The organism is Vibrio agarivorans, assembly GCF_030409635.1.
In the GTDB taxonomy this organism is placed as follows: Bacteria; Pseudomonadota; Gammaproteobacteria; order Enterobacterales; family Vibrionaceae; genus Vibrio; species Vibrio agarivorans.
In genome coordinates this window covers 230,687-344,140 of record NZ_JAUFQF010000004.1, presented here as the reverse complement: position 1 = coordinate 344,140, position 113,454 = coordinate 230,687, and the positions used below count along the sequence as shown (strand labels likewise).

The following is a 113,454-nucleotide window of genomic DNA, read 5'->3' as shown; positions in this document are numbered from 1 at the left end:
TGAACATTATCTGTTTAAAGCACGTTTTAGATAAGACTTTAAATAGACCACTGCGGAGTGGTAGTTCAGTTGGTTAGAATACCGGCCTGTCACGCCGGGGGTCGCGGGTTCGAGTCCCGTCCACTCCGCCACTTATTTGAAGGTTTCGACCTTCGGTCGAATGAGTCCCGCTTGAGCGCAAGCCCGGCCATTCCGCCACTTATCAGAGAGTCGTCTCAATAAAAACGAAGATAGGGGTGTAGCTCCAATTGGCAGAGCAGCGGATTCCAAATCCGCGTGTTGGGAGTTCGAATCTCTCCACCCCTGCCATATATCAAAGCCTCGTCGAAAGACGGGGCTTTTTTGTATCTATCGCTTCTTCAAAGTAGAACTAGCCGTCTACGTGGTACGCCAGCCCGGTCGAATCTATATCTTTCTAAGACTGTAATCTTCAAACTCGTTTAATCTGTTGTCCGTAAACATTATCTACGCATTTGCTTGAACAATTTCGCATGCCTTCAAAATCAAGCCCAACATAGTGCCGTAGCAACATCGATGGATGTGCGACCGAGCGCGTTAGCTATTGAGACCAGCTAGATTAGCTATTGGATAGCGAATAATAATTTTTAACACGCATAAAAAAACCTCGCCGAAGCGAGGTTTAATATTTTTAACGAGAAACGAATTACTTAAGAAGACCTTCGTTGCTGTTTTCACGGATGTGTTTGATGATGCCTTTCACGCCACGTGCACTTGCAGCGACAACGTTGCCAGACTTCATGTATTCAGTGCCGCCTGCAAAATCAGTAACGATAGCACCAGCTTCACGTGCAATCAGCTCACCTGCAGCGATATCCCATGGTTTTAGACCAATTTCAAAGTAGCCATCCACACGGTTTGCAGCAACGTAACATAGGTCAAGAGCCGCAGAGCCTGTACGACGGAAGTCTGAACAATCTACAAATAGAGAAGATAGGATCTTTAGGTAAGACTCGCTGTGCTGCTTTTGCTTGAATGGGAAACCAGTCGCAAGAACAGTACCTTGAAGGTCTTTTAGCTGCTTAACACGGATGCGAGTATTATTTAGCTGTGCACCAGCACCACGTTGTGCAGTGAACAGTTCATTACGGATTGGATCGTAAACACAAGCTACTTCAGTTTTACCGTTTAGGCGAACTGCGATAGATACAGAGAAATGTGGTAGACCTTTTACAAAGTTAGTCGTGCCATCCAGAGGGTCAATGATCCACTGTGCATCTTTGTCTTTGCCTTCAATAAGACCGTTTTCTTCAGCAACGATAGAGTGATCAGGGTACGAGTTTTTGATCGTATCGATGATGATTGCTTCTGCTTCTTGGTCTACATTAGTTACGAAGTCGTTCGTACCTTTTAGTGTCGACTCAATTTTGTCAGCATTTTCTAGTGATTTAGCGATATGGTTACCTGCTTTTCGTGCAGCACGAATAGCAATATTAAGCATAGGATGCATAGATATCTTCCCAACGGATGTTAAAGAACAAAAAACGCGACGAGTATATCAGTTATTTCTATAAATGGAAGTGGTTATTTTTTGTTCTTTCTGAGTGTTGGTTTTAAATCGGTATGACGTGCTTCTTATTAATATGATAACATTCTGCGTCCATTTTAAAGGGTAAATCATCAACATGTTAGACCGCGTTAAAATCGTACTGGTAGGTACATCTCATGCAGGCAATATAGGCTCTGCGGCTCGAGCAATGAAGGTTATGGGATTATCTAACCTTGTACTTGTCGACCCCCAGTGTGAGCGAGATGGTCAAACGACCGCACTCGCTGCGGGCGCAAGCGATGTAGCGATGAATGCCCAGGTGGTTGACACGGTTGAACAAGCGGTAGCAGATTGCTCTTTGGTTATTGGTACCAGTGCTCGTTCGCGTACACTTGATTGGCCTATGGTTGAGCCAAGGGAGTGCGGAGAAAAGCTGGTTGAAGCGTTGTCACTAGAACAGTCTGGTAGTGTCGCAGTTGTGTTTGGTCGAGAACGTACCGGCTTGACAAATGAAGAGCTGCAAAAGTGCCAGTACCATCTGACTATTCCTGCAAATCCTGAGTACAGTTCTCTGAATCTTGCGATGGCGGTACAGACTGTATCATATGAGATTCGTATGGCTTACCTAGCGATGGAACAGAGCCAGTATGAGCCATCGCCTCAGGAAGCGTACCCTCGCTATGAACAGCTAGAACAATTCTATTCACACCTTGAAAAAGTCTTGTACGATACCCACTTTATTGAGAGAGACAAACCGCAGAAGGTGATGGACAAGTTACGTCGTCTGTTTACCCGTGCTCGTCCAGAATCTCAAGAGCTGAACATCTTACGTGGTGTTTTAACTGCAATAGAGAAAGCAAAGAATTTTAAATAGTTAGGTTGAAAATAATACCTGACTATTTTAGTCAAATAAATACTTGACCATTTTAGTCAGGTATGAAAAACTCCTTACCACATAAACAGTGTGGAAAGGATGAATTATGAGATTAACATCGAAAGGACGATATGCAGTGACAGCCATGCTCGATGTGGCTCTTCATTCACAGCAGAACCCCGTTCCTTTGGCTGATATTTCAGAGCGACAAGGGATTTCGCTTTCGTACCTAGAGCAACTATTTTCTAAATTAAGAAAAGCGGGCTTGGTCGCGAGTGTGAGAGGTCCGGGTGGTGGATATCGCCTTGGAGCTGAAGCAAATACAATATCAATTGGTACCGTGATCTCTGCTGTTGATGAGTCTGTAGATGCGACTAAATGCAACGGTAAGGGAGATTGTCAGGGCGGAACACGCTGTCTGACACACACGTTATGGAGAGACCTGAGTGCTCGAATCTCAGACTTCCTTAACAACATTACGTTAGGTCAATTGATGAAGGACAACGAAGTCCTAGAGATCTCTGATAAGCAAGATATCGATCTTGTACTAAATCATAGCCTTACACACAGTGGCTCGAGCTTATCTTCAATTGGCGTTGACGTTCGCTCATAGTGGCAAGGTATTACACTGGAGAAAATAATGAAACTGCCTATTTATCTTGATTACTCAGCAACTTGCCCAGTCGATCCGCGAGTTGCAGAAAAAATGGTTCAGTATATGACGATGGACGGGACGTTTGGTAACCCAGCATCACGTTCGCATCGTTACGGTTGGCAAGCTGAAGAAGCGGTTGATAACGCTCGTGAGCAAATTGCCGATCTTCTTAACGCAGACCCACGTGAAATCGTATTCACCTCGGGAGCAACTGAGTCAGACAACTTAGCAATCAAGGGTGCAGCACATTTCTACTCAAAGAAAGGCAAGCACGTTATTACTGTCAAAACCGAGCACAAAGCGGTTCTAGACCCTTGTCGTCAACTTGAGCGTGAAGGCTTTGAAGTGACTTACCTTGAGCCAGAATCAAATGGTATTGTCGACTTAAACAAGCTTGAAGCTGCGATGCGCGAAGACACAGTTTTAGTGTCAATTATGCACGTTAACAATGAAATTGGTGTTGTTCAAGACATCGCATCTATTGGTGAGCTTTGTCGCTCACGTAAGATTATCTTCCATGTCGATGCGGCTCAGTCGGCGGGCAAACTACCAATCGATGTGCAGGAAATGAAAGTGGATCTAATTTCACTATCTGCGCACAAGGCATACGGACCAAAAGGTATCGGTGCACTTTACGTACGTCGTAAGCCTCGTATTCGTCTTGAAGCTCAAATGCACGGTGGTGGCCACGAGCGTGGTTTCCGTTCTGGAACTCTACCTACGCATCAAATTGTGGGTATGGGCGAAGCATTCCGTGTTGCTAAAGAAGACCTGCAGAAAGATTTCGATCATGCAATGGCTCTACGTAACCGTCTGCTAGACGGTGTAAAAGACCTTGAAGCGGTTACCGTAAATGGTGATCTCGAGCAGCGTGTACCCCACAATTTAAACGTAAGCTTTGCTTTCGTTGAGGGTGAGTCGCTTCTTATGTCGTTAAAAGACCTAGCGGTTTCTTCGGGTAGTGCATGTACATCAGCAAGTCTTGAACCATCGTATGTATTGCGTGCTTTAGGTTTAGATGACGAGTTAGCACACAGCTCGGTTCGTTTCTCGTTCGGTCGCTTTACAACCGAAGAAGAAGTGGACTACGCAATTGAACAGATTCGTACTGCAGTCACTAAACTGCGCGACATGTCTCCTCTATGGGATATGTACAAAGAAGGGATTGATTTGAGCACGGTTGAGTGGGCACACCACTAATCAGTTGTTCATCATTCCAAAGGATTGATATAGAGGATTCGAGGTAAATTATTATGGCATATAGCGAAAAAGTAATTGATCACTATGAAAACCCACGTAACGTAGGTTCTTTCGATAAAGAAGATCCAAACGTTGGTAGTGGCATGGTAGGTGCACCAGCTTGTGGTGACGTAATGAAGCTTCAGATCAAGGTAACGCCGGAAGGCATTATTGAAGATGCGAAGTTTAAAACGTATGGTTGTGGTAGTGCGATTGCGTCTAGCTCGCTTGTTACAGAGTGGGTAAAAGGTAAGTCAATCGATGAAGCTGCCGCAATCAAGAATGCAGAAATCGCTGAAGAGCTAGAGCTTCCTCCAGTGAAGGTTCACTGCTCTATTTTGGCTGAAGATGCGATCAAAGCAGCCGTTGCTGACTACAAAAAGAAGCACGACCAATAATTAAGTGGCGAGCGTAAGCTCGCCGATAAAGAAATTAAATTGAAAACCAGGGTGTAGTATGGCCATTTCATTAACAGATTCCGCAGCAAGCCGAGTTCGAGCTTTCCTAGATAGTCGAGGCAAAGGCGTTGGTCTTCGTCTAGGGGTAAAGACAACCGGGTGTTCGGGCATGGCCTACGTACTTGAGTTTGTTGATGAACTCAATGAAGAAGACGAAGTCTTCGAGCACGCTGGTGTAAAAGTAATTATTGATCAGAAGAGTTTGGTGTATCTTGATGGTACTGAACTTGATTACGTTAAACAGGGCCTAAACGAAGGTTTTGAATTCAACAACCCAAATGCGAAAGGTGAGTGTGGTTGTGGTGAGAGCTTTAACGTCTAATTAATGATTTAAGCGGAGTGAGTATCTCCGCTGTTCAAAGACCAAGGACTGAACTCTGAATGAACTACTTTGAATTATTTGGGCTACCAAACCAGTTCACACTGGATGGTAGCCTTCTTTCTTCTCAATTCCGTGAACTACAAAAACGATTTCACCCTGACAATTATGCCAGCGCCTCTGAAAGAGATCGTTTATTAGCTGTTCAAAAGGCGTCTGAAATCAATGATGCTTATCAAACGCTTAAACAGCCTATCTCACGCGCGGAATACATATTGTCTCTCAATGATCTTGAGTTAAAAGGCGAGCAGCAGACGTTGCAAGATCCAATGTTCTTGATGGAGCAGATGGAATTGAGAGAAGAGCTAGAGCATATATCTGCGAGCCCTGATGGTGCTGATGACTTATTCGACTTTGACCGTAAAGTCAGCAAAATGTATAAGCAGCATATATCGCAACTTGAAACGCTATTAAATGAGCAATTATGGTCTGAAGCGGCAGATGTTGTTCGTAAACTCAAATTCATAGCAAAACTCAAGTCAGAAATTGAACGAGTAGAAGACCACTTGCTCGACTAGTTACAAAGGATCTCCAATGGCATTACTTCAAATAGCAGAACCGGGTCAAAGCTCGGCACCGCATGAGCATAAACTAGCTGCAGGTATTGATTTAGGGACAACTAACTCTTTAGTTGCTTCTGTCCGCAGTGGCAGTGTCGTGACGCTAAATGACTCAGCAGGCAGAAGCATTCTTCCTTCTATCGTCAACTATTCTGGTGCTCAACCCGAAGTAGGGTATAAGGCGAAAGATCTTGCTGAAACAGATCCTGAAAATACGATCATCTCAGTGAAGCGCCTAATCGGCCGCTCTCTAAAAGACATCAACCAACGTTATCCATCACTGCCGTACCGCTTTAAAGCGAGTGATAATGGCCTACCCGTTCTCGATACACAAACTGGTGATAAAAACCCGATAGAAGTCTCTGCTGACATCTTAAAGGCACTTGGTCAGCGTGCAGAAGAAACGCTGGGTGGTGAATTGGCTGGTGTTGTGATTACCGTTCCTGCTTATTTTGATGATGCGCAGCGTGCGGGTACTAAAGATGCGGCTAAGTTAGCGGGGTTGCATGTACTTCGCCTTCTAAATGAGCCTACTGCTGCAGCTATCGCTTACGGCTTAGACTCCGGTCAAGAGGGAATCATTGCGGTTTATGACCTTGGTGGCGGTACGTTTGATGTCTCTATCTTGCGTTTGTCTAAAGGTGTATTTGAAGTGCTGGCGACGGGTGGTGATTCTGCGCTAGGTGGTGATGACTTTGATCACTTGCTAGCTGAACACCTGGTTGAGCAATCTGGTGTTACCACACCGCTAAGTGCAGAACAAAACCGTGTGGTATTGAACATTGCTACAGCGACGAAGATCGCTTTCTCTGAGCAAGAAGCTGTTGACGTCGAAGTGTTTGGTTGGAAAGGACAAGTGACTCGCGATGAGTTTGAAGCACTTATTCAGCCATTGGTTAAGAAGACACTCTTATCATGCCGACGAGCATTGAAAGATGCAGATGTCGATGCTGATGATGTCTTAGAAGTTGTGATGGTCGGTGGCTCAACCAGAACCCGCCTAGTACGTGAAATGGTGGGTGACTTTTTTGAACGTCCGCCACTAACCAGTATTAACCCAGATGAAGTGGTGGCTATTGGTGCGGGAATTCAAGCCGATATTCTGGCGGGTAACAAGCCTGACTCAGAAATGCTGCTTCTTGATGTTATCCCACTCTCTTTAGGTATCGAAACCATGGGTGGGTTGGTAGAAAAGATCGTGCCGCGCAACACCACGATTCCAGTTGCTCGAGCTCAAGAGTTCACTACATTTAAAGACGGCCAAACAGCGATGTCAGTTCATATCGTTCAAGGTGAACGTGAAATGGTTGATGACTGCCGCTCTTTAGCACGTTTTTCTTTGAAAGGTATCCCTCCAATGGCTGCGGGTGCAGCGCACATTCGAGTGACCTATCAAGTTGATGCCGATGGCCTACTGTCTGTGACAGCAATGGAAAAGAGCACTGGGGTTCAATCAGAGATTCAAGTTAAGCCATCTTACGGACTGAGTGACGATGAAGTCGCTAATATGCTTCGCGATTCGATGACATATGCCAAAGAAGATATGCAAGCTAGAACATTAGCCGAGCAGCGTGTAGAGGCTGATCGTGTCATAGAAGGTTTGGTATCGGCTTTGCAGGCTGATGGCGATGAACTGCTTTCACAGCAAGAGCAGCAACAGTTGTTGGCTGTAATTGAGCAGCTAATTGCGCTGCGCAATGGTGACAATGCCGATGCGATTGAGCAAGGAATTAAAGAGACGGACAAGGCAAGCCAAGAGTTTGCTTCGCGTCGAATGGACAAATCTATCCGAGCTGCCCTATCAGGTCAGTCAGTTGATGATATTTAAGAGATAAACGTTATGCCTAAGATTATTGTTTTACCACATGAAGACCTTTGCCCTGAAGGCGCTGTATTGGAAGCGGATACTGGTGAGACGGTTTTGGATGTTGCACTAAAAAATGGTATCGGTATTGAGCATGCATGTGAAAAGTCATGTGCTTGCACCACGTGTCACGTTATTGTGCGAGAAGGCTTTGATTCCCTTGAAGAGAGCGAAGAGCTAGAAGACGATATGTTGGATAAAGCCTGGGGTTTAGAACCAGAATCTCGCCTCGGTTGTCAGGCTAAAATTGCTGACGAGGATCTTGTTGTTGAGATCCCTAAGTACACGCTAAACCATGCGTCGGAAGACCATTAATCGACCGATTGATTCTTTAGTGATTGAATGAGTGAAGGATGATGATATGAAATGGACTGATTCACGAGATATCGCAATTGAGCTTTGTGACCTATTTCCCGAGACGGATCCTAAAACTGTGCGTTTTACCGATTTGCGTCAGTGGATAATGGAACTGGAAGAGTTTGATGATGACCCAAATCACTGTAATGAAAAAATTTTAGAGGCTGTCATTTTGTGTTGGATGGATGAATTCGACTAGAAATGGTGCCTTGAGCCATAAAAGCGAGCCTGAGTGCTCGCTTTTTTTATCTAATTGACACTTAAGCGGTACATAATGCTAACATCCCAAGGCAAAACGAAAAATAGCAGCGTAATGAGGCTGCAAGACAAGGAGAGACTATGTCTAACCAGATGTTAGTTCAATTAAGCCAAGCACCTGCTGCAAAGCAGTGGGGTGACAAGGCAATCATTTCATTTACGGAAGACGCAACCATCATCCATCAAGATCAAACCCACGATCTTGGTGTTATTCAACGTGCCGCACGCAAGCTCGACAGCCAAGGCATCCGTTCTGTATCACTGCAAGGTGAAGGGTGGGATCTTGAGTCAGTATGGGCTTTTCATCTAGGGTATGAGAACCCTAAAAAGACCAATACGTTAGAATGGCAACCGTTAAACGAAGCTGACCAGCATGAGCTTGAGGCTCGTGTTAACGCCACCACTTTTGTTCGCGATATCATCAACAAGCCAGCAGAAGAAGTTGCACCACGCCAATTGGCTTCGATGGCTGCAGAATACATTAAGTCTGTTGCTCCGAAAGGTACAGTGACCGCGAAAATAGTCAAAGATAAGGATCTGTTGGCTGAAAATTGGCAAGGTATTTTTGCGGTTGGTCGTGGCTCTGAACGCACATCGGCAATGCTACAGTTAGATTTCAACCCAACGGGTGACGAGAATGCACCTGTGTTTGCTTGTCTAGTTGGTAAAGGCATCACGTTTGACTCTGGCGGTTACAGTATCAAGCCTTCTAACTTCATGACAGCGATGAAATCGGATATGGGTGGTGCTGGCACCATCACCGGTGGTCTTGGGCTTGCCATTCAACGTGGCTTAAATAAGCGCGTTAAGCTCATTTTATGTTGTGCAGAGAACATGATCTCAGGTCGTGCTCTTAAGCTAGGCGATATCATTACCTACAAAAATGGTAAAACTGTCGAGATCATGAACACTGATGCCGAAGGTCGTTTGGTATTGGCTGATGGCCTGATTTACGCGAGTGAGCAGAAACCAGAGCTAATTATCGACTGTGCAACGCTAACGGGTGCTGCAAAAAATGCCCTAGGAAATGATTACCATGCGTTGATGAGTTTCGATGATGAGCTCTCTCATCAAGCGCTAACCGCTGCAAGAGAAGAGAAAGAAGGTTTGTGGCCTCTTCCTCTCGCTGACTTCCACCGTGGAATGTTGCCATCTAGCTTTGCTGATCTTTCAAATATCGCAAGTGGTGACTATGTACCAGGGGCAAGTACAGCTGCCGCGTTCCTGTCTTACTTTGTTGATGATTACAAAAAAGGTTGGTTGCACTTTGATTGCGCAGCAACTTATCGTAAGTCACCAACAGACAAGTGGTCAGCGGGCGCAACCGGTGTTGGTGTGCGAACACTGGCGCGTGTGTTAACTGACGCAGCAAAATAAGAAGTAAAAACAGAACAGTCAAAGGGAAAATTTATGGCCTTAGAAAGAACATTTTCTATCATTAAACCGGATGCCGTGAAGCGTGATTTGATCGGTGAGATTTATCACCGCATTGAAAAAGCGGGTCTAAAGATCGTAGCAGCGAAAATGCTTCACCTAAATGAAGACCAAGCAAGCGGTTTCTACGCAGAGCATGAAGGCAAACCATTCTTCGAAGATTTGAAAGCCTTTATGACATCAGGCCCTATTATGGTTCAGGTGCTAGAAGGTGAAGATGCAATTTGCCGTTATCGTGAGCTGATGGGAAAAACTAACCCAGAAGAAGCGGCCTGTGGCACCATTCGCGCGGATTACGCGTTAAGCATGCGCCATAACTCAGTACACGGGTCTGATAGTCCAGAATCTGCAGCACGTGAGATTGAGTTCTTTTTCCCAAGCGCAGAGATTTACCCGCGCAACTAAGACGACCTGTCTTCAAGCCTCAAGCTTAGCTTGGGGCTTTCTTTATGTTCCCTTATATAGCTAATCAATGACTTACCGTGTGATTAAAGCCTAAGACTTGTTGAAGTCGCATAAAGGCTGTACAATTCGCGCCCTTATTTCGTGTTCTGTCATTTGAGAGGCCATATGACCACAGAAAAAATCAATCTACTCGATTTTGATCGCAAGGCAATGCGAGCATTCTTCGCGGATGAACTAGGCGAGAAAGCGTTTCGTGCTGACCAAGTGATGAAGTGGATTTACCATTTTGGTATCGATGACTTCGATAAAATGACGAACATTAACAAGAAACTGCGCGAGAAGCTTCATCAGAAATGTGAAGTGATTGCTCCCGTGGTTTCTGATGCGCAGCATTCAGCCGATGGTACCATCAAGTGGGCGATGCGTGTCGGTGGTCAGGATGTTGAGACGGTTTATATACCAGAAGATGACCGCGCAACCCTCTGTGTATCTTCACAGGTAGGCTGTGCGCTTGAGTGTAAGTTCTGCTCAACGGCTCAGCAGGGTTTTAACCGTAACCTAAAAGTCTCTGAAATCATTGGTCAGGTTTGGCGTGCTGCACGTGAAGTTGGCTTAGAAAAAGAGACTGGGCGTCGTCCAGTCACCAACGTCGTGATGATGGGTATGGGTGAGCCTCTGCTTAACATGAAGAATTTGATCCCTTCGCTTGAAATTATGCTTGATGATCTTGGCTTTGGTTTGTCTAAACGCCGTGTGACGGTATCAACCTCTGGCGTAGTATCAGGTCTAGATCAGATGGCGGGTCAGATTGATGTGGCTTTGGCAATTTCATTGCACGCACCAAACGATGAGCTTCGCAGCTCAATCATGCCAATCAATGATCGTTGGGATATCCAAGACTTCTTAGCATCGGTTCGCCGTTATATCGCTACTTCAAATGCAAACCGCGGAAAAGTGACGATTGAGTATGTGTTGCTTGATCATGTTAACGATGACATGGACCATGCTCGTGAACTGGCAGAACTTCTAAAAGATACGCCTTGTAAGATTAACTTGATCCCGTTCAACCCATATCCAGGTTCGCCATATAAGAAACCAAGTAACTCTCGTATTGATCGCTTCCAAAAGACACTGATGCAATATGATCATACCGTTACTGTGCGTAAAACTCGCGGTGATGATATTGACGCTGCATGTGGGCAGTTAGTCGGTGATGTGATTGATAGAACTAAGCGTACTCAAATTAATCGAGTGGCCAAAGGCGAAACGATTGATGTGAAAAGCATGTAACGCAATCGCTATATAATTGAAAAACCAGGTCAAAAGACCTGGTTTTTCACATTATGATGGCTAAAAAATGTCAGTTTTCTGAAAAAACATTGATGAGTAGTCAATTTCTGCCCGCAAGTCATGTTGTTTCATGACTAATATCTATTAGAATGAAATAGATAATTGTAAGTTTATTCAACCGCAGTCTCGTCTATTGGCTATTTTGTAACTTAACGCGGTTATACTGACTAAAGCACACTCTCTGTTCGGGTCACGAAAAAAAATAACGATATTACCTCCGGATAGACCAACTTAAATAAGATTCTCGATGACAAATGAAGAAACGGGTGTCGTTGACACCCCGCAAGTACAAGCAGGCATACTTTTACAAACTAAGCGACAAGAGCTTGGTTGGTCTCAGCAGCAGGTGGCGGATCGTTTATGCCTCAAGGTTTCTGTGATTAAAAAACTTGAGAACAATGACTTTTCTCAACTGCAAGTCGCCACTTTTACACGAGGCTATATTCGTAATTACGCAAAGTTAGTCGGCATCCCAGAAAGCGAGATTATGGGAGCTTTAGATGGTTGCGACTCAACACAACGCAAAGAACAGGAAATGCACAGCTTCTCGAAGAAAACCAACAAAGAGAAGCATGACAGTCGCATTATGTTGATGACCTGGGGTATTTTGATTGCCATTGTAGGTATCTCTGTTCTTTGGTGGTTCAACGAGCGTGATAATAGTGAGCTTGAGCAAGTACAAGAAAGTACACCAGCAACAGAAGTCACTGAAATTACGGAAACGTTACCGAGCCTCGAAGAGGTTGTTGTTACTGATAGCCAAACCCCTTCAGTATCAGTAGATGACACTGTGACTGCACTTCCTACAACGGAAGATAGCATGACAAGCACAACAGAGTCCTTGGTTGATGCGCCTGCCGTTGTTGATGAACTGCTGGATGAAGCGGTGAGTGGTACTGATGAGCTAGCGGTTGAAGACGTTGTTGTGACAGAGCCACAAGCCCTGCCACGCTTGCGTATTACGCTTGACGGTGACTGCTGGTTACAAGTAAAAGATGCGACTGGCAAGACACTTGCGATTGGCACCAAGAGTGCGGGTGAAGTCCTCGATTTTGATCAAGAAGGCAGCTACAGTCTCGTTTTAGGAGCACCTCAGAATGTTTCTATCACTTTTGCGAGTGAACCAGTCGACCTTTCTGGGTATACTGCAGGTAAAGTAGCAAGAATCACCTTACCATAGTAAACATTATGCAATACGAATCTCCGATCAAGCGTCGTCCATCAACGCGTATTTATGTGGGCGATGTGCCTATTGGTGATGGTGCGCCAATCGCCGTTCAATCAATGACAAACACACGTACAACGGATGTAGATGCAACCGTTGCACAGATCCGCGCACTTGAAAATGTCGGCGCAGACATCGTGCGTGTTTCCGTTCCTACAATGGATGCGGCGGAAGCCTTCAAGCAGATCAAGCAACAAGTTAACGTTCCTTTGGTTGCTGATATCCACTTCGACTACCGTATCGCTTTGAAAGTAGCGGAATATGGCGTGGATTGTTTGCGTATAAACCCTGGCAATATTGGTAAAGAAGACCGTATTCGCTCGGTGGTCGATTGCGCGCGTGACAAAAATATCCCAATTCGCATCGGAGTTAATGGCGGCTCTTTAGAAAAAGACATCCAGATGAAGTACGGCGAGCCAACGCCAGAAGCACTGGTTGAGTCTGCGATGCGTCATGTTGATATCCTCGATAGACTGAACTTCGATCAATTCAAAGTCAGCGTTAAAGCATCAGATGTTTTCCTTGCGGTTGATTCATACCGATTGCTAGCACAAAAAATTGATCAGCCACTACACCTTGGTATTACAGAGGCTGGTGGTGCTCGAGCGGGTGCAGTAAAATCGTCGGTTGGCCTTGGTATGCTTCTCGCGGAAGGAATTGGCGATACGCTGCGTATTTCTCTCGCAGCTGATCCAGTAGAAGAAATTAAAGTGGGCTTTGATATTCTCAAGTCTCTACGTATTCGCTCTCGCGGTATCAACTTTATTGCTTGTCCAAGCTGCTCGCGTCAAGAGTTTGATGTGATTGGCACAGTCAACGCGCTTGAGCAGCGTTTAGAAGATATCATTACCCCAATGGATGTCTCTATCATTGGCTGTGTGGTGAATGGCCCAGGTGAAGCCGAGGTTTCACATCTAGGTCTTGCAGGTAGTAACAAAAAGAGCGCTTTCTATGAAGATGGTAAGCGCCAAAAAGAACGCTTTGATAACGACGATCTAGTCAATCAACTCGAAGCGAAAATCCGCGCTAAAGCGGCAACGCTCGATAGCGATAATCGTATCGACGTTAAACATATCGAATCAAATTAATCTCAACGACATTACGGTAAGTATTGTGGCAAAAACAATCCAAGCAATTCGAGGCATGAACGATTGCCTCCCAACGCAATCTCCACTTTGGCAGAAAGTGGAAGGTACAGTTAAAAACGTAATCAGTGCATACGGCTACAACGAAGTTCGCATGCCAATCGTTGAGATGACGCATCTATTTAGCCGCGCGATCGGTGAAGTGACCGACGTGGTTGAAAAAGAGATGTACACTTTTGAAGACCGAAATGGCGATAGCTTGACGTTGCGCCCAGAAGGGACTGCAGGTTGTGTGCGCTCTGGCATCGAAAACGGTTTACTGTATAACCAAGAACAACGCTTGTGGTATATGGGACCAATGTTCCGCCACGAACGTCCACAAAAAGGTCGTTACCGTCAGTTCCATCAGTGTGGTGTTGAGGTATTTGGTCTTAATGGCCCTGACGTTGACGCTGAGCTTATCATGATGACCGCACGCTTATGGCGTGAGCTTGGTATCGAGAAGCATGTGCGTCTTGAGCTGAACTCTATTGGCTCAACTGAAGATCGCGCTAACTACCGCACCGCTTTAATTGCTTTCCTCGAGCAGCACGAAGAAGTACTTGATGAAGACTGTAAGCGTCGCATGCATACTAATCCACTGCGTGTGCTAGATACCAAGAACCCTGACGTGCAAGCTATCCTTGGTGATGCGCCGCGTCTTTCTGATTACTTGAGCGAAGAGTCGACGCAACATTTTGCTGGTCTTTGTGAACTTCTAGACGCTGCTGGCATCGAATATACGGTTAACGAACGTTTGGTTCGTGGCCTCGATTACTACAACCGCACCGTGTTTGAGTGGATCACTGAGAGCCTAGGTGCACAGGGCACAGTCTGTGGTGGCGGTCGCTATGATGGCTTAGTTGAGCAGTTAGGCGGCAAGCCAACGCCAGCCGTCGGTTTTGCGATGGGTCTAGAGCGACTCGTGCTGATGATGGAAACATTAGAACTTACCGACGTACGTCGCAGTGTGGATGTTTACATGGTTACTGCAGGTGAAGGCACAATGATGGCGGGTATGAAGCTAGCAGAACAGCTACGCGAACAGATCCCAGGCCTTCGTGTGATGAATCACTTCGGTGGCGGCAACTTCAAGAAACAGTTTAAGCGTGCCGATAAAGTGGGTGCGGTTGTCGCGCTTGTGTTAGGCGAGAACGAAGTGGCTGATGGTACAGTGGTATTAAAAGACCTTGTTGGTGGTGAGCAGTCCACAATTACACAACAAGATGCTGTAGAAAAGCTCACACAACTGGTTTAATGACCAACATAATTTAGGAAGGCAGTTGTTACTGCCTTCTCGCATAGATTTAAAGAGGATAAGACGTTGGAACTCTACGATAGCGAAGAACAACAAGTAGAAGCCATTAAGGATTGGTGGAAGGAAAACGGTAAGGCCGTCATTTTAGGTACGGTCGTTGGTATCGGTGGCCTATTAGGTTGGCGCTTTTATCAAGACTCTGTCATCGAAGCACAAGAAGCGGCTTCAGATGCTTACACTACAGCGGTCACGCAACTTGCAGCGCAAGGTGCAGATGCACAAGATACAGTACAGAGCTTTATCACGGCTAACAGTGACTCAGAGTACGCAACGCTCGCAGCGCTTCAACTCGCAAAAGTGCAGGTGGAAGCTGGTGAGTTAGATGCGGCTTTAGAGCAGTTGAACTGGGCAAAATCGAATTCAAAAGATACTGCACTGACTGCAGTTGCGACATATCGCGTTGCGCGAGTGTTGGTTGAGCAGGGTAAAGATACAGAAGCATTGAGCGAGCTAGATGCGTTAACTCATAGTGATTGGGCTGGCCGTGTTGCTGAGCTACGTGGTGATATCTTACTACGCTCGGGTGATAAAGACGCTGCTTACCAAGCATACTCTGAAGCGCAACAATCTGCCGATAACAGCCAAACGCTTCAGATGAAGCTAGACGATCTCGCGAAATAAGGACACTCTTTGATGAAGAAACTGCTTCGCAAAGTGCTGATGCCTGCAATGGCAATTGGTATTTTGGCAGGATGTGCGGGAGAAGAAGACACTATCATCATGGCACCAGTGCCAGAGGTGACGAATGAGTTTTCTCCTCAGCAACAGTGGAAAAGTTCGATTGGCAGTGGCGTAGAGCAATACTTCTCAAAACTAACGCCGGAATACGCTTACGACAAAGTGTTTGCAGCAAACCGTAAAGGTTTAGTTCGTGCGATGGAGCCTGAAAGTGGTAAGCAGATTTGGCAGACCGATCTGGAAGGTGATACTTCAGCACTATTGTCAGGTGGCATTCTCGCCGCTTACTCTAAGGTGTTTATCGGCAGCGAAAACGGTGAAGTGATCGCGCTAGATGAAGAGACCGGCGAAGAGCTATGGCGAGCTAAGGTTGAAGGCGAAGTACTGGCTGCACCGATTGCAGAAAGTAACTTGATTATCGTGCATACCGCTCGCGGAATGCTCATTGCTCTTGCTCAAGACTCAGGTGAGCAGCGCTGGGCGATCAGTATGGACGTGCCAAACCTAACGCTACGTGGAGACAGCCGTCCAGCGTCAGTCTCTGGCGGTGTGTTCTGGGGAACAGCGAATGGCCGTTTAGCTGCAGCGATTGTAGAGAACGGGCAACTAATTTGGCAACAACCTATCGGTATGCCGCAAGGTGCGACTGAGATTGATCGTTTGGTTGACGTAGATGCTTCGCCAATTATCCTTGGTAGTACACTGTACATTATCGGTTTCAATGGCAACTTAGTCAGTGTTGATCTTCGTTCTGGACAGCCAATCTGGAAACGTCCTTATTCGTCATCAAATGACATTGCAACAGACAACCGCAGTATCTTCCTAGCGACAGACAAAGATCACCTCGTTGCTGTTGATGCGCGCAGTGGCACCGAGCTATGGGTTAACGACAAGCTAGAGCACCGCTTGCTAACCGCACCAACGATTATCGAACGCTATTTGGTGGTCGGTGATACCGAAGGTTACCTGTACTGGATTGATCGCGAAACGGGTGAGTTTGTGTCTAAACAGTTGGTAGATGATAGCGGATTTGCAGTTGGTCCTGTCGCTGTTGACGATGGTTATGTGATTGTCACTCGTAATGGCGATATAAAGAAACTGACGATCAACAAATAATTTGTGATATTATTCACACTCGGCTCCTGGCTGTTCTGCAGTTAGGAGCCGTTTTATTGAAAGCGAGTAAATAAGGGACGAAAATTACTCCATCTTTTAGTGTTTGTGGTTATAGGTAACGCGCTGGTTTACAGACAAGCAAGTGGTTACCTATAACTACAGAGAGAACATAGTGTAGAGGTTATTATGGTACCTGTTGTTGCCCTTGTTGGGCGTCCGAACGTTGGTAAATCAACGTTATTTAACCGATTGACTCGTACTCGCGACGCATTGGTTGCGGATTTCCCTGGGTTAACTCGTGACCGCAAGTACGGCCAAGCAAAACTTGGTGAACACGAATTTATCGTGATTGATACGGGTGGTATCGATGGTACAGAAGAAGGTGTAGAGACCAAAATGGCAGAGCAGTCGCTAGCGGCGATTGACGAAGCTGATGTGGTGCTATTTATGGTTGATGGCCGTGCAGGCCTAACGCCTTCAGATATCGCTATCTCCGATCACCTACGTAAGATTGAAAAGCCATCCATGCTGGTGGTCAACAAGGTTGACGGTATTGATGCCGATGCGGCGAGTGCTGATTTCTGGCAACTCGGTGTTGAGCAAATGTACCAAATCGCAGCGGCACATGGGCGTGGTGTGAGTGCATTGATCGACCGAGCGCTTAACCCATTTGCAGAGCAGTTGATCGAACAGCAAGGTGAGATTGAAGATCTTACTCAGTTTGTTGACGCAGAAGAAGAAAAGCTTGATTACACCGAAGAAGAAGCGGAAGCGGAATATCAACGTTTGCAAGAAAAGCCGATCAAGCTTGCGATTATCGGTCGTCCAAACGTGGGTAAATCGACCCTAACAAACCGTATTCTGGGTGAAGAGCGTGTAGTTGTGTACGACATGCCAGGTACAACACGTGATTCTATCTACATTCCGATGGAACGTGATGGGCGCGAATACGTACTGATCGATACTGCAGGTGTACGTCGTCGTAAACGCATCAATGAAACGGTTGAGAAGTTCTCAGTCGTTAAAACCCTAAAAGCGGTTGAAGATGCCAACGTTGTGCTGCTTGTGATTGATGCTCGTGAGAATATTTCAGATCAAGACCTAAGCCTACTCGGCTTTGCCCTTAACGCAGGTCGCTCAATTGTGATTGCAGTTAATAAGTGGGACGGCCTTGATATGGACGTGAAAGAACACGTTAAGAAAGAGCTCGATCGCCGTCTAGGTTTTGTCGACTTTGCGCGTATTCACTTTATTTCTGCTTTGCATGGTACAGGTGTCGGTCACTTGTTTGAGTCTGTTCAAGAAGCCTACAAGTCTGCAACGACTCGTGTTGGTACTTCTGTACTGACTCGCATCATGAAAATGGCAACAGAAGATCACCAACCGCCAATGGTGCGTGGTCGTCGTGTGAAATTGAAGTATGCGCACGCTGGTGGTTACAACCCACCAATCGTCGTTATCCACGGTAACTTGGTGAATGAGCTACCAGATTCATTCAAGCGCTACTTGATGAACTATTACCGTAAGTCTCTAGAGATCATGGGTACACCGATCCGTATCCAATTCCAGAGCAGTGAAAACCCGTTTGAGGGTAAAACAAATAAGATGACTCTTTCTCAAGAGCGTAAGCGTAAAAAGCTTATGGGCATGATGAAGAATCGCAAAAAATAGTCAATTACGATTGAATTAAAAGCGCTATAGACGATGGTCTATGGCGCTTTTTGCATTTATAGCAAGGAATTAATATGCAACTTTCTCCAACAAAGGTGAAATTCTGTCACAACACTTGGTCTCTCTCTGCTCAAGTACAACTGGTAAAGCATGAAGATGGAAAGACTTACCTAATCACCGATCAAACTCCTTTCCATCCAGTGAGCCACATTTGGCCAGATCACCCTGCGGACCGAGGACAGATAAAAATAGAAGAAAATGCTTATTCAGTAGTGGATTGTTTGGTTGGTGCGGTAGAGCTCTCAACTCAGGCGCTGCATGTCGATAAAGCGATCCCTGTAAAGCGTGACGAGTTTGGTTGGGCATTTGTCGTGGTTCATGTACTCAATGAGGAAGTGAGGCCTGAAGCAGGTAGTGTGGTAGAGCTAGAGGTCGATAAAGCGTATCAACAAGCCTTAAGCCGTGGCCATAGTGCAGGGCATCTTGCTTACCTAGCACTCAATAAAGTGCTGGTTGAAGGCGGCTATTGGCGTAAGAAAGCGGATCGTAAAGACCCGCACGGCAACTATGACTTCAACAGCTATGCTCAAGAGACCAGTTTTGTTTTTGAAGATTTGTGTGTTGATCAGTATCGATTAGGCAAAACTTTACGTAAACGAGGCCTTAACAGTGCAGATATGCTGAATAATATCGACACACTGGCCGTGAAAGTGAATGATCAATTGGCAACATGGTTAGCTAAGGGAAGTGATGTTGCTATGGAGTGCCAAGGAAATGCACTGACTAACTCTAGATACTGGCATTGTGATCTAGGAGAAGAAGCACCAGCAGTGATTCCGTGTGGTGGTACACATGTTCAGTCATTGACTGAATATGCTGCGATTACAGTGACTTTATCGGTTAAAGACGCTCAGAATATTGAAATGCGTACTTGTGTAACAGCGGCATAGTGAAAAATCGATCATTTCATAAAATCCTGCATGAGATGGTATTTGTGGATTTTTGTGGATTTTTATGTCGCTAAAAATTGAAATGCAGCATATGTAACTTATGCTTTCGGTGTGTGGTTATATAAATGTTCTTAATGAGGCAGATCGCTGATCACATTGGAAAATGCCGATGATCGGCCTTTGATCTTTTGCATGATTGAGATCATTTTATCTTGGATTGGATTCAGTATCTTTAATGGCAGTATGTTTTTGTGAGAGATGTTTAAGATGACAGAGAATATTTGTCCTAAATGCCAAGCGGAACTTAAGTGGGATGCGGGCTATGTGTGCCAGGCTTGTGACCTAAAGTACAATAAAATTGGCAATTGTCCTGACTGCTCATCGCAGCTAGAAAAGCTGCAAGCGTGCGGCGCAGCCAGCTATTTCTGTAATACGTGTAACGAGCTCAAATCAAAATCACGAGTTCAGTTTAAGTTTGAACAAAGGTAGTTCTCGGAGAGTTCTCTAAGAGTTCTCGGAGAGTTCGCAAAGAGAGCTAGAACGAACAAAGGGGCTTATCGCCCCTTTGTTATTAACACGCTTGTCTCATCTTTTATTGAACGACAGAAGTTACTTTCCCTTCCGCCAATCGAGTGATGAGCACATCACCTGTCTTGACTTGTTTCTGTTCGGTTATCACCTCACCAGAGTCTAATTGCGTGATGGAATAACCACGCTTCAATGTCGCTAGCGGACTTACTGTATCGAGCTTCTCAGCCGCAAGCGCAACTTGGTGTTTTGAGACAAGTAATTGTCGCTTCATCGCCTCAATAAGTTTTTGCTCTGCGCGATTCAGTTGATGAGTTTGCAAGTTGATCACCCGAGTTGGCGAGGCTTGCTCAATACGGGTCTGTTTGCGCTCAAGGGCATCTTGGCGACGCAGAATAAACTGTTGCATCGTTCGTTGAAAACGACGCTCGAGATCATCTAGTTGCTGAGATTGACGCTCAAGCTGATAGCTAGGGTGCTGCTTTTCAAGACGATGAACTAGGTGTGTCATCGCTTGTTTTTGCTGCTGGAAATAAAGCTTGGTGGCATTAAAAAGGCGATTAACGCGCACTTGTACATTTTGTGTTTTATGGCTGTTATCTCGGCTCACCAACTCAGCCGCGGCTGAAGGGGTAGGCGCGCGCATATCAGCAACAAAATCAGCAATCGTTACATCGATTTCATGCCCAACGGCACTAATAATCGGAATTTGGCTGGCTGCAATTGTGCGTGCCACGATCTCTTCGTTAAAGCACCATAGATCTTCGAGTGAGCCGCCGCCTCGACCAACAATTAATACATCACACTCATTACGCTCGTTCGCTGTACCAATTGCTTGAGCTATTCGAATAGCAGCACCTTCGCCTTGTACCATGGTTGGGTAAATTACAACAGGTAATGAAGGATCTCTGCGTTTCAATACGTCAAGAATATCAAACAGAGCAGCGCCCGTTTGCGAGGTGATGACGCCGACACGGCTTGGGTGTTCTGGAAGAGGACGCTTGTTGGTTTGTGCGAATAACCCTTCACCCGCAAGACGCATTTTGAGCTCTTCAAACTGCTGTTGCAGGCGGCCGTCGCCCTCGGGTTGCATGCTTTCGATAATTAACTGGTAGTCACCACGAGGCTCATAAAGAGATAAGCGGGCTTTAACCAACACTTGCTGACCGGATTGAGGTTTAAAACTAACGCGGCGGTTATTGCCTTTAAACATCGCACACTTTACTTGAGCGCGAGCGTCTTTCAGGGTGAAGTACCAGTGGCCAGAGACTGGCGCAGAAAAGTTTGAGATTTCTCCTACCAACCAAACGATGCCCATTTCATTTTCGAGCAGTAAACGAACTTCAGAATTTAGACGAGAAACAGTGAAAATGTTTGGGTTGGACGCAGCAGGCACGGCTAATCTCAAGACATGAGTATGGAAGTTAGCGGCAATATACTACATATCAAGGGGGTAAATGCAAATTAAAAATATAAAAATGTGTAGCCAAGCGATTGCGTTGACCGTATAATCCCTCCGCAATATCTAATCCAAAGCAGGCCACTGCGACTCATTATGCGAAACGATGAGTTTGGGTTAATCCATTTACTTTCCTATTGTGAGATATTGCAAATGCTAAGAATTGCCAAAGAAGCGCTGACATTCGACGACGTATTACTTGTGCCAGCACACTCCACCGTTCTCCCAAACACAGCTGATCTTCGCACTCAGCTGACGAAGAATATTACCCTCAACATCCCAATGATCTCTGCATCTATGGATACCGTAACGGAAGCACGTCTTGCTATCGCACTTGCGCAAGAAGGCGGCGTTGGTTTTATCCATAAGAACATGTCTATTGAGCAGCAAGCTGCTGAAGTTCGTAAAGTTAAGAAGTTTGAAGCGGGTGTTGTTACTGATCCTGTAACGGTTAACCCTGATGCAACGATCGCTGACGTTGTTGCTTTGACTGAAAAACACGGCTTTGCTGGTTTCCCTGTAGTGACTGAAAGCAAAGAGCTTGTGGGCATTATTACTGGCCGTGATGTACGTTTCGTTACTGATTTAACGCAATCTGTTGCCGCAGTAATGACGCCAAAAGAGCGCCTAGCTGCGGTTCAAGAAGGTGCAACTCGTGAAGAAGTTCAAGAGAAAATGCACAAAGCACGTGTTGAGAAAGTCCTAGTTGTGAACGAAGAGTTCCAACTTACAGGTATGATTACAGCAAAAGATTTCCATAAAGCTGAGCGTAAGCCAAATGCATGTAAAGATGCACAAGGTCGTCTACGTGTTGGTGCTGCTGTTGGTGCTGGTGCGGGCAACGAAGAGCGTGTTGCTGCTCTAGTTGAAGCTGGTATCGATGTTCTACTTATCGACTCTTCTCACGGTCACTCTGAAGGTGTTCTTAACCGTATCCGCGAAACTCGCGCTGCATACCCAGATCTAGACATCGTTGGTGGTAACGTAGCAACTGGCGCAGGCGCTAAAGCGCTAATTGACGCTGGTGTAAGTGCCGTTAAAGTGGGCATTGGCCCTGGTTCAATCTGTACAACTCGTATCGTTACTGGTGTAGGTGTTCCTCAAGTTACGGCTATTGCAGATGCTGTAGAAGTGGCAAACGAGCATGGTATTCCTGTGATTGCTGATGGTGGTATCCGTTTCTCTGGTGACATCTGTAAAGCTATCGTTGCGGGTGCATCTTGTGTGATGGTGGGCTCTATGTTCGCAGGTACAGAAGAAGCGCCAGGTGAAGTGATTCTTTACAACGGCCGTTCATACAAGGCTTACCGTGGCATGGGCTCACTAGGCGCAATGTCTCAAGGTTCTTCTGACCGTTACTTCCAGACTGATAATGCAGCAGACAAGCTAGTGCCAGAAGGCATCGAAGGTCGTATCGCATATAAAGGTCGCCTAAAAGAGATCGTTCACCAACAGATGGGTGGTCTACGTTCAAGCATGGGGCTGACTGGCTCTGCAACGATTGAAGATATGCGTACGAAGGCTGAATTTGTACGAATCTCTGGTGCAGGTATGGCTGAGTCACACGTGCATGACGTTCAAATCACTAAGGAAGCACCAAACTACCGTCGTGGTTAATTTCTCTACAAAACTAAATTGTTTTGTATAAGAAACACCTGACGAAAACGTTTGCTTTTTTCCTTGAAGCATTGAAGAGAGGCGAGTAAACTCGCCTCGTTTTCTTAATCCAGCTTAAAAAGACTGCCTAAAATGACGAAAAATATTCATGACCAACGTATCCTGATCCTAGATTTTGGATCGCAATACACTCAGCTAGTCGCACGCCGCGTTCGTGAGATCGGTGTTTACTGTGAACTATGGAGCTGGGATGTAGAAGAAGCGGATATTCGTGAATTCAATCCAGACGGTATTATCCTTTCTGGTGGCCCTGAAAGTGTGACGGAAGAAAATTCTCCGCGCGCTCCTCAATATGTATTTGATTCTGGTGTTCCTGTTCTTGGTGTATGTTACGGCATGCAAACAATGGCAGAGCAGCTAGGCGGTAAGGTAGCAAGTTCAGAAGAGCGTGAGTTCGGCTACGCACAAGTTAGCGTATCTGGCGAATCAGCTATTTTCAAAGATCTTGAAGCGACTCAAGACGTTTGGATGAGCCACGGTGACAAGGTTGTAGAAATCCCAGCAGACTTCGTGAAAGTTGGCGAGACAGAAACATGTCCTTACGCGGCAATGGCGAACGAAGAGAAGAAATACTACGGCGTTCAATTCCACCCAGAAGTGACACACACGAAACAAGGCCTACAAATGCTAGAGAACTTCGTTCTTGGTGCATGTGGTTGTGAGCGTCTTTGGACTTCTGAGTCTATCATCGAAGATGCAGTGGCTCGTATCAAAGAGCAAGTGGGTGACGATGAGGTTATTCTAGGCCTGTCTGGTGGTGTTGATTCATCAGTTGTTGCTATGCTGGTTAACCGTGCAATCGGTGACAAACTGACATGTGTATTTGTTGATAACGGTCTACTTCGTCTAAACGAAGGTCAGCAAGTAATGGATATGTTTGGCGACAAGTTCGGCCTAAACATTATCAAAGTAGATGCTGAAGAGCGCTTCCTAACCGCGCTTGAGGGCAAGTCTGATCCAGAAGACAAGCGTAAGACAATCGGTCACGTGTTTGTTGACGTATTCGATGAAGAGTCGAAGAAACTAGAAAATGCTAAATGGCTAGCACAGGGTACGATCTACCCGGATGTGATCGAGTCAGCGGCTTCTAAGACAGGTAAAGCACACGTCATCAAATCTCACCATAATGTTGGTGGTCTGCCAGACGATATGGAAATGGGTCTTGTTGAGCCTCTACGTGAGCTATTTAAAGATGAAGTTCGCAAGATCGGTCTAGAGCTTGGTCTGCCTTACGACATGCTATACCGCCACCCGTTCCCGGGTCCTGGTCTAGGTGTTCGTGTTCTTGGCGAGATTAAGAAAGAGTACTGTGACCTACTGCGTCGTGCAGATGCGATCTTCATTGAAGAGTTACACGCTGCGGACCTATACCACAAAGTATCTCAAGCATTCACAGTGTTCCTACCAGTACGCTCAGTAGGCGTAATGGGCGATGGCCGTAAATATGACTGGGTTGTTTCTCTACGTGCAGTTGAGACTATCGACTTTATGACGGCACACTGGGCGCACTTACCATACGACTTCCTAGGTAAGGTTTCTAACCGTATTATCAACGAAATCGACGGTATCTCTCGCGTTGTTTACGATATCTCTGGTAAGCCACCAGCGACGATCGAGTGGGAATAATCCACCTTAAAGCTTTAGTTAAGAACCAGCCTTCGGGCTGGTTTTTTTATGGGTTCAGTTTGACTCATTGATATGAGTAGGAAAAATATGAAAGGAATTAACCACTTTCTAGGTCTGGTGAGTGAATGTGCGCAGAAATGGGCTTTTGTTCTGTTACTGCGTTTTTAGAAGTATTACTATTCCTTTTGTACAACAAAATCATAACAATGGACGTTACTATGAAAAAACTGTTCGCAGCCTCAATAGCTTGCTCGGTCTCTTTTTCTTTGAGCGCGCAAGAGATCAATTGGCAGCAAGTTGAAGAGAAGGCGCAGGGTCAAACGGTCTACTTTCATGCTTGGGGAGGTAGCCAAGAGATCAATCGTTATATCCAATGGGCTGGCCAGCAACTTCAGCAGCAGTATGGTGTGACTCTCAATCACATTAAAGTAACGGACATTGCTGAAACCATCTCGAGACTGCTCGCTGAAAAGGCGGTAAACACAAATCAGGGCGGCAGTGTTGATTTAGTTTGGATCAATGGGGAAAACTTCAAATCCATGAAGCAAAATGACCTGTTGTTTGGCCCATTTACGCAGGCACTACCGAATTGGCAGTTTATCGATAAGCAACTTCCTATTGATGTCGATTTTTCTGAGCCGACCGATGGCCTTGAGGCGCCTTGGGGTGTTGGACAGTTGGTGTTTATTCATGACCAAGCCGAAGTGAATAACCCACCAAACTCATTTGCAGAGATGCTCAGTTACGCCAACGCGTTTCCAAACCGTTTGAGTTACCCGAAACCACCAGAGTTTCATGGTACGAGTTTCTTAAAAGCGCTGCTTATCGAACTGATTGATAACCATCCTGATCTACAAAAGCCCGTTGAAGAGAGTGACTTTAAGTCACTGACAGCACCTTTGTGGCAATACCTTGATGAGTTTCATCAGGTTGCATGGCGTAAAGGAAAGCAGTTCCCCGCAGGGACAGCGGAGATGATTCGCTTGCTGGATGATGGTCAATTAGATCTAGCTATCACATTTAACCCTAACGCCGTGTATTCGGCTCAAGCTTCGGGAAAGCTTGAAGAAAGCACCCGGGCTTACGCATTTGAAACAGGGGCATTGTCGAATATTCACTTCTTAGCCATACCTTGGAATGCAAGTGCGGGTGAAGGCGCTTTGGTGGCGATTAACTTTTTGATCAGCCCTGAAGCTCAGTCTCGCAAAGGCGATTTGAATGTGTGGGGCGACCCCGCCGTTGTTGAGTCTCAATATCTGGTAGGTAGTGCCAAACAAACGCAACAGTTCAAGTCAATTGCCGAGCCACATCCGAGTTGGCAGGCTGCCATCGAGAAAGAGTGGCTAAAACGCTACGGCCAATAGCCTTTAATCGACACAAGAATAGATGTTAAGACTTTCTTATTTAATCGTAGTTATTCTCTGTATGGTTCCGACAATCCCAGGTATCACTGGGGTTGTCTTATCATCTTTAGGTTATATACCGCCACTTGGAATGCACTCGTTTAGCCTTGATGGCTATACACAGTTATTCTCTTGGCAGGGGGTATTTACTTCAATTCGGCTGACTGTCGTCACGAGTTTAGTCAGTACGCTCCTAGCTGGTATAGCCGCTTTCTCTATTTTGCAAAGCTCGTGGGGGGGACGTCGTTGGAGGCGAATTGAATTGTGCCTGTCTCCTTTGTTGTCTATCCCGCATGTTGCGTACGCGATTGGATTTGCATTTCTGTTTGCTCCAACAGGTCTTGGGGCGAGAGCACTGCTCCAGTGGTTCGGCATTGATCTTAATGATGCTGTTGATCAAAGCTTAGCAACACTTGTCAAAGACCCATATGGTCTTGGTCTAATCGTGATGTTAACCCTTAAGGAAATCCCATTTCTACTCTTAATGAGCATACCAGTGCTCAAGCAGTTAGAAGTAGAGAAGGTCACGAGAGTAGGGCTCTCCTTAGGTTATAAACAACGCCATATTTGGTGGAAGGCACTGTTTGCTCAATGGCTCACTAAAATGCGGTTTCCATTGTTAGCGGTATTGGCTTACGGTGTGTCGGTTGTTGATGTTGCATTAATTATTGGGCCTACTAATCCTCCTACATTTGCGGTTTTGGTTTGGCAGTGGTTCAACGACCCAGACCTAGTGCTATTGCCGCGTGCATCGGCAGGGGCAATGCTGTTGTTTGTCATTGCTGGTGGGGTGATTGCCATACAACGAGTTGTAGAATGGTTGGTGACTAAAGGACTACGATATTGGCAGTATTCTGGACGTCATGGACTTTATCTTCCAGGGTTGAGTCTATTTGGGGTGATACTGACGATAAGTGGCCTTATGCTTCCCTTGATGATGCTTTGGAGCGTTGCACACCGTTGGCGTTTTCCTGATCTACTGCCTAGTCGTTATAGCTTCAGCTTTTGGCAATATGAGTGGGCGGGGATTGTCGGTACGATTGAGCAAAGTCTTATATTGGCGGTTATCTCATCGTCTGTAGCATTGATTCTCGCCATTATCGCTCACGAGTATCGAATTAAGTACCGTTTGCAAGTCCCAGGTTATTTGATAGCTGTGCCTATGCTGATTCCACAGCTATCGCTGCTCTTTGGTTTGCAGGTAGTTACACTACATGTCCAAAGCAGTGCGTACTGGCTTTGGGTATGCTGGTCACATATTTTCTTTGCCTTTCCGTTTGTTTATCTAGCGTTAGATGGCCCATGGCGAGCTTATCACTCAGGCTACACACGGCTTGCCCTGAGTCTAGGTAAACACCCGATCACCGTGTTCTTTATGATTAAGTTTCCACAGCTGCGATCTGCGGTGCTGTTTGCTTGGGCGGTCGGAGCCAGTGTGAGCTTAGCTCAATACCTACCAACATTGGTACTAGGAGCTGGTCGAGTGAGTACGTTGACGACTGAGGCCGTCGCACTCTCTAGTGGATTTGACCGCCGTGTGACGGCGATTTACGCAATATGGCAGGCCCTATTGCCGTTGATTTTCTTTGCTTTTGCTATCGTTTTTAGTCGCCTTTCAATGAAAAAACAGCGACCAGTACAAAAGGATTTATTGACTCATGAGTCTGTCTCTAACAAGCCTCACCATCTCTAAACGAGATGGTAGCGAGCTATTCTCAGATCTCTCTTTTTCGGTTGAGGCTGGCGAGATCCTCACTTTAATGGGGCCAAGTGGCTGTGGTAAGTCTACCTTACTTGATGTGATTGCAGGACATTTATCCGATGAATTTCGATTCTCTGGAGAGGTATATTTATCCAATGAGCGTATCGATAAGGTATCACCTCACTTGAGAGAAGTGGGTATCTTATTTCAAGATGATTTGCTCTTCCCACACCTGAGTGTTTGGGAGAACCTAGCCTTTGCATTACCGAACTCTGTAAAAGGAGAAAAGCGCAGAGAGCTCGCCCTTCATGCTCTTGAGCAACTTAGCTTGTTAGAGCTCGCCGATTCAATGCCAGTACAGATTTCAGGTGGTCAACGAGCACGAGTTAGCTTAGCTCGTATGTTACTGGCGAAACCGAAAGCGGTGTTGCTGGATGAGCCATTTAGTAAGCTGGACAAAAACTTACGCAGCCAATTTCGCGACTGGGTGTTTGAGCAACTTAAGTCGGCTAATGTTCCTGCGTTAATGGTGACTCATGATGAGCAAGACATTCCGACAGGCAGTCTCGTGCTCAAATGGCCGTGGGAGAACACTCATGCTCGATAGGTTAAGTATTAAAGTTATTCGCTGGCCCCTAGCACAGTGCGCTAAGCAATTGGATCATCGTGGGATAAAAGCGAACCAAATCACCTTGCTAGGCTTTGCGTTGGGCTGCCTTGCATTGCCGTTATTGGCTCTAGAACACTATACCTGGGCCTTAGTTTTTATTGCGTTGAACCGGATCTTTGATGGTTTAGATGGCGCTTTGGCGAGGATTCAAGGGATCACGGATGCAGGGGGCTTTCTTGATATTAGTCTCGACTTCCTGTTCTACTCAATGGTGCCATTTGGGTTTGTGTTAGCTAACCCTGAGATGAATGCCATTGCTGGGGCATTTTTAGTCTTTTCATTTGTTGGCACTGGCAGTAGCTTTCTCGCCTTCGCAGTAATGGCCGGAAAGCGAGGCATTGATAATCCGGTGTATAAGCAAAAGTCGCTGTATTACATGAGTGGATTGACTGAGGGAACAGAAACAATCACCTGTTTTGTGTTGATGTGCCTATTTCCCAACTACTTTGCTTTGATGGCGTGGGTATTTGGCGTTTTATGTTGGTTTACGACTTTCACGAGGATTTACTCTGGGTTTCATACCCTTGTCGATGACCATTAACCACTGTAGTCCTAGTAGGAGTTTGTTGTAGTCCTGGTCCTACAGTGTTGTAAATAACTCAATAAATACAGTTGGTTAAAGTTTGTGTGCTTGCGTGGTGCTTTTGACATCCTGGAGTACATCATTAGTCTGCGCAGTCCAATACCAGTATGGGGACTGCCATGATAACTCGTCTACTCACTTATATTGCACTGATCTGCTCATCGTTCAGTGCTGCGACTGCTTTTGGTAATGAGTTAGTTCTGACTGATGAGCAGCAATCCTATCTACAGCAGCATCGAGAGATTACGGTCGGTGTTTCTTCTACCTCATGGCGTCCTTACTTTGATATTGACCAGTTGGGGGCTTACTACGGTATCAACATCGACTACCTGAGCAATATCGCAACACTTCTTAATGTCACTCTGAAATATAAGAGCTACCCGAGTGTCGAGGCGCTTCTTGAGGCGGTTGAGCATAAGCAGGTGGATGCCGCCGTGGGCTTCAGTTCAACACCGGATCGAGAAGAGCGTTTTTCTTTTTCAAAGCCGTTCTTTTCTGGGACGATTGCTGCTTGGTATCGTAAGCGTCAATTCGCTTTTTTAGGCCAAACCGAACTGAACTGGACCTGTGTGCAAGGCACAGTCTACTGCCGATATATATCACAAGTGGATATTGGGCGGTTAATCCCTGTTGCTAGCTTTGACGAAGCGATGCAGTTAGTGAATGAGGGGCGCGCCGATGCTGTTGTCGCTAACTTTGTGTCGCTCACTGAATATCTAGACACACACGATGTTATTCGTGGCAGCATCAAGATACCTGAGTGGCTGCCGAATGAGTCTGTTAGCTTAATTACTGCAAAAGGTAATCATGGTCTGGTAGAGCTTGTTGATCTTGTGCTGACGCGTGAAGCTCAAGGGCTTAACACGCCTTCTATCGTCTCAAATAACCCTTATCACTTGAGCGACAAATTTCTATCTGCGTATCGTGAGCGCAACCCACTAGGCAAGCGACTGATTTACTCGATGAGTGAATCAGCATTTCCTATTTTGTTTCGCAATCAAGACGGGCAAATTGACGGCATGCTACCGGATTTTTTGAAGATCTTGCAGGCTCGATCAGGTTTGTCTTTTCAGTTTTATCCGCCAGAGTCAGAAGGACACGACTTTACTACAAGGCGACCAGTCGATTTTTTTCCTGTTGTGTATACCGGAATAGCGCGCTCGCCATCTTGGTTGGTAACTCAACCTTTCCATCAAGTTGAGTACAGTCAGCTGGTGGTACGAGGGGCTAAGTTTGCACCGCTGGATAAGCGGCCTGAAGGTATGCTGATGCACACTGAAGGCGAGCCGGTTCAGGCCTTAGACAACACCTTTGAGGGTATCCAACGTTATAACAATATTCAGGCGCTATTAGATGATTTGATGCGAGGAAAGCTACGCTCTGCATTTGTGCCCAAGGATATCGCTAAATCTCTGCTGCTTCAGACAGGCATGGATCAACTGTCGCTAAAACAGAGCGGTTCGATGGTGTTGAATATGGCGTTTGCAGTCGACAGGCATAACCCATTTCTGCTCGATGTACTCAATAGCGTTTTAGAAACCGTAGACAACAATGAAGTTGAAAAGCTGGTGCGAAGCTATCGTCAGTTTCAATTGGTGTATGGGTTTGAAAAAGATCATGTACTGAACTGGGCAATGGCGGTTGCCGCGATCGTGGTATTGATTTTAATCGCGAGTTTCTTTGCCTATTCCAATTTACGCCTGAAAATTTCGGTCTCGAAACAGAAAGTCTCTGAGCAAGAAGGTGAAAAAAAGTGGTTGCAGAAAATCATCAATGAACTGCCCTACATGGTGTTTATTCATGATGAGCAACACAACCTCATGTTAAGTAACTGTGCGCGTTATCGTTCAGGGGAGTGCCGTCAGTGCTTGATTCAGGACTACTATACGCAAACACCCTGTGTTGAGGACTATTGGCAGATTCAGCGTGTATTAGAGCACGATGAGCAGCTGGTCGAAGACTGCCGCACTCAAGGCTGTCAACTAGGGCTTTCGTATGTACATCGAGAGAGAAAATGCATAACTAGTGTCAAGACTGGACAAAAATTCGTTCTCACGGTTATCCAAGATATCTCGGAGCAAAAAGAGCGAGAGAATGCACTGATAGAGGCAGAAAAAACAGCCCAAAGCGCGGTGATAGCAAGAGAGCGCTTCCTCGCGACAATCAGTCATGAATTGAGAACGCCGATTGTCGGATTGTTGGGATCTTTGGAGATTGCACGGCGCGCTGCGGTGTCTAAAGATGTCGGGCAGTTGCTTGAACAAGCGGTGTTCTCAAGTCAGCACCTAAATTCGCTGGTGGATGAGATTCTCGACTTCTCTCAACTGGAGGCGGACGCGTTATCGATTCAACCAACATCAACGTTTTTATTGCAAACCATTGGCGATGTGTTGCGATCATTCGAGCTCAAGGTACAGCAAAAAGGCTTGCAATACACGATCAACATCCATCCATTTCGCGCAAAGCTTGTTCAAATGGATGCCACGCGATTTGCCCAAATTATTGGTAACTTGCTCTCTAATGCGATTAAGTTCACCGAGGAAGGTGGCATTACAGTGGATGTTCTGGTTGATCAGTCACGACTTGAGGTATTTATTGAAGATACCGGTATTGGTATGACTGAGCAGCAAATCAGTGTTGTGAGAACCCCATTTACTCAAGCAGATAACTCGATTTCTCGTCGATTTGGCGGCACAGGGTTGGGGTTGAGTATCGTTGACAAGTTAGTCACCTGCATGCAGGGCAGCTTTCAGATTGAAAGTTGCTTGGGCCAAGGTACGAAAGTACATGTCTCAATACCGTTAGACGTGGAGTCGGAGTTTTCTGGTGAGCTACAACAGATAGCGCTTGGAGACTTACAGGCAAGTTTTGCTGTCTTGTGTGATTGGGCTCAGTGGCTGCCGGTGTTTGGTGTTACCGAAGCTCAAAGAGCGTATCACTTGAGTTATAAAGAGTCTGGCTTGTTGTCCCTGACCCGCACGCAATCTAGCGACAAAGTAGACGAACCTCTATGTGTGCCTTGTTATCCCGATCAGCTTTATTCGTGGTTATCGAGTGCCATTACACCTGCTGTAACGAGAGGAGAGGTGCACTGGACTCAGCCTGCCGTCAGGTTTAATGGCCGTGTTTTGGTAGCGGAAGATAATCCGATAAATCAGAACATTATGGCTCGTCAACTCACCGAGCTTGGGGTTGAGGTGTTGATCGCTAATGATGGTGAGCAAGCTTGGGATCTTTTACTGCAAGAGAGTCATGGTAGTGTCGATCTACTGATCACAGATGTACATATGCCAAGGCTCGACGGTCATCAACTCGCCCACCGAGTTCGCCGTTCTCAGGAGTGGCGTTCATTACCGATCATTGCTTGTACGGCCGAAGACTCTCGCTCAGCGCGATTCCAATCAGAGCAGCAAGCGATAGATGCTGTGCTGTGTAAGCCCTACACCCTGGAAAGCCTCGCGTCATTATTGCTGCCATTTTTACCTACTGACGTGGCCAGTGATATCACCATTGAGTCAGAACAGGGTGGGAATGGGATGTTTTCGTCAGAAAATATAGATTCCACCATAGACTCGACCATAGCGTGGCTCGGCGCGTTTAGCCTAGAGGAAGCCAGTGAGATCGTGACTCTTTTTGTCTCGACTATGCAGCAAGATGTCGAGCACTTACTGCAAGCATGTGGTGAAACGGAAATCAGAGCAGTTATTCATCGCATCAAAGGAGGTGCGAGTGCGGTCGGTGCAGAAGATATTCGCCAGCTTTGTATTGAAGGGGAGAATGTGCCATCGACTCAGCTTTCTAATGTGCAGGAAAATCTTGTGGAGAGAGTCACTTCTCAAATTCAAAGAGTGCATCAATGGCAACAAGTGATGTTGGAGGCGGCGCAAAATGAATAGCTTGCGTGTGTTGGTGGTGGACGACCACCCGTTGCAATTAAAACGAATGCAGAGTCAATTATTCGCACTGAATGTCAGGTCTATCGATTGTCTCACCTCTGGGGCTGATGCATTGAAACACTTGGAGTCTCACTCTTGTGACCTGCTCTTTTGTGATTTGAATATGCCAGGGATGGATGGTGTTGAGCTGCTCTCTCAGCTAGCCCAAATAGATTACTCGGGACATATTGTTCTGATGAGTGCTTTGGAGGAGTCCATTATCTCGTCAGTGCGCTGGATGTGTTTGGCGCTGGGTTTGAAAGTGGTGGGTGCCATCGATAAGCCCTGTTCGGATAAAGAAGTTCGTCAGCTGGTGCAAAGTTGCACCTATCACTGTGTGGAACCAGAGCGTAAAGCCGAGTCGATAGTGATCAATGATGAAGAGTTCTTGTTTGCGTTAGCAAGTGGTCAGGTGATTAATCACTATCAGCCCAAGTTTAACTTTTCTTCTAGGCTACTTGTGGGCGTAGAGGCTTTGGCTCGTTGGGTACACCCTAAGCATGGTGTGATTTATCCCAACGTGTTCTTACCTATTGTTGAGCGCTGTGGCTTGCAAAATGAGTTATTTAGCACGGTATTTAGTAATGTCATTAAAGACATCAAAGCCGATAAGCTGCCATGTTCTACTGCCATCAATGTGACGCATAACGAGCTCGAGCAGGCGAACTTTTCTCATCAGTTTTTAGAGAAGTGCCAGCACCACAGCGTCTCGCCATCAATGATCACACTCGAGCTTACTGAAACCGAGGTTTATCGAGACTCGACGAATCTTTATCGCAATCTAGCGCGCTTGCGCCTTAACAGCGTTGGTTTGGCGATCGATGACTTTGGCACAGGCTATTCGTCTCTGAGCAAGTTATCTCAACTGCCGTTTACCGAAATAAAAATTGATCGTTCATTTATTCAGATGTTTAGAACCAATGCCAAGCACTCTCATATTGTGGCTTGTATTTGTGAATTGGCTAAGAGAATGGGAATGAGCCTTGTGGCGGAAGGTGTTGAAGATGAAACCACGTGGTTTTCTCTTAAGTCACTAGGTGTTGATGTTTGCCAAGGCTACTTCACTGGTCGGCCGATGGATATCGATGCACTTCACAGAACGTTTTTATAGGAAATAGTATGAATCAACGAGTCATTAATTGCTTGGTGGTGGATGATCACCCTCTAGTATGTTTAGCGATCAAGAACATCCTTAGCTCACTCAGTTATGTAGCAGAAATAAGCACCGTTTATGATGCCACGTATGCACACACTTTACTCAAATCACAGAGTTTTGAGCTGCTGATTCTCGATGTTGATCTGGGTTCAAGTGATGGATTCGATTTTTATCGTCGTGCCAAAGCGCACGGCTATAAGGGTAAGGTGCTGTTTGTATCAGGGTCAGATAGTCAACGATTGACAGACATGGCGTTTCGTATTGGTGCGGATGGATATATCTGTAAATCGGAAGATTTTACCATCTTGCGCGATGCGGTGGATGGCATCATTAATGGCTATACCTTCTTTAAGTTCCGAACTTCACAACCATTGACACAACAAACCGTTGCGTTGTCAGAACGTGAGACAGTGGTGATGAAATACCTAGTTCAAGGTAAGGCCAACAAAGAGATCGCAGATATATTGTCGATCAGCGGAAAAACCGTTAGCACTTACAAAAAACGCATCTTGGACAAATACCAAGTCAGTAACGTATTTGAGCTATTAAAAGTGGCAGACACCTAGCGATGAGTGTATTTAAAAAACGGCTTCAAGACCTAAAGTTGACCGTGTTAGTGTCACTGTTTGCTTCTTTATTTTTGTTTGGCATTTTTCTATCGGGTGCAAAAGAGAATCTAATTGAGAGAGAGTTGACGCAGTTTAACTTGGTGACTGAGATTCTGAATCGCCATATGATCAATGCCGTACTTTTGGCACAACTTACTGAAGAAAAGCTTGAGGACTATGAGTATCCAGACGCGATTCAAGCTTATCAAGCAAAGAGTGGGATTTATATACATCGGTTAGACGATAAAACGGACCTGCAAGCAAGTGAAGTGGTTGCATTGCGTATGATGAGTTCATTGGTTGATTATATGCCTGTGGCTTTTTCCGCGCGCAATTTCAATCTTATCTTTCGCTCTTATAGTGGGCGAAAAATGCTGATGACGAAACATGAGCCCAGCTTTCAATTGACCGAGCGCGCCTTCACTCGTGAGCGTTGTGAGGAGACGGGGGCGTGTACTAAGTATGCCTCTAAGCGGCAATTGGAAGATAGATTGGTGATCTCGCCTGTCTATCAGGATGCTATTACGGGTCTTAATGTGATCAGTATTGTCAGTCCGGTGTATGTGGATAATGTTGTGGTAGGGGATTTTATTGTTGATATTTATTTGCGTGATAGTTATGAAATTAATAGCGATAGAATTTCTTTAGATATACGAGGCGCATATAAGGTCAATGTGATTGAAGATGTGTCTTACCCTCTCGCTGATTTTGCGTATGTAAAAGAGTTTATCGCTGATAACAACACCATGTTTGTCTACAAGATCCCTTTTAGTAAATTGTTCGTTGATTACGCATGGTTGTTTGGTTTGCTCTGGAGCTTCACCTTTATCTTTATGTGGAAAATGTCTGAGCTAAAACTCAATCGACACCAACTTGCTTATACCCAGCGTCGGGTGAACAGAGATGATCTTACCGGACTATATAATCGCTCAGTGTTTAAAGAGCTGCACTTTAAAACGGCGATTAGTCAATTGCCAGTGAGTGTTCTGGCGATTGATGGTGACAATATTAAGCAAGTGAATGATGTACATGGACACCATGTTGGTGATGAGGTGATCAAGCATATTGCGGATACCATGAAAGAGTCATTTCGTGATACTGACTATCTGGTGAGAACGGGAGGGGATGAGTTTATCGTGGTACTGCCTAATTGCCCTATTACTGTTTCGCAACGCTTATGCCAGCAGTTGACCCACAAGGTCAGTCAGCTACCGGTCACAAATGCAGATCTTCGAGTGAACATCAGTGTTGGGTGTGTTGAGATGCGTTTGAGAGAGTCTTTGGCGGATGCTATAAAAAGAGCAGATGCCCAGCTTTATGTGGCCAAAAGAAATCGTCAGTTGCCCGATGTTGTTGAGGTCGAGTACATGCAATCGTGATAGGGACAATATGCCAAAAGGTTTGAATTACAATTTGCTGCGTGAGTTGGTACTGATCTATCGACACCGCAATCTTAAAAAAGTCGCGGTGTATTTAGGTGTCACCGAGAGCGCAGTGAGTAAGCACCTTAGTCATCTAAGAGAGCACTTTGATGACCCACTTTTTGTGCGCACTGCAGAGGGCTTAGAGCCGACCTTTAAGATGATTGAGATGATCAGCGAAATCGAACAAGGGCTTGATCTTATTGACCAAGCTATTGTCTCAACCCCCGCTTTTTCTGCAAAAGATTATGATGGTGAAATTAAAGTCGCCTTGCACACTCTTGCGGTGGAATACTTTGCTGAACCAATATATGAAGCGGTTCGAGAGCGCTTCCCTCATGCGAAAGTGGGTATTAAAACGTGGTCATCAAGCACCGAGCAGGACATCATTGATGGGCGTATTCATGTAGGGGTTAACTTCCTAAATGTTGGTCGTACTAAATCGCTGTATCAGAAAACACTATTGCATGCTCCTCTGGTGATCGCGATACCCTCATCAACAGGGGTCACCACTTGGGAAAAGGCGTTTGAGCAGCCTTTTGTCTTTTATCGTATCGCCGGATGGAATGATGAACACGAGTGGTTTAATGAGCGAAGCCGTCAATTTGGCATTAATCTAGACTACAAAATCTATTTGGATAACCTGACGGTAGCAAAAAGCGTGATGCGTAAACATGGTTATGGTTTCTTGGGCCTTCCTTGGCTATTCAATGAGCCGGACTTTGAACTGATCTCGCCGCCAGAGCATTTGCGTATCGAGCAGCCAGTGGCGATATGTTGTCGCTTGGCTAATCGTTACCACCCGCTGTTTAAAGCACTCTTTGAGTGTATAGAGAAGGGGCGCTTGGTCTGTGATTTTGGTAGTTCATCAACTCAATAATCGAAGACGCATTATGCTTGTCTAAGATACGTGATTTGTAGGTGCTGATGGTCTTGGCACTCAAAGATAACAACTCTGAGATTTGCTTGTTTGAATACCCCTGAACAAGATAATCAAACACCACTTGCTCTCGCTCAGACAAGTGGGTTTGTTTATGAGTGCCAGCATGGCTATCGAGCTTAAATAGTGAGTAGCCTTTCAAGATGCTTTGCATCGCATCCCTAATTAAGCCCTCTTCTTCCGTTTTACTGATGTAGCCGTTGGCGGAACTCTCTTTTGCTAACTGAGAATAGGTGCAATAGTCTTCGCTGCTGATGAACAGTACTTTTCCTTCGAAACCATGAGCTCTAGCGCGACGTAACAGTTCAAAGCCGTTGCTATTGCCAATCTTGATGTCGAGCGTGAGGAGATCAATAGGCTGCTGCTTAAGTATACTCAATGCCTTTTCTACTTGACCAGTTTCTGAAACGTGCGAAACACAGGGTAGGCTTTCAAGGGTTTTGCGCAGACTTCTCCTCACAATAGGAAAGGCATCAACAACCAAGCAATTAAACGATCGATTCATTTCAACCTCCTAAGTTAATTTACGTGCTGAAGTATAGGTGAGACGTTTTGGAAATTGTGGAAGTCAGTACATTCCATTTTGGAATGTACTGAGTGTCGAACCTTACTGTTGTTCATTTTTTGCTTTGAGCTGAAAGAAGCGTACATAATCAGCCAGCGAGACTGACATATTGGCCAGTTGCTCCGAGGCTTGTGAGCAGTCTTGAATCATCAGAGCGGTCTCTTCAACCTGATCACGTACTTGGGTAATGCTTTGGTTGATCATTTCAGCAGTCGCACTTTGCTCTTCCGTTGCGGTTGCCATTTGCGTGCTCAGGTCACTGCTTTGATTCACGCTATGGTTAATCTTCTCGAACGCCTCGCTGGCGGTTCTTGATTGCTCTATTGTGTCATGCAAGGTTGTCTTGGTTGCTTGGATTGAGTCGACCACTCCTGTTGTCTCATCTTGTAAGGAGGTGATTTGACCTTCAATCTGTTCAACGGCTCGCTGCGTTTGTTGCGCCAGCTGACGAACTTCGTCTGCAACCACAGCAAAACCACGGCCTTGCTCGCCAGCACGTGCCGCTTCAATCGCCGCATTGAGGGCCAGTAGGTTAGTTTGTTCTGCAATGGTTTGAATGACATTCATGACATCACTGACCTCTTCAGTGCCACTTTTTAAGCGCATGACTTCTTGCTCTGAGACTTCCATCTGCTGAGCTAACTCTGTGACTTGATTCATCGCAGTGTTCATTACCGCTTGGCCGTTGTCAGCAAGGTCATGTGCCGATACGGCTTGCTCTGATGCGAGAGAAGCCCCAGCAGAGACTTCATTAATGGCCGCCGTCATTTGATTGATCGCTGTTGCGACTTGGTCGGTCTCTTGTTGTTGAACAGAAATACCTGATTGAACGGTGCTGTTAATGGTCGATAACTCTTCCGCTGAGGTAGCCAATGTGTCACTAGTACGGGTTATCTCTTCGACCGTTTGATAGAACTTGGTTTCCATGGTGAGAAGAGCATGGCGCAGCGCAGCGACTTCATCTTGCCCCGTGACTTGATACCAAGGTGACAAGATCCCCTGAGCCATTTGTTCTGCGCGTAACTGAGCAGTCTTGATTGGGCGCACGATATTGACGCAAACACGATGACTCAAAAGCAGCACGAGCGGTGTTGTAATAAGTAGGGTCAATAATAGAGTCCAGTTGGCGTTCTCTACTACGACTGTAGTCGCTTCTTTTATGTTGAGTTGCTCATAAAAGGCTTGCTGTTTCAGTTGATCAAGCTGCTGGGTAATCTCTTGACCCAACATGGCTAAGTTATCGTTCCATATGCTATTTCGTTCAAGGATCAAAGCTTGTATTTTCTGGGTATCACGATACGTGACGTTGAGGTTTTGCATGATTTCGCTTAGCTCAAGGTGAGGGTAACGTTGAGCAAGGTCATCTATTTCACCACGTAGTGTTTGTGAGCTTGTCTGAAACTCTTGGTAGTCCTCGAGTTTATTGGTGATCAGAAACTCACGTAGATATAAGTTAGCTGCGTGAAACTGAGATTCCACATCATAGAGTTCGCGCAGAACATCCGGTTGCTGGCTAAATTGTTTTCTAGTGCGCGAGATGATGTGAGTAATAGTGTGAATTTGTTGATTGATTTTGTCACCAATCGCAGCTCTTTGGCTCATGATGTCAGCAACACTCTCAAGGTTCTCTTGATAAGTGCCAGCTTGTTGCATCACATTGCTCAGCAGTTGCTGTGTTTGTTCAGGGCTAGAGTGAGCCTCTGCGGCAATCTCTGTTTCCATATTTTCAATACGAAACATCGCCTCTGTAAGGTCTTGTGGGTTTTGTGTATTGCGAAATGTTAGAGCCTGTATACGCGTGAGGAGCAGCTCTTGCTGAACACGAGACGCCATTAACGCCTGAGTGTTCGCATCACGAAACTCCATAAAGTTATAGCGTATTTGTGAGACAGCATAGTAACCCGCCGCAGCGATGATAAGAGAGGCAAGCGTGGTTGCTGCGATGATAAGGTAGATTTTTTTATAGATAGAGTTGATTCGATTTAACATGGCAAGCCGAAAAGTCCAGAAAGAAGGACGCTAGGCTAGGGCAGTTTAAGACACTGAGTAAAATCACCTAATCATAAGTGTCAATGTTTAGGTATTGTAAAACAATGGATTAGGCTCTTTGTAGGAATTGGTGTACGTGGATTTCACCTCTATCTGACGGTAGGCTAAGTGCTTACCCTCACACGCTATAGCGGTTTGAACGCGATATTATATGAGGGTTATTTGGTGTAAGTCGTCGAGCTATGTAATTTAAGTTCCTTCAAAACCTTCTGGCTCCACTTCCTCCTGCAACTCCAATAAATTGATCGCAATGGAAACAAAATCACTGTCGGTGATGATCCCAACCAGTTGGTTGTTTTCAACCACAGGTAGGCAGCCGACTTTGTGTTTCTGCATATACTTTGCGCTCTCTTTTAAGCCTGCTTGTGGGATCACTGTCATGAGCTTGGTGTGCATCAATTCATGGAGTGGGGTATCTGCGGTATATGAGAGTTGAGACGGATTGTTGAGTAGGCTGGATTCCTGTGCGGCGAGAATATCTCGTTGTGTGACGATTCCGAGCAATGCCCTATCTGTATCAACAATTGGGATGTGCCGAATATCGAGCGCGCTCATCATATCTCGTGCATCAGATAAGGAGTGCGAACGCAGCAGGGTGTGTGGGTTGCGTGTCATCATGTCTTCGACCTTAATCATAGTGGCCTCCTTGTTTTTCTTTAAATATAGAAGGTTTATTTGAGGTGAACTGAGAGCTAGTTCGTTTTTCTCACTTATTGCTAAGTTATTAATGTAAGATGCTGTAATTAAAGGGTAATTTGTGAATTTTAATGGCGTGTATGTGCACGTTTATTCATTCGGTTTGCAGTAAAAAAGTGACAGGGCAAAGAGCTTGTGGAATAGGTGAACTTATCGGGGGCTTGATGTATACTGCGCTGCTGCGATAAACCCGCTTAAATTTTGAATTACGGTAGAAGATTTCACCATGCAAGTATCTGACTTTCACTTTGAACTCCCTGATGAGCTGATTGCTCGTTATCCTAACGCCCAGCGCACGGCCAGCCGTTTGCTTCAGCTAGATGGCAACACAGGCAGTTTGACTGACGGTACATTCACCGATGTGTTAGAGCAGGTACGTGAAGGTGATTTAATCGTGTTTAACAATACGCGCGTTATTCCGGCACGTATGTTTGGGCGCAAAGCATCAGGCGGTAAGTTGGAAGTGCTGGTGGAGCGCATGCTGGACGATAAACGTATTCTCGCGCACGTTCGTTGTTCTAAGTCGCCAAAGCCAGGCTCAACGATTCTTCTTGGTGAAGGCGATGAGTACCAAGCGCTGATGGTCGCGCGTCACGATGCGCTGTTCGAGCTTGAGTTCCAATCTGATAAAACCGTGCTTGAGATTCTAGAGCAAGTTGGCCATATGCCATTACCACCGTACATTGACCGCCCTGATGAAGACTCTGATAAAGAGCGTTACCAAACGGTGTACAACGCGAAACCAGGTGCAGTTGCAGCACCAACTGCAGGTCTGCATTTCGATGAAGTGCTGTTAGAAAAGATCAAAGCCAAGGGTGCCAACCTTGCTTACGTAACATTGCACGTTGGGGCAGGTACGTTCCAACCGGTGAAGGTGGATAACGTACTTGAACACCACATGCACGCTGAATATGTGGAAGTGACACAAGAAGTTGTTGATGCTATCAATGAAACTAAAGCTCGCGGTGGAAGAGTGATCGCGGTGGGGACAACCTCTGTGCGTTCTCTGGAGAGCGCAGCGCAAGACGCACTAAAAAAGGGTACAGAGCTTGTGCCATTTTTCGGTGACACGGAGATCTTTATCTATCCGGGCTACGAATTTCAGTTGATTGACTGCTTGATCACTAACTTCCACTTGCCAGAGTCGACCCTGATCATGCTAGTCAGCGCATTTGCTGGCTATGAAAATACCATGAAGGCATATCAGCATGCCGTTGATAACCAGTACCGTTTCTTTAGCTACGGTGATTCGATGTTTATCAACAAAAAGACCGCTTAATACAGAAGCGCAGGGAGCTGTGATAAAAGCGTCACGCACCGCCACTAAACTAAGCAACAATTTACGAGTGCTAGCAGTAGGCTAGGAAGCAGAAAGTACTGCCTCTCGCATGGAAAGCGACCGCTCCTATACTAGGGTAAAAGCCCTTAACTTATCGTCAGACTGTTTCTCTGACATTTGGAGGATTCGTGAAATTATCATACGAACTTAAGAAAACAAACGGTCATGCTCGTCGTGGTCAATTGACATTTGAGCGTGGCTCAGTACAAACACCGGCATTCATGCCAGTGGGTACTTACGGCACTGTAAAGGGCATGACGCCAGAAGAAGTGAAAGAGACGGGCGCAGAAATTTTGCTTGGCAACACTTTCCACCTGTGGCTTCGCCCTGGTCAAGAAGTCATGAAGATGCATGGTGATTTGCATGACTTTATGAACTGGCAAGGTCCTATCTTGACAGATTCTGGCGGCTTCCAAGTATTCAGCTTGGGTGACATGCGTAAGATTACTGAAGAGGGTGTACACTTCCGTAACCCGGTAAACGGTGACAAGATTTTCATGGACGCTGAAAAGTCGATGGAAATCCAGAAAGACCTAGGTTCTGACATCGTTATGATCTTCGATGAGTGTACGCCATACCCTGCGACGCACGATGAAGCGAAGAAGTCGATGGAGATGTCTCTACGCTGGGCACAGCGTTCACGTGATCACTTCGACAAACTTGAAAACCCGAACTCTCTGTTTGGTATTGTTCAAGGTAGTGTGTACGGCGACTTGCGCGATGTGTCGGTAAAAGGCCTAACGGATATCGGCTTTGACGGCTACGCAGTCGGTGGCCTTGCGGTTGGTGAACCAAAAGAAGATATGCACCGCATGCTAGAGCATACGTGTCCACAACTTCCAGAAGATAAGCCACGTTACCTAATGGGTGTTGGCAAGCCGGAAGACTTGGTGGAAGGCGTGCGCCGTGGTATTGATATGTTTGACTGTGTTATGCCAACGCGTAACGCACGTAACGGTCACTTGTTTGTGACGGGTGGTATCATCAAAATTCGTAATGCCAAACACAAGACGGATACGACGCCACTAGACCCACACTGTGATTGCTACACATGTAAGAACTACTCGAAGTCTTACCTTCATCATCTAGACCGTTGTAACGAGATCTTGGGTGCGCGTTTAAATACCATCCATAACCTACGTTACTACCAACGCCTAATGGAGAGCATCCGCACGGCGATTGATGAAGACCGTTTCGACCAGTTTGTTGAAGAATTCTACGCTCGCCGTGATAGAGAAGTCCCTTCTCTTGGTAAGCTAGAAACAGAAAAATAGTAAGATTTTGTGACGCCATCTTGTTTTTGACCACGTAGTGACTTGAAAATAAGGTGGCGTTACCCAATGTGATTGGATTATCTATAAAAACAACGAGGACATTTTATGTTTATTTCTCAAGCTCACGCAGCAGCTGAAGGTGCACCAGCAGGTGGCGGTTTCGAAATGCTGATCATGCTAGGTATGTTTGCGGTTATTTTCTACTTCATGATTTACCGCCCACAATCTAAGCGTGTGAAAGAGCACAAGAACCTGATGGCGTCTATGGGCAAAGGTGATGAAGTGATCACTAGCGGTGGTCTAGTGGGTAAAATCACTAAAATCGCTGAAGACAATGATTACATCGCGATCGAGCTTAACGCGAACAACGAAGTTGTGATCAAGAAAGATTTCGTGACTGCTGTGTTACCAAAAGGTACGCTTAAGTCTCTATAAGACAGCAAAGAAGGATCCTCGCTGTGCTAAACCGTTATCCTTTATGGAAGTACTTGATGGTGATTTTCACCATTGCCATTGCGGCACTTTATGCACTTCCTAATCTATACGGTGAAGATCCGGCTATTCAAGTTACAGGGGCGCGTGGCGCCTCTGTAGATATGTCGACGCTGGATACTGTCACTCAAGCTCTTGATAAAGAGCAACTCTCTCATAAATCCATTGCTCTCGAAAATGGAACCATCCTCGTTCGATTCAACGACACCGATACACAGCTTAACGCTCGTGATGTGATCGCAGAAGCGGTCGGCGGTGAGAAAATTGTCGCACTCAACCTTGCTCCGGCAACCCCGACTTGGCTAGAAGCTATTGGTGCAGAACCAATGAAGCTTGGTCTTGATCTACGTGGTGGCGTTCACTTCTTGATGGAAGTGGATATGGATGCCGCTATGGGACGTTTGATTTCGCAACAAGAAGAAGCGTTTCGTGGCGAACTGCGTGAAGAGCGTATTCGTTACCGTGCTATTCGTCCTCAAGGGCGTGACGCAGTAGAGGTGCTTTTACGTGACGCAGAACAGTTGGCTCAGGCTAAACGTGTTCTCGAATCTGCTCACCCAGATATGCTATTTTCGGATTCAGACTCAAACGGTCGCTTTGCTTTGATTGCGAAGTTCACCGACGCGCGTCTGCAAGAGATCCGTAACTACGCGATTGAACAAAACATCACTATTCTTCGCAACCGTGTTAACGAACTCGGTGTTGCAGAGCCGGTGGTACAGCGTCAGGGCGCAAGCCGTATCGTTGTTCAACTACCCGGTGTTCAAGACACTGCTCGTGCAAAAGAGATCCTTGGTGCAACCGCAACACTTGAGTTCCGTGAAGTCGATTCTCAAGCGGATGTTGCCGCTGCGGCTTCTGGCCGTGTTCCTGCTGGCAGTGAGGTGAAGCAAGATCGTGATGGTCGCCCTGTTGTGTTGAAGAAGCGCGTTATTTTGGGTGGTTCAAGCATCACTGATGCAAGCTCAAGTGCCGATGAATATGGTCGTCCTCAGGTAAACATCTCACTCGATAGTGAAGGTGGTAACCGTATGTCTGCGTTCTCACGTCAGAACATCGGTAAGCTGATGGCAACTGTCTTTACTGAATACAAAGACAGCGGTCGTCGCACTCCAGAAGGCAGCGTTATCCTGGCTAAGCACGAAGAAGTGATCAACCAGGCGACGATTCAGTCAGCATTAGGTCGTAACTTCCGTATCACAGGTATTGATTCTGCAGCAGAAGCACACAACCTAGCACTACTGCTTCGTGCTGGTGCTCTGATTGCGCCAATCTCGATTGTCGAAGAGCGTACGATTGGTCCTTCAATGGGTCAACAGAACATCGATATGGGTGTTCAAGCGTGTATTTGGGGTATGGTCGCCGTCATGTTGTTTACGCTGGTTTACTACCGTAAGTTTGGCTTCATTGCCAACATGGCACTGATGGCTAACCTGGTTCTGATTATTGGTGTTATGTCGATGATCCCAGGGGCGACAATGACGCTACCAGGTATCGCCGGTATTGTATTGACGGTCGGTATGGCGGTCGACGCCAACGTACTGATATTTGAGCGTATCCGTGAAGAGCTGCGAGAAGGGCGCAACCCACAGCAAGCGATTCACCAAGGTTACTCAAACGCGTTCAGTACTATCGCCGATGCGAACATTACTACTCTGATTACAGCAATCATCTTGTTTGCTGTCGGTACGGGTGCGATCAAAGGTTTCGCAGTGACTCTGTCGATTGGTATTCTGACTTCCATGTTTACGGCTATTGTGGGCACACGTTGTGTGGTTAACCTGCTATACGGTGGTAAGCGTGTTGATAAACTGTCGATCTAAGGCTAGGAATTAGTATGTTTCAGATTCTAAAAGCAGACAAAACGATCGACTTTATGCGTTGGTCGAAGGTAGCGTTCATGCTCTCAATCGTGATGATTGGTGCTGCACTCTTTACGCTATCGACTAAATGGCTCAACTGGGGTTTAGACTTCACTGGCGGTACTCTGATTGAGGTAGGCTTTGAACAGCCTGCAAACCTTGAAGAGATCCGTGAAGCGCTAGAGGCCAAAGACTTCGGTGATGCTACGGTACAGAACTTCGGCTCTGCTCGTGAAGTGATGGTTCGCCTTCGCCCTCGTGACGATGTGTCAGGTGAGATGCTAGGACAGCAAATCTTATCAGCGATTGAAACCGGCACGGGCAAAAGCGTAGAGATGCGCCGTATTGAGTTTGTTGGCCCTAACGTGGGTGATGAGCTAACGGAAGCGGGTGGTCTTGCTATCCTTGTTTCTCTAATCTGTATCTTGATCTATGTCTCGATGCGATTTGAATGGCGTCTTGCTGCGGGTGCGGTAATGGCACTGGCACACGATGTCATCATCACGCTTGGTGTTTTCTCTTTACTGCAAATCGAAGTCGACTTAACCATCGTTGCTGCACTTCTCACCGTTGTCGGTTACTCACTCAACGATACTATCGTTGTATTTGACCGTATTCGTGAGAACTTCCGCAAGATGCGTAAGGGTGAGCCAGCGGACGTGATCAACAACTCGATCACGCAAACATTGAGCCGTACGTTGATTACATCGGGTACGACCTTGTTCGTGGTTATCGCACTCTTCACTCAGGGTGGAGCCATGATCCACGGCTTTGCAACTGCATTGCTACTCGGTATCACGGTTGGTACTTACTCATCGATCTACGTAGCTTCTGCGCTGGCAATTAAATTGGGTATTCAAAAAGAACACCTTATGCCGCCACAAGTGGACAAAGAAGGCGAAGAGTTCGAAGAGATGCCATAGGGCGCGTTCTTTTCAAAAAGATCGCTCTCGAGAAATCACTCTCTTAAAGATAAACCGTTGCATGTTTTCATGCAGCGGTTTTTTCGTTGTGGTGTACTATCAACAGAGTCTCCATAGTTTTATAGGACGTACACTTGTCGAACTGCTCGATTTCCGGTTTTTCTATCGCCACATTTAACTTGTTTAATTATCTCGCACCACCCAATGCTTACTATCAGTTTGACAATATCTATACTGCTGAAGAGTGGCGTGGTAAGCAGCGCTGGCTAGAAGAGTATCTGTCAGAGCTGAGTGCTGATATTGTTGCCTTTCAAGAGGTATTTAGCCCTGAAGATCTCAACCAGCAGTGCGTGAGATTGGGGTACACCTATTTTGCATGCCGGGGCGCACCAAAAGTAGAGTCTGATTACGTTTATTCACAGCCCCCTGTCGCGTTGGCTTCTCGTTTCCCAGTTATCAGTAGTACAGCGGTTGAAAGTCGCAATATACGCAATGTTTCCAGTAAGCACGCTTTTAGTCGAGCTCCTCTCCATTGTGTTATCGAAGTCCCTAGGTTGGGGCTGATTGATGTGATTGTGGTGCACCTTAAATCACAGCGCCCTTCGTTAGAAGTTGATGAGCAAATGAGTGAAGATCAGCGTCATCAAGCCAGTGTTCATGGCGGTTGGCTCTCTACTGAGCAACGTGGTAGTGAAGCTGAAATGCTAAGTCATTACATCAAGCAGGTTCATCGCCAACATCGTCGGCCGGTAGTGTTACTTGGCGATTTTAACCAAGACTTGTCGGCGAGTGAGTTTCACAACCTCGCCTCAATGGCGCATACACACGCATTGCACGATAGCTTCGCCCTACAAAAACAGCGACCTACGCAAAGGCCTGCCACCCATTACTTTGGTGATAAAGGCAATGTGCTTGACTATCTTTTGCTGTCTAATGAATTTGTCTCACAGCACCCAAAACAGGCGCTGCAGGTTGAGCGGGTGAATATCTATGATCGACATTTAGTTACCCCAAGCTTCGAGGCTGATAGATATGCCTCAGACCATGCTGCAGTGAAAGGCCTTTTCTCTGTGAGCTGATTTTCTACTAACTGATGGCGTTGAGCTTAATGTCGGATTTGGGTATAACAGTGAAAAGATAAAAGGGATCTGATTATTATGGAAATTACTGTTCGCCCAACACAAGTTTCTGATGCAAAGGCAATTTGTGACATCTACGCTCAGCCGGAAGCCCAGCGTCAAACGCTGCAGCTTCCTAACCCCTCGATAGCGATGTGGCAAAGCCGCTTGGAGAGTATCCCAGCAGGTGTTTATTCTTTCGTTGCTGAGATTGATGGGCGCGTTGTGGGCAATATCGGTTTTGAGCACTCTCAACGCCCGAGAACGTCACACTGCGCCAGTTTTGGCTTGGGGGTGCACGATAGCTTTCACGGCTTAGGGGTCGCCAGTCGTTTGATTGAAACGGTGATTGAGCTAGCCGACAACTGGCTGCAAGTAAAACGCATTCAGATTGAAGTTAACTCAGACAATCAAGCTGCGATCGCCTGCTATAAGAAGTTTGGCTTCGAGATAGAAGGCGAAGCAAAGATGTCTTGTTTTCGTGATGGTGAGTATGTCAGTACCTACTATATGGCGAGAATAAAGGTTTAGTTATCTCTGCGAGCGAGCTGTTCAAGGGCTCGCTCTTTCAATGACTCTGTGTAAGCATTAATCTTCCAGTGGTTAGGGCTCCACCCTTTCACAAAACGCTGAAAATCAGCCCAAGCAATTGCAAACATCGGACGCCACGCTTGTTCTACCTCATTAGGTGACAGAGTCGGTTGATAGTGTGTGATGGCTTGATGAAGATGATGGAAGTACTCATCAAGAATCCAACTCTCCATTTCAGAGCAGTGTTCAGGCTCGACAGCGCTACTCATGAACAGCGCGACATCTTTCATCGCACAGCCTTTCCCTACATATTGAAAATCGACAGCCGCCGCCTTGTCTCCAGATTCGGTAAAGCAGAAGTTAGCCAGCTTAGCATCACCATGAACCAGGGTTTGAAAAGGCGTCTTTTTCAGCGCGCTATCAATCTCCTTTGCTGCGGATTTTAATGGTAAATCATCCAGAGCTTCTAGCTCATCTGGCCGCGTTTCTAAATGCCAGTAGGTTCCTGACTCCCAAAGCCCTGCGCCCTCATTACCAATGTATTTGGCATGGAAATTTGCAAGCCAATAGAGGCAGGCAGAGAGGTGGTGAGTTGATGCTCTATCACAGGTTTGAACAAAGCCGTAGTTAGCGAGATCATCCATGACTATGAGCCAGTGATGACTGCCCGTTGCGTTGAGCCGAGAGCGTGGCATCGGGCATCGACTATCAACCTGACGACAGAAGTTTGCATACCAAAGGCTCTCTACTTGATACGAAGTGACTTTACGCTGGTGTGAGCGTGCATTGTTCCAGCCTCTCGGATGAAGCATCTCTTGTGGTAGCGTCACATGCTTTATTATCAGTGAGGGGTATTCAAGGCCAGAGATACCCAGCCGAACCAATTCACCATAGCCACTCCACAGAGATTGAATACGCTCGGAGTGATGGATGTCAGCAACGCCAATATCAGAAAGAAATGCTAGGTAGTCTTGAGCCATTGTGTCCTCTATCATCGTGCCTTTTGTCATCATATTTTGGGCCAGCCTTTCTTTGGCTAGCGGCATCATGTTCAGATTATATGCTTAACCGGATAGCTTAAGCCATGTTGTGATGAATTTTGCTATTATGCGCTTCTTAACCCTAATTATTGGAGTCAATATGCCTCATTTACGCTTTCGCGCTATTGAGCCTGCAATGGTTCAAGAGCTGAGCACCCCGCTCGCGGATCAACTGCAGCCTTTAATGAACTGCCCTCGTGAAGACTTTACCTTTGAACACATCCCAGCTGCTTTTTTTTTGATGGCAAGCCTTCAACGGCTTATCCGTTTGTTGAGGTGCTTTGGTTCGACCGTGGGCAAGAGACACAAGATAAAGTGGCACTCATCCTGACTGAGCAAGTTCGTCATGTATTGGGTAAAGATGTTGATGTTGCAGTTATTTTTACCGCGCTTAATGCAGCGAGCTACTATGATAATGGTGAGCACTACTAATTGATCATTACTAACTAAGCGCAGGGAGAGGGATATGAAACGGGCTTTATGGTGTCTATTCGCCGTAACGAGTGTGGGCTATGCCTCTCCTTGGGAGAAAGTCGCAGCACCGAGTGTTGCGCCCGCTCAATCCGTTGGTAGTTATGCTAATGGTTGCTTAATTGGGGGCAAGGCACTGCCTCTTGATGGTGAGGGCTATCAGATTCTGCGTAGTCAAAATCGGCGTAATTTTGCTCATCCGTCCACCATTCAGTTTATCGAGACTCTTTCCCAGCAAGCTTATAGTCAATTTCAGCGTAATCTTTTGGTTGCCGATATGTCGTTGCCTAGAGGAGGGCAGTTCTCTTCTGGGCACACAAGCCATCAAACAGGTTTAGATATCGATATCTGGCTTCAACTGGACAAATCACCTTGGAGTGATAATCAGCTTAAAAAGCCCCAACCGAAAAGCTTGGTCGATCTCGACTACTACACATTAAGAGAAGAACGTTGGCTGCCCGAGCACTTTGAGCTGTTTAAGCTGACTGCCCTACAGCCAGATGTGGCGCGTATATTTATTCACCCTGTGATCAAAAAGCAGCTTTGTGAGCAAGAAACTGGCAATAGTGACTGGTTACAAAAAGTCCGTCCATGGTGGGGACATCATTATCACATGCATGTTCGTTTGCATTGCCCCGAAGGGAGCCCGGATTGCCGCGAACAAAAAAGCCCGCCCAAAGGTGATGGTTGCGGTGTTGAGTTGACGAGTTGGTTCCCAAACAGTGTGCCAGTGAAAAAGCCTGAGAAAACGGTACAAACGAAACCAAAACCACGACCTAAAAAGATCATGCCACCGCAATGTCAGCCATTGATAGCGAACGTTTCACAAGAAAATTAATTCAAATGGTTCAAATTAGAGACAATTTTTCGTTGGAGAAAACGATCAAGCTTTCCTATCTTTAAAAGGAAGTAAAACAAAACAACTTTGGTTCTCTACTGTGATACTTGTTTCTAACGGAGCACGATTACGTGTGAAGCTAGGCAATAACAATAAATTAATGACTTGTGGCAAGGTAGAATTAGCAGGAGAACACCAAAGCGTAATAAGTGAGGAATTGATAGGTGAGAGAGGCTTACTCCCTTGAATTCAGTAACTTGAGGACACTCCCATGACTATGGTTTGCGCAAAAGAATTTGCTGAGTGGCTAAAAGCGAGATATGGCAGCGAGACAAAACCGATCACTATGTCCAGAAAAGATGTCAGTCATCTTACTGGGCGAACCCGTTTCACGATGGGGTTCGTTCATGATGTTCATTTTGAAATGATGCAGTACGGATTTGCATTCGTGACAGATATGGCGAGGGAAGACTTCTTCTTATTACCGATAGGTAACGCCGTTAATTGGAGAGAGCAGCTCGAACTCCAGTATGAGAAAGAGCTCTATTGCAACATATTTCCGATTGCCAAATCAGCCCCAGGGCTATAATCACGCTCACACAGCAGTGGATAAAAATCAAAAAGGCTCATCATGGTGATGAGCCTTTTCTGTTACCGCTTAATCCGCTAACCCTTGGATAATAACGAACTTCTCAAGGAGTTGTTCATCAGTCTCAATATGGTTGGGATCGGTAATAATGCATTTAGTGATCGGGCATACAGACTGACACGTCGGCTTATCGTAGTGGCCTTTACACTCGGTACATAGGTCTGGGTCAATTTCAAAGATACTGTCACCCATAGTGATCGCGCCATTTGGGCATTCAGGATCACACATATCGCAGTTAATGCATTTATCGGTAATGAGCAGTGCCATATTACTTCCCAGTTGGGTTGCGCGTATCTTGTCCTGAGTTCAAGTTACGCATTAGCAGTGCGTAGGACAGATCCATATCCTCTGGTACTGGAATAAATACAAAGTGACCGTTTCCTTTCGCATCTTCAATGGTTTCCGACTTACGGTTTTCCATCGCTTCTAGCGTAAAGATCACATTACCCTTTGGTGTCATCAGCTCTAAAGAATCGCCGACAATGAACTTGTTTTTCACTTCAACTTCCGCCAGTGCGCCACGGCGTTTACCCGTGAACTCACCAACAAATTGCTGTGCGTCTGAAACTGAGTAGCCATAGTCGTAGTTTTGGTAGCTATCGTGAGTGTGACGACGCAGGAAGCCTTCCGTGTAACCACGGTGCGCTAGGCTCTCTAGGGTAGTCATCAATGACTCATCGAATGGACGGCCAGCAACCGCATCATCAATCGCTTTACGATAAACCTGCGCAGTACGAGCACAGTAGTAGAACGACTTTGTACGACCTTCAATTTTTAGAGAGTGCACACCCATTTGAGTTAGACGCTCAACGTGCTGGATAGCGCGTAGGTCTTTTGAGTTCATGATGTAAGTACCATGCTCATCTTCAAATGCGGCCATCTTCTCTTCAGGGCGGTGGCTTTCAGAAAGCAACACCACTTCATCGCTCGGCTTGCCGCGACCAATTGTGGTCTCAGGGCGCTCATCTTGAACCTCGACAGCTTGTGCTTCGTTTGGATCGAACGCTTCAACGATATCGCCAGTTTCGTTCTCTTTACCTTGTTCTACATTGTATTCCCAACGGCAGGCATTGGTGCAAGTGCCCTGGTTAGGGTCACGCTTGTTGATGTAGCCAGACAGTAGGCAACGACCAGAGTAGGCCATACACAGTGCGCCATGCACAAAGACCTCAATCTCTGTTTCAGGACACTGCTCACGGATCTCTTCGATCTCTTCCAGTGAAAGCTCACGTGACACAATCACACGCTCAACACCTTGAGTTGACCAGAACTTTACGGTCGCCCAGTTTACAGCATTCGCTTGCACAGAGAGGTGAATCGGCATGTCAGGGAATGCTTCACGTACCATCATGATTAGACCTGGGTCAGACATGATTAGTGCATCAGGGCCCATTTCAACAACCGGTTTTAGGTCACGAATAAACGTTTTCAACTTAGAGTTATGCGGCTGGATGTTACATACCACGTAGAGCTTTTTGCCCATCGCATGCGCTTCATCGATACCGATCTGTAGGTTTTCGTGGTTAAACTCGTTGTTACGAACGCGAAGGCTGTAACGTGGTTGGCCTGCATACACGGCATCTGCGCCGTAGGCAAACGCGTAACGCATGTTCTTAAGACTACCTGCAGGAGACAGGAGTTCTGGTACAAAAGGTTTTTGAGTTGTCATTGCTTCAATTCTCTAATTCTGATCACAAGTCAGGCTGATCCCACCTAATGGGATTAGGGGCGCAAATTCTACGTGAAAGCGTCTAAAAAGTATAGCAATTGAAATGGTGAGGCATGGATAGAGAAAGGGCTAGCACAAGGCTAGCCCTAGGGATAGCGGCGTTATTAATTACGCATTAGGGTGTGGAAGGCCACCGAGTGATTCGTAAAGGCTTGGCAGGAATGCGCTGAACTCACCGCACAGCAGTGAAAAGTCAGCGTCAAAACGTGCCGCGCGATCTTCACGAGGGATATCATCGTTTTGATCTTTTAACTCGTCAGAGTACTTCAGGCGCTTGATGCTTGCATCGTCCCCAAGCACAAACTCAATACGGTCTTGCCAGTTAAGAGCAAGCTTGGTCACCATTTTGTCTGACTCGATGTGCGCACGAATCTCATCTGTGGTCAGCTCTTGCTTCTTACAGCGGATAATCCCGCCTTCTTCAAGCACAGATTTAAGCTCCGCTTCATCCAGCATTTGCAGACCCGCTGGAGTATCACCACTCTTAACCCACTCTGTCAGTGTGTTTTCAATTGGCTTTTCTGGAATAGCAGGAACAACTGGCAGGCTACCCATGGTTTTACGTAGTAGTGCAAGGACGTCTTCTGCTTTTTTCGAACTGCTTGCATCAACCAGTACAAAACCTTCTTTTGGCAGAATAAGCACGTAAGTCAGCGCGCTGCGGCTGAATGCACGAGGAAGAAGATCCATAATGATGTCATCTTTCAGGTTATCTTTCTCTTTCTTCTTCAGTGGGCGACCTTCTTCTGCTTCCATCGCTTCAACCTTCGCATTGAGAGAGTCTTTGATGACCGATGCGGGTAGCATCTTTTCTTCTTTCTTTGCACAGATCAGAATGCGGTTTTCAGAAACATGCGTCATCATATCGCCGTGTTTACCCATAGCGTGCACCCAACCAAACTTTTGTTTGTCTTGGCTTCCACACGGAGTAAAGCGAAACTCTTGGAGTTGTTTTTCAAGCTGTTCAGCATCAAATTTGATTTCACGATTAACGCGATAAGCAAGGCAGTTTTTAAACCACATAGTTGTTCTCAGTTTCTGTAAAGTGATGCCAATCATAGAGGTTTTAGCAGCGCTTGTCCTATTCGATTTCGAGAAAATGCTAGCCAACACTCGATGGTAAAAATCGACATGATTAGAGTCTCAAGTCGGCTGTTAGAGTTCTGCAAACAAAGTTCAGCTCTGTGAATGTCTAGCAAAAGTTATATTAAATTTTGTTTTCAAGGGTCACAAAAGTGTCATAATGAATAGTGATAATGCCTACAGTTGCAGGGTTAATAGCCCAAGAAAATAGATTAATCATAAGGTAATTCAAACATGTCTAGAAGGATCCTGGTTGTTGAGGATGAAGCACCAATTCGTGAAATGTTGTGCTTTGTACTAGAGCAAAAAGGCTATCAAGCGGTTGAAGCAGAGGATTATGACACTGCAGTAAATAAGTTGGCTGAACCGTTCCCCGATCTTGTTCTGTTGGACTGGATGCTTCCTGGTGGCAGTGGTATCAACTTCATCAAACACATGAAGCGTGAAGAGCTAACGCGCAACATTCCTGTTGTCATGCTAACCGCACGTGGTGAAGAAGAAGATAAAGTTCGTGGTTTGGAAGTGGGTGCAGATGATTACATCACTAAGCCATTTTCACCAAAAGAGCTGGTGGCTCGTCTTAAAGCGGTAATTCGTCGTGTGACACCAACAGCATTAGAAGAAGTAATTGATGTTCAAGGTTTGCGCCTAGACCCTGTTTCTCACCGAGTCACATCAGGTGAAGACCCTATCGATATGGGCCCAACTGAATTCAAGATGCTGCACTTCTTTATGACGCACCAAGAGCGTGTATACAGCCGTGAGCAACTGCTGAACAACGTATGGGGTACAAACGTGTATGTTGAAGACCGCACGGTCGATGTACACATTCGTCGCCTTCGTAAGGCTCTTGAAGCAGCGGGTCATGATAAGCTGATTCAAACGGTTCGTGGTGCGGGTTACCGTTTCTCGACTAAAGCGTAAACACACTTGGAGAGTTAAGTGGTAGAACGTTTAACGTGGAAGAAGCTAGCTTGGGTGCTGGCTTTTTTTTATACCCCTTGGGTCATTCTAGGGGCAATTTTTGGTTATATGCCGTGGCTGCTGTTTGTTGCAACCGCGGTTTTGTTGCTTTGGAATCTGAATAACTTGGTTCGATTCTCGGCTTGGTTATACGATGACAAACGCTTAACGCCGCCTTCTGGCTCTGGGCCTTGGGAAGGGGTGTTTAACGGTGTGTACCGCATGCAGCAGCGCACCCGACGCAAGCGTAAAGAGCTGACAAATCTTATTCGCCGTTTCCGTAACGGTGCTGAAACGCTGCCCGATGCGGTTGTGGTTTTCCGTGGAGAAGGCAACATTGTTTGGTGTAATAAACTCGCGCAGCATCTTCTAGGATTCCGCTGGCCTGATGACACTGGGCAGCCAATATCAAACCTTATTCGTACGCCAGATTTTATTAAGTACCTGCAGAAAGGGGACTTTTCTGAGCCTTTAGAAATGTGCTCTCCGCTCAATGTAGAGCGTATGCTTGAATTGCGTGTCGTGCCTTACACTGAAGGTGAGCTTCTGATGGTTGTGCGTGATGTGAGTCAGCTTAAACAGCTTGAAGGCATGCGCCGCAATTTCTTTGCCAATGTCTCGCATGAGCTTCGCACTCCAATGACGGTGCTGCAAGGTTATCTAGAAATGACCGAAGACCCAGATATGGTCGTTGGCCCAATGTGGTCAAAAGCACATGGGGTAATGACTGAGCAGCTAAGCCGGATGAACAGTTTGGTTGAGCAGCTGCTGACGCTATCTAAAATAGAAGCCTCAAGCCACGTCGAGCTCGATGAAGTGGTGGATGTCCCTGCTATGCTTGAGGTGCTTGAGAAAGAAGCGGCTAGCTTGAGTGGTGACCGTGAACATAAACTGTTCTTTAATATCGATACCTCTCTGAAAGTTTACGCGGATGTGGATCAACTGCGCAGTGCGATTTCAAACTTGGTGTATAACGCCGTGAAATACACCCCCGATGGCAGTGAGGTGCACGTAAGTTGGTACCAAGATAGCCAAGGCGCACATTTGAGCGTGCGTGACACTGGTGAAGGTATTGAACCGCAGCACCTTCACCGCCTAACAGAACGTTTCTATCGTGTTGATAAAGCGCGCTCTCGCGATACGGGTGGCAGCGGTTTGGGGTTAGCCATTGTGAAGCATGCGCTTAACCACCACGATTCACATCTAGAGGTTCAGAGTGAGGTAGGCAAGGGCAGTGAATTTGCCTTTACGCTGCCGACTCGCCTGTTAGCTTAATTGTTTTAAAGGATAGATATCACCTTGCGATTAAAGAGCTTGCTACATAAAGCGACGCTGATTTCATTGACTATGGCCGCACTCACTTCCGTGAGTGCGGCAAAGTCGTTATTAACACCCTATGAAAAAGAGCGAGTTATTTCTGGAAATCTGTTTTCAGTAGGGTCAGACACCTTAGCGGGCATGACGACCTTATGGGCGAGTGAGTTTGGTCGAATTTATCCCGGGGCAAATGTTCAAGTGCAAGCATCGGGCTCGTCTACCGCACCGCCGGCATTGATTGAAGGCACAGCTCAGATCGGCCCAATGAGTCGTGTGATGCGCAGTCGAGAGGTTGAAGCTTTTATTCGAGAGCATGGTTATCCTCCGACACAACTTCGCGTTGCAATTGACGCGATCGGTATCTTTGTTCATCAAGATAACCCCGTTGAAGGGCTGAACTTTCGTCAGCTCGATAGTATTTTCTCAGTCACCCTGCGCTGTGGTAATAACACGCAAGTCACGCGTTGGTCAGAGCTAGGGCTTAACTATCGCTGGGCGAAACGCAATATGCAGTTATTTGGCCGCAACTCTGTTTCTGGCACTTACGGTTACTTTAAACAGAATGCGCTGTGTGCGGGTGACTTTAAAGCGAATGTGAATGAGCAGCCGAGTTCTTCTTCCGTGGTTCAATCGGTAAGCTCATCAATCAATAGTATTGGTTATTCTGGTATAGGTTATCAAGTGTCTGGCGCACGAGTGGTTCCTGTCGCTGAAACGGGTCATGAATATGTCTATCCAAGTCATGAGAATATCCTTTCTGGACGCTATCCTCTGTCGCGTTTTTTATATGTTTATGTCAATAAGCACCCAGACAAACCGTTGTCGGATATTGAGCAAGAATTTGTCCGTTTTATCTTTTCTCAAGAGGGGCAAGAGCTTGTCGAAGATGATGGCTATCTATCAGTCGGAGGAGAGATTGCACAGCAAGAGTTAGCGAAAGTTGGCGTGTTTCCGGCTGAGTAACTGACAGATTTTTCAATCACAATGATTAAAGCGGCACCACTGACATATTGAAAGTGGTGCCGCTTTTCTATTTGGGGGCCAGGTCTAAGTCTGGGTCTAGGAAGCGCTATTCTTCGCTATCAATGGGCTCTAGGAGCAAATCCCAGTCAGCATTTTTCCAGTAGGCTTGCTCAGTTAAGAGATCTGCATGTAGTAGCTTGTTATCGTCTAGCCATTTTTGGTCCATGCAGCTAAGTGTCCAGCAATCTTTATCTATCGAAATAGAGAGTTTAGGCACAGGCTCATCATTACGTTGTCCGTTGAGTACGATAGCAAGACGTAAAATACGGATGAGAGTCAGAATATGCTTGCGTTTAAATAGCGTAAAAGGTTCCATCTCATGCAGTTTGAGAGCTTTACGCTGAAAACGGACCAAGGTCGATAGCACTTGCTGCTGCTCTTGGTTGAAGCCCGCCATATTGGTGTGACGTAAGATGTAGGCTGAATGGCGATGAAATGCTTGCAGGCTGATACTAAGACCGACCTCATGCAGTAGCGCAGCCCATTGGAGAAGGTCTACAAGCTCGGTTTTCTTAGCAATACCTAGCTCTTCATCCACTTGATTGAGTAGATAGAGTGCTGTTTGGCTGACAGATTCAGCGTGCTCGAGGTCGACACGGTGTATATTGGCCAAGTTTTCCGTTGTGCGCATACGGATATCAGAGCGCTTGAAGCGATCTTCCATTTCATACAACAGCCCCTCTCTCAGTGCCGCTTCAGAGAAGTGTAAGGTATCGATTTTCAAGTCTTTGACGATGGCGTGCAGAATCGCTACGCCAGCCGCAAATACGGGTTTGCGCTCTGGCGTTAAACCTGTGAGTTCTATCTCATCGATGTGATTCCACTGGCACAAGGTTTCAATTAATTTATCTAAGCGTTTTAGAGTGATTCGGCCGTCGTCATACCCTAAACCTATCAGAACTTCTCGAATCGCTTTAACGGTACCCGATGAGCCGAGGGCAATGTCCCATCCGTGTTTACGGTACTTGCTAGAAATCGATTCTAGACGCTGTTGAGCAGCAAGCGAGGCTTTAGCAAAGTTCTTTTTAGACAATTTGCCATTAGAAAAATACGCATTGTTGTAGCTGACACAACCCATCTGCTTGCTGTTGAGAAGTTTCGCTTCAAAGCCATTGCCGATGATCATCTCTGTACTGCCACCACCAATATCGATGACGAGCTTGGTCTCTGATTCAATCTGTGTATGGGCAACACCAAGGTAGATCAATCGCGCTTCTTCTTCGCCTGGAATGACTTCAATAGGATAGGGCAGCACTTCTTTGGCACGTTCGATAAATAGGTGAGCGTTAGAAGCCTGACGTAATGTGTGAGTCGCAGCAATACGAACATTACTCGGTTCAAAGCCTTTTAGGCGCTCCGCGAACATAGCAAGACACTCTAAACCACGCTCCATTGAAGCGTGGTCGAGGTTCTTGTGATCATCAAGGCCATCAGCCAAGCGAACTCGCTGCTTGTGTCGACTTACCAGTTGTAAGTCTTGGTCGACGACTTTTGCGACGACCATATGAAAACTGTTTGACCCTAAATCAATTGCCGCAACGTCACGGCTTTGATGAATGATTTCACTCGATGGTTGTTGGCTCATTATTCTGTAATAGACTCTGCTGTTTTCTCGTTTGCTTTTCTACTTGTTTAAGATAGTCGTAAATAGCTAATTGTGAACGAACTTTCTTACGATTACCACGAGGAACATAGGTATTTGTCATCTCTTTATCTATCCAGCGAGCTTTGACCGTATCGGTAAAGTGAATATCAATAATGTCGATAATTCGCTGTTTTAAAACAGGATCTTTTACTGGTACTGCCACTTCAATCCGGTTGTCGATGTTTCTTGTCATCCAGTCGGCAGAGGAGATATATACCTGCGGATCACCATCGCTATGGGTGATAATCACGCGTGGATGCTCTAAGAATCGGTCGATAATACTGATGATCTTGATATTGTCACTCACGCCACTGACACCAGGCACCAGTGAGCACATACCTCGAATGATCATGCGGATCTGAACACCTGCGTTGCTCGCACCATACAACTTGTTAATCAGGCCTTTATCAACGAGGTTATTTACCTTCAGCGTAATCGACGCCTCTTTTCCTAATTTGGCATTGGCGATTTCGGTGTCAATCAATCGGTAGAGCTGCTTTCTCGAGTTACGAGGAGAGACAATCAGTTGATTAAATTTAACGGGGCGATATGGATTTTGGATATAGCCAAAGACATTTCGCACTTCAGTCGTGATGGTTTCATCAGCGGTCAAAAGAGAAAAGTCAGTGTAGATACGTGCGGTTTTTTCATGAAAGTTGCCCGTACCGATATGCGCGTATCGAACAATCTTCCCTTCCTCTTTGCGGCTAATAAGTAGCAGTTTAGAGTGAATCTTTAGACCCGGCGCACCAAACACAACCTGTACTCCTGCGTCTGTCAGTACTTTAGCCCACTCAATATTAGCCTCTTCGTCAAAACGAGCCTGTAGCTCGACTACAACCGTCACTTGCTTGCCATTGTGTACAGCGTCCATCAATGAGTGCATCAGACGTGACTCTTTAGCAACACGATAGATGTTGATCTTGATACTCAACACTTTAGGGTCAAATGAGGACTGACGGACTAATTCAGTCATGTGATCGAAGGTGTGATACGGGTAGTAGAGCAGAATATCTTTGGCTCGAATCGCATCAAACGCGTTCTTATGGCCTTCAAAGTCTGCGCAGGTCATCGGGGGAAGAGGCTTGTTTTCTAAATACTCACGACCCACATTAGGGAAGCCGATAAAGTCTTTGAAATTATGATAGCGTCCACCCTCAATTAAACTGTCGTAATTTGAGATCTTGAGCTTCTCACACAACATATCCAGCATGTGCTGAGGCATGGTTCGTTCATAAACAAAGCGTACAGGCATGGCGGTTATACGTTGCTCTATACCCTCTGACATTTGCTCAAGCAAGCTGTGTTCAACCTCATGACTCAAATCATATTCTGCGTCGCGCGTCATTTTCATGGAGTGCCCTTGCAGCTCGTCATATTCAATGAAGCCTTGGAACAGTTCATCTAGACAGTAGCGAATGATGTTGTCGAGTAAGATGATGGTTTTACGGCGCTTACCTTTTTGTTCAGGTACCATCACGAATCGAGGCAGTTGGTCGGTTGGGATCTCAATCAAAGCATATTGACGCTTTTGCTCTTTGGTTAACTCTACAGAGATATAAGCGTATTCATCTTTTAAGAATGACAGCAAGTCGGTGTCTTTGGTGATGAACTGCGGACAAATATGAGGCTGCACTTCTTTTTTGAAGTACTTTTTAACCCACTTTTGTTGTGATTCTGTCAGTTGTGTCTCGTTGACAAGGAAGATGCGGCGACGCGCCATTTCGAGGATGAGTTCGTTGTAGAGCTCATCAAAGTCTTGGTTCAACTTAAGGGCTTTTGATTGCATCTTTGATAATAAATGCTTGGAGTTATCATCGACGCCTTGCTCTTGGCTAATGATGATTCGACGTTTCACATCTGAAAAGCGTACCTTGTAAAACTCATCTAGGTTATTGGAGAAGATGCCAAGGAAGCGAATGCGCTCTATCAATGGAACGGATTTGTCTTTTGCTTCCTGCAAAACACGTTCATTGAATGATAGCCAGCTAAGTTCTTTTTCTATGTAGAGTTTTTCTCCACTCATGTTGCACCTTCCCAATGCCATAGTATTCTTGTTGATATGCCCTAGCGTCTTTCTCGGGGTGAGACGAGCCTGAAGTCGTGAGGGACTCTATGTTTTTTTTATGACATTTCTATTTCATTTCGTGTGATAATTAGTGGTTCACAATAAATATCGTTTAAAATATTAATAAATCCCACTTTTTATACGAAATTAATGCAAATTTTTCGCTCTGTTTAAACAAGATGTCTTAATTTATCAGTATAGAGTATGGGTTGGGGCAGGTAGGTTTTTCAGTGCTTTAACGGTTGATGTCATATTAGTGTCACCTAAATGACATAGTCTTCATAGCTTTAATCAGGGTTGAGTGATAGAGATGGCAAAAGCAAGCTTTTCATTGCGAGAACGCGATACTAAACGAGCGATCAAAGATCGTTTGTTTCGCGCAGCTGTGTCTATTGGTGGCAATGGCGTGTTGGCGGGTTTGGTGCTGATTTTTGTTTACCTGGCTATCGTTGTACTGCCGCTCTTTTCGGATGCAGAAATAGAAACGGGTTACCAGCAACACCGTATCTCAACCCCTTATCCCGTTTTAATGGGTGTCGATGACCAAGGTGAGCAGATTTATGTTTTATCAGAGCAGGGGCAGCTCGATTATTGGTTTTTGAATCAACCTTCAATTGAACCTAACTATCAATTCTCTCTATTTGACGAACCAAAGCAGATTGTCACTCAAACAGGTGCGGATCGCTGGTTTGCAACAGCGAGTGAGCAAGGCGATATTCGTCTTTATCGCCCGCAGTTTGCTTCGATTTATGATGATAACCAACAAACACTCGCCGCAAGTGTTGAGCAGATTACACCGGAAGGTCGGTTAGCGTTAAACGGGACAACACTAGAAAGCTTTACCTTCGGCTACAGTAGAGAACACCTTTCACTTGCTGGCCTGCTCGATGATGGACGCATTCTACTTCGTTGGGGAACAACCGGTGAGATGTCCTATCAACAAGTTCTTTCTGGTCATTTCCATAACGCACAGCAACTCCTGTTGACTTCTGATGGTATGCGACTGTTCGTGCGCACTGACTCAGAGCTCGTGGTTTTGGTTCGTCAAGACAATCACTACACGGTGCGTGAAGTGGTTGATCTCTCTCTTGGTGATGAGAAGCATATCGCGACAGACATGACTTTTCTTGCGGGTGCATTTTCTCTACTGATAACTCATCAGGATGGGGCGGTATCTCAGTGGTTTGAAGTCATTGACGAGGAACGCCGACAGTTGGCGCTTATTCGTCAGTTCAAGCTGGCCTCAGAGTTGGAGTTGCTACTCCCCGATACATACAGAAAGGGTTTTTACAGCTTCTATCGCAACGGTACGCTGCAAAGTCACTACACCACCAGTGAAAAACTGGTGTTGTTTGAGCGCGCCTATCAACAAGCGCCTGAGTTGGTCGCAATGTCGAACAACGAAAAGTTCGTAGTGGCTTATCACGATGGGGCTATTGATGTCGCCCATGTAAAGAACCCTCACCCAGAAATTTCATTCTCGTCGTTGTGGAAAGAGGTGTGGTACGAAAGCTACCCTGAGCCAGCATACGTGTGGCAAACCACAGCGGGCAGCGACAACTTCGAGCCTAAATTTAGTTTATCGCCAATCGTGTTTGGCACCTTAAAGGCAGCCGCCTTTGCGATGCTATTTGCGGTGCCGATTGCGGTACTTGGGGCAATCTATACGGCTTACTTTATGTCACCGCAAATGCGCCAGTTCGTAAAGCCATCGGTGGAGCTAATGGAAGCCTTTCCAACCGTGATCATTGGCTTTCTGGCAGGGCTGTGGTTTGCGCCAGTGGTGGAAACTTACCTTCCTGCGGTTATCGCACTGCTGATCTTTTTACCGATATCGACGGTGTTGGTGGGCGGTCTGTGGCACTGTTTACCGCGTAAGGTTCTCGATGATATGCCGAACGGTTGGCATGCCCTTATCTTAATGCCTGTAATTATTGCCATTGTGGTTGCTCTCATTTGGCTGAGCGGCGATATAGAGATGTGGCTGTTTGAAGGCGATGTGCGCAGAGTACTGGCAGATTACGGGATCAGTTACGATCAACGTAATGCTCTTGTCGTAGGTTTTGCGATGGGCTTTGCTGTGATTCCGACAATTTTCACGATTGCAGAAGATGCTATTTTCTCTGTGCCGAAACACCTATCAGATGGCTCGTTAGCTCTCGGGGCTACGCCATGGCAAACCTTGGTATATGTGGTATTGCTCACTGCAAGCCCGGGGATCTTCTCTGCGATTATGATGGGGCTGGGGCGCGCAGTTGGAGAGACCATGATTGTTTTGATGGCTACGGGTAACACCCCAGTGATGGATTGGAATATTTTTGAAGGCATGAAAACCCTTGCGGCCACGATCGCCGTGGAGATGCCTGAATCTGACGTGGCTAGCTCACACTACCGAATTTTATTCTTGGCGGCACTATTGCTGCTGCTATTTACTTTTGCAGTGAACTCGCTTGCTGAATGGGTACGTTTACGATTACGAGAGAAATATCGCGCGCTATGATGAAGAAGGTTTGGGAACAATGAAGCTAGGTACTCGCTGGTTTAAGTCTGGCGCGCCGTGGATATGGCTAACTGGTGGCGCGGTTAGTATCAGCCTGCTCTCCGTTCTAGGCTTATTGTTACTGATCGGCTGGAAAGGCCTCTCCTATTTTTGGCCTACAGAACTGACGATGTGGACGACCCATGACGGTACGCAGATTGTCGGGCAGTTGTACGCCGATGAAAAAGTGCCGGTGAGTTACCTGCAAGAGATGCTCCCTGATGTGCCGGAGCAAATTCAGGATAATACCCTAATTCGCCGCTTCAATATCAAGGTGGCGAATCGCGACTTATATGGTTCAGATTTTGTTTCTTTCTTAGAAACAGACATCGCTGAAACAAGCTTACCATTGGATTGGGCGGTGATAGAGCGTAGCCGCAACGGTGACTTTTTTGGTCGCCCAATCGCATACCGTCAGGCTACGGGCGAGGTGATTGATTCACCATACGAAGAGCTACCTAAAGGCTTGGCCTATGCACAGAGCTTACGCGATGAAATTAATCGTATTCTTTCGACCGAAATTCGTATTATCAGCCGCTCAATGGATAGGCTAAAACATGAGTACCGCAAGCGAGAGCTGAATGACAATCTAACCGAGCTCTACCTAGACTCTTATCGTGCTCGAAATCAAACCCTGACTGTCCAACTTCGTGTGGCAGAGGAGCAGCTGGATGGGCTTCGAGGGTTGCTCGATAGAGAGGCGTTGATCGTTGAAGATATGTTCGGCACTCGCAGTGAGATCCCACTCAGTCAAATTTATGATATTTGGTTTCCAAACCAAATGACGGTGACTGAGAAAGTCTCCCACTGGTTTGCAGAAGTCTGGAAGTTTTTATCGGAAAACCCGCGTGAGTCTAACTCTGAGGGTGGGGTGTTTCCTGCGATCTTCGGTACCGTATTATTGGTCATGATCATGGCTGTGTTGGTGACACCGCTAGGTGTTATCGCTGCGATTTATCTTCATGAATATGCTGAAAACAATTGGCTGACAAGGCTCACGCGTGTTGCGGTGATTAACCTTGCGGGTGTGCCTTCGATTGTATACGGTGTGTTTGGCTTAGGCTTTTTTGTATATACCCTTGGCGGTAGTATTGATAGCCTGTTTTACTCAGAGCGCTTGCCTGCTCCTACCTTTGGTACACCCGGTTTGTTATGGTCTTCTCTGACTTTAGCTATTTTGACCTTGCCAGTGGTGATCGTTGCCACTGAAGAAGGCTTGTCTCGGATACCAAAATCGGTGCGAGATGGCTCATTTGCGCTGGGGGCAACCCAGTCAGAAACCTTGATGAGAATTGTGTTGCCGATGGCGACGCCAGCGATGATCACCGGGCTTATCCTTGCGGTGGCAAGAGCTGCGGGTGAGGTTGCCCCTTTAATGCTGGTTGGCGTGGTAAAACTCGCTTCTAGTTTACCTGTTGATGGCGAATTCCCGTATTTGCATCTTGATAGAAAGTTTATGCATTTAGGCTTTCATATCTATGATTTAGGTTTTCAAACCACCAATATTGAAGCGGCAAGACCACTAGTATTCGCGACCTCTTTTCTGTTGGTATTAGTCATTGTTGCTCTGAATTTAACCGCGATTAGAATTCGTAATAACCTACGCGAAAAGTACCGAACCCTAGGGCAAGATTAACGATGTTTGTAGTGAGAAAAATATGTTTTCAGTAAGCCAAGCGCTTGGCTATGCGCCACCACTTGATGTAAACAACCTCCGTGATGATCAAACAGCCATTGCGATTGAGGATCTCAATCTTCACTACAAAAACGTGAAGGCATTGGATGGAATCTCGATGCGAATTCCAAAGGGACAAGTGACCGCATTTATCGGCCCATCAGGGTGTGGTAAATCAACACTACTGCGCTGTATCAACCGTATGAATGACTTAGTGGATGGTTGCTCTATTCAAGGTAAGGTGAGTCTGCACGGTAAAAATGTCTACGATACCGATGTCGATGTCCCTACGTTGCGCCGCCGAGTCGGCATGGTGTTTCAACGTCCGAATCCGTTTCCTAAATCCATCTACGAGAATGTGGTTTACGGTTTGCGCCTACAAGGTATTCGCAATAGTCGTTTGCTGGATGATGCGGTGGAGCGATCGCTGCGAGCCGCTGCGCTATGGGATGAAGTAAAGCATCGACTTGATGACAATGCCTTTGGCTTATCTGGCGGTCAGCAACAACGCCTGGTGATTGCGCGTGCGATTGCCATCGAGCCAGAAGTTCTGCTGCTTGATGAGCCGACCTCTGCACTAGACCCAATCTCAACCCTCACGATTGAAGAGTTGATAACGGATCTAAAAAATCAATATACAGTTGTGATGGTTACTCATAATATGCAGCAAGCGGCTCGAGTGAGTGACCACACCGCCTTTATCCATATGGGGAACTTGGTGGAGTACTCCGATACAGATTCTATCTTCACGTCACCAGTGAAGAAGCAAACAGAAGACTACATCACAGGCCGTTACGGCTAATACGATAAGGACACGATATTTAAATGAACTTTGGTCGCCATATTTCTGGGCAGTTTAACGTAGAGCTCGAATCGATCCGTACTCATGTTCTCGCGATGGGAGGGTTGGTAGAGCAGCAGCTCTCGTTTGCCCTGCAAGCATTGAACAAGGAAGATATCGACCTAGCGCGAAAAGTTGTCAAAGATGACCATAAAGTGAATGTGATGGAGATGTCCATCGATGAAGCGTGCACGCGAATTATCGCAAAGCGTCAGCCGACAGCGAAAGATCTACGCTTAATCATGGCCATCATCAAGACCATCAGTGACCTTGAGCGTATCGGTGATGTCGCGACAAAAATTGCCTACGTTGCGATTGAAACACCATCTTCTAAGCAGCGCCAATATCATGTTTCTCTCGAACCGCTGTGCCGATTAGCCATCGATATGCTGCATCAAGCCTTAGATGCGTTCGCTCGCATGGATGTAGATTCTGCAGCGCAGGTACATAAGATGGACGATAAGATCGACGCCGAGTGTAAATCGGTGATTACGCAATTAACCAAGCTGATGATGGAGTACCCCAAAGATATTCCATCGATGCTGCAGATCATGACGTCAGCCAGTGCCATCGAGCGTGTCGGGGATCGCTGTCAAAACATCTGTGAATACATCGTTTACTTCGTGCTTGGCAAAGACGTACGCCACCTTGAAGATGATGATTTAGGTCGCGCACTTAACGATATTTAGCTCTATTTAGATAGCACGCTGACCACCGCTCGAATCGCCTCTGGGTTAGTAATCGGTAAGACAAAATCATCAACCTCTGCGCTGCCCATTTGAGCGGTGTTGGCAATGAACGTCATTTGGCTTGGACGCGTTGTTTTTCCCGAGAGGTGAACCTCAGTGACGTTTGTTCGCGTCACTATCTCTGCTGCATTGTCAGCATTGACGCCTGCACCTGCCATGATACTGATTCGGCCTTGGGCTTGTTTTACAAGAGCGTGAAGCTGAACAATCCCCTCTTGTGCGGTAAGCGCTTGGCCAGAGGTAAGTACTCGCTCACAGCCGAGTTCAATAATTTGCTCTAGTGCCAATGGCATATCAGCACACTGATCGATGGCACGATGAAACGTCACACCGAGTTTTAAATCATGTGCTTTGCGCACCAAAGTTTGCATCGCTGCTAAATCGACATGACCATCGGCCGTGAGGACCCCTGTCACTATGCCTTGTAGACCAGCTTGCGCCGCCGCTTCAATATCTAGACACATCAGTTCTATATCTTGCGCATCGCACAGAAAGTCTCCCTGACGCGGGCGAATCATGGCATACACCGGAATGGCGCTTAGCTTTGCGGCTTGGCACATCAACCCGTAACTCGGTGTCAATCCACCAAGCTCGAGTGACGAGCACAATTCAATACGATTCGCTCCGCCTTGAATGGCGAGAGGGAGTGACTCTAGATGGTCGATACAGACTTCAACTTGCATGATATTCTCAGTAAAAACAGGCACAAAAAAAGAGCATAGAAACGCCTTCTATGCTCTCATATTCTTCTTATCAAAAATGTGACGTCAATTAAGCGGCATCTTCTGCTTTTGGCTCTTCAACGACTTCAACAGGCTTCGCCTTCTTTGGTGCTGGCTTACGCTTAGCGCCTAGTGCATAAAGCACTTCTTCTTTGTTTTGAGCTAGGAACATCGCAAGGTCTTCTTGTTTGCCTTCGTCTTCCATCAGTTCACTCTTACCTAGCAGCGAAAATAGCTCATCGGCCATATCCAGCATTTTGTCATAAGCGTCCGCTTCGGCTTTAGAGGTAAAAGTCATCTTTTCTTCTCCGTTGCGTTCCACCACGTACTTAACGATTACAGCCATGGTTAATCCTCTAATCTAATCTTTAAAAATAACTGGCTTTTTATACAGTTTTCAGGGAATAAAGTCCAGTTGTCGAATGAGAGATGGGATCAAACGCTCATTGATTAGTCGTATCAATCTGTTTTTCTAGAATCAATAATTCAGTGAGTGTTTTAACGGCCAATATGCTTTTTTGCTCGATAGATCATGCTGATAAATAGCAGCTGTGCTAATCTCGTTGACATCACAGATACAGCTTAATGAGTCGCCCTTGTTTACGGTTTATCACTCCAATCAAATTGATGTTCTAAAAACGTTGCTGGTCGAGTTAATCAAACGTGACCCGCTAGAAAATCCACTTGAATCTGAACAAATCTTGGTGCAAAGCCCAGGTATGTCACAGTGGTTGAAAATGGCCCTAGCAGAAGAGCTTGGTATTGCCGCAAACCTTGAGTTTCCGCTCCCAGCGACTTTTATCTGGAAGATGTTCACTTACGTTTTACCGGATGTGCCTGAGCGAAGCTTCTTCAATAAAGAGGCGATGGTATGGAAGCTGATGACTTTGCTACCAGAGCAACTTGATAAACCTGAGTTTGCACCGCTAAAACAATATTTGAGTGATGATGAGCAGCAGATCAAACGTTATCAATTGGCGGAAAAGATAGCCGATATTTTTGATGGCTACTTAGTGTATCGACCTGAATGGATAGCGAGTTGGGAAGCGGGACAAGCGGTGGCTGAAATCGAGGGTGAGCACGAGTGGCAGCCTATTCTTTGGCAAGCGCTCTATGACTACACCGTTGAGCTCGAACAGTCACCTTATCACCGTGCCAATCTGTATGAGCACTTTATTGATACGCTGCAATCGTATCAGGGCAGCTTTGATAAGCTGCCTAAAAGGCTGTTTATTTTTGGTATCTCATCACTCCCACCGCGCTATCTTGATGCGCTCAAGGCGTTAGGTGAGCACATTGATGTTCACCTGATGTTCACCAACCCTTGCCAATACTACTGGGGCGAGGTGCGCGATAAACGTTTTATTGCCAAGTTGGCGGCCAAGCATCGACAGCATTTGGTGCTTAATCAACAGCACAGTGAGATTGATGGTGAAACGCCGCAGCTAAAAGGCTCAATTGAACAGAACACCCTTGATGAACTGCACACGGATGCGGTGGGTAATAGCTTGCTCGCGTCGATGGGTAAGCTGGGGCGTGATAATTTGTATCTCTTATCTCAACTCGAATCGAATGAGATTGAGGCGTTTGTGGATGTTGAGCGTGATACGTTATTGCACCATCTGCAAGCGGATATTCTGAATCTTGAAGAGCATCAAGATGACACTATTTTAGATTCAAGTCTGCACAAGCAAACCGTCAATTCAAATGACAAATCGGTGACGGTGCATGTTTGTCATAGTGCGATGCGTGAAGTGGAAGTGCTGCACGATCAGCTATTGGCGATGTTTGAGCGCCAGCCAGACTTGAAACCTCGCGATATCATCGTCATGGTGGCAGATATTAATGCCTACAGCCCGGCCATTCAGGCTGTGTTTGGCAATGCAAGTGCTGACCGATACATTCCGTTTTCTATCTCAGATAGAACGGCAGATAAAGAGAGCCCAATTCTCAACGCGTTTAGCTATTTGCTGTCGTTGCCTGAATCGCGCTGTACTGCATCTGAACTGTTAGAGCTGTTGGAAACCCCTGCGATAATGCGTAACTTTGGTCTCGACTACAGTGATTTTCAGCAAGCCAAGCGCTGGGTTGAAGCCTCGGGTATTCGCTGGGGGCTTTCACCAGAGACGGCGACGGAGTTTGACCTTCCCCAAGGGGAGCAGAACACGTGGCAGTTTGGTATTGAGCGGATGCTCTTGGGTTATGCCATGAGCGGTGAAGGGCAACTGTTTGAGTCTGGCGTTGGCACCATCGCCCCTTACAATGAGGTGCAGGGGTTATCCGCCGAGTTAGCCGGTAAGCTCGCACACTATATCGATAGCATTCGCCATTTCCGCGCGCACCTGAGTCAAAGCCAGTCGGTTGCTGATTGGCAACACCATCTTGGAGAGCTGCTTGATGCCTTCTTTGCGCCAGAGTTAGAAGAAGAGGTCGCGCTGCACAGCATTCGTCATACCTTCGGTCAGCTCTCTCAGCAGTTGGTGGATGCCGGTTATCAAGCGCCGCTTGAGCCGATTATTATTCGTCAGTATCTTGAAAATAAGCTCTCGGGTAGCCGTGTCTCTCAGCGATTCTTAGCGGGGCAGGTAAACTTCTGTACCCTAATGCCGATGCGTTCTATCCCATTCAAAACCGTGTGTTTGTTGGGAATGAATGATGGTGCTTATCCTCGCAATGTTGCACCTGAAGGGTTTGATTTGATGAACGGTCGCGTTAAGCCAGGCGATCGCTCACGTCGTGATGATGATCGATACCTGTTCTTAGAGGCGATGCTCTCTGCGCAAGATACTCTGTATATCAGCTATATTGGTCGTTCAATTCAAGATAATACAGAGCGTGTGCCTTCAGTACTGGTCAGTGAGTTGATGGAATATTGTCAGCAAAACTACTGCCTTGAAGGGCAGCAAGAGCTGGATGTCGATCGTTCAGGGAATCAGTTACTCGAAGCCTTGATTCACCATTACCCAATGGTGCCGTTTAGTCGCAACGCCTTTGAGCTTGGGAGTTATGCGCGAGAGTGGCTACCCGTAGCAAATAGAGACCAAGAAAACTTGGTGCAAAAGGGTCAGTCAGTGAGTGATTATTGGCTGGATGTGACCTTCCCATATGAGCTTGATTTGGTTGAACTGCAGCGTTTTTGGCGCTTGCCGGTGCAGTACTTCTTTACTCGCCGTTTGAAGGTGATGTTTGATGAGCTGGATAACCCACTGCTCGATGATGAGCCATTTGTCCTCGATGGGCTCCAGAGCTTCCAGATGAAATCAGAATTGCTTTCGGTGCTACTTGAGACAGAGCCATCTCAAGCCGCTCAGGCTGTGAGTCAGTTTGTTGCTAACAAGCGCGCAGAAGGTGCTCTCCCTGTTGGAGCATTTGGCGAGCTGGAGTTTGAGAGCAATCGAGTGCAAATCGAGGCGCTACAAGAGGAGCTGCAACACTATTGCTCCGCGCCGCTTGACGATATTGAAGTGCGGGTAACACTCACTGCATTGGGCGAGCAAAAACCAATAGAGTTAGTCGGTTGGCTTCAGCAGCACTATCAGTCTGGGCTAGTGCGCTATCGTGTAGGCCGGATTCGTTCACAAGATATGTTGTCCGCTTGGATAGACCATTTATGTTTGCACGCGATGGGGCATAGCAAGCCGACGCATCTTATTGGCTATGACCGCAAAGAGGGCGTGGTGCATTGGGTTATCCCAGCACTTGCTCAACAGCAGAGTCAGTCGCTACTCAATGAACTTGTTCGCCTGTTCTCACAAGGGGTGAATCAACCATTGCCTTATTTACCTGTCACCGCACTCGCCGCAGTCGAAGCGGGTTTCTCTCGTGGCAACTGGGCCGAAGATGATGAAAAATCACTGAAAAAAATGGCGGATGCGTTTCAGGGTGGTTACATGAGCACGGGTGAAGGTGAGAACGAATACATTGCACGGGTTTGGCCGCAATGGGAAGACGACCTGGCGAATCAGGTGTTAAGCCTAAGTCGCTTAGTGATTCAGGCGCCCCGCTTGGCACTCAAAACAATTGAAGACTATCGCAGCGAAGAAAGCTAAGTGGTAGGGCGGCCGTCAGCATATCGTTATTTTATATAGGGTATTTGCTGACGGCCATAGGTCAGAGGGACCTAATCTCGGTAGGAACGTGTGTTGTGATGAATTCCAATGCGCGCATAGTAGCCATTCGATATCAGGGATACCGTGAGAGAGATCCCACGGAATTTCAAAGATTTAGTAATTTATTTTATGTATTCGGTTTTTATAGGTTGGATCACAGTTTGATCTGCCGTAATAACGGGTTACAAGGGATTTAATATGACCAATGCGGTGCAAGGTGTGACACCACTTCAAGCTATGACATTTCCACTTCATGGCGCACGCTTAATAGAGGCTTCGGCAGGTACAGGCAAAACCTTTACCATCGCGGGCTTATATCTACGATTGATATTGGGCCATGGCGATGATCAAACTCGTCATCAAAAGCCTTTGACCGTCGACCAGATTTTGGTAGTGACCTTTACTGAAGCGGCCACGGCGGAGCTTAGAGATCGTATTCGTGCAAGAATACATGATGCTCGATTAGCGTTCAGTCGCGGTGTGAGTGATGATCCGGTTATTGAGCCGCTTCTTGATGAAGTATCTGATCATGCCTCTGCAGTCGCCTTGTTATTGCAAGCCGAGCGTCAAATGGATGAAGCAGCGGTGTACACCATTCACGGCTTTTGTCAGCGCATGCTGACTCAAAATGCCTTTGAATCAGGCAGTCGCTTTAACAATGAGTTTGTCACTGATGAAGGCATGCTCAAAGCCCAAGTGGTGGCGGATTATTGGCGTACTCAGTTTTACGGCTTGCCTTTACCATTGGCTCAGCAGGTGCGACTGCTATGGTCTGACCCCAGCGCTTTGCTAGCGGATATCGGCCGTTACCTAAGTGGTGCGCCACTCAAATTGACTGTTGAGCCGATGACGGGCAGTTTAGATGACCTGCACCAGAAAAATATCGAACAGATTCAGGCTCTCAAGCAAACTTGGCAAGCTGGCCAACAAGACTATCAAGCCTTGATAGAGGGCTCAGGTGTGAATAAGCGCAGCTATACGAAAAAATCGCTGCCGACGTGGCTTGCGGTCATCGATGCTTGGGCTGCCAACCCAACCACAGATTATTCCTACCCAGACCAATTAGAGAAGTTCTCACAGCAAGTGCTTGATGAGAAATCACCGAAAGGCAACCCACCACAACATGCGACCTTTGCGGCCATAGATGAATTCCTGTCTGCGCCAGTCAGCCTGAAAGCACCGATATTGGCGCATGCTATTGGTGTGTGTCGTGACAAATTACAACAAGCGAAACATCGCAAGCAATGGCTATCGTTTGATGATCTATTGACGCAGCTTTCCGCCTCGATGGATGTCGATGAGGAAGGGCGACTTGGGGCTCGCATTCGCGAACTGTACCCGATAGCCATGATTGATGAGTTTCAAGATACCGACCCGCTGCAATACAGTATTTTTGGCCGAATCTATCTAGATAACCCAGAGTGTGGCTTATTTATGATTGGCGACCCTAAGCAAGCAATTTATGGCTTTCGCGGCGCCGATATCTTTACCTATATCAAGGCGAGAAATCAGGTCACTGCCCACTACACATTGGGCACAAACTGGCGCTCAAGTGCAGAGATGGTGCAGTCTGTTAACCAGATTTTTGAACTGCCGGATAGTCCGTTTATCTATGACGATGACATCCCCTTTCTGTCAGTCAATTACAGCCCGAATGCGGACAAGCGTCACTGGACTCTAGAAGGAGAGAAGCAGCCTGCTTTGATCTATTGGCAACAAGAGACAGAAGAGAAACCCGTGTCTAAAGGTGAGTATCTTGATGTCATGGCCAGTGCCACAGCCAGCGAGGTGCAAAAGATTCTCACCGCTTCTGATTATGGGCAAGCAGAGCTCATCAGTGGCGATAAACATCATGCTATACAAGCGGGTGATGTTGCGGTGCTGGTGCGCACTGGTGCTGAAGGGCAGCGTATTCAGCAGGCACTGGCAGAGCAGGGGATAGCCAGTGTCTACCTGTCGAATCGAGACAGTGTGTTTAGTAGTGCGGTTGCCATGGATATCTTGCGCCTACTCACAGCCGTGCTTGTGCCTGATGATGAGCGTAAAGTGAAAGCCGCACTCTCTTCACGCCTATTTGATCTGCCTATCGCTTATCTTGAGCAACTGAATGAAGATGAGAACGAGTGGGAAGCGGTACTGATTGAGTTTAAAGAGTATCAGCAGCAGTGGTTTACCCGTGGTGTCTTGCCGATGTTGCGTGCCGTATTAGCCAATCGTCACCTTGCAGAGCGTTGGCTGCATAGTGATAGTGAACGCCAACTGACGGATTTCATGCACTTAAGTGAACTGTTGCAAAATGCGGGTGCAGAACTCGATAGTCATCAAGCGCTTGTGCGTTGGTTAAGTCAAGCGATCAGTGATGCGCAGCAAGGCGTTAATGGTGGCGATGACGCGATTCAGCGTTTGGAGTCAGAGCGTAATCTTGTACAGATCGTCACCATTCACAAGTCGAAAGGCTTGGAGTATGACTTAGTGTTCCTGCCGTTTGTTTTTGCCGCTCGTGAAGCGAGTGAGGCCAAATACTATGACGCGGAGCAAGACTCGACCGTACTCGACATTCTTGCTCAAGATGAAACCTTAGCGCTTGCCGATAAAGAGCGATTAGCTGAGGACTTACGCCTCATCTATGTGGCGCTGACGCGCGCTGTTTATGCTTGTTATATTGGCGCGGCACCACTGCGTAATGGTCGCTCTACTAAAGAGCCGACTGGGGTGCACAAAAGCGCCATGGGGTATTTGCTGCAAAACGGTCAGCAGGGTGGGATTCAAGATCTTGCAAATGCGATTGCCCAGCAAACTCAGCTGAATTTTGTCTTTGAGTCATCACCGCCAGAGTGTGGCACAGATAAATACCTGCCCCCTGCGACACTTCAAGAGCCAGTGTCAGCGCAAACACTGACGGCGCAGATTGACCGCCAGTGGCGCATGACCAGTTACTCTAGCTTGGTAAAACAAGGCTCGCATGGGCATAAAGAGGTGCTGATGGAAATCGGTACTTTTGATGTTGATTCGGCTGATGAGACTCAGCAAGACGATGAAGAACAGGTGTTGTCGATTTTCAACTTTCCACGCGGTGCTCAGCCCGGTACGTTTCTCCATGCATTATTTGAAGAGGTTGAATACACCCTTCCAGCCACAGAGCCAAGTAACACGGAGATCATCCTGGAATTGATGAAGCAGTCATCGATTGATGAACAGTGGTTGCCTGTGCTGCAAACGATGGTGGACACCGTATTGGCAACCCCTTTGGATGGAGAAACTCTGCGCCTATGCGATACTCTATCAAGCCAAAGATTGGTGGAGATGGAGTTTATGTTGCCAATCAAACTGCTCTCGGCACCACAACTGAATCGCGTGATCAAACAGCACGATACTTTGTCGGCTCGTGCAGGTGAACTTGGTTTTCAAACGGTGCAAGGTATGCTCAAAGGTTTCATCGATTTAGTCTTTGAACACCAGGGCAAATATTATGTGTTGGACTGGAAGTCGAACCACCTTGGTGATCATATAGAAGACTATCACCGAGCCGCATTAGAGAACTCAATGGCGGATCATCGCTATGACCTGCAATACCAAATCTACTCTCTGGCACTGCATCGCTTTTTGAGCAGCCGCATCTCCAACTATGATTATGAGTCGCATTTTGGTGGGGTTTTCTATGTGTTTTTACGTGGTGTCGATGGGCAGAGTGATAACGGTATTTTCTCAGCGAGGCCAAGTTTAGAGATGCTTAACGATTTAAATGACCTGATTGATAACAACCTTGAATTCACTTCATTTGAGGAGAACTCATAATGGAGACAAGAACATTTGAGCAATGGGCACACTGGTTGTTGAATAAAGGCTTTATTCGTCAACTTGATTTTCAATTTGCCACGCTCTTGCGTCGTCATGGCGCGACTGAGCCGCTTGTTTTGTTGGCGGCCATAACCAGTGGGGAATTGGGTAAAGGTCATATCTGCCTTTCTGTTGCCGCAGATAATAATGGTCAAGAGTGGGCTGATCGCCTCGGATTATATGGCGAAAATGCTGCGGCGTTTGTCAGTGCTATCGATGCTGTCGCTTGGTTAGAAGAGTTACAGGTAAGCCAATTGGTTGCGCAAACCGAAGAAAGCAGTGTGCCATTGGTCTTTGATGCTGGGCTGCTTTATCTCCAGCGTTATTGGCATTATGAGCATCGACTGGCGCAGCGATTAAAATCACTCGCTACCGTGGTGTCGTTAGAGCGTAGTGAACAAGCGTTTTTACGCAAAGAACTGGATCATCTTTTCTATCGCCAATATGGCTATCTACTCTCTGCTCTCGAACACGCGCGTAAAGGCAGCAATAACACGCAGAACCATCGCCAGATGTTGGCTTATGATCATCTGGATATTGTCGATGGCGATGAGCTCGACTGGTCAGCGATAGATGCCGTGCTGGCGAACGCGCGCAGTGTGAAAGATCTTTCCAAGCTCGATAGTTTAGTGCCATTAGAACACTGTGTGAGCTGGCAGAAAGTTGCAGCCTCTGCAGCGCTAACTCGCCGCTTTACCGTTATTTCTGGCGGACCGGGAACGGGAAAAACCACCACAGTGACCAAACTATTGACTGTGCTGTTACAACAAGCTGCACAACGCGGAGAAACGCCAACCATTAAGCTGGTGGCTCCGACAGGTAAAGCCGCTGCGCGTTTAACCGAGTCTATTGGTGGGGCTGTCCAAGAGCTGCCAATTGACCCAGAGCTAAAAAAGAAGATCCCGACTGATGCCAGTACGATACACCGTCTATTGGGTGCGATTCCCAATAGCGTGGAGTTTCGTCACAACAGGCACAACCCGTTGCACCTTGATATCTTAGTCGTGGATGAGGCTTCAATGGTAGATTTGCCGATGATGTACCGCTTAACCGAAGCTTTACCCGAGCAGGCTCGATTGATTTTGCTTGGGGACAAAGACCAGCTGTCTTCTGTCGAAGCGGGTGCTGTGCTGGGGGATATCTTCTCTTACTATGCCCAAGGATACAGTGAAACACAGGCAGGAACGCTCTCAGACCTAACAGGTTTTACCACGATTAAGCAGGACGCGAAAGGGCCGGTCAGTTTTGCTGATTGTTTGTGTATGCTACAAAAAAGCTATCGCTTTGATGCGCGCTCAGGGATTGGTCAGCTAGCTAAAGCGATCAATTCGGGTAACAAGCAGAGCGTTGCGAAAGTTTGGGGTAGTGGATTTAATGATATAGAACACTTCCCGCTCAGTGCGGATAACTACACGCAAATGCTCACAACCCTCACTCAGGAGTACGCTCGCTACCTTGATATGATTGAGCGTGATGGTATGAGCGAATCCATGGAGCAAAAAGCGCAAGCGATATTGCGTCAGTTTGGCCAGTGTCGACTGCTGTGTGCGGTTCGAGAGGGAGACTTTGGTGTACAAGGTTTAAATGAGCGCATTGAGCGTAGCCTAAATCAAAAAGGTTTAATCAATAAGCGTGAAGAGCTTTGGTATGCAGGGCGTCCAGTGATGGTTACTCGCAATGATGCGAGCAGTGGCTTGTTCAATGGCGACATTGGCGTTTGCCTTCCTGTATTAGAAGGAGAGAGAGTGCGACTGAAGGTGTTTTTTGAAATGCCGGATGGCACCGTTAAGGCGATTTTGCCGAGCCGAGTACCAGAGCATGAGACCGCTTTTGCTATGACGATTCATAAATCTCAAGGCAGTGAGTTCGCGTTTACCTTAATGATCTTGCCACCCGATTTTAGTCCGATACTAACACGAGAGCTGATCTACACTGGGGTCACCCGCGCGAAATCTCGTTTGGCACTGTTTGCCGATGAGTCGGTGATGAATCGTGGCATTCAAACCCGAACTGAGCGACACAGTGGGTTGATCGCTCGTCTTAAATAGGAAAAGGGCGAAATAGCGTGAGTCAAACTCATGTGCTATTTCACCCTTTTGAACGACAGCAAGCAAGGTGTCGTTAATCGAATGCTTCGGTGAAGGTGATGGTACGAATATGGTACTTCACCTGATAATTCATAATGAACGTTTTCAGGCCGTCAGAAACAGGAAAAACACAATGGACCTCTTTTCCTTTTAGCAGTTGATTGTCTGCCATATCCCAAAAGCTCTGTAGTGAGTTACAAATAATGGTTTTCATAAATTGCTCTTAGTGGGTGTACTGAAAAGCAATCCTTGCAGTTGAGCGAACAAGCGCTGATATGAACCTTTATTCACTTCAATGTGACTTAGTGCAAATAATAGACACTTTGCTCTAAGAAATAAAGAACAAATTTTAATCTAAACGTTTACATTGATCTTATGAATGAGAAAAAACGCTCAAGCGCTTGTTACTATTTCAAATAGACAGTGCCAACACTTTGGATTTGCGCTGATAGTTGTAGAGGTTCTGTTTTTCAATCGGCAGTTGGTTAACACTCATCTCAATAAAGCCCTGCTCTCTGAACCAGTGCAAACTGTGGGTGGTTAACACGAAAATCTGTTCAATGCTGGCTTGTCTGGCTTCATTACGCATATGGTTTAGCAACAAAAGACCACGGTTGCCATCACGATACTCCGGATGAATCGCCATACACGCCATTTCTGCCATCTGATCATTGAGATAAGGGTATAGCGCCGCACAGCCGATGACCAAGCCATCTTTCTCTACGATGGTGAACTGGTGAATTTCACGCTCAAGCTGCTCTCTCGAACGGCGTACCAAGATACCTTGCTCCTCTAGGGGCCGAATAAGGTCCATAATGCCACCAATATCGTTTATTTGAGCGTGGCGCACCTGTTCTGCACTCTCCATCACCACTTGAGTGCCTATCCCATCAATAGAAAAGAGCTCTTGGATCAGGGCGCCATCCTCTTTGTAGCTAACGAGATGCGAGCGCGGCACACCCGCGCGGCAGGCGGTGATAGCGGCTTTTAAAAAGCGAGTTGAGCCGGTAGAGCGGTGAGGATCATCCGTAAGATATTGAGAGAGGTAGTGTTCGGCTTGGGTAGGAAACAGCTCTGCGATCGCATTGCCATGCTCATCGATGATCCCTTGCTCTGAACATAGACCAATCAGCTTATCCGCTTTTAATCGAGTGGCAACTTGCGTAGCGACTTCTTCTGAGAGTAAGTTAAAACTTTCACCGGTCACCGAGCTTGCTACTGGTCCAAGCAGAACAATAGAGCCTTGATCAAGCATACGGTTGATACCCTCAATATCGATACGGCGAACTTTTCCGCTGTGGCAATAATCAACGCCATCATCCACCCCAAGGGGTTGTGCAATGACAAAGTTGCCGCTAACGACATTCAACTGTGTGCCGGCCATGGGGGTATTGTTCAGGCTCAGCGAGAGTTGAGCTGTAATGGCTAACTGCAACTGCCCCGAAGCCTGCATAACAGGGCCAAGCGCATGCTCATCAGTAACACGAATACCTTTATGGTAAGGAGTCTCCATCTTGAGGCGCTGGAGAATCGAGTTGATCTGTGGGCGGCAGCCATGCACGAGAACTATCCTAACCCCTAAGCTGTGTAGCAGGGCAAGATCACTGATAATATTGGTGAAATTCTTATCGGCAACAGCCTCGCCCCCCATCATAAACACCATGGTTTTACCGCGGTGGGCATTAACATAGGGGGTGGATTGGCGAAATCCTTTAACTAGTGCAGTATTGCGAATTTTCACTGCGACGCTCCTTGTGAATATTTATGTTTTAATATTGCGTATATATTCCAGATTGCGCAAGTCTTTTCTTGTTTGTGGCGCAATGTCATAGATTTACCATTGGCTATCTCTATTTGTATGGTCGGTTTTGCGTATAATTGACGATTCGAGTGGATAAATAGTGGTACAAATATGAGTGATGAGAAGGCGGCAAAACGCAAAGCGCTTGAACGGATATTAATTGCGTTTGCGATCGTCACGTCCCTGATTGCTGCGGGCTTATATCTTGACCTCTATGGGCGACTTCAAGAGTCGAAGTATCCCAAGGAAACGGTATATGGAACTTGGGTTGAGCTGGAGGTGGCGGATCATGTGCAAGACCGCTTTGTCCTCAATGACATTGGTGTAACAAGGCACGGGCGTGTGGTCGCGACAGACTTTGTGTTTACTGGCCGTCATCTAGAGTTTATGGAGGGGGATCAAAAGGTACGCTATCGGATGCTAAATATGGAAGATACCGAAATGATTCTAGAATCAGATGCTCTCTATACTCCAACTTACAGAAATATTGAGCGCTATAACAGTGAGCTCAGATAAGGAAATGAATTTGAATAAACGACTCGTTTTTGCCCTTTCAGCGCTCGCATTGGCAGGCTGTGCGCAAAGCCCAGACAGTGGGCTCGCTCAGCAATACGTTGATGGAGAGTTTGGAACGATCTTAAATCGTGTAGACCAAGTCCGTTCAGACAGTACTCGTGATTACAGCAAGTTTGCCGCGCAAGCCGAGCAAGTGGTTGTGAACTCACCATCAATGGCGAAAAACTACGAGGGATTGTATCAATTGCTAAATGATTGGGTGCTGCAGTCAGGCGATCCTCTCGAATTGGCGAGCTATGGCGTACAAGCCGCGCAATTAGGAGGTGGTGACTCTCAAGGTAACGTCTTATTCACGGGCTACTTTTCGCCTGTCATGGAGCTGCGTCATGAGGCTAATGAAGAGTTTAAATACCCAGTGTATAGTAAGCCAGACTGTGACACTAACTGCCCAACTCGCGCGGAAATCTATGCTGGAGCGTTAGAAGGCCTTGGTTTAGAGCTAGGTTATGCTAATAATCAGATCGATCCGTTTATCATGGAAGTGCAGGGCAGTGGCTTTGTTCATTTTCAAGACGACGACACCTTGGAGTATTTCGCCTACGGTGGTAAAAACAATCGCGCTTACGTGAGTATTGGCCGTGTTCTTATTGAGCGTGGTGAGGTTGCTCGAGAAGATATGTCGTTAAAAGCGATCAAAGATTGGGTGCTGGAGAATGAACAGGATGTAGTGCAAGAGCTGCTTGAGCAGAACCCATCATTTGTCTTTTTTACCCCGAGAGATTCTGCGCCAGTAACGGGCACTGCTGGCATCCCGTTGATGCCGATGGCGTCGGTTGCTGGCGATCGCAGTATATTGCCGATGGGCACGCCAATTCTTGCAGAAGTACCGCTGCTTAACCCAGATGGCAGTTGGAGTGGGGTGCATCAACTACGATTGTTGATTGTGTTAGACACGGGTGGTGCAGTGAAGCAAAACCATCTAGATTTGTATCATGGCATGGGGGCTCGCGCTGGTACGGAAGCTGGTCACTATAAGCACTTTGGTCGAGTGTGGAAGTTAGGGTTAGAAAACTCCCCAACTCAGTCGCCATGGGCATTACCGCCTGAAAAGCTCTAGCGAAATAGTTAGGGTCTAGACATTTGCTATAAGAGTGCGTATAAATCGCACTCTTTCTTTTTCTGCTTGTGATAGGAACCGATATGCGCACTCTCGATGCACCTGCTTCAGACAATTACAATCAACGCTTTGGTGGTACTCGACGTTTGTACGGCAATAGTGAGGTGGAAATCTTACGTGCTGCGCACGTGTGTGTGATTGGTATTGGTGGCGTTGGCTCTTGGGCAGCAGAGGCACTGGCTCGTACCGGTATCGGTGAGATTACTCTGATTGATATGGATGACGTTTGCGTGACGAACATCAACCGTCAAATTCATGCGATGTCGGGCACAGTTGGGCAAAGCAAGATTGAGGTGATGGCTGACCGTATCAAGTTGATTAACCCAGAGTGCAAAATCAATTTGATCGATGACTTTATCACGCCAGACAATCAGCACGAGTATCTGTCAAAAGACTACGATTATGTGTTAGACGCGATCGACAGTGTGAAAGCTAAAGCGGCGCTATTAGCTTATTGCCGCAGCAATAAAATTAAAGTGATCACTACAGGTGGCGCTGGCGGCCAAGTCGACCCGACTCAAATTAAAGTGGCTGACTTGACCAAAACGATTCAAGACCCTCTAGCCAAGAAGATCAAAGATACGCTGCGTCGTCACCATAACTTCCCGACCAACCCAGCACGTAAGTTTGGTATTGAGTGTGTGTTCTCAACAGAGCAGCTAAAATATCCTCAACCGGATGGCAGTGTGTGTGGCGTAAAATCAACCGCAGAAGGGCCAAAACGCATGGACTGTGCAAGTGGTTTTGGCGCTGCAACCGTGGTAACCGCCACCTTTGGTTTTGTCGCCGTGGCACGTATCGTAGAAAAACTGATTCAGAAATACAGCAAATAAGAGCTTAGCTATGATTGAATTCCCACAAACGCCTTTCGGCACACAAATTACTGCACAAGACGTAGTAGAGACCATGCAACAGTTTAAAGGCTGGGAAGATCGCTATCGTCAGGTAATTCAGTGGGGGAAAAAGCTTCCTAAGATGCCGGATGAGCTGAAATCCGAGCAGGTGACAGTAGCAGGCTGTGAAAGTCAGGTGTGGTTAGTCAGTCGCAAAGAGGGCGAACAGTGGCGTTTCTGTGCCGACTCTGATGCTCGCATTGTCAGAGGCTTAATTGCCCTTGTGATGGCAGCTTATGATGGCAAGTCAACGCAAGAAATTAATGACTTTGATATTGATGCTTACTTTGAACAATTGGGTTTAATTGATCATTTGAGCCCATCGCGTGGTAATGGGTTGAAGGCGATTGTGGAGCAGATAAAAAGCGTCAAATAAGGATTGAGGCAGAAGGAAAAAGGATTGAAACTGCTTCAACCTTCAACCTTCAACCTTCAACCTTCAACCTTCAACCTTCAACCTTCAAAGCATATCCACCGCTTTCTCAATAGCAGTAATTAACTGCTGCACATCTTCTTCGGTGTTATACACCGCCAGCGAAATACGCACCGTTCCTTTGACATTTAAGGCATCCATGAGTGGATGGGCACAATGGTGCCCGGCGCGTACAGCGATACCTTGTTGGTCGAGTAGTGTGGCGATGTCCTGATGGTGCACACCGTCCATAATGAAGGTGATGACGGATGCACCGGGTTGGTAGCCGAGTACCTTAATATCTTCTATTTCACTTAGAGCTTGATAAACCTTGTCTTGCAGGTGGTGAATGTGCTTTTCTACCCGGTCTAGCTCTAGAGAACGATACCACTTGATAGCCTCTGCAAGGGCTAAAGCACCAGCGACGTTTGGCGTGCCTGCCTCAAACTTGCCAGGCAGTTGTGAAAAGGTCGTGCGCTCAAAAGAGACCCGTTCGACCATCTTGCCACCGCCGTGCCAAGGAGGCATTGCTTCAAGTAGCTCCAATTTGCCATAGAGAACGCCGATGCCAGCTGGCGCAAATAGCTTGTGACCAGAAAATACATAGAAGTCGGCATCGAGTGTCGACATATCCAATTGCTCATGCACAATGCCTTGCGCGCCATCGATCACTACCTTGGCACCAACGCGATGCGCCTTGGCGATGATCGTCTCAATCGGTTGGCGTGTGCCGGTGACATTGGTGATCTGCGCAACGGCAACCAGCTTGGTTTTGTGGCTAAGTCGTGCGTCAAAGGCTGCCATATCTAATTGGCAGTCATCCGTCATTGGGATTTTGACCAGCTTGGCACCGGTTTGCTCAGCAACGATTTGCCAAGGCACAATATTGGCGTGATGCTCCATCTCGCCTACGAGAATTTCATCTCCCGCCATTAAGTTGCTGCGCGCGTATGTTTGTGCGATTAAGTTCAGCGCCTCAGTCGCGCCTCGAGTCCAAATAATCTCTTTACTCTGCGCACCAATAAACTGAGCTACGGTATCTCGCGCCGCTTCAAATTGGCTGGTGGCATTTGCCGTCAGGCTATGGCTACCACGGTGTACGTTGGCGTTCTGTAGTGAATAGTAGTGGCTAATCACGTCGATGACGCACTGCGGTTTTTGTGTTGTTGCCGCGCTATCAAGGTAGATCAATGGCTGCTGATTAACACTTTGACGCAGTGCAGGGAACTGACCGCGAATCGCATCAATATCAAGCATCGCCGTCTTCACCTAGTTTGTTGTAGTGTAGGTTAGGCACCGGCACCATAGGTTCTGCCACAGTCCACGCGTGCGCTTTACCTGATAGGTGAATGATGATTTCCATTGCAAATTCAAGAGCAGTACCCGGCCCTTGGCTGGTCATTACATTGTGGTTCACGTCATAAGTGACACGCTTAACACGCCAGTTTTTCTCTGGAATGTGCGGCTGAAAACTTGGGTGACAGGTCATTAATGCCTCAGGGTAGAGGTTATGGTGTTGAAGCACTAGTGCGGGTGCAGCGCAAATGGCCGCGACTAACTTACCTTCATACATTTGCTGACGAACAATTTCGACTAACACCGTGCTATCGCGAAACACCTCAGAGCCACCAACGCCGCCGGGTAGAATCACTGCATCAAATTCATCATCGGCTATATCGACTAGAGTGCAATCGGCGGTAAGAGTAATACCACGCGAGCCTTTCATGGTTAACGCACCATCAAAGTCAGCGGTTGCTGTGACCACATCGTAGCCAGCACGAATCATGATGTCGATGATGGTGATGGCCTCCATCTCTTCAGTGCCAGGGGCTATTGGGACGAGGACTTTTTTGCTCATGGGTTATTTCTCTTGTTCAAAGGTCTGCTCCAGACGCTGGATATCATTGTACAGCGCTTGATTATACGGTAACTCTAGCTGATGTGCGCGGGCTCGCGAGAGTAAATAGCCAGTAATAAAGTCAATTTCACTGCGTCTGTGGTGTGCAATATCTTGCTGCATCGATGAGAGGTTATTTGCTGTTAGGCGTACCACGTCATCCACTTTATTTTGCAGTTCCGCTAAATCGATACATATGCCTTCCGCTTGCATGACTAGGTGTACTTCTTTAACCACATTGCACAGATGTGAATAGTACTCGTCGTCTGCAAGACGCCCATTGGGTATAGAATACTTTGCCGTTAATGGGTTGATTGCACAGTTAATCGCCAGCTTATTCCATAGGGCTTGTTCAATATCCTCGCACCACGTTACGTCAGACAGCGAGTGCTGCAACACCTCGGCTAAAAACGAGCACCGTCTGCCTGATGTATTAATTCCGCCGAGGTGGGTAACGCCTACGCCTGTGTGATTGAAGGCATGATTCGCCACTCGAAGCGCTCCATGTGTTGTAGTCGCAAGCAGGAGCGGGTTATTAGGTAGGGTTTGTTGCAGCCAATTAGCGGTGCCCATACCGTTGTGCATCAACATCACCATGCTATCGTGATGAATATGGCTAACCAACGGACGCAGCGCTTCCTCTACTTGCCACGCTTTGACGGTGAGCAGTATCAGGTCTGCGTTTTGCAGTTCTGAAACTTGGTTATAGGCCAAAGCGACGGGTGGATTTTGATCGAGTTGGATACTGGCTTTAGATAAGTTTTCTCGCCCCCATAAGGAGACTTGATGGCCATGGTGTGCCAAATGATATGCCCACAAGCAGCCAATGGCACCGGGACCGACAATTGTAATATTCACAGCAAGAGAGGAGTTGGAGTATTTGCTGCTAAGGATAATTAAGCGTGAAGGGAATGCAATAAAAATGGCGCTCGATGAGCGCCATTTTTGGATTCTATAACTTCAAGTTGGATTAGAAGTTGTATTTTGCTGTAAAGATAGCGCCGTAGTTACCATCTTGAGCGTAAGTACCTAGTTTGTGGTAGCCATAACGGTATTGAAGACCAAGGTCAAAGTTTTCTACTGGTGTGTGGTACCACGCAGCGATCGCGCCGTTGTGTGAGTATGATTTGCCATCAAACTTGCTGTCTTTAGCAAACTGAGTTTCGTGCCAGTTAGTGATAGAGAATTGCTCGTTGATTGGCAGTACTAGCAAGTGACCGTACATAGCACCGTTAAAATCAGCACTGTTTGAATCATTGTTTGAGTAAACCGCACCAAGGAATGGTTTGAACAAGATTTTGCCAAAGTCGAAACCGTTATATTGAAGACCTGCAACCCAATCAGTTGAGTAGAAGTCATTGCCACTTTCTAGTGATTGAGCGTGAAATACTTGACCGTAAACAGCAAAGTCACTTTGGCCAATGTTTAGAGCTACATTCTGTTTTACAGAAAGGCCTTTATCAGGGTAAGTAGTTTCGAAATCAATGAAGCCGTAGTGAGAACCCCAAGTGTAGCCTGCACCGTATTCTACTTCTAGGAAACCAAGTTGATCGTGGTGTGGGTTTGCGTCAAACCATTCAATGTGGTTCAAAGACACTGAACCAAAGTCATATAGTTTTTCTGCTTGAGCTGAAGTAGCAGCTGCTGCTGCAATCATAGCTAGAGATAGAAGTGATTTACGCATACTGGGAACTCTCTAAAAAGATAAATGAACTTTATGGCGAACAATCTTTGTTCACCTTGTTTACGGAGCAGAATGATAGCGATTTAAATCTCAAATAAAAGTGATCGAAACGATAAATTGCATTCTTTTGTGTGACCTGAATCACAAAAACAATTAATTAAAGGGAACTTTTTGAGAACTTATACAAACGTTTGCGCAAATGTTTGCTTTTTGTTGCCTTTAAAGTGTGATCTGGATCAGCTTGGTTTGTTGGGTGTTCTCACAATTCTTTTGATCTGCGGTGTGTTTATCTCGTAGCAAATCAGTGACCAAAACGAGAGGTTCTAATTTATGTCAAACATCATGCTTTTTCCGTTGCGTTCAGTGGTGTTTCCCAAAGGGAAACTCAAACTGCGCATTTTTGAACCGCGCTACTTACGCATGGTGAAAGAGTGCTTTCGCAACGATGAAGGCTTTGGTATGTGTTTGATTAATGATGAGGGCGCGCCACCTCCTCGCAACGTGTCGACTCACGGAACATACGTCAACATTGTTGATTTCGAAGAACTTGAAGATGGCATGTTAGGGATCACTGTAATCGGTGATAAAACATTCGAGACACTGCAGATTTCCGTTGAAAAAGACGGGCTTCGAAGAGCGGATGTTAACTGGATGCCACCATGGCCACAGGCAATGATAGACAATGAGTTCGAGTATGTAAGCGCTCATTTACGCTCAGTCTATGAACATTTCCCGCAAATTTCTGAAATGTATGACTCGTGCCACTTTGAAGATGCTGTTTGGGTATCTCAAAGGTGGCTAGAGTTGCTGCCGCTGAAAGTCAGCCATTTTGATTTTCTTTCAGTGCAAGCAAACAGTGATGAGGCTTTAATGTTCTTGTCACAGGCTATCGAGTCTCCGAAATCGCATTAGAGGAATTGGAACAATGAAAAAACTAACACTTGCGACACTGATGGCAACCAGTGTGGCTCTTATCGGCTGTGATGACGACGATGATGTCTCTGTCGCGGCAGTATCAAGTACTCAAACTTACCTGCAAGCAGTCCACGCTTCACCAGATGCGCCCCGAGCGAATGTGTGGCTCAATGACGAGGCCGCACTGACAGATGTCGATTACGCAATGGCGTCAGGCTTCTTACCGATTAACGCAGGAATAAACGCTGTACAAGTCGACGTCCAGCTACCAGGTACTGACGTGCTCACTGTCGTGCCACGCAGCGAAATCGATTTCGCTGAAGACACCAGTTACACCGTTTTTGTCGTCGGTGATGCAGATGGAGCAAATAACCTCGTTGAGCCGCTGATTGTGACCAGACCATCAGCAGGCAGCGCGGATTCAAGCTCGCTGGACGTCCAAGTCGTTCATGCCGCATCTGGCGTGGGTGACGTTAACGTTTATGTCACGGGTCCGAGTGCAACAATTTCTGAATCGACGCCTCTTGCAACACTCGGCTACAAAGACTTTACCGGCGTAGTGAATGTGCCTGCTGGTTCTTATCGAGTACGTTTAGAGACCGTGGACGGTAGTGTGGTGGCCTTTGACTCCGGTGCCATCGATTTAGCAGCAGGTAGCGAGCTCACCGTTGCAGCTGTGATAAACCCTGATTCGTCAGAGTCCGCATCGCCCGTCAAGCTTATGGTACTTTATGGCACTAACACTGCGATCGTACACGACACTAACGATCCAGCAGAAGTCCGTGTCGGCCACCTAGTTGATGGTGCTCCTGCAGTAGACATTAGTTTGAATGGATCGCCGGTTGAAGCTCTACAGGGTGTCCCATTTAAAACCGTATCAGGCTTTCTTGACCTCGCAGCTGGCGATTATGACATTGATGTGTTCGTCGGAGGCACAACGACATCTTTGATAGACGTAGATGGTTTATCTCTGGCTGGAGGCGGCAACTATAGTGTTCTCGCTGTGCTAACAACGGCGTCACCACTCGCAATAGAGCCTTTGGTTATTGAAGATAAACGACGCAGTGTTGCGACCAGCGCTATACTTAACGTAGTACACGCCGCTGGCAATCCGATCGCTGAGTCGGTGGATGTCTACCTCACGGCAAACGCCTCGATCGAAGGAAGTGATCCAGCCCTCAGTGCTTTTACGTACAAAGACAGTATACAAGGCATTTATGTCGCAGAGGGTGACTACTTCTTAACAGTTACAGTAGCAGGCCAGCCTACTGTGGTAGCCATCGATGCGGTTCCTGTTTCGGTACAAAACGGAGTCGTCTACTCAGCGATAGCGATTGATGATGCTAGTGGGACAGGGTTCAGTGTTTTACTCGCAGACATCACTGATTAACTGATTGTTGGAAAGGGGTGGCTCGCTCACCCCAAAACTAAGGACAAAGCATGGCGGAAAGAAACAGTCAAAGTTTTACTCGTCAAGAGTGGACTGAGCTCATGAGCAGGGTTAAGGCTCGTGATAAAGAGGCGTTTGCCGTCATCTTTAGTCATTTTGCTCCACGATTGAAGCAGTTCACCTACAAGCACATGGGTCAAGAGCAAGTCGCGCTAGAAATGGTGCAAGAGACGATGACGATAGTGTGGCAAAAAGCGCACTTATTTGATGGCAGTAAGAGTTCTCTTTCTACTTGGGTTTATACGGTTGCACGAAACCTGTGCTTCGATGCGCTGCGTAAATATAAAGGTCGTGCTTCACACATTAGCACTGAGGATATCTGGCCAGCAGATTATTGTCCGCCAGACCTCGTTGAGCATTATGCTCCCGAGCATGAGATGCTCAAAGAGCAGGTAGTGAAGTATTTAGACAAACTCCCTGAGGCGCAAAGAACAGTAGTACAAGCTGTCTATTTGGAAGAACTCCCTCAGCAACAAGTCGCGGATATGCTCAATATTCCGCTCGGCACTGTTAAGTCACGCTTACGACTTGCAGTAGAAAAACTTAGAATTTCTATTGAGGCAGACCAATTATGAAGATTCATCCTTCTCATCAACAGCTAACACACTATTGCGAAGGGGCTTTGGACGATGTGAATGGATTCACTATCTCTCTTCATTTAGAGCAATGTAGTGAATGTAAAGCAAAAGCGTCTGAGCTTGAAGCACGATGCGCTAACCTACTATTTGAAGCGGATGTTGCGCACAGTACAGACAACAATGACTCAAAAGCGCTGGAAGATATGCTAGACGCGATAACTGCCATTGAATCCTCTTTGGAGGCGCGACAATCGCCCCTTTTAACTGAGGAAAGCAACGACCAAGCGACGATTAGTACACCTAACGGAAAGACGTTCGTTTTACCTAGGATTTTGAGCAGACATGTTGAGCGCATAAGCGATTGGACGAGTTACGGGGGCAAGGTGTATAGCGCGGCTATAGACCTTGACACTCAAGCTCGCGTCAATCTTTTGTACATCAACGAAGACGCACAAGTGCCGCAGCACACGCACAAGGGCGAAGAGACAACTGTGATTCTGCATGGTGGTTTTAGCGACGAAGATGGCCATTATCACGCGGGTGATTTTCTCACCAGAGATACGTCTCACAAGCATGCGCCGTTTACGCAAGCGGGTGAAGACTGCTTGTGTCTTACCGTATTGACAGAACCAATGATTTTCACTCAAGGGGTGGCAAGGATCTTCAACCTATTCGGCAAGGGGATGTATCCTTAACGAACGAGGAAGACAACAATGGGAAGGCGAATAGCCTTCCCATTTTTTATGCGGTTTGGTCAATGATAGGCAATTAGTCTGTACGCTGTTGTGATCGGTTAATAATATCTTTGAAGTAGTGTCTCAAAGAGTAGAGCATAATTAGACTTGGAATGACCATAAGTGCAGTAATAACGAAGAATAGCGACCAGTCATTTAACCAATCAGCTAACTCACCACTGAATGAGGCCAGTGTGGTTCTGCCTAAGTTCCCCAGCGATGCGAGTAGTGCATATTGAGTTGCAGAGAATGCCTGGCCTGTTAACACGGTCAAGAACGAAACAAAAGCCACAGTCGAGAATGCGGTCGTGAAGTTATCAACAAAGATAGTCGCGAGGAATAAGGTTTCGCTAGGGCCCACTTTTGCAATCCATGCAAACATCAGGTTACTGGCTGACATCGCAATGCCACCGATCATTAAGCCGCGAACAATGCCGAAGCGGACATTAAACATGCTGCCCACGAGAGTGAAGAGCATGGTTGTGCCCCAACCGAGCAATTTCGAGTAGTAGCCAATCTGTTCATTACTAAATCCGATCTCTTTATAGAAGGTGATCGACATACGCCCCAAGAAGGCCTCACCAATCTTAAATAGAAACACAAAGAGCAGAAGAGTGATGGCGACTCGCACGCCATTACGCTTAAAGAAGTCAATAAAGGGTTCAATCAAGGTTACGCTAAGCCAGGCAACCAGTTTCGATTTAACCAGTTTGTTGTGGCGTGCTTCGGCTTGTGCCTGCAGCGCATCTCGATTGGTGATGGGCTCGCCAACCAGTAGAGTAAAGACCATCAATAATACAATGATGAAGGCCATGCCATTGTATACACCATTCCAGCCCATGCTGTCTGCGTTGATAAAGGCAAGATAGCCAGGAAGAGAGTAGCCAGTCCACCAACCGATCACCGCCATGGCGGATGCCTGAGGGAGCTTTGATGCTTCAGTTTTAGGAAAAGTATCAATACGATAGGCGTCAATCGCAATATCTTGAGTCGCTGAGGCAATGGCAATACCGAGCGCGAGCATCGAGGTAAACATCAAGTTCTCTGCAGGGTCTACACCAGCAATAAATAGGGTGGCGATTAAAACCAAGCTTTGGCACAAGAGAATCCAGCTACGGCGTTGTCCTAACCAACGATGCAGCAGAGGCAGTTTGACACGATCGACCAAAGGCGCCCATAAGAAGTTGATCGCGTAGACCACAAACACGCTGCCAAAATAGCCAATAGCAGAGCGAGTCAAACCCGCATCAGTTAACCAACCAGACATGTTCGAGCCAATCAATACCCAAGGGAAGCCGCTTGAGCAACCGAGCATGAACACCCAGAGTAAGCGCTTGTCGTGGTAACTTTTTAGGGTTTCACCCCAAGAAGGTGAAGAAGAATTGAGAGACATGGTCTTCCTTGAGGTGTATGGCTTGGTATAGATGATGAATGCGGAGAGGCATACTCTCCGCGTCATCATATTAGTCTAGAAGGGTTACTTTGGTGATTACAACGGTTTGCGATGGTACGTCTTGCATACGACCCGCGCGTGTTGTTGGAATTTGGCCAATTTTGATTATCGTATCAAAGCCTTCGGTTACGTGACCGAATACAGCGTAACCGTCAGAGCGACTGCTTGCATTAAGGAAGTCATTATCAGCGTAATTGATGAAAAACTGACGCGTTGCAGAGTGAGGGTTATTGGTACGTGCCATGGCAATAGTCGCTGTATCGTTTTTCAGACCGTTACTCGCTTCATTTTTAATTGGCTCGTAAGTGCCGATTTGCTTCATATCTTTATTGAAGCCACCACCTTGAGCCATAAAGCCAGGGATCACACGATGGAAGATCGTGCCCTCGTAGCTGCCATCTTCTACGTAACGTAGAAAGTTCTCAACAGTAATTGGGGCTTTCTCTTCATTGAGCTCAAGGGTAAAGCTACCTTGATTGGTTTCAAATTGAACCTTTGGGCCTGCAAACGCAAAGCTGCTGACAAGGGCAGCACATAAAAGCATGAGTTTTTTCATTAGAAGCGATCCTTCATGTAGTTTTGTAGCTCTTTATCTTTGGAAATCTCGACTAACACGAGGTCAGTAACATCATTAAGAACGGTTTGAACCTCTTCTTTAGAAGCGCTGAATGAGCCGGTTTTTTGTGCTGTGCCTGTGTACGTTTTAACCATTTTTCCAGTCGGTGTTTCAAGTGTAAGCACTAAAGTCACATGAGCGTTCATCTCATTGCTCATCATCGTTTGAGTAACGTTGACTAACGCCTCTTGAATATCAAGCTCAATAGAGCTGTCGCTGTTGACTGAGTTACGGAAACCTTGAGAGGCAAACTGGTCAGCAAGGGCATTTTCTAGTGTGATGCGTAAGTTTTGGCGAGCATGGATAGGCTCGATGTTAGAACGACCACTATCGAGTAGCGCAACATATTGCGCTGAGCGAGAATCACGACTTGTTAACGTATAGCTTTTGCCAGAAACGATATCGCTATTACTTAATACAGATTTTGGCATGAAATCTATCTGCTCTTGCTGCGGCGCAGCACATGCCGTAAGGAGTGCAACAGAGGCGGCGAGAATCAGTTTTTTCATGGTGAGTTCCTTTTACTTTGTAGCTTCTAAAATCACAAACTTGTTGTTACTGGCGACTATTCGCACTTGCTCTTTGGTGAACAGTCTCGATAACTTGTTATGGTAGCCGAGGTGACGGTTTCCAATGACTAATAATTTCCCTCCCTTATCAAGAACATGCTTTGCATCACAGAACATTTGCCAAGCAATATGATCCGTCACCGCTTGCTGTTGGTGAAAAGGGGGGTTACAGACGATTAAGTCAGCACTGTTGGCCGGAAAATTGTCTAAACAGTTATTTGCGATACCTTCGTATTTTGCGCGGATATTGTTGGCGGTTAAATTGCGCATCGCTGACTCTACCGCCATATAACTTTCATCAACACAAGTTAATGAAATATCGGGATTTAACTGCCCAAGTCGAACTGACAATACACCATTTCCACAGCCTAAATCTATCACTCTTGACTGGTGTAGATTGTCAGGTAAGTGTTGGAGAATAAAACGAGCGCCAAGATCGAGGCTTTCTCCTGAGTAAACATTGGCCAAATTGGTTAGGTGAATGTCATATTCATCCACCGTCCAATCATGACTCTCCACCACCTGCTCTGAAATAGAATGATCAACCGCAGAGAAAACGAGGCGATGCTTTTTCCATGCGAGTGAGGTTTTTGTCTCTCCCAGATAGCGTTCAAACATCTTGAGTGTGGAACTGTGGATATCTTTTGCTTTATTGACCGCAATCACAGGTGTTGCGTGCGGCAAAAGCGTGCGAAGTTGACTCAGTTGCCATGTCAGCATGCGATTGCTTTTTGGTAGTTGCATTAACACCAAATCGATATCTTCGGGCAGTACATCGGTACTTTTTAATACTACCGGAGGAGATATGTGATTCTTGTCTAAGTTCATCTTCATCGCACTCGTGGCGATAAAAGAATCTGTCATAGTAAAGACATGACATTTGTCACACAAAAAGCACGATAATGCCCCAAAAGAGTCATTTAAAATCAGCACCTTTTTGTGTTTAATGAGCTCGTTTTCAACCAAGTGATTGATCAAGTACTCATCCCCAGCATCCCACGCTTGTAGCGTCTCATTGGAGCGGATAGGGTATCTATGTAGTGTCAAGGTTTGATCGTGGAGTGAAAGCTCAGTTTTCATTATTGATAATTTTGCCATTTTTCGTTGTTTCTATTGTCTCAAATGTTGTTAGAGCAAGAAACCAAAACCTTTTGTACTAGACTTAAAGTTCACTGTTTAGTGGTAAATGGCTCAGTACACAAACAATCAAATATTGAAATACTGTTCACAGTATAGCAGCAGGGTAGCGTCGTTATGATTCAAGAAAAAATAGAGACAAAGCTTCACAGCGCGTTCGATCCCAGTCACCTACAAGTGATTGATGAGAGTTACATGCACAGTGTTCCTGTCGGTTCAGAAAGCCACTTTAAAGTCATTATTGTCACCAAACAATTCGAAGGGCAGCGTCTGATTGCGCGTCATAGAATGGTGAATCAGGTGTTATCTGAAGAACTAGCCAATGAGATTCACGCTTTGGCTATGCATACCTACACGGAAGAGGAGTGGCGACAAGAGCAAGGTTTTGCGCCAGACAGTCCGATGTGTATGGGAGGCAGCAAGAAGCAACCGACCGTTGAATGAACGCTTTTGAGACGTGAGTGACGGAATCGTTTTGACGACGTCGTGAACACGCATGAGTGTTTATTAAATGTTAATTTAAAATATTGCAAAATATTAACGCACATATCCCTCCCATTTAGCTTACCTAACAAAGTGTGTGCGTTCGCTCAAAAATATGAGTTTTGTTTTACATAGTTGCCTTATTTACTGACATTTTCTCTATCTTATAGGGGGTTTGGTCATGGCATATTTTCCACAAAAAATGCTACACTACCGGACCTGATAGGTCTCAGTGCAGTTATGTAGCGAGACTATTAATAGGATGTTGCGATTCTGGCTGCCGGAGTGAGCCAGAACCGGACACTGATGTCGTGTCTTAAATTACGCAATTAAAAGAATCTTTTTCCCGATAAAGTAGTGCAAGTGCGTATGATTACAATAAAGAAGGGACTGGATCTTCCGATCGCGGGAGCTCCATCTCAGGTGATTAGTGATGGCAAAGCCATCAACAAAGTCGCCTTGCTTGGCGAAGAGTACGTGGGTATGCGTCCAACAATGCATATTCGCGTAGGCGATGAAGTAAAGAAAGGTCAAATTCTTTTTGAAGATAAAAAGAATCCTGGCGTGAAATTTACTTCACCAGCAAGCGGTAAAGTGATCGAGGTTAACCGTGGCGCGAAGCGTGTACTTCAGTCAGTAGTGATTGAAGTGGCAGGCAACGAGCAGGTGACGTTCGATAAGTTTGAAGCAGGTCAATTGGCCGGTTTGGATCGTGAAGTGATCTCAAATCAGTTGGTTGAATCTGGTCTTTGGACCGCTTTACGTACTCGACCGTTCAGCAAGGTACCTGCCGTAGGCTCAACTACCCAAGCTATCTTCGTAACAGCAATGGATACCAATCCTCTTGCTGCAGAGCCTGAATTGATTATCAATGAGCAACCAGAAGCATTCGTTGCTGGTCTTGATATTCTTTGTGCTCTGACTGAAGGCAAGGTTTATGTGTGCAAAAAAGGCACAAGTTTACCGCGCTCAGGTCAATCTAATGTTGAAGAACATGTGTTCTCAGGTCCGCACCCAGCGGGTCTTGTAGGGACTCACATGCATTTCCTTTACCCTGTTAACGCTGAAAATATCGCGTGGAACATTGGTTATCAAGACGTGATTGCGTTTGGTAAGTTGTTCCTGACTGGTGAACTCTACACCGACCGCGTTATCTCAGTTGCAGGCCCAGTTGTGAACAATCCTCGTTTGATTCGTACAACTCTAGGAGCAAGCCTAGAAAATGTTACTGATAACGAGTTGATGCCAGGTGAAGTACGTGTGATTTCAGGTTCTGTACTAACAGGTACTCATGCAACAGGTCCTCACGCTTATCTTGGTCGTTATCACAACCAAATCTCTGTATTACGCGAAGGTCGTGATAAAGAGTTGTTTGGCTGGGCGATGCCAGGTAAGAACAAGTTCTCTGTAACTCGCTCTTTCCTTGGTCACCTATTCAAAGGTCAGTTGTTCAACATGACAACTACGACTAATGGTAGTGACCGTGCGATGGTTCCAATTGGTAACTACGAACGCGTAATGCCGTTAGATATGGAACCGACACTGCTGCTTCGTGATCTATGTGCAGGTGATATCGATAGTGCTCAGGCACTGGGTGCACTTGAACTAGATGAAGAAGATCTAGCGTTGTGTACCTTTGTTTGTCCAGGTAAATACGAGTACGGTCAACTGCTTCGTGAATGCCTAGACACGATTGAGAAGGAAGGGTAATCCTCATGGCTCTTAAGAAGTTTCTTGAAGACATCGAGCATCATTTTGAACCCGGCGGCAAACACGAAAAGTGGTTTGCTCTCTATGAAGCAGCGGCAACGCTGTTCTACACGCCTGGTCTTGTCACTAAAAAGAGCTCGCACGTACGTGATAGCGTTGACCTAAAACGCATCATGATCATGGTTTGGTTCGCTGTATTCCCGGCAATGTTCTGGGGTATGTACAACGCGGGTGGGCAGGCAATTACTGCGCTTAACCACCTTTATGTTGGCGACCAGCTTAACCAAGTAATTGCAGGTAACTGGCACTACTGGCTAACCGAGATGCTCGGCGGGACACTCACCGCAGAGGCCGGTTGGGCAAGTAAGATGCTGTTAGGTGCAACCTACTTCCTACCTATCTATGCAACGGTATTTATCGTTGGTGGTTTCTGGGAAGTACTGTTCTGTATGGTTCGTAAGCACGAAGTTAACGAAGGTTTCTTTGTGACTTCAATCTTGTTTGCTTTGATCGTTCCACCAACGCTACCTCTTTGGCAAGCGGCACTAGGTATTACCTTTGGTGTTGTTGTTGCAAAAGAGATCTTCGGTGGTACTGGCCGCAACTTCCTAAACCCGGCTTTAGCTGGTCGTGCATTCCTATTCTTTGCTTACCCAGCACAAATCTCGGGTGACGTAGTTTGGACTGCTGCTGACGGCTTCTCTGGTGCAACAGCACTAAGCCAGTGGGCACAGGGCGGTAACGGCGAGCTTATGAATGTAGTTACTGGCGCGCCTATCACTTGGATGGATGCGTTCATTGGTAACATTCCAGGCTCTATCGGTGAAGTATCGACGCTAGCGCTGATAATTGGTGCTGCAATGATAGTCTACATGCGAATCGCATCGTGGCGCATCATCGCAGGTGTTATGGTTGGTATGATTGCAGTTTCAACACTGTTCAACGTCATCGGTTCAGACACTAACCCAATGTTCAGCATGCCTTGGCACTGGCACCTAGTACTTGGTGGTTTTGCATTCGGTATGTTCTTCATGGCGACTGACCCAGTGTCGGCATCATTTACTAATACAGGTAAATGGTGGTACGGCATCTTGATTGGCGCAATGTGTGTAATGATTCGTGTGGTTAACCCAGCATACCCAGAAGGTATGATGCTGGCTATCCTATTCGCGAACCTGTTTGCACCTTTGTTCGACCACGTTGTAATCGAGAAGAACATCAAACGGAGACTAGCGCGCTATGGCAAGTAATAACGATAGCATTAAAAAGACGCTGGGCGTTGTTGTCGGACTTAGCTTAGTTTGTTCAATCATCGTATCAGCGGCAGCAGTGGGCCTTCGCAGCAAGCAACAAGCCAACGCTGTGCTTGATAAGCAGAGCAAGATTGTTGAAGTCGCAGGCATCTCAGCTGAGGGTTCAGTACCTGAGCTTTTTGCCGAGTACATCGAGCCTCGCTTGGTAAACTTTGATACCGGCGAATACGTTGAAGGCGATGCGCAAGCATACGACCAACGTAAGGCAGCGAAAGATCCTGCAACGTCAGTTCGCTTAGCTTCAGATGAAGATAACGCTAAAATCCTACGCCGTGCTAACACGGGTGTGGTTTACCTAGTGAAAGCAGAAGATGGTTTCTCAAAAGTCATCCTTCCTGTTCACGGTAACGGTCTTTGGTCAATGATGTACGCTTTTGTTGCTGTTGAAAGTGACGGTAACACAGTATCGGGCATCACTTACTACGAGCAAGGTGAAACACCTGGACTTGGTGGTGAAGTTGAGAACCCAGCATGGCGTGCACAGTTTGTGGGTAAAAAACTGTTTGATGAAAACCACAAACCAGCAATCCAAATCGTGAAAGGCGGCGCACCAGCCGGTTCTGAACACGGTGTTGACGGCCTATCTGGCGCAACACTGACCGGCAACGGTGTTCAGGGCACTTTCGACTTCTGGTTGGGTGACATGGGCTTTGGTCCATACCTTACCTCAGTTCGTGATGGAGGCTTGAACTAATGTCAGCGACTAAAGACATGAAACAAAACCTAGTCTCGCCAATCTTGGATAACAACCCGATTGCGCTTCAGGTTCTAGGTGTATGTTCTGCATTGGCAGTAACGACCAAGCTTGAAACAGCATTTGTAATGACACTCGCGGTAATCTTCGTTACGGCACTGTCTAACTTCTCTGTTTCTCTAATCCGTAACCACATTCCAAACAGTGTGCGTATCATCGTTCAGATGGCGATCATCGCTTCATTGGTAATCGTGGTAGACCAAGTGTTGAAGGCATACCTTTACGACATCTCTAAGCAGTTGTCGGTATTCGTAGGTCTTATCATCACTAACTGTATCGTTATGGGCCGTGCAGAGGCATATGCGATGAAGTCAGAGCCAATTCCTTCTTTGATTGATGGTATTGGTAACGGTCTAGGTTACGGTTTTGTACTCATCACAGTAGGCTTCTTCCGTGAACTGTTTGGTTCAGGCAAGCTATTTGGTATGGAAGTATTGCCGCTTGTGAGCAATGGTGGTTGGTATCAGCCAAACGGTATGATGCTACTCGCACCATCCGCTTTCTTCTTGATCGGTTTCCTAATTTGGGCAATCCGTGTGTTCAAGCCTGAACAAGTAGAAGCGAAGGAGTAAGGACGTTATGGAACATTACATTAGCTTATTAGTTAAATCGATTTTCATCGAAAACTTGGCTCTTTCTTTCTTCCTGGGTATGTGTACATTCCTAGCGGTTTCTAAGAAAGTAAAAACGTCATTTGGCCTAGGTGTCGCGGTTGTTGTTGTATTGACTATCGCAGTACCAGTGAACAACCTTCTTTACAACCTAGTGTTGAAAGAAAACGTGTTAGTTGAAGGTGTTGATCTTAGCTTCTTGAACTTCATTACGTTCATTGGTGTTATCGCTGCTTTGGTACAGATTCTAGAGATGGTGTTAGACCGTTTCTTCCCGCCGCTATATAACGCGCTGGGTATCTTCCTACCTCTTATCACGGTGAACTGTGCGATCTTCGGTGGTGTATCTTTCATGGTACAGCGCGACTACAACTTCGCAGAATCAGTCGTTTACGGCTTCGGTTCTGGTATCGGCTGGATGCTAGCAATCGTAGCGCTTGCAGGTATTCGTGAGAAGATGAAGTACTCTGATGTGCCTCCGGGTCTACGCGGCCTTGGTATCACGTTCATCACAGTAGGTCTTATGGCGTTAGGCTTTATGTCTTTCTCTGGTGTTCAACTGTAATTCGGGTAAACCGTAACAATTAAGGAATAATCAATGAATACTATTATTCTTGGTGTAGTGATGTTTACCCTAATCGTACTGGCTCTAGTATTAGTGATTCTATTCGCTAAATCTAAGCTCGTACCATCAGGTGACATTACGATCGCTGTGAACGATGACCCATCATTGGCGATCGTTACACAACCAGGCGGAAAGCTGTTGAGCGCTCTAGCGGGCGCTGGCGTATTCGTTTCTTCTGCTTGTGGTGGCGGTGGCTCATGTGGTCAGTGTCGCGTAAAAGTAAAATCAGGCGGTGGTGACATTCTGCCAACCGAGCTTGACCATATTACTAAAGGTGAAGCGCGCGAGGGTGAACGTCTAGCATGTCAGGTTGCAATGAAAACTGACATGGACATCGAGCTTCCAGAAGAAATTTTTGGTGTTAAAAAGTGGGAATGTACGGTTATCTCTAACGATAACAAAGCGACATTCATCAAAGAGCTTAAACTTCAAATCCCAGATGGTGAATCAGTACCTTTCCGTGCTGGTGGTTACATCCAGATTGAAGCGCCTGCTCACCACGTTAAATACGCTGACTTCGATGTACCTGAGGAATATCGTGAAGACTGGGATAAGTTCAACTTGTTCCGTTACGAGTCTAAGGTTAACGAAGAGACAATCCGTGCATACTCAATGGCTAACTACCCAGAAGAGCACGGCATTATTATGCTGAACGTGCGTATTGCAACTCCGCCACCAAACAACCCTGATGTGCCACCAGGCATCATGTCTTCATTTATCTGGTCTCTTAAAGAGGGTGATAAGTGTACGATTTCTGGTCCATTTGGTGAGTTCTTCGCGAAAGATACTGACGCAGAAATGGTCTTTGTCGGCGGCGGTGCGGGTATGGCACCAATGCGCTCACATATCTTCGATCAGCTAAAACGTCTGCACTCTAAGCGTAAGATGTCTTTCTGGTACGGTGCTCGCTCTAAACGTGAAATGTTCTACGTAGAAGACTTTGACGGCCTACAAGCTGAAAATGACAACTTCGTATGGCACTGTGCGCTGTCTGATCCAATGCCAGAAGATAACTGGGATGGTTACACAGGCTTCATTCACAACGTGCTTTACGAGAACTACCTGCGTGATCACGAAGCGCCAGAAGATTGTGAATACTACATGTGTGGTCCACCAATGATGAACGCAGCTGTTATCGGCATGCTAAAAGACCTTGGTGTTGAAGAAGAGAATATCCTTCTTGATGACTTCGGTGGCTAATCCCACAAGTACATAAGTTAGCAAGCATTTTGCTAACGTATTGATACTAATGGCTGACTCATAGAGTCAGCCATTGTTTTTGAAAGAGAGTGTTTATAGTAGAGAGTCGATTTAGCTCTGTACTATGAATATTTAAAAATTGGATTTAAGGAGTGAATGAGTGAAAGTTTGGCTTGTTGCATTAGCTTCCTTGTTGGCACTCGTAGGTTGTGAGCAACCTCGTCAGCAAGTGCATTTAAGTGGCCCAACTATGGGCACAAGTTACAATATTAAGTACATTAGCCAAGAAGGTCTTCCTACCTCAGAGGCAGTACAACAAGAAATCGATCGCTTGCTGGAAGAGGTGAACGATCAAATGTCTACCTATCGAGCGGATTCTGAGCTAAGCCGATTCAATCAGCATACAAGCAGTGAGCCTTTTGAGGTATCACCACAAACAGCCCTTGTGGTGAAAGAAGCGATTCGCTTGAACGGTCTAACTCAAGGCGCACTCGATGTGACGGTAGGGCCTCTGGTCAATCTCTGGGGGTTTGGCCCAGAAGCACGCCGAGATAAAGTGCCAAGTGATGAGAAGCTGGCTGAACGTAAAGCGATGACAGGTATCCACCACTTAAAGATTGACGGAAATGCGTTAACTAAAGATATTCCTGAACTTTATGTAGACCTTTCTACTATCGCAAAAGGCTGGGGAGTGGACGTATTAGCCGAGTATCTGAATGACCTAGGGATTAACGACTATATGGTCGAAGTCGGCGGTGAGATGCGTCTAAAAGGCGTGAACCGTGAAAGTATCCCTTGGCGTATCGCGATAGAAAAGCCGACAGCGGATGAGCGCTCGATTCAAGAGATTATTGAGCCTGGTGATATGGCCGTGGCCACCTCTGGCGACTACCGTAATTACTTTGAGCGAAATGGCGTAAGATATTCACACATCATTGACCCACACACAGGCAAGCCGATTAATAATTATGTGGTTTCCGTGACGGTGATTGATGCTTCTTCAATGACTGCTGATGGCTTAGCCACAGGTCTTATGGTGATGGGTGAAGAAGCGGGTATGGCCGTTGCCGAGCTGGAAAATATTCCAGCAATGATGATAATTAAGACAGAAGATGGGTTTGTAGAGCGCGTATCAAGCGCTTACAAGCAATATCAGAATTAGAGGTAAGCATGAGCACATTTTTAATTACATTTGGTGTTTTCTTAGCGGTCATTGCAGCAATGGCAGTAGGTTACATCTTCCAGAAAAAAGTGGTTAAAGGCAGCTGTGGCGGTCTAGGCGCAGTAGGCATTGATAAAGTGTGTAACTGCCCTGAGCCTTGTGATGCGCGTAAAAAACGTGAAGCGCGTGAAGCGGCTCGAGCAGAAAAGCTCGCGGCGTGGGATAAAGACCGCATCGCATAAATTGTTTTGGGCTGAACTCTCAGCCCAATTTTTCCCTTTCTTTATTGTTACCAACACTCAGAGGGCTCAGCTTGACCAGCTTGGTTGAGTGTTAGCTCTGAATAACGGCTCCCATTACACTTATCTTTGTTTTGCCCCCTTGTTGCCAGTGGCGTTGCGCTAATGCTGTATTGAGAGCCAGAAATAGTGATATCGATATCATAGCGCTGACTGTCTGTATCGCAGACTAAGCACAAGCCTCCCGATAGCACTTCATTAGTGCTATAGCCAGACGTATAACCTTTTTCTAAAAGTAACTGAATTTTCAACATATCCGCTTTGGCACTTTGTCGGTGCGACTGAGTAACATGTTGGGTATAGCTCGGATAAGCAATACTCGTAAGCACGGCAATGATCACAACGGCAATCAATATTTCGATCAATGTCATGCCCCGATGTCGCTTTACTCTGTTGTTACACATTTCTTTTTGAATCATTTCCATACACTGTTTTATTCAACTTAAACCAGTGTTCATTGCTGATAGCATTTGTTCAATAGTTATCCATTGAATATCAGTGTTTACAGGGAGTTTTTCGAGTTGAATCGCGGGTTTACCTTGTTGGAGTTGTTGATCACGCTAGTGGTTTTAGCCCTGTTGATCAGCTGGGCTGCTCCTAGTTATAAGGCTGTAACAGAAAGCAGCAAGATGAAACGGCTAGCGGCAGAACTGCATGGCATCGTGTTGTTAGGCAAGTCGCAAGCGGTGCTAAGGCGTGAGCGCCTATGGGCACATGTGATTATGTCTGGTGTGTCATCGGCCGATGGGCAATGGAAAATTGAACTAACGGATAATGAAACCCCAGGTTCCGGTGATGTGTTGCAAAAGCTCGATGGTAATGAGTTTCGAGGTCTGGTTGTTGAGGTTGGGTATGCTTCAAATCAAATCAGTTTTGATGATGTGCATGGTCGCCCGTCTTCCGGCAATATCAAGTTTCATCCAATAGCTAGCGCTGACCAATCACTTAAACTTATTTCACACACGCAGTCGGCTCGGGTGCGTGTGTGTAGCGACAGTGACAATAATGAGAACTTCTATGGTTTTGCATTGTGTAACTAGAAGGGAGTCTAGATGTCGATAAACAAGCAGATTGGAGCTGGGCTTATTGAGCTAATGATTGCATCGGTCATCGGCATTGTTGCTCTGATGGCCATTGGTTCTTTGTACATCAATGTGCACAAAGTGGCGGCAGAGCGCTATAAACAACTAACCTTGCTTCAAAATACGGCGAGTGTCGTTCAGATGCTCAGCAGTGATCTCCAGCGTGCCGGGTATGATGGAAATAATGGTTACTCTGTGCGGATATCGGGTGCAACAGATACGTTATATACCCTCAATGGTGTTAATCATGGGTTGGTAGCGTACGCCTATCAGGTAGGTACATCAGGCGCTTTGCCTTTGTATAAAAATGTTGTGTATCAACAGCGCAGTGGAGCAAGCAACTCGCTATTGGTGTGTGAAAAAAAACGTACCACACTCATGGATATCAATGAGGTGGTTAATCTGACCGGAACAGGAACTTGCTTTAATCTTTTTGATAGCAAAGTGATAGAGCTCAGCAACTTTGAGGTGAAAAGCGAAAGAGTAGAGGGCCTAAAAGCAAGAACGGCGCTAGTCAGCATCGAAGTTGTGACTCACATTACAGACCAACCAAGCATAGAGTCAAGGCAGGCACTAACCATCAAGCAGAGGAATTGGCAGTGAGACAAAAACAAACCGGAGCGGCAGTACTCTTTGTGGTCAGTGCTTTACTTTTGGTGGTGTTGATTATGGTTTTGGGCAGCTATAAGTCGCTCTATTTTCAAATTAAGAGAGCAAATAACCATATAGAGGCTCGGCAGGTGCATTGGTTGGCTGAGGGTGGGTTGGAGTGTGGCTGGGCTCAGTTTAAAGTTCAGAGAAGTGTACCTCTGAATATAACGGATTGTGATACAGGTTTTGGTGTGTTCCCCACATTTATAGCCAGCTCATACGGTTATCGTGTTTCATCCAGTGCAGGTTACAAAAGCTTGCATAAGGCGATCCTCCTGTCGGGAAGTTTAGATTTTGGAGCAATGCAGTCGAGCGCTGATATTTATTTTAATTCAAGCGCGACATTTTCTACCCCAGATCCAGGGTTGCTAGGAACGGATGGGTGGGAGTGCATCGCACTGCGTTATAAGAATAGGTTTTATTCAGCAGTTTCTGATAACAAAGGCATTATCCACGGTGAGCCTCCGTACACCAATTTTACTAACCCTACGAATCAAGATTGTGCAAATACAAGTGCTAATAACCATATGACATCGGTTTTAAGTGGTGTTGGAGGAGGCAAGGACTTTTTAAAGGATAGTGACGTAACACCATTTGAATCTTATTTTGGTGTCAAATCAGAGAAACATAATGAGGTTCGAGATAATGGTGTATTTAATATAATCTCTGCTGCAGGCGCGCAATGTGGAATAGCATTGATTGATGCAATTCAAGCAGGGCATCATCACCTTTGGGTGGAAGGGCATTGTGAAATTAAAATCACCGACTACAACAACTTAGTTGATGCTACTCAAAGTACAGATGGGGTGACAGTTCTTGTTCATGATGGCTTGTTTTCAATCATGGGAGCTCCAAGCTCTGGAGCGTCTGACAATAAATTTAAAGGTGTCCTGTTCCACTTCAACTATGACTATACTCCAACACCCGCCGACTGGTCAGGGTTTGATGCGAACAATCATTTGCATCACTCTTCAAGTGTCGTAGAAGCGTCTTATAGAACGATTGCCTCTTATTATCAGCATGGGTCATTTACTGTCTCAGGCGGTCAATATTTCGATAGTACAGATCAGGCAGCAGTTTTTTTTGATTCATTAGACTTTAGATACAATAAGGACATAATCGATAATTCTAGAAGCGCACTCATTACTCCTCGATGGCAAAGAGGCTCTTGGCATGATCTCTAAACAATATGGCTTTAGTCTTATCGAAGTGCTGATAGCTTTTCTATTGCTTGGGGTTGGGGCCATCAGCCTGATGAAGTTACAAGTACACATGGAGCAGCAGTCCAACTATGCAGTAAAAAGCCTTGAGGCCCTTCGTTTAGCAGAAAACCAACTCGAGTGGTTCCGCACTCGGGGGGCGTCAGATGCATTCTCTACGATTTCTACGGCTAGTTTTGCAGCAATAGAAACAGGAGCAATCTCTGCGGGGGATTATACCCTTGAATGGACAGTACCTGCTGCGACCGTATCGGGGGCATTAAAAACCGTCACCATCAAATCAAGTTGGCAGGATAGGCTCGGTGAAACCCAGTCGGTAGAGCTAAAAACCATGATCTCTAAATACAGTGAGTTTAGTGACAATTAGCTGCTATTTTTCTTGAATACTACCCCAAAGCTGAAAATCGGCAACTTCCGCCATACATCAATGAGTTTTCATAGTGGTAGGTAAATTGTTTTACAGTTGAGAGTGTTAGTGTGTATTTCCTGTTACACGCCCATGGCGTTTTTGCAAAATATCTCACTAATATTACATTTTGCTACAGTTATTTGTGCTTTCTTTATTCGAATTGACTACAATACCCGCCGAAAATAGACTCGATTCGAAGTCATTCAAAGCAACACAAAACATGTGGACTAATCATGAGTAACCAAGCAATTAATAAAGCACCAGAGCCGAAGCCGAGCGGCATGGATCGCTTTTTGAACTTTATTGAGCGAGCAGGTAACAAAATTCCTGATCCAGCAATCCTGTTCTTCTGGGCACTAGTTATCGTATGGGTAGCATCAGCTGCACTTTCAAACGTCTCTTTTGACCTGATCAACCCGCGTACTGGTGACGCTCTAGAAGTTACAAACCTTCTAACTGGTGAAGCTCTAGCGAGTTTCCTAGCAAATATGGTGACAACCTTTACTGGCTTCGCACCTCTAGGTATCGTTTTAGTAGCGATGCTAGGTGTTGGTGTTGCTGACTCTTCAGGCTTCATCACTACTGGCCTTAAGAAGATGCTGAACTTCACACCAGCGAAACTTCTAACACCAATGCTTATCTTGGTTGCTATCGTATCGCACACTGCTGCGGACGCAGGTTACGTTCTTGTTATTCCTCTAGGTGGTATCATCTTCCACGCAGCAGGTCGTCACCCTCTAGCTGGTATTGCAGCTGCGTTTGCTGGTGTATCGGGCGGTTTTGCTGCGAACTTTGTTCCATCTGGTATCGACCCACTACTAGCTGGCTTTACACAAACAGCTGCTAACGTACTGGATCCAGAGTACATCGTTAACCCACTATCAAATATCTTCTTTACTGGTCTATCTTCAATTCTGATTGTGACTATCGGTTGGATTGTGACAGAGAAGGTTATTGAACCTCGCCTTGCTAATACTGAGATTGATGAAGATGCTGAAGAGGCACCAGATCTTGGTACTTTCACTGAAACTGAATCAAAAGCTTTCCGCGCTGCGGGTTGGGCTATGGTTGCGGGTATCGCGCTGCTTGTAGCAGCTATCATCCCTGAGTCTTCAGCGTTGCGTTCTCCTGAAGGTGAAATCACAGCATTTTCTGCACCACTGATGCAGTCAATCGTACCGTTAATCTTCATCCTGTTTATCATTCCAGGCTATGTTTACGGTCGCGTTTCAGGCACATTTAAGAACAGCAACGATGTAATTAAAGCGATGGGCGACACAATGTCGACTATGGGCGCTTACATTGTAATGTCATTCTTCTGTGCTCAGTTCCTAGCGGCTTTCGCACAGTCAAACATCGGTACTATGCTAGCGCTTTATGGTGCTGAAGGTCTTAAAGCGATGAACCTTGCTGGTGAAGCAACCATCGTTGGTATGATTCTTCTAACGGCATTCGTTAACCTATTGGTTGGTTCTGCTTCTGCGAAGTGGGCATTGATTGGTCCTATCCTTGTACCAATGCTAATGGCAGTAGGTATCTCTCCAGAGCTATCTCAAGCAGCGTACCGTGTTGGTGATTCTGTATCGAACATTATCTCTCCACTGATGGTATTCTTCCCACTAGTTGTGGTTTACTGTCAGCGTTATGTTAAGTCGACAGGTATCGGTACACTAGCTTCTCTAATGATGCCTTACTCTATTGCGATGCTAATTGGTTGGACTATCTTCCTACTGGCATACTGGGCTCTAGGTATCCCTCTAGGTATTCAAGCACCTTACACTTACACAATGTAAACCGCTTATACTCCAGATATTCAAAGCCCGTCTTCATGACGGGCTTTGTGTTTTTATGGGGTTGGATAGGTTCGTGTTGTGTTACTCATCGTCAGTGTTTGGGAACAGGTGTGTGGCGTGAAAGTCGAGGTGCTCTTCAATAAAGCTCTGAATAAAGAAATAGCTATGGTCATAACCCGCCTGCATTCTTAGCTCAATAACGTGACCAGTTTGCTCGGCTGCAGCCATTAGTTTCTCCGGTTGCAGTTGCTCCGTTAAAAAGCTGTCGCTATCACCCTGATCAATAAGGATCGGTGGAATACTGCTTTGTGTTTTTAGCAGTTCGACACTGTCGTATTGAGCCCAAGTTGTTCGATCATCACCAAGGTAGTGATGGAAGGCTTTTTGCCCCCAAGGGCAGTTCATCGGGTTTACAATCGGGCTAAAAGCAGAAATAGAACAGAAAGACTCTGGGTGTTTTAGGCCAATAGTTAGTGCACCATGCCCCCCCATACTGTGGCCAGAAATCGCCCGTTGCTGCGTTACTGGAAAATGCGCTTCAATCAGATTTGGTAGCTCATCAACAATGTAGCTGTACATTTGATAGTGCCCAGACCATGGGGGTTGACTGGCATTGAGGTAAAAACCTGCGCCTAAGCCAAAATCGTATGCACCGTTGGGATCATCTGGAACCTTGTCTCCGCGAGGGCTGGTATCTGGGGCGACAATAGCTATACCTAACTCTGCTGCTTTGCGAAAGGCTCCTGCTTTTTGCATGAAGTTCTCGTCGGTACATGTCAGGCCTGATAGCCAGTACATAACTGGAACAGGTGTCTCTTTCGTGGCATTAGGCGGCAAAAATATCGCGAAACGCATGTCGCAATCGAGAGCGGTTGAAGTGTGTGTGTACTGCTTATGCCAACCGCCAAACACCTTGGCTTGGCTGATGTTTTCTAAGTTCATTGTTGAGTGATCCTAAAAGACGCTAGAGATCCGCTAGCGTCTTGGTTAGTTGGGGGAATTAGTAATGAATAACGGAACGAATACTCTCACCTTTGTGCATTAACTCAAACGCTTCGTTAATCTCTTCAAGAGGCATGGTATGAGTAATGAACTCTTGCAGACCAAACTCACCAGCCATGTAACGATTGACGATCTCTGGCAGTTCGCTGCGGCCTTTGACACCACCAAAGGCACTACCGCGCCACACGCGACCGGTCACCAACTGGAATGGACGTGTAGAGATCTCTTGGCCTGCGCCAGCTACCCCAATGATCACTGACTCACCCCAACCTTTGTGGCAGCACTCTAGGGCTTGGCGCATGACATTGACATTACCGATACACTCAAACGAGTAGTCCACGCCACCATCTGTCATCTCAACGATCACTTCTTGAATCGGTTTATCGAACTTCTGTGGGTTAATAACATCGGTTGCACCGAGCTGTTGCGCAAGCTCAAACTTGCTCTCGTTGATGTCAACACCAATGATGCGACTGGCTCCAGCCATGCGAGCGCCTATGATCGCAGATAGACCAATTCCGCCTAAGCCGAAGATCGCTACAGTGTCGCCTTTCTCAACCTTCGCTGTATTGAGTACCGCGCCCATGCCCGTAGTCACACCACAACCAAGTAGGCAGACCTCTTCTAGCGGTGCTTCTTTATTCACTTTAGCCAGTGATATTTCCGGTAATACGGTGTATTCAGAGAAGGTTGAGCACCCCATGTAATGATAAATAGGCTCACCGTCTTTGTAGAATCGAGTTGTACCATCTGGCATCAGACCTTTACCTTGAGTCTCACGCACGGCTTGGCACAAGTTAGTTTTACCCGATTTACAGAACTTACATTCACCACACTCTGCCGTGTAGAGAGGAATCACGTGGTCACCCACTTCAACACTGGTGACGCCTTCACCTATCATTTCCACAATACCGCCACCTTCATGGCCTAAAATACTTGGGAATATACCTTCAGGATCATCACCAGAGAGTGTAAATGCATCGGTATGACAAACTCCCGTTGCGACAATGCGTACCAAGACCTCACCGGCTTTTGGCAGCATCACGTCAACTTCTTCCATTTTAAGCGGTTGATTTGGTCCCCAAGCGACAGCAGCACGTGATTTAATAAATTGTTCAGTCATGAGAGTTACCTTCTGATCCTGTGTGAGAAGTGCCAGTTAAGAATAGTAGAAGCTGGCTTGTTTGCGTTGTTGGGTCCAGTATATATATTCTCAATAAAGTGATAATCCGGCATTTTTGAAATACACTATTACGCAGTTGTAATAATTGGGGGCTGTTACGTTATGAGTCAATGGGAAGGGGTCATTGAGTATGTTGCTGTTGTAGAGGAGCAGAGCTTTACTAAAGCGGCCACACGGATGAGGACCTCTGTCGCCAATGTGAGTCGCAGAGTTAACAGCTTAGAAGAGCGGCTCGGGGTAAAACTGCTCTCACGCACAACCAGAAAGGTAACAGTAACTGAAGTGGGTGCAACTTATTATCAACACTGCAAACCGTTGGTTGAGGGGCTGAATAATGCGGAGTTAGCGGTGAACCAACTGCAATTGACGCCGAAAGGTAGCATTAAAATGACCGCGCCTGTGACATATGGTGAGCAGGTGATAGCGCCACTCATGCACGATTTTTTGATGGAGCACCCAAGCCTTGAGCTTGAACTGGTGTTGTCAAACCAAAAGCAAGATTTGGTAGCAGAAGGGTTTGATCTTGCCGTGCGCTTAGGGCGACTGGATGATTCCACGATGATGGCCAAGAAGCTGCGCGATAGACACATGTTTGTCTGTGCAAGTCCAGAGTATTTAAAGCAATATGGTGAGCCACACTCTTTATCAGAGCTCAAATATCACAATTGTTTGCAGGGTAGTACCCAGTATTGGCGCTTTGATGATCGCAAAGTAGAGCGGCTTGTACAGGTTCGAGGGCGAATGCAGTGTAATAGTGGCTATGCTTTACTCAACGCGGCACTAAAAGGGTTGGGCATTGTGCAACTTCCCGATTATTATGTGCAGCCCTATTTAGCCTCTGGTGAGCTGATTGAGCTTTTGACGGATTACCGAGGTAACAAAGAGGGCATCTGGGCACTCTATCCGCAAAACAGAATGCTGACGTCTAAAGTGCGTACACTAATCGATTACTTATCTGCAAAACTGAGTCACGACAATCATGAACATCAATCAAGCTAACCCTCTATTCGATTCACAAGATGAAGCCTTTATGCGCCGCGCCATTGAACTTGCTGCGAAGGCAGAAGCTTTGGGCGAAGTGCCGGTAGGGGCGCTCTTGGTAAAAGATGGAGAGATCGTGGCTCAAGGGTATAACCGCTCCATTATTGATAATGATGCAACGGCTCATGCTGAGATCCAAACGCTACGTCAAGCAGGTAAGCTTTTAGACAACTATCGTTTGTTAGATACCACTTTATATGTGACGTTAGAACCGTGCCCGATGTGTGCTGGTGCGCTACTGCACAGCCGAGTCAAGCGAGTGGTATTTGGTGCAAGTGACCTTAAAGCTGGCGCTGCTGGCACAGTGTTAAACCTATTCGATAGCAAAGCGGCCTTCCACTATGCTGACGTTGAAGGTGGATTGCTTGAGCGAGAGTGCCGAGAGCAGTTGCAGGCTTTTTTCAAACGCCGTCGAAAAGAGATTAAAGCGGAGAAACAAGCCAAGCGTTTGCTGGAAGCAAAAAGTAATGAATAAGCGTGGGATCAAAAGAAGGGAGGGGATGTTGCCCGAGTATCTATTATTCCCGAGCAACGGCTTTGCTATCTAGCTCAACTCAACTAGCCAGTAGTTGAACGTAAGTATTGTTACGTCGAATCAGTTTCTTTTTGTTATTTGCTAGTACTCGCTTGCGGCGATTAGCGGAAACTGTCTTGTTGAGGCGTTGAGATAGTCTTCTGCGTCTGAGCATACAAACCTCCATACTCAACTGCCATTTCTTTATGGCAAACGCCTATATTATGGAAATAGTGCAATAACTCAAGATAATTTGCACTTCAACGGACTCTTTTCAGTGTCGCAGTTTCAAATTTGTCCGTTGATGGTGGCTAACGTTGTGCTTCACTATCTTGGCTTTCCTCGGTTTCAGCCGCAGCGCTAAGAGTAGGTTTGGCTTCTGATATAGAACCTTGCGCGCTAGAGATGCTGCCTTGCGCCGCTGATATGACCGGTTCAATTACCGTAAACTCTTTGCTTTCGTCGTTTTCAAGCTCTGGGTGTTTCTCAACGTGACCAATGATGCTTTGATAATAGCGGCGAATATTCTCGACATATTTCTGAGCTTCGTCGCCACGCGCATAACCATAGCGAGTTTGGCTGTAATATTTCTTTTGACGCAGCAGCGGCAAGCGCTCTTTCACATCAGCCCACGCATCAGGGTTGCCACCCTGTGCTCGTGTCAGGCGGCGAGCATCCATCATATGACCATAGCCCACGTTATATGACGCTAAAGCAAACCAAATCTTTTCGTGCTCAGTCACACTGTCAGGAATACGCGCAACCATGCGGCGAAGATATTCAGCGCCACCGCGAATAGATTGTTCAGGATCGAGTCGATTAGACACGCCGACACTTTTTGCGGTTGGTAGAGTGAGCATCATCATACCGCGCACACCCGTCGGGGATTTCGCATGCGGTTTCCAGTGTGACTCTTGATAGGCAAGAGCCGCAATCAGGCGCCAATCAAACTCGCCCGAGTATTTCTGGAATAGCGGCGCCCATTTCGGCAGCGTGTTATCAAGTGCTCGAATGAAGGCACGAGTGTCAACATAATCAAAGCTACCAATATGGCCGATGTATTTCTCTTCTAGCTTGTCTAGATAACCACTCTGTTTACGCTTACCAAAGAACTCAATCGTCAGAGCATACAAACTTTCATCGTCTGAACGTCTCAGCAACCAAGAGACAGGTTGGTCTTCGGTCAACTCGAAAGCAATCGCAAGTTCAGGGTAGATACGTTGAGACAGTGATAGCTCAACCGAGTCCGCCACAGTAAATTGGATTTCACCGGTCGATACAGATTGCAGAAGCTGGTTTACATCTGAGTCGAGGTCGACCCAAAACTGAAAGCTGGGGTTGAGTTGCTTAATGCTACTCAATGTGCGATTAAATTCAGCATTGTCTGCAATCGTTAATGTGCTTTCAACGTCACTTTCAGCAACCAGTTGTGGTAAACGATCCACTAGTTGACCAAGGTTTCTTGGTCGCCAGCTGCCTGTTTTGTAGACGACTTGTTGGCTCACGTAATAGTAAGCAGGGCCAGCACGGAATGGGGTCTCTTTGGCGCTTGCCTGAGTGAGACCGCCAGCAATAATGTCAATTTCACCGTTCTGCAGTGCAGGGTAGAGGTTGGATATGCGATAAGCTGGTCGCATCTCTAGGCGTACGCCGAGCTCATCGGCAAATTCGCGAGCAAGCTCATAATCTAAGCCAGCTGGGCCATCAGGACCAATATAGTAGGACAGTTGATTGTTGATGGTACCGACGCGCAGTACTCCGCGATCTTTGATCTCTTGCAATTCGCTGTCTGGGGTAGAGTCATACTGACACCCCATGAGCAGCGTTAAGCTGGAAAGGGCAATAACAAGAAAAGCTCGAGATTTTATCAACATGCAGCCAACGTCAAGGTAGTAATTTATCGTTTAGACCTTCTTTATAACAGCTCTTATAGCTTGAGCAAAGCCCTTGCCCAATGGACAAATCATTCCTGTCGCTAAATTTAAGCATCATGAAATGAAAAAAAATGACGCAAACGGTTGCGTTTGGTGTTACATCACAAAACCAATTGCTATATAATGCGCTCGCAACAGGGAGATGAAATTGACATAAGTTCAATACTTTTGATTTAAGTATCTGAATTTAGGCTAATTTTATCTTAATTCATTGCATAAGAGACCTAAGCACATGAGAATTTTGCGTGGTTCCCCAGCTCTTTCAGAGTTTCGTGTAAACAAACTATTGGAACTTTGTCGTGAACAAGGCCTACCTGTAACAGGTATTTACGCCGAGTTTATGCACTTTGCAGACCTAACATCAGACCTAGATACTCAAGAAATTGAGAAGCTAGAGAAACTGCTGACTTACGGTCCGACAATCGAAGAGCATGCGCCAGAAGGTCTTCTACTTCTAGTGACTCCTCGTCCAGGTACGATCTCTCCTTGGTCATCAAAATCAACAGATATCGCAAACAACTGTGGTCTAGGCAAAGTGAACCGTCTAGAGCGCGGTACTGCTTACTACCTTGAGTCATCTGCAGACCTTTCTGAAGAGCAAGTTCAGGCTGTTAAAGCACTGATCCATGACCGCATGATGGAAGCGGTTTTCACTGAAATGGAACAAGCTGCCGCGCTATTCACTGTGGCTGAGCCTGCACCTGTTGCTCACGTTGATATTCTTGCTGGCGGTCGCGCAGCACTAGAAGAGGCAAACGTCTCTCTAGGTCTTGCTCTTGCGGAAGATGAAATTGACTACCTGGTAGAAAACTTCACTAAGCTGGGTCGCAACCCGAACGACATCGAACTCATGATGTTTGCTCAAGCAAACTCAGAGCACTGTCGTCACAAAATCTTTAACGCAGACTGGACGATCGACGGCGTTGATCAAGAGAAGTCTCTGTTCAAGATGATCAAGAACACATTTGAAACGACACCAGACCACGTTCTGTCTGCATATAAAGATAACGCAGCGGTAATGACAGGTTCTAAAGTGGGTCGTTTCTTCCCAGATCCTGAAACTCGTCAATACAACTATCACAATGAAGATGCGCACATCCTGATGAAGGTTGAGACGCACAACCACCCAACAGCAATCTCTCCGTGGCCAGGTGCTTCGACAGGTTCTGGTGGTGAGATTCGTGACGAAGGCGCAACAGGTATCGGCGGTAAGCCAAAAGCAGGTCTGGTTGGTTTTACCACTTCTAATCTTCGTATTCCTGGTTTTGAACA

The 113,454-nt window shown here is 46.4% G+C and carries 102 protein-coding genes, 2 tRNA genes and 1 pseudogene (1 of these 105 running past the window's edge); 78 read left to right on the top strand and 27 right to left on the bottom strand.

Annotated elements, in window-relative coordinates:
• Positions 1-54: 54 nt before the first annotated feature.
• Both QWZ05_RS09970 and QWZ05_RS09965 read left to right on the top strand, forming a co-directional pair.
• Positions 55-131 (top strand) — tRNA-Asp (locus tag QWZ05_RS09970).
• Between the two features lie 101 nt (positions 132-232).
• Positions 233-309 (top strand) — tRNA-Trp (locus QWZ05_RS09965).
• 355 nt (positions 310-664) lie between these two features.
• On the opposite strand, the gene suhB is transcribed toward QWZ05_RS09965, so the two are convergent.
• Complete coding sequence (gene suhB / locus QWZ05_RS09960; RefSeq protein ID WP_264874837.1) at positions 665-1,468, bottom strand: inositol-1-monophosphatase; 804 nt, start codon at positions 1,466-1,468, stop codon at positions 665-667.
• 175 nt (positions 1,469-1,643) lie between these two features.
• Here suhB and trmJ point away from each other — a divergent pair, with 175 nt between their 5' ends.
• The 20 genes from trmJ to QWZ05_RS09860 all read left to right on the top strand — a co-directional run bounded on the left by trmJ (position 1,644) and on the right by QWZ05_RS09860 (position 19,911).
• A complete protein-coding gene (gene trmJ, locus QWZ05_RS09955; RefSeq protein WP_264874838.1) occupies positions 1,644-2,381 on the top strand; it encodes a tRNA (cytosine(32)/uridine(32)-2'-O)-methyltransferase TrmJ in 738 nt (245 codons plus the stop codon).
• 106 nt (positions 2,382-2,487) lie between these two features.
• Positions 2,488-2,994: a Fe-S cluster assembly transcriptional regulator IscR gene (gene iscR, locus QWZ05_RS09950; protein WP_264874839.1), complete on the top strand. Its 507-nt coding sequence runs from the start codon at positions 2,488-2,490 to the stop codon at positions 2,992-2,994.
• A 27-nt stretch (positions 2,995-3,021) separates the two neighbouring features.
• Positions 3,022-4,236: an IscS subfamily cysteine desulfurase gene (locus QWZ05_RS09945; RefSeq protein ID WP_264874840.1), complete on the top strand. Its 1,215-nt coding sequence runs from the start codon at positions 3,022-3,024 to the stop codon at positions 4,234-4,236.
• A gap of 53 nt (positions 4,237-4,289) precedes the next feature.
• Complete coding sequence (gene iscU, locus QWZ05_RS09940) at positions 4,290-4,673, top strand: Fe-S cluster assembly scaffold IscU (protein WP_164647464.1); 384 nt, start codon at positions 4,290-4,292, stop codon at positions 4,671-4,673.
• A gap of 58 nt (positions 4,674-4,731) precedes the next feature.
• On the top strand, positions 4,732-5,055 hold the full coding sequence (gene iscA / locus QWZ05_RS09935; protein WP_264874841.1) for an iron-sulfur cluster assembly protein IscA: 324 nt from the start codon (positions 4,732-4,734) through the stop codon (positions 5,053-5,055).
• 59 nt (positions 5,056-5,114) lie between these two features.
• Positions 5,115-5,630, top strand: a complete 516-nt coding sequence (gene hscB / locus QWZ05_RS09930) for a co-chaperone HscB (protein ID WP_264874842.1) — start codon at positions 5,115-5,117, stop codon at positions 5,628-5,630.
• A gap of 16 nt (positions 5,631-5,646) precedes the next feature.
• Positions 5,647-7,500: a Fe-S protein assembly chaperone HscA gene (gene hscA / locus QWZ05_RS09925; protein ID WP_290298237.1), complete on the top strand. Its 1,854-nt coding sequence runs from the start codon at positions 5,647-5,649 to the stop codon at positions 7,498-7,500.
• A 12-nt stretch (positions 7,501-7,512) separates the two neighbouring features.
• Positions 7,513-7,851 (top strand): ISC system 2Fe-2S type ferredoxin, encoded by a 339-nt coding sequence (fdx, locus tag QWZ05_RS09920; RefSeq protein ID WP_264874845.1) that lies wholly within the window; start codon positions 7,513-7,515, stop codon positions 7,849-7,851.
• Positions 7,852-7,897: 46 nt separating this feature from the next.
• A complete protein-coding gene (gene iscX / locus QWZ05_RS09915; protein ID WP_264874846.1) occupies positions 7,898-8,092 on the top strand; it encodes a Fe-S cluster assembly protein IscX in 195 nt (64 codons plus the stop codon).
• A gap of 140 nt (positions 8,093-8,232) precedes the next feature.
• Positions 8,233-9,528, top strand: coding sequence for an aminopeptidase PepB (gene pepB / locus QWZ05_RS09910; RefSeq protein ID WP_290298235.1), 1,296 nt, complete (start codon positions 8,233-8,235; stop codon positions 9,526-9,528).
• Positions 9,529-9,561: 33 nt separating this feature from the next.
• On the top strand, positions 9,562-9,990 hold the full coding sequence (ndk, locus tag QWZ05_RS09905) for a nucleoside-diphosphate kinase (RefSeq protein ID WP_290298232.1): 429 nt from the start codon (positions 9,562-9,564) through the stop codon (positions 9,988-9,990).
• 165 nt (positions 9,991-10,155) lie between these two features.
• Positions 10,156-11,280, top strand: coding sequence for a dual-specificity RNA methyltransferase RlmN (gene rlmN, locus QWZ05_RS09900; RefSeq protein ID WP_264874849.1), 1,125 nt, complete (start codon positions 10,156-10,158; stop codon positions 11,278-11,280).
• 307 nt (positions 11,281-11,587) lie between these two features.
• Positions 11,588-12,520, top strand: a complete 933-nt coding sequence (locus tag QWZ05_RS09895; protein WP_264874850.1) for a RodZ domain-containing protein — start codon at positions 11,588-11,590, stop codon at positions 12,518-12,520.
• Between the two features lie 8 nt (positions 12,521-12,528).
• Complete coding sequence (gene ispG / locus QWZ05_RS09890) at positions 12,529-13,653, top strand: flavodoxin-dependent (E)-4-hydroxy-3-methylbut-2-enyl-diphosphate synthase (RefSeq protein WP_264874851.1); 1,125 nt, start codon at positions 12,529-12,531, stop codon at positions 13,651-13,653.
• 25 nt (positions 13,654-13,678) lie between these two features.
• Positions 13,679-14,947: a histidine--tRNA ligase gene (hisS, locus tag QWZ05_RS09885; protein WP_264874852.1), complete on the top strand. Its 1,269-nt coding sequence runs from the start codon at positions 13,679-13,681 to the stop codon at positions 14,945-14,947.
• Positions 14,948-15,013: 66 nt separating this feature from the next.
• Positions 15,014-15,628: a YfgM family protein gene (locus tag QWZ05_RS09880; RefSeq protein ID WP_264874853.1), complete on the top strand. Its 615-nt coding sequence runs from the start codon at positions 15,014-15,016 to the stop codon at positions 15,626-15,628.
• Positions 15,629-15,640: 12 nt separating this feature from the next.
• Positions 15,641-16,801 carry an outer membrane protein assembly factor BamB gene (gene bamB, locus QWZ05_RS09875; protein ID WP_264874854.1) on the top strand — a complete coding sequence of 387 codons (1,161 nt, stop codon included), beginning with the start codon at positions 15,641-15,643 and terminating at the stop codon, positions 16,799-16,801.
• Positions 16,802-16,987: 186 nt separating this feature from the next.
• Entirely contained in the window at positions 16,988-18,472 is a 1,485-nt protein-coding gene (der, locus tag QWZ05_RS09870; protein WP_264874855.1) for a ribosome biogenesis GTPase Der, read from the top strand.
• A 74-nt stretch (positions 18,473-18,546) separates the two neighbouring features.
• Complete coding sequence (locus QWZ05_RS09865; protein WP_264874856.1) at positions 18,547-19,422, top strand: alanyl-tRNA editing protein; 876 nt, start codon at positions 18,547-18,549, stop codon at positions 19,420-19,422.
• A 267-nt stretch (positions 19,423-19,689) separates the two neighbouring features.
• Complete coding sequence (locus tag QWZ05_RS09860; RefSeq protein ID WP_264874857.1) at positions 19,690-19,911, top strand: zinc ribbon domain-containing protein; 222 nt, start codon at positions 19,690-19,692, stop codon at positions 19,909-19,911.
• A gap of 103 nt (positions 19,912-20,014) precedes the next feature.
• Here the strand turns inward: QWZ05_RS09860 and xseA are convergent, their stop codons facing one another.
• Positions 20,015-21,268 carry an exodeoxyribonuclease VII large subunit gene (gene xseA / locus QWZ05_RS09855; RefSeq protein ID WP_390216868.1) on the bottom strand — a complete coding sequence of 418 codons (1,254 nt, stop codon included), beginning with the start codon at positions 21,266-21,268 and terminating at the stop codon, positions 20,015-20,017.
• Between the two features lie 294 nt (positions 21,269-21,562).
• Here xseA and guaB point away from each other — a divergent pair, with 294 nt between their 5' ends.
• The 11 genes from guaB to QWZ05_RS09800 all read left to right on the top strand — a co-directional run bounded on the left by guaB (position 21,563) and on the right by QWZ05_RS09800 (position 37,070).
• Complete coding sequence (guaB, locus tag QWZ05_RS09850; RefSeq protein WP_289962023.1) at positions 21,563-23,026, top strand: IMP dehydrogenase; 1,464 nt, start codon at positions 21,563-21,565, stop codon at positions 23,024-23,026.
• 132 nt (positions 23,027-23,158) lie between these two features.
• Positions 23,159-24,712 carry a glutamine-hydrolyzing GMP synthase gene (gene guaA / locus QWZ05_RS09845; RefSeq protein WP_264874860.1) on the top strand — a complete coding sequence of 518 codons (1,554 nt, stop codon included), beginning with the start codon at positions 23,159-23,161 and terminating at the stop codon, positions 24,710-24,712.
• A 218-nt stretch (positions 24,713-24,930) separates the two neighbouring features.
• On the top strand, positions 24,931-26,076 hold the full coding sequence (locus QWZ05_RS09840; protein ID WP_264874861.1) for an ABC transporter substrate-binding protein: 1,146 nt from the start codon (positions 24,931-24,933) through the stop codon (positions 26,074-26,076).
• A 22-nt stretch (positions 26,077-26,098) separates the two neighbouring features.
• Positions 26,099-27,808, top strand: coding sequence for an ABC transporter permease (locus QWZ05_RS09835; protein ID WP_290298223.1), 1,710 nt, complete (start codon positions 26,099-26,101; stop codon positions 27,806-27,808).
• Positions 27,774-28,424, top strand: a complete 651-nt coding sequence (locus QWZ05_RS09830; RefSeq protein ID WP_264874863.1) for an ATP-binding cassette domain-containing protein — start codon at positions 27,774-27,776, stop codon at positions 28,422-28,424. Before QWZ05_RS09835 ends, QWZ05_RS09830 begins: the two co-directional genes overlap by 35 nt.
• Entirely contained in the window at positions 28,414-29,028 is a 615-nt protein-coding gene (locus QWZ05_RS09825) for a CDP-alcohol phosphatidyltransferase family protein (protein WP_264874864.1), read from the top strand. The genes QWZ05_RS09830 and QWZ05_RS09825 overlap by 11 nt, the downstream gene beginning before the upstream one ends.
• Positions 29,029-29,189: 161 nt before the next feature.
• Entirely contained in the window at positions 29,190-32,966 is a 3,777-nt protein-coding gene (locus tag QWZ05_RS09820) for an ATP-binding protein (RefSeq protein ID WP_290298217.1), read from the top strand.
• Positions 32,959-34,116 (top strand): EAL domain-containing response regulator, encoded by a 1,158-nt coding sequence (locus QWZ05_RS09815; protein WP_264874866.1) that lies wholly within the window; start codon positions 32,959-32,961, stop codon positions 34,114-34,116. The genes QWZ05_RS09820 and QWZ05_RS09815 overlap by 8 nt, the downstream gene beginning before the upstream one ends.
• Positions 34,117-34,124: 8 nt before the next feature.
• A complete protein-coding gene (locus tag QWZ05_RS09810; RefSeq protein WP_264874867.1) occupies positions 34,125-34,727 on the top strand; it encodes a response regulator transcription factor in 603 nt (200 codons plus the stop codon).
• 2 nt (positions 34,728-34,729) lie between these two features.
• Positions 34,730-36,148 carry a sensor domain-containing diguanylate cyclase gene (locus QWZ05_RS09805; RefSeq protein WP_290298213.1) on the top strand — a complete coding sequence of 473 codons (1,419 nt, stop codon included), beginning with the start codon at positions 34,730-34,732 and terminating at the stop codon, positions 36,146-36,148.
• Positions 36,149-36,158: 10 nt separating this feature from the next.
• Positions 36,159-37,070, top strand: a complete 912-nt coding sequence (locus tag QWZ05_RS09800; RefSeq protein ID WP_290298208.1) for a LysR family transcriptional regulator — start codon at positions 36,159-36,161, stop codon at positions 37,068-37,070.
• Here QWZ05_RS09800 and QWZ05_RS09795 read toward each other — a convergent pair.
• The 3 genes from QWZ05_RS09795 to QWZ05_RS09785 all read right to left on the bottom strand — a co-directional run bounded on the left by QWZ05_RS09795 (position 37,000) and on the right by QWZ05_RS09785 (position 40,380).
• Positions 37,000-37,635, bottom strand: a complete 636-nt coding sequence (locus QWZ05_RS09795) for a response regulator (RefSeq protein WP_264874870.1) — start codon at positions 37,633-37,635, stop codon at positions 37,000-37,002. The two genes, QWZ05_RS09800 and QWZ05_RS09795, sit on opposite strands and share 71 nt — an antisense overlap.
• 102 nt (positions 37,636-37,737) lie before the next feature.
• A complete protein-coding gene (locus QWZ05_RS09790; protein WP_290298205.1) occupies positions 37,738-39,684 on the bottom strand; it encodes a methyl-accepting chemotaxis protein in 1,947 nt (648 codons plus the stop codon).
• A 249-nt stretch (positions 39,685-39,933) separates the two neighbouring features.
• A complete protein-coding gene (locus QWZ05_RS09785) occupies positions 39,934-40,380 on the bottom strand; it encodes a CBS domain-containing protein (protein ID WP_264874872.1) in 447 nt (148 codons plus the stop codon).
• A 286-nt stretch (positions 40,381-40,666) separates the two neighbouring features.
• Here QWZ05_RS09785 and queA point away from each other — a divergent pair, with 286 nt between their 5' ends.
• The 7 genes from queA to QWZ05_RS09750 all read left to right on the top strand — a co-directional run bounded on the left by queA (position 40,667) and on the right by QWZ05_RS09750 (position 47,979).
• Positions 40,667-41,719, top strand: a complete 1,053-nt coding sequence (queA, locus tag QWZ05_RS09780) for a tRNA preQ1(34) S-adenosylmethionine ribosyltransferase-isomerase QueA (protein ID WP_290298201.1) — start codon at positions 40,667-40,669, stop codon at positions 41,717-41,719.
• A 188-nt stretch (positions 41,720-41,907) separates the two neighbouring features.
• Complete coding sequence (gene tgt / locus QWZ05_RS09775; protein ID WP_264874874.1) at positions 41,908-43,053, top strand: tRNA guanosine(34) transglycosylase Tgt; 1,146 nt, start codon at positions 41,908-41,910, stop codon at positions 43,051-43,053.
• 105 nt (positions 43,054-43,158) lie between these two features.
• Positions 43,159-43,488, top strand: coding sequence for a preprotein translocase subunit YajC (yajC, locus tag QWZ05_RS09770; protein WP_264874875.1), 330 nt, complete (start codon positions 43,159-43,161; stop codon positions 43,486-43,488).
• A 23-nt stretch (positions 43,489-43,511) separates the two neighbouring features.
• Positions 43,512-45,368, top strand: a complete 1,857-nt coding sequence (gene secD / locus QWZ05_RS09765; protein ID WP_264874876.1) for a protein translocase subunit SecD — start codon at positions 43,512-43,514, stop codon at positions 45,366-45,368.
• A gap of 14 nt (positions 45,369-45,382) precedes the next feature.
• Positions 45,383-46,330 (top strand): protein translocase subunit SecF, encoded by a 948-nt coding sequence (secF, locus tag QWZ05_RS09760; RefSeq protein WP_264874877.1) that lies wholly within the window; start codon positions 45,383-45,385, stop codon positions 46,328-46,330.
• A 134-nt stretch (positions 46,331-46,464) separates the two neighbouring features.
• Entirely contained in the window at positions 46,465-47,409 is a 945-nt protein-coding gene (locus tag QWZ05_RS09755) for an endonuclease/exonuclease/phosphatase family protein (protein WP_290298197.1), read from the top strand.
• 78 nt (positions 47,410-47,487) lie between these two features.
• The gene (locus QWZ05_RS09750; RefSeq protein WP_264874879.1) at positions 47,488-47,979 is read left to right on the top strand and encodes a GNAT family N-acetyltransferase; all 492 of its coding nucleotides are present in this window, start codon (positions 47,488-47,490) and stop codon (positions 47,977-47,979) included.
• On the opposite strand, the gene QWZ05_RS09745 is transcribed toward QWZ05_RS09750, so the two are convergent.
• A complete protein-coding gene (locus QWZ05_RS09745) occupies positions 47,976-48,959 on the bottom strand; it encodes a phosphotransferase (protein WP_290298195.1) in 984 nt (327 codons plus the stop codon). The two genes, QWZ05_RS09750 and QWZ05_RS09745, sit on opposite strands and share 4 nt — an antisense overlap.
• A gap of 160 nt (positions 48,960-49,119) precedes the next feature.
• Between QWZ05_RS09745 and QWZ05_RS09740 the strand changes: the two are divergent.
• The 3 genes and pseudogenes from QWZ05_RS09740 (at position 49,120) to QWZ05_RS09730 (ending at position 50,917) form a co-directional block, all read left to right on the top strand.
• Positions 49,120-49,451: pseudogene (locus tag QWZ05_RS09740) on the top strand (DUF1904 domain-containing protein).
• Positions 49,452-49,485: 34 nt separating this feature from the next.
• The gene (mepA, locus tag QWZ05_RS09735; RefSeq protein WP_290298192.1) at positions 49,486-50,328 is read left to right on the top strand and encodes a penicillin-insensitive murein endopeptidase; all 843 of its coding nucleotides are present in this window, start codon (positions 49,486-49,488) and stop codon (positions 50,326-50,328) included.
• Positions 50,329-50,599: 271 nt separating this feature from the next.
• Positions 50,600-50,917 (top strand): hypothetical protein, encoded by a 318-nt coding sequence (locus QWZ05_RS09730; protein WP_264874883.1) that lies wholly within the window; start codon positions 50,600-50,602, stop codon positions 50,915-50,917.
• A gap of 69 nt (positions 50,918-50,986) precedes the next feature.
• On the opposite strand, the gene QWZ05_RS09725 is transcribed toward QWZ05_RS09730, so the two are convergent.
• From QWZ05_RS09725 to rdgC, 3 genes are all read right to left on the bottom strand, one after another.
• Complete coding sequence (locus QWZ05_RS09725) at positions 50,987-51,244, bottom strand: YfhL family 4Fe-4S dicluster ferredoxin (protein ID WP_264874884.1); 258 nt, start codon at positions 51,242-51,244, stop codon at positions 50,987-50,989.
• A 1-nt stretch (position 51,245) separates the two neighbouring features.
• Complete coding sequence (gene trhP / locus QWZ05_RS09720; protein ID WP_290298188.1) at positions 51,246-52,646, bottom strand: prephenate-dependent tRNA uridine(34) hydroxylase TrhP; 1,401 nt, start codon at positions 52,644-52,646, stop codon at positions 51,246-51,248.
• 168 nt (positions 52,647-52,814) lie between these two features.
• The gene (gene rdgC, locus QWZ05_RS09715; protein WP_264874886.1) at positions 52,815-53,729 is read right to left on the bottom strand and encodes a recombination-associated protein RdgC; all 915 of its coding nucleotides are present in this window, start codon (positions 53,727-53,729) and stop codon (positions 52,815-52,817) included.
• A gap of 294 nt (positions 53,730-54,023) precedes the next feature.
• On the opposite strand from rdgC, the gene phoB reads away from it, so the two are divergent.
• The 3 genes from phoB to QWZ05_RS09700 are packed head-to-tail and all read left to right on the top strand — an operon-like array spanning position 54,024 to position 57,032.
• Complete coding sequence (gene phoB, locus QWZ05_RS09710; protein ID WP_264874887.1) at positions 54,024-54,713, top strand: phosphate regulon transcriptional regulator PhoB; 690 nt, start codon at positions 54,024-54,026, stop codon at positions 54,711-54,713.
• Between the two features lie 18 nt (positions 54,714-54,731).
• Entirely contained in the window at positions 54,732-56,027 is a 1,296-nt protein-coding gene (phoR, locus tag QWZ05_RS09705; RefSeq protein ID WP_264874888.1) for a phosphate regulon sensor histidine kinase PhoR, read from the top strand.
• Between the two features lie 24 nt (positions 56,028-56,051).
• Positions 56,052-57,032, top strand: coding sequence for a PstS family phosphate ABC transporter substrate-binding protein (locus QWZ05_RS09700; RefSeq protein WP_264874889.1), 981 nt, complete (start codon positions 56,052-56,054; stop codon positions 57,030-57,032).
• 106 nt (positions 57,033-57,138) lie between these two features.
• On the opposite strand, the gene ppx is transcribed toward QWZ05_RS09700, so the two are convergent.
• Together ppx and ppk1 are read right to left on the bottom strand one after the other, a co-directional pair.
• Complete coding sequence (gene ppx, locus QWZ05_RS09695; RefSeq protein ID WP_290298184.1) at positions 57,139-58,677, bottom strand: exopolyphosphatase; 1,539 nt, start codon at positions 58,675-58,677, stop codon at positions 57,139-57,141.
• Complete coding sequence (ppk1, locus tag QWZ05_RS09690) at positions 58,655-60,763, bottom strand: polyphosphate kinase 1 (protein ID WP_290298182.1); 2,109 nt, start codon at positions 60,761-60,763, stop codon at positions 58,655-58,657. Before ppk1 ends, ppx begins: the two co-directional genes overlap by 23 nt.
• A 352-nt stretch (positions 60,764-61,115) precedes the next feature.
• Here ppk1 and QWZ05_RS09685 point away from each other — a divergent pair, with 352 nt between their 5' ends.
• Genes QWZ05_RS09685 through phoU form a run of 4 tightly spaced genes read left to right on the top strand, consistent with a single transcriptional unit; the run spans position 61,116 to position 66,549 of the window.
• Entirely contained in the window at positions 61,116-63,305 is a 2,190-nt protein-coding gene (locus QWZ05_RS09685) for an ABC transporter permease subunit (RefSeq protein ID WP_290298180.1), read from the top strand.
• A gap of 19 nt (positions 63,306-63,324) precedes the next feature.
• On the top strand, positions 63,325-64,980 hold the full coding sequence (gene pstA / locus QWZ05_RS09680; protein ID WP_264874894.1) for a phosphate ABC transporter permease PstA: 1,656 nt from the start codon (positions 63,325-63,327) through the stop codon (positions 64,978-64,980).
• Between the two features lie 22 nt (positions 64,981-65,002).
• Positions 65,003-65,821 carry a phosphate ABC transporter ATP-binding protein PstB gene (pstB, locus tag QWZ05_RS09675; RefSeq protein ID WP_264874895.1) on the top strand — a complete coding sequence of 273 codons (819 nt, stop codon included), beginning with the start codon at positions 65,003-65,005 and terminating at the stop codon, positions 65,819-65,821.
• Between the two features lie 23 nt (positions 65,822-65,844).
• Positions 65,845-66,549: a phosphate signaling complex protein PhoU gene (gene phoU / locus QWZ05_RS09670; RefSeq protein WP_264874896.1), complete on the top strand. Its 705-nt coding sequence runs from the start codon at positions 65,845-65,847 to the stop codon at positions 66,547-66,549.
• 2 nt (positions 66,550-66,551) lie between these two features.
• Here phoU and QWZ05_RS09665 read toward each other — a convergent pair whose 3' ends face one another.
• A complete protein-coding gene (locus tag QWZ05_RS09665; protein WP_290298179.1) occupies positions 66,552-67,292 on the bottom strand; it encodes a copper homeostasis protein CutC in 741 nt (246 codons plus the stop codon).
• Between the two features lie 88 nt (positions 67,293-67,380).
• On the bottom strand, positions 67,381-67,677 hold the full coding sequence (locus QWZ05_RS09660; RefSeq protein ID WP_264874898.1) for a YebG family protein: 297 nt from the start codon (positions 67,675-67,677) through the stop codon (positions 67,381-67,383).
• 250 nt (positions 67,678-67,927) lie between these two features.
• Here QWZ05_RS09660 and recC point away from each other — a divergent pair, with 250 nt between their 5' ends.
• The 3 genes from recC to recD all read left to right on the top strand — a co-directional run bounded on the left by recC (position 67,928) and on the right by recD (position 77,325).
• Positions 67,928-71,380: an exodeoxyribonuclease V subunit gamma gene (gene recC / locus QWZ05_RS09655; protein ID WP_290298177.1), complete on the top strand. Its 3,453-nt coding sequence runs from the start codon at positions 67,928-67,930 to the stop codon at positions 71,378-71,380.
• Positions 71,381-71,638: 258 nt separating this feature from the next.
• Positions 71,639-75,235, top strand: coding sequence for an exodeoxyribonuclease V subunit beta (gene recB / locus QWZ05_RS09650; RefSeq protein ID WP_290298175.1), 3,597 nt, complete (start codon positions 71,639-71,641; stop codon positions 75,233-75,235).
• Positions 75,235-77,325: an exodeoxyribonuclease V subunit alpha gene (recD, locus tag QWZ05_RS09645; RefSeq protein ID WP_290298174.1), complete on the top strand. Its 2,091-nt coding sequence runs from the start codon at positions 75,235-75,237 to the stop codon at positions 77,323-77,325. The genes recB and recD overlap by 1 nt, the downstream gene beginning before the upstream one ends.
• A 73-nt stretch (positions 77,326-77,398) precedes the next feature.
• Here recD and QWZ05_RS09640 read toward each other — a convergent pair whose 3' ends face one another.
• Complete coding sequence (locus tag QWZ05_RS09640; RefSeq protein ID WP_264874902.1) at positions 77,399-77,578, bottom strand: hypothetical protein; 180 nt, start codon at positions 77,576-77,578, stop codon at positions 77,399-77,401.
• Positions 77,579-77,776: 198 nt separating this feature from the next.
• Positions 77,777-79,105, bottom strand: a complete 1,329-nt coding sequence (gene argA / locus QWZ05_RS09635; RefSeq protein ID WP_264874903.1) for an amino-acid N-acetyltransferase — start codon at positions 79,103-79,105, stop codon at positions 77,777-77,779.
• Positions 79,106-79,276: 171 nt separating this feature from the next.
• On the opposite strand from argA, the gene QWZ05_RS09630 reads away from it, so the two are divergent.
• From QWZ05_RS09630 to csdE, 4 genes are all read left to right on the top strand, one after another.
• On the top strand, positions 79,277-79,681 hold the full coding sequence (locus QWZ05_RS09630; RefSeq protein ID WP_264874904.1) for a DUF2850 domain-containing protein: 405 nt from the start codon (positions 79,277-79,279) through the stop codon (positions 79,679-79,681).
• A gap of 10 nt (positions 79,682-79,691) precedes the next feature.
• Positions 79,692-80,798 (top strand): murein transglycosylase A, encoded by a 1,107-nt coding sequence (mltA, locus tag QWZ05_RS09625; RefSeq protein ID WP_373875498.1) that lies wholly within the window; start codon positions 79,692-79,694, stop codon positions 80,796-80,798.
• Positions 80,799-80,881: 83 nt separating this feature from the next.
• The gene (gene tcdA / locus QWZ05_RS09620; RefSeq protein WP_290298171.1) at positions 80,882-81,691 is read left to right on the top strand and encodes a tRNA cyclic N6-threonylcarbamoyladenosine(37) synthase TcdA; all 810 of its coding nucleotides are present in this window, start codon (positions 80,882-80,884) and stop codon (positions 81,689-81,691) included.
• A 10-nt stretch (positions 81,692-81,701) separates the two neighbouring features.
• Positions 81,702-82,127, top strand: a complete 426-nt coding sequence (gene csdE / locus QWZ05_RS09615) for a cysteine desulfurase sulfur acceptor subunit CsdE (RefSeq protein ID WP_264874907.1) — start codon at positions 81,702-81,704, stop codon at positions 82,125-82,127.
• A gap of 84 nt (positions 82,128-82,211) precedes the next feature.
• On the opposite strand, the gene QWZ05_RS09610 is transcribed toward csdE, so the two are convergent.
• The 4 genes from QWZ05_RS09610 to QWZ05_RS09595 form a co-directional block, all read right to left on the bottom strand.
• Positions 82,212-83,420, bottom strand: a complete 1,209-nt coding sequence (locus QWZ05_RS09610) for an aminotransferase class V-fold PLP-dependent enzyme (protein WP_290298169.1) — start codon at positions 83,418-83,420, stop codon at positions 82,212-82,214.
• Positions 83,413-84,021, bottom strand: a complete 609-nt coding sequence (locus tag QWZ05_RS09605; protein ID WP_264874909.1) for a DJ-1 family glyoxalase III — start codon at positions 84,019-84,021, stop codon at positions 83,413-83,415. The genes QWZ05_RS09610 and QWZ05_RS09605 overlap by 8 nt, the downstream gene beginning before the upstream one ends.
• A gap of 3 nt (positions 84,022-84,024) precedes the next feature.
• Positions 84,025-84,918, bottom strand: a complete 894-nt coding sequence (panE, locus tag QWZ05_RS09600) for a 2-dehydropantoate 2-reductase (protein ID WP_290298166.1) — start codon at positions 84,916-84,918, stop codon at positions 84,025-84,027.
• Between the two features lie 112 nt (positions 84,919-85,030).
• Positions 85,031-85,744: an outer membrane protein OmpK gene (locus QWZ05_RS09595; protein ID WP_264874911.1), complete on the bottom strand. Its 714-nt coding sequence runs from the start codon at positions 85,742-85,744 to the stop codon at positions 85,031-85,033.
• A 330-nt stretch (positions 85,745-86,074) separates the two neighbouring features.
• Here QWZ05_RS09595 and QWZ05_RS09590 point away from each other — a divergent pair, with 330 nt between their 5' ends.
• Genes QWZ05_RS09590 through QWZ05_RS09575 form a run of 4 tightly spaced genes read left to right on the top strand, consistent with a single transcriptional unit; the run spans position 86,075 to position 89,382 of the window.
• Positions 86,075-86,656, top strand: coding sequence for an LON peptidase substrate-binding domain-containing protein (locus QWZ05_RS09590; protein ID WP_290298164.1), 582 nt, complete (start codon positions 86,075-86,077; stop codon positions 86,654-86,656).
• 13 nt (positions 86,657-86,669) lie between these two features.
• On the top strand, positions 86,670-88,049 hold the full coding sequence (locus tag QWZ05_RS09585; RefSeq protein ID WP_290298162.1) for a DUF4397 domain-containing protein: 1,380 nt from the start codon (positions 86,670-86,672) through the stop codon (positions 88,047-88,049).
• A gap of 50 nt (positions 88,050-88,099) precedes the next feature.
• Positions 88,100-88,684 carry a sigma-70 family RNA polymerase sigma factor gene (locus QWZ05_RS09580; RefSeq protein WP_264874914.1) on the top strand — a complete coding sequence of 195 codons (585 nt, stop codon included), beginning with the start codon at positions 88,100-88,102 and terminating at the stop codon, positions 88,682-88,684.
• Positions 88,681-89,382 (top strand): ChrR family anti-sigma-E factor, encoded by a 702-nt coding sequence (locus QWZ05_RS09575; RefSeq protein ID WP_290298159.1) that lies wholly within the window; start codon positions 88,681-88,683, stop codon positions 89,380-89,382. Before QWZ05_RS09580 ends, QWZ05_RS09575 begins: the two co-directional genes overlap by 4 nt.
• Before the next feature lie 73 nt (positions 89,383-89,455).
• Here the strand turns inward: QWZ05_RS09575 and QWZ05_RS09570 are convergent, their stop codons facing one another.
• The 4 genes from QWZ05_RS09570 to QWZ05_RS09555 all read right to left on the bottom strand — a co-directional run bounded on the left by QWZ05_RS09570 (position 89,456) and on the right by QWZ05_RS09555 (position 93,139).
• Positions 89,456-90,814 carry an AmpG family muropeptide MFS transporter gene (locus tag QWZ05_RS09570; RefSeq protein WP_290298157.1) on the bottom strand — a complete coding sequence of 453 codons (1,359 nt, stop codon included), beginning with the start codon at positions 90,812-90,814 and terminating at the stop codon, positions 89,456-89,458.
• A 70-nt stretch (positions 90,815-90,884) separates the two neighbouring features.
• On the bottom strand, positions 90,885-91,430 hold the full coding sequence (locus QWZ05_RS09565) for a peptidylprolyl isomerase (protein WP_264874918.1): 546 nt from the start codon (positions 91,428-91,430) through the stop codon (positions 90,885-90,887).
• A complete protein-coding gene (locus QWZ05_RS09560) occupies positions 91,430-91,999 on the bottom strand; it encodes a YajG family lipoprotein (RefSeq protein ID WP_264874919.1) in 570 nt (189 codons plus the stop codon). The genes QWZ05_RS09565 and QWZ05_RS09560 overlap by 1 nt, the downstream gene beginning before the upstream one ends.
• 12 nt (positions 92,000-92,011) lie before the next feature.
• Entirely contained in the window at positions 92,012-93,139 is a 1,128-nt protein-coding gene (locus QWZ05_RS09555; RefSeq protein WP_290300774.1) for a methyltransferase, read from the bottom strand.
• Positions 93,140-93,313: 174 nt separating this feature from the next.
• Between QWZ05_RS09555 and bolA the strand changes: the two genes are divergently transcribed.
• From bolA to nqrM, 9 genes are all read left to right on the top strand, one after another.
• Positions 93,314-93,640, top strand: a complete 327-nt coding sequence (bolA, locus tag QWZ05_RS09550; protein WP_289961977.1) for a transcriptional regulator BolA — start codon at positions 93,314-93,316, stop codon at positions 93,638-93,640.
• Positions 93,641-94,048: 408 nt separating this feature from the next.
• Entirely contained in the window at positions 94,049-95,389 is a 1,341-nt protein-coding gene (locus tag QWZ05_RS09545) for a Na(+)-translocating NADH-quinone reductase subunit A (protein WP_290298155.1), read from the top strand.
• Between the two features lie 5 nt (positions 95,390-95,394).
• The gene (locus tag QWZ05_RS09540; RefSeq protein WP_264874921.1) at positions 95,395-96,639 is read left to right on the top strand and encodes an NADH:ubiquinone reductase (Na(+)-transporting) subunit B; all 1,245 of its coding nucleotides are present in this window, start codon (positions 95,395-95,397) and stop codon (positions 96,637-96,639) included.
• Positions 96,629-97,396, top strand: a complete 768-nt coding sequence (locus QWZ05_RS09535; protein ID WP_264874922.1) for a Na(+)-translocating NADH-quinone reductase subunit C — start codon at positions 96,629-96,631, stop codon at positions 97,394-97,396. The genes QWZ05_RS09540 and QWZ05_RS09535 overlap by 11 nt, the downstream gene beginning before the upstream one ends.
• Positions 97,396-98,028 carry an NADH:ubiquinone reductase (Na(+)-transporting) subunit D gene (locus QWZ05_RS09530; RefSeq protein WP_264874923.1) on the top strand — a complete coding sequence of 211 codons (633 nt, stop codon included), beginning with the start codon at positions 97,396-97,398 and terminating at the stop codon, positions 98,026-98,028. Before QWZ05_RS09535 ends, QWZ05_RS09530 begins: the two co-directional genes overlap by 1 nt.
• Before the next feature lie 7 nt (positions 98,029-98,035).
• Positions 98,036-98,632, top strand: coding sequence for an NADH:ubiquinone reductase (Na(+)-transporting) subunit E (gene nqrE / locus QWZ05_RS09525; RefSeq protein WP_264874924.1), 597 nt, complete (start codon positions 98,036-98,038; stop codon positions 98,630-98,632).
• A gap of 33 nt (positions 98,633-98,665) precedes the next feature.
• A complete protein-coding gene (gene nqrF, locus QWZ05_RS09520) occupies positions 98,666-99,892 on the top strand; it encodes an NADH:ubiquinone reductase (Na(+)-transporting) subunit F (protein ID WP_264874926.1) in 1,227 nt (408 codons plus the stop codon).
• Between the two features lie 160 nt (positions 99,893-100,052).
• Positions 100,053-101,054 (top strand): FAD:protein FMN transferase, encoded by a 1,002-nt coding sequence (locus QWZ05_RS09515; protein ID WP_264874927.1) that lies wholly within the window; start codon positions 100,053-100,055, stop codon positions 101,052-101,054.
• Positions 101,055-101,062: 8 nt separating this feature from the next.
• Positions 101,063-101,296 (top strand): (Na+)-NQR maturation NqrM, encoded by a 234-nt coding sequence (gene nqrM / locus QWZ05_RS09510; RefSeq protein WP_164647542.1) that lies wholly within the window; start codon positions 101,063-101,065, stop codon positions 101,294-101,296.
• Between the two features lie 47 nt (positions 101,297-101,343).
• Here the strand turns inward: nqrM and QWZ05_RS09505 are convergent, their stop codons facing one another.
• Positions 101,344-101,757 (bottom strand): type IV pilin protein, encoded by a 414-nt coding sequence (locus QWZ05_RS09505; protein WP_290300773.1) that lies wholly within the window; start codon positions 101,755-101,757, stop codon positions 101,344-101,346.
• A gap of 117 nt (positions 101,758-101,874) precedes the next feature.
• Here QWZ05_RS09505 and QWZ05_RS09500 point away from each other — a divergent pair, with 117 nt between their 5' ends.
• From QWZ05_RS09500 to QWZ05_RS09480, 5 genes are all read left to right on the top strand, one after another.
• The gene (locus tag QWZ05_RS09500) at positions 101,875-102,393 is read left to right on the top strand and encodes a pilus assembly FimT family protein (RefSeq protein ID WP_290298149.1); all 519 of its coding nucleotides are present in this window, start codon (positions 101,875-101,877) and stop codon (positions 102,391-102,393) included.
• A 12-nt stretch (positions 102,394-102,405) separates the two neighbouring features.
• Positions 102,406-103,038, top strand: a complete 633-nt coding sequence (locus tag QWZ05_RS09495; protein ID WP_373875499.1) for a PilW family protein — start codon at positions 102,406-102,408, stop codon at positions 103,036-103,038.
• Positions 103,035-104,270 (top strand): hypothetical protein, encoded by a 1,236-nt coding sequence (locus tag QWZ05_RS09490; RefSeq protein WP_290298147.1) that lies wholly within the window; start codon positions 103,035-103,037, stop codon positions 104,268-104,270. Before QWZ05_RS09495 ends, QWZ05_RS09490 begins: the two co-directional genes overlap by 4 nt.
• The gene (locus QWZ05_RS09485) at positions 104,260-104,673 is read left to right on the top strand and encodes a type IV pilus modification PilV family protein (RefSeq protein WP_290298145.1); all 414 of its coding nucleotides are present in this window, start codon (positions 104,260-104,262) and stop codon (positions 104,671-104,673) included. The genes QWZ05_RS09490 and QWZ05_RS09485 overlap by 11 nt, the downstream gene beginning before the upstream one ends.
• Before the next feature lie 275 nt (positions 104,674-104,948).
• Positions 104,949-106,508: an AbgT family transporter gene (locus QWZ05_RS09480; RefSeq protein WP_264874932.1), complete on the top strand. Its 1,560-nt coding sequence runs from the start codon at positions 104,949-104,951 to the stop codon at positions 106,506-106,508.
• Positions 106,509-106,589: 81 nt separating this feature from the next.
• Here the strand turns inward: QWZ05_RS09480 and fghA are convergent, their stop codons facing one another.
• Both fghA and QWZ05_RS09470 read right to left on the bottom strand, forming a co-directional pair.
• The gene (fghA, locus tag QWZ05_RS09475) at positions 106,590-107,450 is read right to left on the bottom strand and encodes an S-formylglutathione hydrolase (protein ID WP_264874933.1); all 861 of its coding nucleotides are present in this window, start codon (positions 107,448-107,450) and stop codon (positions 106,590-106,592) included.
• A 58-nt stretch (positions 107,451-107,508) separates the two neighbouring features.
• Entirely contained in the window at positions 107,509-108,633 is a 1,125-nt protein-coding gene (locus tag QWZ05_RS09470) for an S-(hydroxymethyl)glutathione dehydrogenase/class III alcohol dehydrogenase (RefSeq protein ID WP_290298140.1), read from the bottom strand.
• Between the two features lie 162 nt (positions 108,634-108,795).
• On the opposite strand from QWZ05_RS09470, the gene QWZ05_RS09465 reads away from it, so the two are divergent.
• A complete protein-coding gene (locus QWZ05_RS09465; RefSeq protein ID WP_290298129.1) occupies positions 108,796-109,692 on the top strand; it encodes a LysR family transcriptional regulator in 897 nt (298 codons plus the stop codon).
• A complete protein-coding gene (gene tadA / locus QWZ05_RS09460; protein ID WP_290298126.1) occupies positions 109,673-110,209 on the top strand; it encodes a tRNA adenosine(34) deaminase TadA in 537 nt (178 codons plus the stop codon). The genes QWZ05_RS09465 and tadA overlap by 20 nt, the downstream gene beginning before the upstream one ends.
• A 350-nt stretch (positions 110,210-110,559) precedes the next feature.
• On the opposite strand, the gene mltF is transcribed toward tadA, so the two are convergent.
• Positions 110,560-112,122, bottom strand: coding sequence for a membrane-bound lytic murein transglycosylase MltF (gene mltF / locus QWZ05_RS09455; RefSeq protein WP_290298124.1), 1,563 nt, complete (start codon positions 112,120-112,122; stop codon positions 110,560-110,562).
• A gap of 292 nt (positions 112,123-112,414) precedes the next feature.
• On the opposite strand from mltF, the gene purL reads away from it, so the two are divergent.
• On the top strand, positions 112,415-113,454 hold the 5' portion of the coding sequence (gene purL / locus QWZ05_RS09450) for a phosphoribosylformylglycinamidine synthase (RefSeq protein ID WP_290298122.1). 2,854 nt of this gene lie beyond the right edge of the window; only the first 1,040 of its 3,894 coding nucleotides appear in the window; it begins with the start codon at positions 112,415-112,417; its stop codon lies off the right edge, out of view.

Excerpts from the sequence above, each read along its gene's own strand:
- QWZ05_RS09485 (WP_290298145.1), top strand. The coding sequence starts at position 104,260 with ATGATCTCTAAACAATATGGCTTTAGTCTTATCGAAGTGCTGATAGCT.
- QWZ05_RS09610 (WP_290298169.1), bottom strand. The coding sequence starts at position 83,420 with ATGCTTGATATTGATGCGATTCGCGGTCAGTTCCCTGCACTGCGTCAA.
- QWZ05_RS09580 (WP_264874914.1), top strand. The coding sequence starts at position 88,100 with ATGGCGGAAAGAAACAGTCAAAGTTTTACTCGTCAAGAGTGGACTGAG.
- pepB (WP_290298235.1), top strand. The coding sequence starts at position 8,233 with ATGTCTAACCAGATGTTAGTTCAATTAAGCCAAGCACCTGCTGCAAAG.
- der (WP_264874855.1), top strand. The coding sequence starts at position 16,988 with ATGGTACCTGTTGTTGCCCTTGTTGGGCGTCCGAACGTTGGTAAATCA.
- QWZ05_RS09800 (WP_290298208.1), top strand. The coding sequence starts at position 36,159 with ATGCCAAAAGGTTTGAATTACAATTTGCTGCGTGAGTTGGTACTGATC.
- mepA (WP_290298192.1), top strand. The coding sequence starts at position 49,486 with ATGAAACGGGCTTTATGGTGTCTATTCGCCGTAACGAGTGTGGGCTAT.
- QWZ05_RS09835 (WP_290298223.1), top strand. The coding sequence starts at position 26,099 with ATGTTAAGACTTTCTTATTTAATCGTAGTTATTCTCTGTATGGTTCCG.
- ppk1 (WP_290298182.1), bottom strand. The coding sequence starts at position 60,763 with ATGAGTGGAGAAAAACTCTACATAGAAAAAGAACTTAGCTGGCTATCA.
- trmJ (WP_264874838.1), top strand. The coding sequence starts at position 1,644 with ATGTTAGACCGCGTTAAAATCGTACTGGTAGGTACATCTCATGCAGGC.
- QWZ05_RS09535 (WP_264874922.1), top strand. The coding sequence starts at position 96,629 with ATGGCAAGTAATAACGATAGCATTAAAAAGACGCTGGGCGTTGTTGTC.
- QWZ05_RS09810 (WP_264874867.1), top strand. The coding sequence starts at position 34,125 with ATGAATCAACGAGTCATTAATTGCTTGGTGGTGGATGATCACCCTCTA.
- ndk (WP_290298232.1), top strand. The coding sequence starts at position 9,562 with ATGGCCTTAGAAAGAACATTTTCTATCATTAAACCGGATGCCGTGAAG.
- QWZ05_RS09495 (WP_373875499.1), top strand. The coding sequence starts at position 102,406 with ATGTCGATAAACAAGCAGATTGGAGCTGGGCTTATTGAGCTAATGATT.
- iscX (WP_264874846.1), top strand. The coding sequence starts at position 7,898 with ATGAAATGGACTGATTCACGAGATATCGCAATTGAGCTTTGTGACCTA.
- hscB (WP_264874842.1), top strand. The coding sequence starts at position 5,115 with ATGAACTACTTTGAATTATTTGGGCTACCAAACCAGTTCACACTGGAT.
- QWZ05_RS09865 (WP_264874856.1), top strand. The coding sequence starts at position 18,547 with ATGCAACTTTCTCCAACAAAGGTGAAATTCTGTCACAACACTTGGTCT.
- iscU (WP_164647464.1), top strand. The coding sequence starts at position 4,290 with ATGGCATATAGCGAAAAAGTAATTGATCACTATGAAAACCCACGTAAC.
- iscR (WP_264874839.1), top strand. The coding sequence starts at position 2,488 with ATGAGATTAACATCGAAAGGACGATATGCAGTGACAGCCATGCTCGAT.
- guaB (WP_289962023.1), top strand. The coding sequence starts at position 21,563 with ATGCTAAGAATTGCCAAAGAAGCGCTGACATTCGACGACGTATTACTT.
- mltF (WP_290298124.1), bottom strand. The coding sequence starts at position 112,122 with ATGTTGATAAAATCTCGAGCTTTTCTTGTTATTGCCCTTTCCAGCTTA.
- yajC (WP_264874875.1), top strand. The coding sequence starts at position 43,159 with ATGTTTATTTCTCAAGCTCACGCAGCAGCTGAAGGTGCACCAGCAGGT.
- xseA (WP_390216868.1), bottom strand. The coding sequence starts at position 21,268 with ATGGGCATCGTTTGGTTGGTAGGAGAAATCTCAAACTTTTCTGCGCCA.
- QWZ05_RS09630 (WP_264874904.1), top strand. The coding sequence starts at position 79,277 with ATGAGTGATGAGAAGGCGGCAAAACGCAAAGCGCTTGAACGGATATTA.
- QWZ05_RS09945 (WP_264874840.1), top strand. The coding sequence starts at position 3,022 with ATGAAACTGCCTATTTATCTTGATTACTCAGCAACTTGCCCAGTCGAT.
- ispG (WP_264874851.1), top strand. The coding sequence starts at position 12,529 with ATGCAATACGAATCTCCGATCAAGCGTCGTCCATCAACGCGTATTTAT.
- fdx (WP_264874845.1), top strand. The coding sequence starts at position 7,513 with ATGCCTAAGATTATTGTTTTACCACATGAAGACCTTTGCCCTGAAGGC.
- bamB (WP_264874854.1), top strand. The coding sequence starts at position 15,641 with ATGAAGAAACTGCTTCGCAAAGTGCTGATGCCTGCAATGGCAATTGGT.
- QWZ05_RS09595 (WP_264874911.1), bottom strand. The coding sequence starts at position 85,744 with ATGCGTAAATCACTTCTATCTCTAGCTATGATTGCAGCAGCAGCTGCT.
- recB (WP_290298175.1), top strand. The coding sequence starts at position 71,639 with ATGACCAATGCGGTGCAAGGTGTGACACCACTTCAAGCTATGACATTT.
- QWZ05_RS09575 (WP_290298159.1), top strand. The coding sequence starts at position 88,681 with ATGAAGATTCATCCTTCTCATCAACAGCTAACACACTATTGCGAAGGG.
- rlmN (WP_264874849.1), top strand. The coding sequence starts at position 10,156 with ATGACCACAGAAAAAATCAATCTACTCGATTTTGATCGCAAGGCAATG.
- csdE (WP_264874907.1), top strand. The coding sequence starts at position 81,702 with ATGATTGAATTCCCACAAACGCCTTTCGGCACACAAATTACTGCACAA.
- QWZ05_RS09565 (WP_264874918.1), bottom strand. The coding sequence starts at position 91,430 with ATGAAAAAACTCATGCTTTTATGTGCTGCCCTTGTCAGCAGCTTTGCG.
- QWZ05_RS09840 (WP_264874861.1), top strand. The coding sequence starts at position 24,931 with ATGAAAAAACTGTTCGCAGCCTCAATAGCTTGCTCGGTCTCTTTTTCT.
- QWZ05_RS09465 (WP_290298129.1), top strand. The coding sequence starts at position 108,796 with ATGAGTCAATGGGAAGGGGTCATTGAGTATGTTGCTGTTGTAGAGGAG.
- nqrF (WP_264874926.1), top strand. The coding sequence starts at position 98,666 with ATGAATACTATTATTCTTGGTGTAGTGATGTTTACCCTAATCGTACTG.
- QWZ05_RS09745 (WP_290298195.1), bottom strand. The coding sequence starts at position 48,959 with ATGGCTCAAGACTACCTAGCATTTCTTTCTGATATTGGCGTTGCTGAC.
- suhB (WP_264874837.1), bottom strand. The coding sequence starts at position 1,468 with ATGCATCCTATGCTTAATATTGCTATTCGTGCTGCACGAAAAGCAGGT.
- tcdA (WP_290298171.1), top strand. The coding sequence starts at position 80,882 with ATGCGCACTCTCGATGCACCTGCTTCAGACAATTACAATCAACGCTTT.
- QWZ05_RS09785 (WP_264874872.1), bottom strand. The coding sequence starts at position 40,380 with ATGATTAAGGTCGAAGACATGATGACACGCAACCCACACACCCTGCTG.
- QWZ05_RS09505 (WP_290300773.1), bottom strand. The coding sequence starts at position 101,757 with ATGTGTAACAACAGAGTAAAGCGACATCGGGGCATGACATTGATCGAA.
- guaA (WP_264874860.1), top strand. The coding sequence starts at position 23,159 with ATGACGAAAAATATTCATGACCAACGTATCCTGATCCTAGATTTTGGA.
- nqrE (WP_264874924.1), top strand. The coding sequence starts at position 98,036 with ATGGAACATTACATTAGCTTATTAGTTAAATCGATTTTCATCGAAAAC.
- QWZ05_RS09860 (WP_264874857.1), top strand. The coding sequence starts at position 19,690 with ATGACAGAGAATATTTGTCCTAAATGCCAAGCGGAACTTAAGTGGGAT.
- QWZ05_RS09790 (WP_290298205.1), bottom strand. The coding sequence starts at position 39,684 with ATGTTAAATCGAATCAACTCTATCTATAAAAAAATCTACCTTATCATC.
- QWZ05_RS09830 (WP_264874863.1), top strand. The coding sequence starts at position 27,774 with ATGAGTCTGTCTCTAACAAGCCTCACCATCTCTAAACGAGATGGTAGC.
- QWZ05_RS09665 (WP_290298179.1), bottom strand. The coding sequence starts at position 67,292 with ATGCAAGTTGAAGTCTGTATCGACCATCTAGAGTCACTCCCTCTCGCC.
- QWZ05_RS09470 (WP_290298140.1), bottom strand. The coding sequence starts at position 108,633 with ATGACTGAACAATTTATTAAATCACGTGCTGCTGTCGCTTGGGGACCA.
- fghA (WP_264874933.1), bottom strand. The coding sequence starts at position 107,450 with ATGAACTTAGAAAACATCAGCCAAGCCAAGGTGTTTGGCGGTTGGCAT.
- secF (WP_264874877.1), top strand. The coding sequence starts at position 45,383 with ATGTTTCAGATTCTAAAAGCAGACAAAACGATCGACTTTATGCGTTGG.
- QWZ05_RS09480 (WP_264874932.1), top strand. The coding sequence starts at position 104,949 with ATGAGTAACCAAGCAATTAATAAAGCACCAGAGCCGAAGCCGAGCGGC.
- QWZ05_RS09895 (WP_264874850.1), top strand. The coding sequence starts at position 11,588 with ATGACAAATGAAGAAACGGGTGTCGTTGACACCCCGCAAGTACAAGCA.
- phoU (WP_264874896.1), top strand. The coding sequence starts at position 65,845 with ATGAACTTTGGTCGCCATATTTCTGGGCAGTTTAACGTAGAGCTCGAA.
- queA (WP_290298201.1), top strand. The coding sequence starts at position 40,667 with ATGCAAGTATCTGACTTTCACTTTGAACTCCCTGATGAGCTGATTGCT.
- QWZ05_RS09725 (WP_264874884.1), bottom strand. The coding sequence starts at position 51,244 with ATGGCACTGCTCATTACCGATAAATGCATTAACTGCGATATGTGTGAT.
- QWZ05_RS09555 (WP_290300774.1), bottom strand. The coding sequence starts at position 93,139 with ATGAAAACTGAGCTTTCACTCCACGATCAAACCTTGACACTACATAGA.
- QWZ05_RS09530 (WP_264874923.1), top strand. The coding sequence starts at position 97,396 with ATGTCAGCGACTAAAGACATGAAACAAAACCTAGTCTCGCCAATCTTG.
- QWZ05_RS09660 (WP_264874898.1), bottom strand. The coding sequence starts at position 67,677 with ATGGCTGTAATCGTTAAGTACGTGGTGGAACGCAACGGAGAAGAAAAG.
- QWZ05_RS09605 (WP_264874909.1), bottom strand. The coding sequence starts at position 84,021 with ATGAGCAAAAAAGTCCTCGTCCCAATAGCCCCTGGCACTGAAGAGATG.
- QWZ05_RS09685 (WP_290298180.1), top strand. The coding sequence starts at position 61,116 with ATGGCAAAAGCAAGCTTTTCATTGCGAGAACGCGATACTAAACGAGCG.
- QWZ05_RS09585 (WP_290298162.1), top strand. The coding sequence starts at position 86,670 with ATGAAAAAACTAACACTTGCGACACTGATGGCAACCAGTGTGGCTCTT.
- QWZ05_RS09590 (WP_290298164.1), top strand. The coding sequence starts at position 86,075 with ATGTCAAACATCATGCTTTTTCCGTTGCGTTCAGTGGTGTTTCCCAAA.
- phoB (WP_264874887.1), top strand. The coding sequence starts at position 54,024 with ATGTCTAGAAGGATCCTGGTTGTTGAGGATGAAGCACCAATTCGTGAA.
- ppx (WP_290298184.1), bottom strand. The coding sequence starts at position 58,677 with ATGAGCCAACAACCATCGAGTGAAATCATTCATCAAAGCCGTGACGTT.
- QWZ05_RS09560 (WP_264874919.1), bottom strand. The coding sequence starts at position 91,999 with ATGAAAAAACTGATTCTCGCCGCCTCTGTTGCACTCCTTACGGCATGT.
- QWZ05_RS09825 (WP_264874864.1), top strand. The coding sequence starts at position 28,414 with ATGCTCGATAGGTTAAGTATTAAAGTTATTCGCTGGCCCCTAGCACAG.
- pstA (WP_264874894.1), top strand. The coding sequence starts at position 63,325 with ATGAAGCTAGGTACTCGCTGGTTTAAGTCTGGCGCGCCGTGGATATGG.
- QWZ05_RS09820 (WP_290298217.1), top strand. The coding sequence starts at position 29,190 with ATGATAACTCGTCTACTCACTTATATTGCACTGATCTGCTCATCGTTC.
- recD (WP_290298174.1), top strand. The coding sequence starts at position 75,235 with ATGGAGACAAGAACATTTGAGCAATGGGCACACTGGTTGTTGAATAAA.
- tadA (WP_290298126.1), top strand. The coding sequence starts at position 109,673 with ATGAACATCAATCAAGCTAACCCTCTATTCGATTCACAAGATGAAGCC.
- QWZ05_RS09570 (WP_290298157.1), bottom strand. The coding sequence starts at position 90,814 with ATGTCTCTCAATTCTTCTTCACCTTCTTGGGGTGAAACCCTAAAAAGT.
- QWZ05_RS09805 (WP_290298213.1), top strand. The coding sequence starts at position 34,730 with ATGAGTGTATTTAAAAAACGGCTTCAAGACCTAAAGTTGACCGTGTTA.
- QWZ05_RS09545 (WP_290298155.1), top strand. The coding sequence starts at position 94,049 with ATGATTACAATAAAGAAGGGACTGGATCTTCCGATCGCGGGAGCTCCA.
- bolA (WP_289961977.1), top strand. The coding sequence starts at position 93,314 with ATGATTCAAGAAAAAATAGAGACAAAGCTTCACAGCGCGTTCGATCCC.
- QWZ05_RS09640 (WP_264874902.1), bottom strand. The coding sequence starts at position 77,578 with ATGAAAACCATTATTTGTAACTCACTACAGAGCTTTTGGGATATGGCA.
- trhP (WP_290298188.1), bottom strand. The coding sequence starts at position 52,646 with ATGACAACTCAAAAACCTTTTGTACCAGAACTCCTGTCTCCTGCAGGT.
- nqrM (WP_164647542.1), top strand. The coding sequence starts at position 101,063 with ATGAGCACATTTTTAATTACATTTGGTGTTTTCTTAGCGGTCATTGCA.
- QWZ05_RS09540 (WP_264874921.1), top strand. The coding sequence starts at position 95,395 with ATGGCTCTTAAGAAGTTTCTTGAAGACATCGAGCATCATTTTGAACCC.
- rdgC (WP_264874886.1), bottom strand. The coding sequence starts at position 53,729 with ATGTGGTTTAAAAACTGCCTTGCTTATCGCGTTAATCGTGAAATCAAA.
- QWZ05_RS09730 (WP_264874883.1), top strand. The coding sequence starts at position 50,600 with ATGACTATGGTTTGCGCAAAAGAATTTGCTGAGTGGCTAAAAGCGAGA.
- pstB (WP_264874895.1), top strand. The coding sequence starts at position 65,003 with ATGTTTTCAGTAAGCCAAGCGCTTGGCTATGCGCCACCACTTGATGTA.
- QWZ05_RS09795 (WP_264874870.1), bottom strand. The coding sequence starts at position 37,635 with ATGAATCGATCGTTTAATTGCTTGGTTGTTGATGCCTTTCCTATTGTG.
- iscA (WP_264874841.1), top strand. The coding sequence starts at position 4,732 with ATGGCCATTTCATTAACAGATTCCGCAGCAAGCCGAGTTCGAGCTTTC.
- QWZ05_RS09750 (WP_264874879.1), top strand. The coding sequence starts at position 47,488 with ATGGAAATTACTGTTCGCCCAACACAAGTTTCTGATGCAAAGGCAATT.
- QWZ05_RS09815 (WP_264874866.1), top strand. The coding sequence starts at position 32,959 with ATGAATAGCTTGCGTGTGTTGGTGGTGGACGACCACCCGTTGCAATTA.
- hscA (WP_290298237.1), top strand. The coding sequence starts at position 5,647 with ATGGCATTACTTCAAATAGCAGAACCGGGTCAAAGCTCGGCACCGCAT.